The following is a 115,343-nucleotide window of genomic DNA, read 5'->3' as shown; positions in this document are numbered from 1 at the left end:
ATAAAAAAACCCCAGCATTTCTGCTGGGGTTTTTTTACAGCGTACTGCTACTTACGCTTGAACAACCGGGATCTTGGCGTTGGCCGCAGCCTCGCGGAACTCGGCGATCTGGTCGAAGCTCAGGTAGCGGTAGACGTCGGCAGCCATGCTGTCGATGTCCTGCGCGTACTGCATGTACTCTTCGACAGTCGGCAGTTTGCCGATGATCGAAGCGACAGCAGCCAGCTCGGCCGATGCCAGGTACACGTTGGTGGCGTCGCCCAGACGGTTCGGGAAGTTACGGGTCGAGGTGGAGACCACGGTCGAACCGGTCTGCACACGTGCCTGGTTACCCATGCACAGCGAGCAGCCTGGCATTTCCATGCGCGCACCGGCCTTGCCGTAGATGCCGTAGTAGCCTTCTTCGGTCAGCTGGTGAGCGTCCATCTTGGTTGGCGGGGCCAGCCACAGACGGGTCGGAATGCCACCCTTGACCTTCTCCAGCAGCTTGCCGGCTGCGCGGAAGTGGCCGATGTTGGTCATGCACGAACCGATGAACACTTCGTCGATCTTCTCGCCCTGTACCGAAGACAGCAGGCGGGCATCGTCCGGGTCGTTCGGCGCGCAGAGCACAGGCTCTTTGACGTCGGCCAGGTCGATTTCGATGATTTCGGCGTATTCGGCATCGGCGTCGGCCGACAGCAGCTCAGGCTTGGCCAGCCAGGCTTCCATGGCCTGGGCGCGACGCTCCAGGGTGCGGGCATCGCCGTAGCCTTCGCCGATCATCCAGCGCAGCAGGGTGATGTTGGAAGTCAGGTACTCGGCGATGGCCTTTTCTGGCAGCTTGATGGTGCAACCGGCAGCCGAACGTTCAGCCGAGGCGTCGGACAGTTCGAACGCTTGCTCGACGGTCAGTTCGTCCAGGCCTTCGATTTCCAGGATGCGGCCGGAGAAGGCGTTTTTCTTGCCCTTCTTCTCGACGGTCAGCAGGCCCTTCTGGATGGCGTAGTAAGGGATGGCGTGAACCAGGTCACGCAGGGTGATGCCAGGTTGCAGCTTGCCCTTGAAACGCACCAGGATCGACTCTGGCATGTCCAGCGGCATGACGCCGGTGGCGGCAGCGAAGGCCACCAGGCCGGAACCGGCCGGGAACGAGATGCCGATCGGGAAGCGGGTGTGCGAGTCGCCACCGGTGCCGACGGTGTCAGGCATCAGCATGCGGTTCAGCCAGCTGTGGATGATGCCGTCGCCTGGGCGCAGCGACACGCCGCCACGGGTGCGGATGAAGTCTGGCAGGGTGTGGTGGGTGGTGACGTCGATCGGCTTCGGATAGGCCGCAGTGTGGCAGAACGACTGCATGACCAGGTCAGCGGAGAAGCCCAGGCACGCCAGGTCTTTCAGCTCGTCGCGGGTCATCGGGCCAGTGGTGTCCTGGGAACCGACGGTGGTCATCTTCGGCTCGCAGTAGGCACCTGGGCGCACGCCCTGGCCTTCTGGCAGGCCGCACGCACGGCCGACCATCTTCTGCGCCAGGGTGAAGCCCTTGGTCGAAGCGGCAGGCTGCTCCGGTTTCTTGAACAGGTCGACAGGGCCCAGGCCCAGCTCGGCGCGGGCTTTATCGGTCAGGCCACGGCCAACGATCAGCGGGATACGACCACCTGCGCGGACTTCGTCCAGCAGCACTTCGGTTTTCAGCTCGAAGTTGGTGACCAGTTCGTCGCTGCCGTGACGGCGCACTTCACCTTTGAACGGGTAGACGTCGATGACGTCGCCCATGGCCAGGTTGGTGCAGTCGAACTCGATTGGCAGGGCGCCGGCGTCTTCCATGGTGTTGTAGAAGATCGGGGCGATCTTGGTGCCGAAGCAGAAGCCACCGGCGCGCTTGTTCGGCACGTACGGAATGTCGTCACCGAAGAACCACAGCACCGAGTTGGTGGCGGATTTACGCGACGAACCGGTACCGACCACGTCACCCACGTAGGCAACTGGGAAGCCTTTGGCCTTGACCGCTTCGATCTGGGCCAGAGGGCCGACCGAACCTGGCTGCTGTGGCTCGATGCCGTCACGGGCCATTTTCAGCATGGCCAGGGCGTGCAGCGGGATGTCAGGGCGCGACCAGGCGTCCGGGGCAGGGGACAGGTCGTCGGTGTTGGTTTCGCCAGGCACCTTGAACACGGTCAGGGTGTACTTGTCGGCGATGGCCGGACGCGAGGTGAACCACTCGCCGGCAGCCCAGGACTCGAGCACGGCCTTGGCGTGGACGTTGCCCGCCTTGGCTTTTTCGGCCACGTCGTGGAAGGCATCGAACATCAGCAGGGTGTGCTTGAGCTTTTCGGCCGCGACGGCGCCCAGTTCGGCGTCATCCAGCAGCGCGACCAGCGTTTCGATGTTGTAGCCGCCCTGCATGGTGCCCAACAGCTCGGTCGCGAGCTTGCGGTCGACCAGCGGGGATTTTGCTTCGCCCTTGGCCACGGCGGACAGGAAAGCAGCCTTGACGTAGGCAGCTTCGTCTACCCCTGGCGGTACACGGTTGGTGAGCAGGTCTACGAGGAAGGCTTCTTCGCCGGCCGGCGGGTTTTTCAGCAGCTCGACCAGGCCTGCAGTTTGTTCGGCGTTCAGCGGCTGGGGCACGATACCCAGGGCGGCACGCTCTTCGATGTGTTTGCGGTAGGCTTCAAGCACAGTTATTACCCTCATCAGTGGTCCCTAAAGGGAGTCCGGGACGCTCATCCAGCATTCCCTGCACCCATGCGCAATGACGGCTTCTTGGGCCGCCCAGCCAGGGTCGCAGAGAATCCTTACAGAAGCTGCTTTCAAAGTTTTACGCCTGCAGAACGGGGAGCTGATGAGGGCTGGCACGGGCATGCGAGGGTGCATGGCCCGGGCCAACGCCGTTCTACCGGATTAACTGTGCTCGTGACGCTTTGAAAACAGCTTCCAACGGACATTGTTGCCTTGAAAAGGCCGGGTGATTCTACGGCAAAAAAAGCCTGAAGGTAAGGCGGCGAAGATGACTTTAACGAGTGACCCTGGTTAGACAAAGGGCTAACATGGGCCCGTGTTCCACCGCCAAGCCGTTGTTTTTCATGTCCAACAAGTCCATCAAGACCCCTTGCGTCGGCCTGTGCTCCACGGTGTACGGAGACACGGTATGCCGTGGCTGCAAGCGTTTTCACCACGAAGTGATCAACTGGAACGGCTACGACGACGCGCAGAAGCGCGCCGTGTGGCTGCGTCTGGAGCAGTTGCTGGTGCAGGTGATGATGGCCAAGCTGGAAGTCTTCGACAAAAGCCTGCTGCGCCTGCAGCTGGAGCAGCGCTCCATCCGCTTTGTGGACCAACAGTCGGAATATTGCTGGGCCTACCAGTTGATCGCCCGTGGGGCCCGGATGATCCGTGATCTGGAGGCTTACGGCATGGTATTGCTGCCGGAGTTTCGAGGCTGGGAGTTGCCGCAGTTGCGCGACGCCATCGACCGCGAGTTCTTTCTGCTGTCCGAGGCGCATTACCAGCGCTATATCGCCCCGAGCTTCTTGCGCGATGCCCTGGAGAATGGGCAGGGCTGAAATTTCACTGGCCTCTTCGCGGGGCAAGCCCGCTCCCACACGTGCCCCGCAAATTCTGAATAGTGTGGGGCACTTGTGGGAGCGGGCTTGCCCCGCGAAGAGGCCGGAAAACTTCTCGGCTCAGTCGCCGGTATATTCGCACCCGCTGGTGCAGGTTTCGTGAATGCGCACCTTCGACAGCTCTGGCAGCAACGGCTTGACCTGCTCCCAGATCCACTTGGCGATCACTTCGCTGGTGGGGTTTTCAAGGCCTGGAATGTCATTCAGGTAATTGTGGTCCAGCTGTTCGTAGATCGGCTTGAAGATCGCCTTGATCTCGGAAAAATCACGAATCCACCCGGTGTGCGGGTCAAGCGGGCCGGTCAGGTGCAGGCCGACCTTGAACGAGTGACCGTGCAGGCGACCACACTTGTGCCCGGCTGGGACGTGCGGCAGGCGGTGGGCCGATTCGAATGTAAATTCCTTAAAGATTTCCACGCTGTCAGAACTCTGTATGAATCAAGAATGCGCGCAGTTTATCATGGCGCCAGCTGTTTTCAGGTTGAATTAAGGACCGCTGGGTAATCTTAACCCCGTAGACAACTTGAACATCTCTCAGGAGAGAAGACACGATGAAAACCTTGACTGCCCTGTTCACCGCCGCCGCCCTTACCCTGGGCGCCAATGCCGTTTTCGCCAAGGACGTTCAGCCTGACGAAGTGGTCAAACTGGTCAGCGCCAAGACCATCAAGTCGCTGGATGAGCTGAAAGCCACCGCCATGGCCAAGCACCCAGGCGCCGAGGTCACAGACTCGGAACTTGAAGACGAATACGGCCGCTACATCTACAAGGTCGAGCTGCGCGACGCACAGAACGTCGAGTGGGACGTCGACCTGGATGCCAAGACCGGTGAAGTACTCAAGGACGCACGAGACAACTGATGATCCACTTACCGCGGCCAGCGCGATACCTCGCGCTTTCGCTGCTGGCTGTCTGCTCCCTGGCGGCTGCCCGTGACCTGGATCAGGACGAGGCCCTGGCGTTGCGCCAGAAGGGCGTCATCCTGCCGCTCGAGCAGCTGCTGGAAACCGCCCTGGGGCGTCACCCCGGGGCGCGTTTGTTGGAGGCCGAGCTGGAAGAAGACGACGATCGCTACGAATACGAAGTCGAGTTGCTGACTGCCGAAGGTGTGGTCCGCGAAATCAAGCTAGACGCCAGTACCGGTGCCCTGCTCAAAGACGAGGAAGACGACTGAATGCGCCTGTTGCTTGTCGAGGACAATGTCCCGCTGGCCGATGAACTGATCGCCGGCCTGCAGCGCCAGGGCTACGCCGTGGACTGGCTGGCCGATGGCCGCGATGCGGTGTACCAGGGCCAGAGCGAACCCTACGACCTGATTATCCTGGACCTCGGCTTGCCAGGCTTGCCGGGGCTCGACGTGCTCGCCCAGTGGCGTGCCGCTGGCCTGGCCACGCCAGTGCTGGTGCTGACCGCCCGCGGCTCCTGGGCCGAGCGCATCGAAGGCCTCAAGGCCGGTGCCGACGACTACCTGAGCAAACCCTTCCACCCCGAAGAGTTGCAGTTGCGCATCCAGGCGTTACTGCGCCGTGCCCGTGGCCTGGCCAACCAGCCCACCTTGGAAGCCGCCGGCCTGCACCTGGATGAAAGCCGGCAGTGCGTGAGCCGTGACGGTGTCGATATCCAGCTGACCGCTGCCGAGTTTCGGCTGCTGCGTTATTTCATGCTGCACCCGCAGCAGATCCTGTCCAAGAGCCACCTGGCCGAGCACCTTTACGATGGCGAGACGGAGCGCGATTCCAATGTCCTTGAAGTGCACGTCAACCACCTGCGCCGCAAGTTGGGCCGCAGTGTGATCGAGACGCGCCGCGGGCAAGGCTATATCTACGCCGGGAGCGTTGCGTGAAGTCGATTCAGGCGCGGTTGAGCCTGGGTTTGGTGGCCGTGCTGGTGGTGGTGGGTGTGGTGCTGGCGCAACTCACCCTGTGGCTGTTCGAGGCGGGCCTGCAGCGCTACCTGGAAAACGGCTTGCGCAAGGAAAGCGAGAACCTGCTGGTGGCCCTGGTGCGGGGGCCTTCAGGTTTGCAGTTGGATGAGCGGCGCATTTCTGCGGCCTATCAGCGGCCGTTTTCCGGGTATTACTTTCGCATCGATTTTGACCAAGGCACCTGGCGCTCGCGTTCGCTGTGGGACCTGGACATGCCCAAGCCCGCCGCCCCTGGGCTTTCCGATAGCCACGAGCTGGGCCCAGAGGGGCAGCAATTGCTGGCGCTGCGTGCTGACTATCGCCGCCTAGGCCAGGACATCTCGATCAGCGTGGCGCAGGATTACTCACCGGTGCGTGAAGGCTTCCGGCGCATGCAGCAGATCGGCCTGGGCATGGGGCTGGTGGCGTTGATACTGGTGCTGGTGCTCCAGCGCGTCACGGTTAAGCGCTCATTGCGCCCGCTGGAGCGTGCCCGCCAGCAGATCGCCCAGCTGCAACAAGGGCAGCGCTCGCAACTGGATGCCGAAGTGCCTGTCGAGCTGGCGCCGCTGGTAGGGCAGATCAACCACTTGCTGAGCCACACCGAAGACAGCTTGCGGCGCTCGCGCAATGCACTGGGCAACCTTGGCCATGCGCTGAAGACGCCGTTGGCGGTCTTGCTGAGCCTGGCGTCCAGCGCGCGTTTGGAGGGCCTGCCCGACGTGCGCGAGCAAATGCGCGCGCAGCTTGAGCACATTCAGCAGCGCCTGGCACGCGAACTCAACCGCGCTCGCCTGGCGGGTGACGCCTTGCCCGGTGCCCAGTTCGACTGCGATGCCGAATTGCCGGGGCTGTTGGGCACCTTGGGCATGATCCACGGCGAAGGCCTGTTGCTTGAGCGGGACGTACCGCCGGGTCTGCTGTTGCCGTGGGACCGCGAGGACGTTCTGGAGTTGTTGGGCAACCTGCTGGACAACGCTTGCAAATGGGCAGACTGCGAAGTGCGCCTGGGCATTGCACCGAGCGATGCGGGTTATCGGCTTTGGGTCGATGATGATGGCCCCGGCATTCCTGAAAGCCAGCGCCTGCAGGTGTTGGAGCGGGGCTCGCGGCTGGATGAGCAGGTCGATGGGCATGGCCTGGGGCTGGGCATCGTGCGCGATATCGTCGAGGCCTGGGGCGGGCAGCTGGCGCTGCAGGAAAGCCCTCTCGGCGGATTGCGGGTGAGCATCGACTTGCCGCGCAGGGCTAGATAATGCCGGGGCCGCTTCGCGGGCCTGTGAGCAGATCACCACTGCAAAAAAAATTGCAGTACAGGCGCATTTTTTTGAATTGGCCCTCGCCAATCCCACCCGGCACAATCCCCGCACGAAACTTCCCAGTTTCCATCTCTCCACGGACGGAGCCCCTTGCGCTATTGCTCTGGCAATACAGGGCCCAGGCCAGCGCGGCTGGGCTTTCTTTTTAACCAGAAAAACTACGATTTCGATTATTCACATGCCTGCCTCGCGTTCCGAAAGTCGTCTGCAGCGGCTGTTGCCCGCACCCCTGAATATCCCCCCCAAAGAATGGCTGCGCGCTGGTATCGGCGCCTTGCTTGGCTTGTTCTTGGCCGGCTGGCTGACCAGCATGGCCTATGGCCCTGGCATCGCTTTGCACCTTCTGGGCCCTTTGGCCGCCTCGGCAGTGTTGGTATTTGCCGTGCATTCCGGGCCTTTGGCCCAGCCCTGGCCCGTGCTGGGCAGTTACGCCCTGGCGGGCGCCATCGGCCTGGCCATGCGCCAGGGTTTCGGGCCCGAGCTTTGGGTGGCGGCTGCTGCCCTGGCGCTCTCGGTACTGGTGATGTGCCTGTTGCGCTGCCTGCACCCGCCGGGCGGCGGTGTGGCGGTCAGTGCGGTGCTGGCCGACCCCGGCCTGGCCGGCCTGGGGGATCACCTGCTGGAGCCGGTGCTGCTCAATGCGCTGATTCTGGTGGCAGTGGCGGTGGTCTACAACCGCCTGACTGGCGTGCGCTACCCCAAAGGCACGGCCCCACGCAAAGAGCTGCATCACACCCACGACCCACTGCCCAGCGAGCGTGTCGGGGTCAGCGGCGCCGACCTGGACCAGGCCCTTGAAGACCTGGGCGAGTTCGTCGACGTCACCCGGGACGAACTGGAGCGCATCATCCTCGCCACTGAACAGCATGCCTTGCAGCGCAGCCTGGGCGGTATCACAGCAGCCTCCGTGATGTCGCGCGATGTGCAGTTCGCGTCACCGGACACCACCCTGGAGCAGGCATGGAAGCTGCTGGCCAGCCACCACCTGAAAACCCTGCCGGTGCTGCAGCACGGCAAGCTGGTCGGCATCGTCAGCTTAAGTGACCTGGTAGGGCCGGCCATGCAACGCGGGCGGTTCCGCTGGCGTGGCCTGTTCGGGCGCAAGGCAGTGCGCATGGAGCAGGTGATGAGCCGGCGGGTGGTCAGTGTCAGCAGCCAGCACCCGCTGGAACGCCTGCTGCCCTTGTTGTGCGAGCAAGGGCTGCACTGCCTGCCGGTGATCGACAATGGCCAGCTGGTCGGTGTGGTCACCCAGACTGACCTGATCGCCGGCCTTAAGCGGCAATTGCTGAGCGCCGCCGGCAGTGCCTCAGATAACCGGGTCCCAGCGCTGTGACCAATCGCTGGCGCCGGCAGCCACCAGCTGGCGGAGTATCGCGAAGGCCTGTTGCAGCGCTTCGCTGTCGCGCTTGCGCGGGTATACCAGAAACGTCGGGTAGGTGAACTCTGGCGCCTGCGGCACGCGCTCGAACACGCCGCTGTCCAGGTAAGCCTGCACCACGCGGGTACGGAAGTAGCCACTGCCGCCCTGGTCGAGGATGAACTGCAGGGCCAGCGGCCCGAGGTTGAAACTCAGTGCCGGGCGCGCGCAGTCGGGCAGGGCGGCGTCGTGCTGGCGGCGGAACGCCTCGCCCCAGTCGATATAGATGTACGGGTCAGGCTGATCGACCCGGCGCACGCGGATCAGCTTCTCTTCCATCAATTGCTCGACTTGCAGGCCTGGCCCGTAGGTCGGCTGATAGACCAGCGCGGCGTCCAGCAGGCCCATTTCGACCTTGCGCAGCAGCGATTCACCGTCGCTCACTTCGCTGCGGATGGCATGGCTGGGCAGTTCGCGGTGCAGCGCACTGACCCAGTCGAGCATCATCGGGTTGCCCAGGCTCACTTCGCCGCCCACATGCAGCACTTGCTGGCAACCTTCGGGCAGCGGCAGGTCACGGCGCGCCGCTTCCCAGGTCTGCACCAGCTGGTTGGCATAGCTGACGAAGGCCTCACCATCGCTGGTCAGGCTGGCGCCGTTGCGGCTGCGCACGAACAACTGGCAGCCCAGTTGCTGCTCAAGGCGCTGGACCCGCGCCGTGATCGCCGTTTGTGACACGAACAGGCGTTCGGCGGCGGCGACCAGGCTGCCGCAGCGCACGATTTCCAGAAAGGTACGGGCCTGATCGATGTCCATGGGCTGCTCGGTGGCTAAAAGGGGCGGCCTATTCTAGAGGCTTTGCACCGTTATGGGGCGTATTCGTGTTGTCTGCAAATTTGCAGGTCGGTTGTGACTTTAGTCCCATGGCGCGCCCGGCGTGGCGGTCCATACTCAAGTTTCGCCCTTCAATAACAACAAGTACCGGGTTCCCTTCGACATGAGCTATCAGCACAGCTACGCCCATTCCATCGCCGACCCTGCCGCTTTCTGGGCCGAGCAAGCCGCGCACCTGGCCTGGCACCGCACGCCTTCCCTGACCCTGCAGGAAAACCCAGACGGCACCCACCGCTGGTTTGCCGACGGCCGCCTGAACAGCTGCCACCTGGCACTCGACCATCAGATCGAACAAGGCCGTGGCGAGCAGTTGGCGCTGATCTACGACTCGCCGGTGACCGGTACTCAACAGACGTATACCTACCGCCAGCTACGCGACGAGGTGGCACGCCTGGCCGGTTTGCTGCGCCAGTTGGGGGTCGGCAAGGGCGATGGGGTGATCATCTACATGCCCATGGTGCCGCAGGCGGCCATGGCCATGCTGGCGTGCGCGCGGATTGGTGCAGTGCATTCGGTGGTATTCGGCGGTTTTGCCGCCAACGAGCTGGCCTTGCGCATCGATGATGCCCGCCCCACGTTGCTGCTGACGGCGTCCTGTGGCCTGGAGTTCGACCGGGTAATCGAATACAAGCCGCTGGTCGATCGTGCCCTGCAGTTGGCCCGTCACCAGCCGCGCAACGTGCTGGTCCTGCAACGCCCCCAGGCCACCGCCCAATTGCAGCCGGGCCGCGACCTGGACTGGCAGCAGGCGTTGGCAACGGCCGAGCCGGTGGCCCCTGTCGAGCTGGACGCCGGTGACCCGCTGTACATCATGTACACCTCCGGCACCACCGGAAAGCCCAAGGGCATCGTGCGTGAAAACGGCGGCAACGCGGTTGCGCTGTGCTATGCCATGCGCCACATCTACGGCATGCAGGCGGGCGATGTGTGGTGGGGTATTTCTGACGTGGGTTGGGTGGTGGGCCATTCGCTGATCGTCTATGGGCCGTTGATGAGCGGCTGCACCACGGTGTTCTACGAAGGCAAGCCGATCCGCACCCCGGACGCCTCCGCCTACTGGCGCGTGGTCGAGCAATACAAGGTCAACGCGTTGTTCTGTGCGCCGACCGCCATGCGCGCCATCCGCAAGGAAGACCCGGACGGTGAGCGGATCAAAGGGCACGACCTGAGCTCGCTGCGCCAGTTGTTCCTGGCCGGGGAAAAACTCGATTCAAGCACCCACGAATGGCTGGAGCGGGTCACTGGCAAACCTGTGCACGACCATTGGTGGCAAACCGAGACCGGCTGGCCGGTCACCGCGCCCTGCGTTGGGCTGGAGGGCAGCGCGGCGCGTGCAGGGTCCAGCAACCGCGCAGTGCCGGGTTACCACGTGCGTGTGCTGGACGATGACGGCCATGTGTTGGGGCCGAACCACCAGGGGTCGATCGTGATCGCGCTGCCGTTGCCGCCTGGGTGCAGCCAGACGCTGTGGGGCGATCACGAGCGCTACCTGCAAGCGTACCTGCGCACTTACCCGGGCTACTACCACACGGGCGATGGCGGCTACCTGGACGATGACGGCTTCGTCTACATCATGGGGCGCACGGACGACGTGATCAACGTCTCTGGGCATCGCCTGTCCACCGGTGAAATGGAGGACCTGGTGGCGCGTCACCCGGCCGTGGCCGAGTGCGCGGTGATCGGCGTGCATGACGCTATCAAGGGTCAGGTGCCGCTGGCGCTGGTGGTGCTGAAAGATGGCGAGGGCATTGCCGAATCGCAGTTGCTGGTGGACCTGGTCGGCAGTGTGCGCGAAGAAATCGGTGCGCTGGCGTGTTTCAACCGGGTGCGGTTGGTCAAGCGGCTGCCCAAGACCCGGTCGGGGAAAATTTTGCGGGCGGTGCTGCGCAAGATTGCCGATGGGCAGGACTATGTGCCGCCGTCGACCTTGGATGATCCGGCGGTGCTAGGGGAGATCGAGGCGGTGTTGGCGGACCTGCCACGAGCCGGTTGATTCGGTGGTATTGATGGCCCATTCGCGGGGCAAGCCCGCTCCCACTGGAAGCCCTCGGCTTTCAGGTTCGGTGACATGCCGGCGGGAGCGGGATTGCCCCGCAAATGCGCCAGTTCAGCCAACAAAGTACTCAGGCCCCACCTGATGCAACTGCCCCAAGCGGCTGCGGGTGCGCATCAGGTCGGCAATCGCTCCGCCCAGGCTTTCATCCAGCGGCCGCCGCCCGATCACTGTCACCTGCTTGTCCTGGTCATACAGCACATCCACCAGGTTGACGAACCGCTGCTGTGCTGCCAGCGAACATTCCGACAGGTCGTCCAGCCCATCGATCACCCACGCATCGTACTGCGCCGCCAGTGCCAGGTAATCGATCACCGCGGTGGGCTGTTCGCACAGGTCGTCGAAGGCGAACATCACCTGCCGGTCGTTATTGGCCAGCACGCGCAGGCTGCGTTTATTGATGTCCAATGTGGCCGGCTGCGCGTCCGGTACGTTCACCGCCTGGCGTTGCTCGGCAGTGCCGGGCCACACATAGTGCCCCTGGGTAAAACGCTGATGCTCGCGGTTGGCCGGCAGGCTGCGAAAGTCGGTGTCGCCACCGACTTCCAGCACCCGCATGCGCCCGTTGATCATGCGGATCACCGGCAGGAAGCGTTCGTGGTACAGCGGATTGGGCAGCAGGCCTTCAGGTGCGTAGTTCGACGTCACCAACAGGAAAACCCCACGCTCGAACAGCGCGGTGAACAGCCGAGTGAGCAGCATGGCATCGCCGATGTCATGCACATGGAACTCGTCAAAGCACAACACCCGGCACTGGCCAATCAGCTCGTCCAAGGTAGCGCCCAGTGCATCGTCCAGCGCGCGGTGGCGGTGCATGCCCTGGTGCAGGCGGGCAAAAAAATCATGGAAGTGCAGGCGTCGTTTGGCCTCTACCGGCACAGCCTGGAAAAACCCGTCGAGCAGCCAGCTTTTGCCGCGGCCGACCGAGCCGTGCAGGTACAGGCTGCACGGTTGCCCGTGTTCCAGCTGCGCCAGTTGCTCGGCCATGCTGTGGATGACCCGGCGTTGGCCGTCACTGAGCTGGTAGCCACGGCTGCACGCCTTGTCTTCGAACCAGGCCAGCAGTTCGCTTTCAGGGGCAGTGTTAGCGCGCAGGCGCTGGCCGAGCTGACGCAACGGGGTAGGGATCCAGGCAGGCAAATCGATAGCTCCTTGGTCGATGGCGGTGCAGGGCGCAGCTTGCGCGACGGTCGCCATTTTGACCAATAGAGAAAGCAGTGGGCAATGATCGCCTGACGAGATAGGTCGAGCGCCCGCTTAGGCTTTGCGCTCCAGCTGGCGCTCGATCATGTACTTCACCGTCAACCGGCGCTCCTTGAGGTGGCGCAGGTCTTCGTCGACGAAGTTGCCGGCCGAGATCGATTCGGCGGCCAGCACCTGGTTGTCGATGTCCATGTACTCGTCCAGCAGGCGGTCGAGGGCTTTGTCTTGCTGGCGACGTTGCTGGACGATTTCCCGCGGGTAGTGCAGGTCTTGGTAAAGGTCGTGTGAGACAGGCATGGATACCTCCTTGGTCAATGAATGCGCCTATCTGATTGGAAAGGCGAAATGCGATTGTGTTGAAGCCATGCAGGCGGAAAGCGACGGATGGTTGCCAGGATGGGGTATTGGCAGAGGGAAGGGACTAACTTGCTGTTTTAAAGCATTTTTTTTACATCAGGGGGTTCACAGGCCGAAAGAATGTTGTTAAAGTGCCGCGCATTCCAAGACAACAACCCAGTTGTCACTCAGTTGGAATTGTCAGAGCAGCGTTTGCTGCATCTCGATACAGGGGCGTCGCCAAGCGGTAAGGCAGCAGGTTTTGATCCTGCCATGCGTTGGTTCGAATCCAGCCGCCCCTGCCATTTTCTGATTCAACTCAATATTTCTTCCCGGTGCTTAGCCAGATAAGCGCTGGGTTTTGTCGTTTCTGTTCTTAAGTACTGCCATGCCCGCCAACTGTAGGAGCAGCCTTGTGCTGCGAAGAGGCCAGTGACCGTCAGGGAATGTCCGCTGCGGCTGCCGGCCTCTTCGCAGCACAAGGCTGCTCCTACAGGTAGCGTAGATACGGCAGGTACAGTTGGCATGCGTACAGCACGTCCGGTTAGCGTGCATACAACAGGTGCTGTAAAGCTACGCCGAGACCCGCAGCAATTCACTCAGCACCCGCGCCAGTTCATCGGCCTGCACCGGTTTTTGAATCACCAGGCTACCGGGCAGTTCCAACCCTTCCAGTTCCGCATACCCCGTCAGAAACACCACCGGTAAACGCGGGTGTCGCTCGCGCGCCGCCAAGGCCAATTGCGCGCCATTGAATTCGGGCATGGCGAAATCGGTCAGCAACAGGTCGATGCCGTCGTCGAGCAATGCCAATGCCTGTTCGCCGCTGTGTGCCTGGCGCACCTGATAGCCGTACTGGCGTAGCACATCGCCGAGCATGTCGCGTACCAGGTGGTCGTCATCCACCAGCAAGACAGTGTGGTTTTGGCCACTGTCACCGATCGGCTGGGAAACCTCTGGCACCACGGGCTCGCTCTGCGCTTCACCCTTGACCGCCGGCAGGTACACCGCCACTTGGGTGCCGCGCCCGGGCACGGTGTCAATGCGCACGCCGCCACCCGACTGCTTGGCGAAGCCAAACACCTGGGCCAGGCCAAGCCCCGAACCCTTGCCGATGTCCTTGGTGGTGAAAAACGGCTCGAACACTTTCGCCAGCACATCTTCGCTCATGCCGCAGCCGGTATCGCGGATGCTCAGCATCACGTACTCGCCAGGGTCCGGGTCTTCCGGGCGCTGGGGGCGGGCCTCGATGTGGGTGTTGCGGGTGTAGAGGGTCAGTTGGCCGCCGTCGGGCATGGCGTCGCGGGCATTGATCGCCAGGTTGAGGATGATCATCTCGGTCTGGGTCGGGTCGGTCAGTGCCTGCCACAGCTGCGGATCCAGGTCCAGGCGCACCGACACGTTACCGCCCAGGGTGCGGCGCAGCAGTTCCTCAAGGCCGGCCAGTGTCCGGTTCAGGTTCAGCGGCACGGGCTCCAGGCGCTGGCGCCGGGAGAAGGCCAGCAACTGCGAGGTCAGCTTGGCACCGCGTTCGCCTGCTTCACGGATGTGTGTGAGGCGGGTACGTGCTTTGTCCAGGTCGGCCTTGTTGAGGTCCCGTTCAAGGAAGCTGGCACCGGTGAGGATCACCGTCAGCAGGTTGTTGAAGTCGTGCGCCACACCCGCGGTCAACTGGCCGACCGCTTCCAGGCGCTGCATCTGTTGCAGCGCAGCCTCGATACGCTCGCGTTCGGTGATTTGTTCACGCAGGCGGGTGTTGGCCTCGGCCAGCCCCAGGGCGGACTCGCGCTCGCTGGTGATGTCGCGGGCCACCACGTACAGCAGGGTGTCTTCGGGTACCACCACCCAAGACAGCCAGCGTTGCTGGCCGCCGGCATGCAGGATGCGGCCGACAAAGCGCGCGCTGGTGCGGCCGTGGGCGAGGGCGGCCAGCTCCGTGAGGAAAAGCTCCTGATCGGACTCGGGCAGCAGGTGCAACAGTGACGTTTGGCTCAGGCGTTCGCGCGAAAGGCCCAGGCTGGCTTCCCAGGCTGGGTTGAGGGCGACCGGAGTGAGGTCTTTGTTCAGCACCGCCAACAAGTCTTGCGACAGCTCCCAGGCGCGGTCGCGTTCACGGGTACGGCGCTCGACCCGTTCGCCAAGCATCTCGTTCAATTGCTTGAGGGCGAGGGTGGCCTGGCGTTGGGTGTGAATGTCCTGCAGCACGCCAGAAAAGCGCACGCACTGGTCATCGACGAACTGGCTCTGGCCGCTGCTGAGCAGCCAGCGGGGTTCCAGGCCGTGGGGTTGCGCGATGCGGAACTCGACCCGGTAGTGGCCGCCGCTCTCGGGGCGCATGGCATGCTCCACGGCGTCGCGGACCATGGCCAGGTCTTCGGGGTAGATGCCGGCGAAGAACACGTCCAGGGTCATTTCGGTACTGGTGGGCAGCCCGAACAAGGTCTTGCAGCGGTCGTCCCACAGCAACAGGCCTTCCTGTGGGCGCAGGTCCCAGGTGCCCATGCCGGCGGCGTCGATGGCGATGCGGGCGCGCGCCTCGACATCCGCCAGCGCTTCTTCGGCGCGGCGCCGACGCTGGCGTTCCTGCACTTCGGTCAACGCCCGGCGCACGGCCTTTGGCAGCAGCGGCAGGTTTTTTTTCAGTACATAGTCGGTGGCACCCAGGCGGATCATCTCCACCGCGTGCTCTTCGCCGTAGATGCCGGAGAGGAAGATGAACGGGGTGTCTGGCGCCAGGCGCTGGGCGATGGCCAGCACGTCGGTACCGGACGAGCCGGGCAGCACACAGTCGCAAAGGATCAGGTCGTAGTGGCTCTCACGCAGGGCGTGTTCGACGCCGACATGATCGAAAACCAACTGCGACTGAACGTGCAGCCCGCTGCGCTCCAGGCGCAGCAGGGTCAGCTCGGCGTCCATCGAGCTGTCTTCGACCATCAAGAGTTTCAGCGGCGTTGGCAGCATCTTCGCGTTGGCCTCAGTTGCTGCCGCGGCGGTTTAGGCGCAGCGAGCCGGGTGGCGGTTCGTTGAGCACGGCCCAGAACACCCCGAGGTCGGAGATGGCGGCGACGAATTCCTTGAATTCCACGGGCTTGACCACGTAGGCATTGACCCCCAGTTCGTAGGCGCGCAACAGGTCGGGCTCCTCCCGCGACGACGTTAGCATCACGGTCGGGATGCTGCGCAGGTCAGGGGTGGTGCGAACTTCCTTGAGCACTTCCAGGCCATCGACTTTGGGCAGTTTCAGGTCCAGCAGCAGCACGGCGGGGTTGCCACCGTCGCGTTCGGCATAGGCATTGCGGCGCAACAGGTAGTCGAGCGCATCGGCGCCGTCACGCAGCACGATGACTTCGTTGGCCAACTGGCTGCGCTCCAGCGCCAGCAGCGTCAGCTCCAGGTCCCGGGGGTTGTCTTCTACCAGCAGGATAGGTTTGAGCATGATGGTACAGGGGCCTCATGTAGTCGCGGCGGGGCGCGGGAGGGTGAAATGGAAACTGGCGCCCTGGTCGATCTGGCCTTCGGCCCAGACACGGCCGTCATGGCGCTCAATGATGCGGCGTACGCTTGCCAGGCCTATCCCGGTGCCTTCGAAGTCTTCCATGCGGTGCAGGCGCTGGAACACGCCGAACAGCTTGTTGGCGTAGGCCATGTCGAAGCCTACGCCGTTATCGCGGATGCACACCTCGACCTCGTCTGGGTGCTCCTGGGCGCGGATCTCGATGCGCGCAGGGTCGCGACCGCGGGTGTATTTGATGGCGTTGCCAATCAGGTTTTGCAGCGCCAGGTTGATGAACGCCGGGTCAGCGATCACCTTGGGCAGGGGGGCGATGTCCCAGACAATTTCGCGGCCCTGGTAGTCCGGTGCCAGCTCGGCGCGTATGGCGTCGACCAAGGCATTGAGGTCGACATCCGACAGGCGCAGGGCCGAGCGGCCCATTTGCGAGAAATTCAGTAGGTTGTCTACCAGGCTGCCAGCGAATTGCGCGGCTTCGCCAATGTGCTGCAGAAAACGCCGGCCACGCTCGCTAAGGCCCTGGCCTTCGATTTCGCCGAGCAACTCGGTGTACCCCGCAATGTGCCGCAAGGGCGCACGCAGGTCGTGGGACACGCTGTAGGAAAAGGCTTCGAGTTCTTTGTTCGAGCGGCGCAGTTCGCCGGCCAGTTGTGCCAGCTCTTCGGCCTTGCGCAGGACGATGCCCAGCACGGCAGTGCGCAGCTCCACCACGCCTTCGACGATCAACGGGTCCCAGGCTTGGCAAAAGCCGCGTACTTCTTCCTGCCAGCGTTCAAAGCTGTGGCGTGGGTCAAGCTGGCCTTGCGGCCCGACCTGTTTGCTTGGCTGCCCGGCCCAGTTGACCGTGCGCACCTGCTCGGGGCGGAACCACAGCAGGTAGTGCGAGTGGATTTGAGAGATGGCCACTGCCAGCACACCGCCGACATGGTCTGCCAGTTCAGGCAGCTCGTCGATGTCGCGGCGTACGTTGTCGCTGTGGAAGACCGTGTCTTCACCGCGCTGGGCCAACCAGTGCACCAGCGCCGTGACTTGCGCCTGCGGTGGCGTCTTGCCGATCAGGTCGCAACGGTCGGCGGATATCACTGCGGCGCCGCTGGCACCGGCAAACTCCAGCAGCACATCGGGCAGGTCGCGCAGGCCCTCACTGACGCTGTCGTGATCGGCCATCGACGAGATCATCCGCACGATGTGCTGGCGCAGGTCGAGCAGGGTACGCGTGCTGGCGTGGGATTCACGCGACTCGATCTGCAGCGACAACACGCTGGCCAGCAGCTCACAGGCGGTACGGGTACGCAGGTCCACCGGGCGTGGCTGGTCATGGTGGCAGGACACCAGCCCCCACAGTTGCCCGTCGACCACGATCGACAGCGACATCGAGGCCAGGGTGCCCATGTTGCGCATGTATTGCAGGTGCACCGGCGACACGCTGCGCAGCGCGGCGAAACTCATGTCCAGCGCCTTGCCGGTGCGCGGGTTGGCGGCGGGTACCAGTTTGGAGGGCTGGTAGTTGGCGTCTTCGATCACGCGGATGCGGTTGACCCGATACAGTTCGCGCGCCTGGCGCGGGATGTCCGAGGCGGGGAAGCACAGGCCCAGGTAGCTGGGGTAGCCGGGGTCGGCCACCTCGGCCAGCACCTGGCCGTTGCCTTCGCTGTCGAACCGGTACGCCTTGACCCGGCCGAACCCGGTGATGCGCTTGAGCTGTTCCACCGACTGCTGCAGCAGGTCTTCAAGGCTGGCGGCCATGTGCAGGTTGCCGACGAAGCTGCGCACCAGTGGGTAGTAATCACCTTGCTCAGCCAGGTCGGCCGGCAAGCGCACGGGCTCGAACTCGACGATCAGCACCTGGTCGTGACGGTGGGCCAGCACGCGCAGCTTGTCGCGCCAGGGCGCACCTGGGCGCAGGCACACGTCGCCGATATGAAATGGAAAGGCCTCGTCGTCGGGCAGGCGTGCAAGGTGCGCGCGCATATCGAAGCCGTCACCGACCAGCTCGGCCAAGGCGCAGCCCAGCAGCTCCCTGGCGGGCAGGCCTAGCCAGTGCTCGGCGTTTTCGCTGGCCTGGAGGATGTGCAGGTCGGCCTCGTCCAGCACCAGCAGAAACCCGTGGGGCTGGATGCTGCCCGGCACCTGGATCGGCTCCTGGGCACAGCGCTCTACGGCCTCGGCGAGGGGGTTGTCTGCAGTTATCAATGAAAACGCTCCTGTCATGCCCGCCCATGCAGCGGTCACGTGTCTGGTGCAGGACGATGGTTGACATGCACCGTACCAGAATGTCGGCTGATTTGCCGGCTCATGGCCATTGGAGGCACTGTGCGACGAGGGGTTCGGTGGCATTGAAGATTTTTTCGCGGTGGCCGCGAACGCCCGCTATCGCTTTATCGCTAATACAAAAAAATGGCTTGAAGCCATCACTGCTATTCCACCCCGCTGCTACGCTCCAATGGGTACACAGCTTCAATGCAAAGCGTCAGCACACAGCGATAAGGATTATAAAGTGACGGAACGCTTTTTGGCCGCGTTGTTTGGCCTGTTGTTGAGCGGCAGTGCCGTAGCGACGGACTTTCTCGTTGAAGTGCGGGTCCTGGTGCAGCGGGGCTGCATGCTGGTCAACCAGACGCGAGATGCCGGGGCACAAGCGTTGGGCCTGATCGACCTGGGCAGTGCCGCGCGGCTCGATGGCCCAGGCGCGCCCTTGAGCGGTGTACTGCACAGCCAGCGGCCGCCACGCTTGGAATGCAACCCCGACACGCCCTATCAGGTGCGGGTCGATGGCGGCCAGCACGGTGGCGCAGGTGAGCTGCGCTTTCTGGCCAACGACGACGGCAAGGCCCGGCCTATTCCTTATCGCTTGTATCGCGACCCCGCCTGGCGCGAGCCGTTGGCGGTCGATGTCGCGCACTCGGCGCGGGTGCCGAGCAGCGGTTCGATCGAACTCCCGCTCTATGCCCGCATCGACAAACTGGCCTGGGTACCACAGGCAGGCCTGTATGGCGACCTGCTCAAGATCACGGTCACCTGGTAAGGATGCCCCCTGCACAAGGACGCGACGCCATGAACCGCACCTCGATCCTGCTGCTTACCCTCGGCCCGCTGCTGTTGCCCGGTGGCGCGGCCCATGGCACCACCACCGGGTTCATCCAGGCGCGGCTGGTGATCAGTGCGGCCTGCCAGATCAGCAGCGGCACCGACCAGCCTGCAACCCTGGGCAACCCAGGCCTGATGGACTTCGGTGAACGTGGCCCGAACTGGGACCAGCCACTGCGCAGCCGGGTCGACGAAGTGGCCGGCGAGGGCCGCTTGCAGATCAGTTGCACGCCCGAGGTCAGGGCCTTCAACGTGCGGATCAACGGCGGCCTGAATGGCAATGACGGCGTACGGCGCCTGAGCAACGGCCGTGAACTGATCCCTTATCAACTGGCGGTGGACCCGGGTGGCAACAGCCGCTACGGCATCGGCCAGGCCCGCGCCTTCACCATCAGCAGCACCCAGCAGATACCGATTCCGATCTACGGCGTGGTAGTGGCGCAACCGCGCGCCCTGCCTGCCGGGCTGTACCGCGACACCCTGAGAGTGACCCTGGACTGGTAACCACGCAAGGAGACTCCGATGCGCACGAACCTCACCCACTGCATCCTCGCCGGCCTCGGTTTGGCCTTGGCTTCCCAGGCCCAGGCCGCCACGGTGACCGGTAACATCACCTCGACGCTGACACTGATCGCGGCCTGCCAGGTCAATGGCAGTTCCGCGAGCTCAGGGTTGAACTTCGGTACCCTCAACTTCGGCACCCAGGATGCCCTGTTCGGTACTGCCAACGCCCAGGTGCTTGGCGGCACGGGTAGCGCCTTGAGTATCCTGTGTTCGGCGGGCAGCATCCCGGCGATCCGCGTGCGCGCCGGTAGCCACGATGGCCAGTCCAGCGGCGGCACGCGTGCGCTCGCCGATGGTGCCGGCAACTTCGTGCCCTACGACTTCTACACCGATACCGGGCGCACCCAGATACTGGCCATTGACGCCACCATCACCTTGCCGACCAGTACCGGCGTGGCCCAGACCGTCAACCTGTATGGCCAGGCGCGCGGCAAGGCGGGCCTGCCGGCGGGGGTGTACACCGACACGGTGGCCGTCGAGCTGACCTTCTGAGCCATGCGCGGTTGGCTGGCAAGTGGCATCACGGGTATCGGTGTGCTGCTGGCCACGCCCCTGGGGGCGGTGCCCACCAGCACGTTCCAGGTGAACGCGCAGATTGTCGCCGGTTGCCTGGTGGTCGGTGGCGTGAGCAACTACGGCACGCTCGACTTCGGCATCCAGTCGGCGCTGGCCAGCGGCACCCTGAGCACCTCGCTGGGGGGCGCCAGCGTGACGTTTCAGTGCACACCCGGGGTAACCCTGAACATGAGCCTGGACGGCGGCCAGAACAACGCCAGTGGCACACGCAACCTCAAACGCACGGGCGGCACGCAAGTGTTGGCCTACCAGTTGTACCGCGACGCGGCGTACAGCCAAGCCTTCGGCATTGGCCAGAGCGTGGCGGTCAGTTACACCGACCCCACGTCAATCAAATTGCCGGTGTACGGCAGAACCCAGTTGACCGGCACGCTGCCGGCAGGGACCTACACCGATGTAGTGCAAGTGACGGTGACCTGGTGAAACGGCCAGCACCCATGACAGCAGTCTAAGGAGAGTGGCATGTGGGCAGGCGCGAAGTGGGCGCGTGGTTTGATCGGGTTATCGCTGCTGGCAAGCCTGCCGGCGGGGGCAGCCACCTCGGTGCTGATCTGGCCGATTGACCCGGTGCTGGAGGCTGACCAGAAGGCCGGCGCACTGTGGCTGGAAAACCGCGGCACTGCGCCGGCGAACCTGCAGGTGCGGGTGTTCGCCTGGCGCCAGGGTGATTACCAGGAGCAGTTTCAGGCGCAGCGCGACATCATTGGCAGCCCGCCCGTGGCCAATATCGCCCCGGGGCAAAAACAGTTGATCCGCCTGACCCGCACCGGCAGTTCGCCCGCCGGCCAAGAGCAGGCCTATCGCATCATCATCGACGAAATCCCCCCAGCAGTCCCGGCAGACAACGCCAGTCAGGGCGCTACGGCCGCGATCCGCCTGCAGATGCGTTATTCGGTGCCGCTGTTCGTCTACGGCGAAGGGTTGTGGGGCAAGGCCGACCCTGAAGGCAAACGTAATGCCGAAGGGGTGGGCAAGCCGCAACTGAGCTGGCACGCAGTGACCGTGCAGGGCAAACCCTACGTCGAGCTGCGCAACACCGGCCCGGTGCATGCGCGCCTGACCGATGTGGTGGTGCAGCAAGGCAGCCAGAGCAAACCGCTGGCCGAAGGCCTGCTGGGCTATGTATTGCCCGGTGCCAGCATGCGTTGGCCGGCGCCGATGGCGCCGAGCGCCGGCAGTGTGCTGAAAGGGCGGGTCAATGGCCAGAACGTGGCGGATGCCATCCGTCAAGGTCAATGAGCCTGCGGCTGAATGAAGGGCAGGGGCCAGGGAGGACCCGGCAATGGTCGGAAACCGTGTGTGAAATGGCTGTCGGCGACGCCGCGCCGCTGGTGCCTGGGGCTGGCCCTGTTCGGCCCCTGCCTGGCGCTGGCCGACGACCTGCCGCCACCACCCACGGAGATGTCCGCCATCGCCGACGCCACGCTGTACCTCGACCTGCTGGTGAACCAGATGCCCAGGGCTGAACTGGTGCCCGTGCAGCAACGGGCCGGGCAGCTGTTCCTGGGCAGTGATGTGCTGCGCGCGGCCGGCATCAGCCTGCCGGGCGACCCCCAGGGCGAGGTGGCACTGGATGCCGTGCCAGGCCTGCACGCCGACTACGACAGCCAGAACCAGCGCCTGCTACTGCAGGTGCCGCCGGCCTGGTTGCCGGACCAACAGGTGGGCGATCGCAACCTGTACCCGGCCAGCGATGCGCGCAGCAGTTTCGGCGCCTTGTTCAACTACGACCTGTACCTGAATGACACCGATGAGGGTGGCACCTACCTGGCAGCCTGGAACGAACTGCGCCTGTTCGACAGCTGGGGGACGTTCTCCAGTACCGGCCAGTGGCGCCAGTCGTTCAATGGCGCCCAGGCCGACCAGTCGCGCCAGGGCTTCCTGCGTTACGACAGCACCTGGCGCTTCACTGATGAACAACGGCTGCTCAGCTACGAAGCCGGTGATTTCGTCACCGGTGCCTTGCCCTGGACCAGCGCGGTGCGGGTCGGCGGCCTGCAACTGTCGCGCGATTTCGCGGCTCGTCCGGACTTGGTGACCTACCCGCTGCCCGCATTCGCCGGAGAGGCGGCGGTACCGACTTCGCTGGACCTGTTCATCAACGGCTACAAGTCCAGCACCACCGAGCTGCAGCCCGGCCCGTACACCCTGACCAACGTGCCGTTCATCAACGGTGCAGGTGAGGCGGTGGTGGTAACTACCGACGCCCTCGGCCGGCAGGTGTCGACAACACTGCCGTTCTATGTCACCAGCAGCCTGCTGCAAAAGGGCCTGTCGGACTTCTCGGTAGCTGCCGGTAGCCTGCGCCGCGATTATGCCGTGCGCGATTTCAGTTACGGCCCAGGGGTCGCCTCGGGGAGCTTGCGCTATGGCCTCAGCGACAGCTTTACCCTGGAGAGCCACCTCGAAACCGCCGAGTCACTGGTGCTGGGCGGCTTGGGTGGCAACATGCGCCTGGGCAACTTCGGGGTGCTGAATGCGGCCTTGGCACAGAGCCAGTTCGACGGCGAAAAGGGCCATCAGGTCGCCCTTGGTTACCAGTACAACAGCCAGCGCATCGGCTTCAGCTACCAGCGCCTGCAGCGCCATGGCGACTACGCCGACCTGTCGCGGGTCGACAGCCCGGACATGCAGTTGAGCCAACGTAGCGAGCAGGTCACCGTCAGCCTCAACCTCAATGAATACGGCAGCCTCGGCGCTGGCTATTTCGACGTACGCGCCGCAGACGCTTCGCGCACGCGCCTGATCAACCTGAGCTGGAGCAAGCCGCTGTGGGGCAACAGTAGCATCTACCTGTCGGCCAACCGCGAAATCGGTGACAGCCAGTGGGCCGTGCAGGCGCAATTGGTCATGCCGTTCGACCTTAACGGTACCCTGGCGTTAAGCGCAGAACGCAGCAAGGAAGGCGAGGACCTGCAGCGGGTCAACTACAGCCGGGCGGTGCCGGTGGGCGGCGGCGTCGGGTACAACCTGGGGTATGCCACCGGTGGCAACCGCGATGCCTATCGCCAGGCCGATGTCACCTGGCGCCTGCAGTCGGTGCAGTTGCAGGCCGGTGTATACGGCAGCAGTGGCGAGATGACCCGATGGGCAGACGCCAGCGGCTCGTTGGTCTGGATGGACGCCGGGGTGTTCGCCGCCAACCGCATCGACGACGCCTTCGTGGTGGTCAGTACCAACGGCTACGCCGATGTGCCGGTGCGCTACGAGAACCAGCAGATCGGCCGCACCGACAGCAGCGGCCATTTGCTGGTGCCGTACAGCAGCGGTTACTACCGGGGCAAGTATGAGATCGACCCGATGGACCTGCCGCCCGACATCCTGGCACCCGAAGTGGAGCAGCGTGTGGCGGTGCGTCGTGGCAGCGGCTACTTGCTGGAGTTCCCACTCAGGCGCGTGCTGGCGGCGAGTATCGAGTTGGTGGACGCTAACCAGCAGGTGATCAAGCTCGGCAGCCGAGTGACCCACGAGGAAAGCGGCAGCCAGGCGGTGGTTGGCTGGGATGGGTTGGTCTACCTGGAAAACCTCTCGCCGCACAACCGCCTGCAGGTGGCGCTGGAGGGCGGAGGGCAGTGCCAAGTCGAATTCGACCTGCCTGAAGGCGCAGGCTCGGTCCCCTTGATCGGCCCATTGGTGTGCCGATGAAGGCCTGGCAGCGAGGGTTGTGGGCGTGCGCGTTGCTGCTGCCGGCAGGTGCGGCGTGGGCCAAGTGCGCGTCGGTGCCAACCTCGCCCGCAGCGTTTGGCACCGTCAGTTCGACCCTGGTACGCAGCACGGTACAGACCGCCTTCAGCAGCAATTCGGGGTTGCAGTGCAACGGCTCGGTGCTCAGCGTGCTCGGCAGTGGCGATACCTTCAAAGCGACCATTCTGCCGGCCACCGGTGGTTTGGTCGGCCCCACCGGTGACGTCATCCCCTACACGCTGTATGCCGACAGCAGCACCAACTACCCGATCACCCGTGGTGTGGCCTTCGATTTTGCCCGCAACGGCATTCTTGACCTGCTCGGGTTGCTCAACGGTACACCCAAGGCGGTGCCGATCTACATGCGCACGCAGCTCAACAGTAACGTCGCGGCGGGGCTTTACCAGGAGACGCTGAGCGTCAACTGGGCCTGGAACTACTGCGATGGGATTGGCATTGGCGGTTTGTGCATCGGCCGAGATAACAGTTCCGGCACCCAGTTTCTCACGGTCAGCCTGACGGTGAGCAACGACTGCCAGATCACCACACCCACCATCAGTTTCGGCAGTGCGCCGGTGGTGTCGGGGTTTGCCACGGTGAACCAAGGCGTGAGCCTGTCATGTACCAAGGGCACCAGCTACACGGTGGGGCTGGATGACGGGCAGAACGTGTTGGGTGGGCGGCGCAGGATGAAGTCGGCGGCCAACAACTACCTGGCCTACGATATCTTCAAGAGCGGCAGTACAGTGCGCTGGGGCTCGGTCACCGGTGCCCGGCGTTCGAGCAGTGATGCCGATATCAACCCAGGGGTGGGTACGGGGACAGGCAGCCAGGTGTTCAACTACAACGCCAAGGTGTACACCGACCAGGCCACACCGCCGGCGGCGAGCTACACCGACAGTGTGACGCTGGACGTGCAGTTTTAGCGTTCTACTGAACCTGCCTCTTCGCGGGCAAGCCCGCGAAGGCGCCTTGAAGGTCAACGCAGATCGTCAGCCATCTTCAGCAATGTCTCCAACACTGCCCCTGCCAGTGCCTTCGACCGCGCCCCTGACCACCCGGTTACGGCATTGGGTGCATCGTCATGGTCCTTGAAGGGCATTTCCAGCGTCAGTGACAGGCAGTCATGGGCCATGCCCACCGCATTGCACGCCAGCGTGGTATTGGCTTGCCCAGGCTCATCACGTGTATAGCCATGCACGGTCTGGAAGTCCGGGGTCACGCTGCACAGCGTGCTCCGGAACTGCTCCTCCAGCTTAGCCAGGCGTGGTGTGTAACCGGGGTTGCCCTCGCACGCCGCAGTGAACACATGGGGGATTTCTTCATCCCCGTGCACATCGATGAACGCATCCACCCCGTACTGCTTCATCTGCGCCTGGGCAAAGAACACCTCAGGGCTGAACTCGACGTTGGCGTCCTGCCAAGCACGGTTGAGGTCCTTGCCCTTGAAGTTGGTGCGCAGATGCCCGAGGAAGGCGCCGTCCGGGTTCATGTTGGGGATCAGGTACAGGTCGGCTTTTGCCAGCAGTTGCTGCACCTGGCCATCGTTGGCTTGCAGGCGGTCGATCACGCCCTCCATGAACCACTCGGCCATGTGCTCGCCGGGGTGTTGCTGTGCAATCAACCACAGCTTGCGCTTGCCGGCTGCGCCGTCGCCCGCACGCAGCAAGGGGATATCGCGCCCTTGCACACTGCGGCCGCTGGCCAGCAGTTCGACACCGGGGATCTGCTTGGCGCGCTCGATCAGTTGGTTGTGGCGCGCGCGCGGGTAGGGCTCGAAGTAGGCGAACCAGATCTGTTCCTGCTCGGCAGTCACTTCGAATGACAATGCCTTGCCATCGAACTGGCTGGGTACGCGAAACCAGGTCTGCTGGTCGTAGGAGGCCACGGCGTTGTACCCGGCCCAGGCATTCTTGTAGGAGGATTCGGAGGCGTTATCCAGGCTGAAGCGATGGACCTGGCCCGGCGTCAACCCGCTGACCTTGAAGTGGAACCACTGGAAGTGGCCGCTGTGGGTGTCCGGCCGGATGGCCAGGTGGACCTTGGCAGGGTTGCTGGCATCCAGTACCTGGATGTTGCCGGAATCGAAATCGCAGTCGATCTGCAGGGGGGACAGCGTCACGGTCATCGCCGGGCTCCTTGACGGGCTTTGTTGTGGGGTTACTGTACACCGGTTGCGCGCTTGAGTGATGCAGGTGGCCTGTTGCTTCAGGTGTCGAGGGCTCGACAGTCACTGGTTTGTGCTTTGTTTTGCATATTAGGTTATCGCTAAAATCACTTTCATTTATTAATTGGCTGCCGTTAGAGTCCAGGTTCCCTACCTGCAAGGAGCCGCGGATGTCCATCCGATCCCACCTTTTGATGATTGCCGCCAGCGCATTGCTGGCGACCCAAGCCTTCGCAACCGAACGCCTGACCCTGCGCATTGGTGACCAGAAAGGCAACATGCGTGCGCAGCTGGAGGCCGCCGGTGCCTTGCGCGACTTGCCCTACGACATTCAATGGGCCGAGTTCCCCGCCGCTGCGCCCTTGGCCGAGGCGCTGAATGCTGGGGCGATCGATGCCGGCATCATCGGCGATGCACCGTTGCTGTTCGTGCTCGCCTCAGGGGCGCCGGTCAAGGCGATCGCCGTCGACAAGTCCGACCCTTACGGCACGGCATTGTTGGTGAACCCCGACGCGCCCTTCAACAGCGCCGCCGACCTCAAGGGCAAGCGCATCGCCACGGGCCGCGGGTCGATTGGCCATCACCTGGCGCTCAAGGCGCTGGACCAGGCTGGCCTGTCGGAAAAGGACGTCGAGTTTCGCTTTCTCGGCCCGGTCGATGCCAAGATTGCCTTGGCCAATGGCGCGGTGGACGCCTGGTCGACCTGGGAGCCCTACACCGCGCTGTCCGAGTTGAGCGGGCAGGGCAGGGTGCTGGTCAATGGCCGTGGCCTGTCCAGCGGCAACAGCTTCCTCGCAGCCACCGACAGCGCGCTGGAGGATGCGCCACGCCGGGCCGCACTGCAGGACTACCTGGCACGCCTGGCCGGCGCCCAGGTCTGGGCGTATCAGCACCTGGACAGTTATTCGAAAACCCTCGCGGCGATCATCGGCTTCCCTGAAGAGGCCGCGCGCCTGCAGTTCGAGCGCCGCCAATTGCGCTGGCAGGCCATCGACGCCACCACCATTGCCGAACAACAGGAAACCGCCGACTTCTATAAAGCCCACGGCCTGATGAGCCAACGGCTGGATGTGGCACCGACCTTCGCCAGCGGCTTCAGCGTGCCCGCAACCGATGCACTGGCGGCTCAACGCTAACCCTGTGGCGGGCTTGCCTGCGAGAGGCCACGGCAGTTACAGGGTTTCTCCTTAGTCGAAGGCGATGACCGACGAACAGATGGCGCCTTTGCTGCTTGCCGCAGTCAGCAATATGACGCTTTGAATGTCCTGATCAGGATGGCTCGCGCTCCAGGCTTTGCCGGGCCATCCACTTCAGCAGCGTTGCGATGGGCACGCGGCGGTGCACTTCGTGACGCTGCTGTGCAGCAGCGCCGTCGCCCGTGCGCTCGCGATAACGGCTCAGAATCAAATGCTGGCCATCCTCGGAGACCCGCGCCTCGAGCTCGTGCAGCACCTGCTGGCGAGTGTCGCGCTGCAGGCGCCTGAACAACACCACCGGTTGGGGATCATTCATCGGTGGGTACCCCCGCAGCTCCCCGGCCGTTTGCCAGGCGCGCCAGCCTTGCCTTCGGCCACCCGCTCGGCACGCTGTTGGGCAGTGTAGTCACGCACTGCCAGGTAGTAATCAGGCAGGATGCGCAACGTGTCGGTAACCGGCAGCGCTTCGGCGCGGCCATCCACCACACTGCCTACCATGGCCACATTGCCCAAGGTGTCGACCGTGTCGCTGTTATCGCCGAACGGGTCGAGCGCCAAGCTCAGCAAGCTGCCGGTCGCATCGCGCAGGTTGTGGGTGCCCAGCAGCGGTAGCTCGACGATCGGGCCATCGGCGATGTTCCACACGCCGAAGGTTTGGCCAAAGTCCGACGTGTGTCGGGGTAGCCCCATCTTCCCGGACACATCGATCAAGCCGGCGACGCCCAGGGTCGTGTTGAACATGAAGCGCGTGAGGCTGGTCATCGCCCGTTCGCCGTTGCCTTGCAACAGGTCGTTGACCAAGACCTTGGGTTCGCCGAAGTTGGCGGCGAAGTTGTGCACGCCCTGCCGGGTGAAATCAGGCAATGCGCTATAGCCACGGGCGACCGGTGCCAGCAGGTAATCGTCGACACTGCGGTTGAAGGCGAACACGGCGCGGTTGGCGGGCTCGGCGGGGTCGCTGAGCTGATAGGCCACAGGGCCACAGGCACTGGCAGGTGGCCGCTGGCTGCAGCCGCCGGCAGCGAGCAATGACAAGGCCAGTAGCGCATGGCGGGCTGAAAACCAGGCAGTGGGGGTAGCGGTGGGCATGGGCACATTCCAGACAAGAACTGGCGCCGATGGTGTGGCCGGTTGATTGCCTGGGAATGTCTGGATTATTGCCCGGCTGACACTTTGTTTCCGGGTTGAAATATATGACGGCAGCCCTGGGATGGCCGTAAAGTAAGCCTTTACTCCCTCTGTTCGCGGTGCCCCGGTGTGAGCCATTTGCTGATTGTCGACGATGATGTCGAAGTACTCGACCTGCTGCAGAAGTTTCTCCGCCAGCACGGCTACGAGGTCGATGTAGCCAGTGATGGCCAAGGCCTTTGGCAGGCACTCGAACGGCGCGTGCCGGACTTGGTCATTTTGGATGTCATGCTACCGGGCGACAGTGGCCTGGTGCTGTGCCAGCGCTTGCAGGCCGAGTACAAGGTAGCGGTGATCATGCTCACCGCCATGGGCGAACTGAGCGACCGTGTGGTGGGCTTGGAGCTGGGCGCGGACGACTACCTGACCAAGCCGTTCGCCGCTCGCGAGTTGCTGGCCCGGGTGCGGGCGGTACTGCGCCGGGCAGGCGAGAGTCCGGGCAGCCCATTGCCTGCCTCGTCGCGTGCCGTACTCGAATTCTCTGGCTGGCAGCTGGACGTGCTGCGACGTGAGTTGCGCTCGCCGGAGGGGGTCATGATCCCCTTGTCCAACGGCGAATTCGAGCTGCTGCTGGTCTTCGCCGAGCACCCCAGGCGCGTGCTCAGCCGCCAGCAACTGCTGGACCTGGCGCGTGGCGAAGCGCACGAGGCCTATGACCGCAGCATCGACGTGCAGGTGAGCCGGCTGCGGCGCAAGCTTGAAAGCGACGGCGACAGCGAACCGTTGATCCGCACCTTGCGCAACGTCGGCTACCTGTTCACCGCCAGTGTGACCAAGCGATGAGGCTGTTGGCCTGGGCGCGCAGGGCCCTGCCACGGCCACGCGTCACCATTGCCCGCTGGATCGCGCTCACTACTCTGGCGGCCATGCTCAGCCTGCTGCTGCTCAAGTGGCTGTTCGGTGTGCTGCTCAGCGTGTGGGCGCAGCCGCCGTTGTTGGAAAGCGGCTTGATCGAGAAGGTTGCTACCGTCGCCCGCATGGTCGACGCCGCACCTGTGGCGCAGCGGCCGACCTTGGCCAGCGCCGCAGGTGATGTGTCGTATAGCGTGCAATGGCTACTGCAGCGTGACGAGGCCGGTTTGCCAGCCCTGGTAGATAACGAATTCCACCAAGGGGCGCCGACATTGCGCGCACTCCTGGCGCGCCCGGACGCGCAGATCGAAGTCTACGGGCCGTCCGACTTGCCCGCGCAGGCGCAACCGCGTGGCTATGCGCTTCTGATCGAACTGTCAGACAAGTCATGGCTGCTCTATCGCGCCACCGACCGCAGCTGGGGGCTGGATGAACTGCCGCGCAACCTGATCATTGTGGCGCTGATGATCGTCTCCAGCCTGGCGCTCGCGCTATTTGCCACGCGCTACCTGGCCCGCCCTCTGGAGCGCTTCGCCGAAGGCGCGCGGCGCTTTGGCAAGGACTTCAACGCCCCACCGATCCCAGTGGTCGGCCCTTACGACCTGCGCCAGGCCATTCTGGCTTTCAACGCCACCCAGGCCCAGCTCAAGCATTTTCTCGACGACCGCACGCAGATGCTCGCGGCGATTTCCCATGACCTGCGCGCCCCGTTGACACGCATGCGCCTGCGCGCCGAGTTCATCGAAGAGGGCGAATTGCAGGCCAAGTTGTTCAAGGACGTGGACGAGATGCAGGCGATGGTCGACGCCGCGTTGCAGTTTTTCCGCGATGATGCACGGCTGGAGCCGGCCACGGCGTTCGACCTGGGCGAATTGTTGTCGACCGTGGTCGACGACTTCAAGGATGCTGGGGTGGACATCGACCTCAGCGGGCCGCGCCGGTGGGTCTATGTGGGCCGCCCCATTGGTATCAAGCGGGTGATGGTCAACCTGATCGAAAATGCGGTGAAGTACGGCACTGAGCCGACGGTGCAGTTGGCGATCACTGACGAGCAGATCATCATCCGCGTTCTTGACCGAGGCCCGGGCATCCCAGAGCACTTGCAAGCATGCGTTTTCGAGCCCTTCTACCGCATCGAAGGCTCACGCAACAAGGACACCGGCGGGGTCGGCCTGGGCTTGCCGGCGGCGCGCGCCATCGTCCTCGAACAGGGCGGTAGCGTAACCCTGAGCAACCGCCAGGGCGGTGGGCTCGAGGTCAGGGTCACGCTGCCTGTCGGCTGACCCACCGGTGGCGATCAGAGCCCCAGGTCACTTAGCCCGGGGTGATCGTCCGGGCGCCGCCCCAGGGGCCAATGGAACTTGCGATCCGCCTCGGCGATAGGTTGCTCGTTGATACTCGAATGGCGGTTCTGCATCAGGCCATCCTCGGCAAATTCCCAGTTCTCATTGCCGTAGGCACGGAACCACTGGCCGCTGTCATCGTGGTACTCGTAGGCGTAGCGCACGGCAATGCGGTTGCCGGTGAAGGCCCACAGCTCCTTGATCAGGCGATACTCCAGTTCATGGTTCCACTTGCGTGTCAGAAAGGCCTCCACCTCGGCCCGACCACGAGGGAACTCGACACGGTTACGCCACACGGTATCGGGCGTGTAGGCCAACGCCACCTTGGCGGCGTCGCGGCTGTTCCACCCGTCTTCGGCAAGACGGACCTTTTCGATGGCGGTTTCGCGGGTGAAAGGGGGCAGCGGTGGGCGGGGCATCGTGGGCACTCCTCAGGTGGTTTATAGCTAGGAGCGTAGTCATCGAGGGCGGTACAGGGAATCGGCGTGCCCGGCACTTCATAATTGCGGGCGGCGGAATAATGTTGGGATGCGGAGGTCGCAAGTGAGTCCCTGACTCTGTGGGAGCAGCTGTCTTGTGGTGCTTGTTCCGGCCTCTTCGCGGGCAAGTCGGACCGCCGCACCTGTGGGAGCCGGCTTGCCGGCGATGCAGGCGACGCGGTTTATGGCACCGGCTTTGCCGGTGTTCGCCGGCAAGCCGGCTCCCACGGGGCCCTGCTAAATCAATGAAACATCCTCTCTAGGGGAGGTTCTCAGGCGTTCAGGCTGCGCCGTCCAACGCTGTGCCCGTCGCCTTCGCGCGCCCGCCGAGCCATACCAAAAGCAGCCCCGCAGCCGCCAGCAGCCCACCAGCCATCGGTACCGCCGCGTAGCCCAGGTTCAGGCTGATCACCCCACCCCCGAGCGCAGCGCCCACGGCATTGCCAAGGTTGAACGCGCCGACGTTGATCGAAGAGGCCAGCCCTGGGGCCTCGGCGGCGGCGGTCATGACGCGCATCTGCAGTGGCGGCACCACGGCGAAGGTGAACACACCCCACACCAGCAGCGCGAGGGCGGCGCCCAGGTGGCTGCCCAGCACCAGTGGCATCAGCAGCATGATCACCGCCAACGCACCCAGGAAGATCCGTGCCGCGCCATCCAGTGACCAATCGGCCAGTCGTCCGCCGAGGCTGTTGCCCAAGGTGAAGCCCACGCCGATCAGGACCAGCCCGAGGGTGACGAAGCTGTCCGAGGCACCGGTCAGTTCGGCCAGTACCGGCGCCACGTAGGTGTACAGGGTGAACATGGCGCCGGCACCCAGCACGGTGGTGGCCATGGCCAGCAGCACGCTGGGGCGGGCAATCACGGCCAGTTCCTTGCGCACATGGGGCACGCTGCCGCGCTCACCCTTGGGCAGGGCGTACCACAGCGCGGCCATGGCCAGCAGGCCGAGCACCGCTGTGCCGGCAAACGCCATGCGCCAGCCGACCTGCTGGCCGACCCAGGTGGCGGCAGGCACACCGCCGATATTGGCGATGGTCAGGCCCATGAACATGGTCGCCACGGCGCTGGCTTGTTTGTCCTTGGGCACCACGCTGGCAGCAACCACTGCGCCCAGGCCGAAGAAGGCCCCGTGGTTGAGGCTGGTGACCAGGCGGGAGGCCAGCAGCGTGTAATAGTCCGGCGAAAGTGCCGACAACAGGTTGCCCAGGGTGAAGATGGCCATCAGCGACATCAGCGCGGCGCGCTTGCCGAAGCGGCTGAACAGTAAGGTCATGATCGGTGCGCCGACCATCACGCCGATGGCGTAGGTGGTGATCAGCATGCCCGCGCTGGGGATGCTTGCATCGACGCCTTGGGCGATCACGGGCAACAGGCCCATGGGAGTGAATTCGGTGGTGCCGATGCCGAAGGCGCCGATGGCCAGGGCGAACAGGACCCGTTTGGGAGAAAGCGTGCTCATCGAGCGCTCCGGATGGGATGAAGGGGGGGTAGGAGCAGCCTTGTGCTGCGAAGAGGCCCGTAAACACAGCGAAGATTCATGCTGTGTTCACCGGCCTCTTCGCAGCACAAGGCTGCTCCTACAGTGCAAGCTGCAGCGGCGGGTTGATCAGTCCCAGGCAGGCGCCAGGCTATCTGGGCTGACTTCACGCCCGTTGCGTTCGAGCGTGGCGATGCGCGCCATGTCGTCGGCGTCCAGGCGCAGGTCCCGGGCGAGCAGGTTGCTGGCTAGGTTCTCGCGTTTGGTCGACGACGGAATCACCGCATAGCCCAATTGCAGGGCCCAGGCCAGGGCCACTTGCGCGACGGTGGCTTTGTGCTTGGCGGCGATCTCGGCCAGCACCGGGTCTTTCAGGACCTTGCCATAGGCCAGGGTCATGTAGGAGGTGACGGTGATGCCCTGATCCTGCAGGAACGCGGCCAGCTTGGCATTTTGCAGGTAAGGGCTGAGCTCGATCTGGTTGGTGGCGATTTCGCCCTCGCCAACCACCGCGATGGCTTGCTTGGTCAGGTCGATGTTGAAGTTGGACACACCGATCTGGCGGGTCAGGCCCTGCGCCTTGGCCTCAGCCAGGGCTGCCATGTACTCGGGCAGCTCGACGCCATTGCCCGGTGCCGGCCAGTGGATCAGCAACAGGTCGACATGGTCGGTACGCAATTTGGCCAGGCTCTCGCGCAGGCTGGGGACCAGCTTGTCGGCGGCGTAGTTGTCGACCCAGATCTTGGTGGTGATGAACAGCTCGCTGCGCGGCACGCCGCTTTCGGCGATGGCTTGGCCCACCTCGGCTTCGTTCTTGTAGATCTGTGCGGTGTCGATGACGCGGTAGCCCAGCGCCAGGGCCGACTTGACCGAATCGATGACCGCTTGGCCGGTGAGGCGGAAGGTGCCCAGGCCGAAAGAGGGAATGTTCATGATCTTGCTCCTGATGAGGCTACGTGAACCGAACGGTGCTGGCTTTGGTTGTTCAGGTGAGGGAGCAGTGTGCGGCTTCTCCAGAAGGTGATAAAGCCGTCGTCACTCCAAAGTACTTTGCGTCTGGAGCAAGAATTGGCGCTTGTGGATAAACGCACCGAGAGGTAATGGCGTCGCGATGCGCGCTCTGCGCAATCGCTTTTCAATGGCAAGCAGGTATTCATCTACCACCGCCGCCTGCAGCGCAGCTGATGTGATCAAGCCCCAATTCAAGTGGAGCGCTCGATCATGCCGATGGCAACCCATAGCGACGACCTGCTGGACGAGTTGATCGCCAGCCGCCTTCCCAACTGGCTGGCCAATGCCACACCGGAGCGTCTGAGGGCACTGAACCTTTGCCTGAGCCAGCAAATGGACGTTCAGCAGCAGCTACAGGGTCTTTACCAAGGGACTACTGGGCTCGATGACTTTGCCGCCCCCCTGTTACAGCAGGCTCTGCACGATCAGCAGTTGCAGCTGGACGTGAGCAAGGCGCAGATTCAGTTGAAAGTTGTGCTCCCTGCACCCTTGGCAAAACTGCTGGGCAAGCCGCAAGTGCGGTTTTTCAAGCATTCGTTGCTTGAGGCCGCACTGCACAACTTCAGTGCGGGTGAGGCGGCCTCTCAGGACGGCGCGACATTGCTCGATGAAAACGCCAGCCCCCTTGCGTTTGCGCCCGTGGCATTCGCTGAGCTTTGTCGCACACTCGATGTGGGCAAGCAGTATCAGGACTACCTCAAGGCCCGCTATCAAGCCCCGTTAGAGGAGGGGCACCGTGTCAACCGGATAATCGAAGAGGGCCACCGGGCAGCATTGGAGGCGGCAGTGCGGCTGTCGGCCTTGAAGGGTGAGATCAATGAGCGAAGTTATCAGCTGTTTCTACCGCTCATGTCATCTGTGCCCACCGAGGGCAGTGATTCAGCGGTGTTGATCCCCAAAGCCCTGCGGCTGCTCGGCAAGCAAATTCGTGGGGCTATGGCCTTTGAAGTGCGGCAAGGCGGGCAGGCAACTGCACCTCTGGAAGGCGTACTTTGCTGGATCCCAGGTGACGAGCAGGGGGCCCTCACCTGGTATGGCAACTGGGACACGTTGTTCAGTAGCTTAGGCGAGCTGTTCCGGCTGCCCGGTTATGAGGCGTTTTTCCAGCGCTTCATCGGCCAGCGCGACCGAATGGCATTCACCCAGGCGCTGAGCAAAGCAAAAGCAGCGCGGGCTGCCCACCTGCCTGCCGAACTCGACGGCCGTTATGAAGCTATCGAGCTGCCGCTGTTCGAGCACATGCGTAAGGTGCAGCTCGACACGTTGCTTGATGATGCCAGGGTCTTGGCGGTACCCACGGCAGATCAGGACAGTAATGAGCGCAACGCGCGCCTGCACTTCTACCTGGATGTAGGCTTGTCCGTGCTTGGGGTAGCGAGCCTGTTCGTGCCTTGGTTGGGCTTGCCCCTACTGGCCATTGCGGCGGTCGAGGTGGTCTCGGGGGTCTACGAGGGCTATGCCGATTGGCAACTGGGCGACCGGCAGGGAGCGCTCGAGCACCTGTTGGGCGTTGCCGAGAACATCGCTCTGGTTGGGGTAGGTGTCGGCGTCGGCGTAATTGCTGGGCGTGTGCTCAAAAGCGCCGGCCTGGTGCGCCGGTTGGTGCCCGTGCGGTTGACTGAGGGGCAGGTAAGCCTGGTACACCCCGAACTGCCGGGTTACGAAGTGCTGGACGACACGTTGGCGGTGGGTGAGCGAGGCGGCGAGGCAGGGCAGGAGCGACTTCGCACCCACACTGGCACCTACAGGTTCGCTGAGGATCCGTTGACACGACAGCTGTGCATTTTGCACCCAACGCGCCTGCAAGCCTACGCGCCGTTGCTGGAGCACAATGGTGCCGGCGGCTGGCGCCACGCGCTTGAAGTTCCGCAGCAGTGGCAGGATGCAGCGCAGATGTTCAGGCGTTTGGGTAGCGCGTTGAGTGAGGTATCCGATGCCACGGCAAACGATGTGTTGCACATCACCGGTTTTGACCAAGCCCGCTTACGCCGTCTGCATGCGCAGAATGCGCCAGCCCCCGCACAACTGCTCGATGCCCTGCAACGCTATCAGCTGCATCAACGTGAGCCCGGGCTGCAGGGTGCAGCATTCGAGCAACGGTTACAGGCGGAGCAGCCTTTGGCCTCCCCTGAGGCAAGTATTCTTCGGGGGGCTTTCCCCGGGCTGAGTGTGCGTGGTGCGCAGGAGATCGTCGCCAATGCCGAGCCAAGCCTGGTGCAGCGCATGATCACTCAGCGGAAAGTGCCCATGGCGCTGGCTGGCACTGCCCGCTGGTACCTGCGCGATGCGCGCGTGGACCGCGCCTGCGCGGGCTTGTGGCAAGCACCGGCGATCAATGCCGATACCGAGCGGCTGGCCCTAGGGCTGCTCGAAGGCTGGGCGCCTTGGCCTGAAGGCGAAAGGGTGGAGATACGCCAAGCGACTCGAGAGGGTGAATTGATCGCCTGGGCAGGGGCGAACAACGCCGATCAGGTGCGTATCGTTGTCCGAGATAACGACCAATACCTGGCTTACAGCGGCACTGGCACACAGCTGACTAACGTTGTACAGGGTGAGAGCCTCTTCGAAGCGTTGCTAAAGCAGCTGGATGCAGCGCAGCGCGGTGTGCTGGGGGAGGCAGGGCAGTCCGCCACGCAGTTGGGGGATGGCTTGAGACAGCGCGCAAACGCGCGCCATGAACAGGCGGAACAATTGATTGGGCTGACACCCGCGTCATTGGGCTTGAGGCCACTCGCACGCTTGAGCGGCGGGCGTTTAGGCTATCCGTTAAGTGGCAGGCCGGGTATGCGTCTGCCAGAAGAACAACCTTCGTTGGTGATCGACGAGGCGCAGGTTCGCCCTCTTCTCGAAGGCCTACGGCGCCTGTTCCCCGACCGCGAAGAGCAAACCCTGCGCCAGTACGCGGATGCCATTGCCCGCACGCCAAGGCGGGATGTCTGGAACCATTATGCTGACTTGGCGCGGCAGGTCAGTACATTGCGCACCAGCCTGGATACCTGGAGCCAAGCGGGGGATGCGGCGCAACGCGCTGCAGGTGCGGACCGTGGTGTGCGGCTGCATTGGAGTGCGTCGCGAGCGATCATGGCGCACGAGATTCTGCAGGCTTGGCATCCACAGTTGCCAGGTGAAACGCCAACCTTCCAACTTGATCTTGACGGCGCGCTGACCGGCGGGGTGCCACCGTTCCCGCACACCGTTGGCTGGGGCCGACTGAGCGGCTTGACGGTGCGCAACGCCAGCGCAACAGAGCTGCCGCCCTTCACTGCGCAACAGTTTGCCGGCCTGCGTAGTTTGAGATTGATTAATACGGCCTTGGAGGCACTGCCTCAGTGGCTGTTAAACCTTGAACACCTCACCCACGTGAGCGTGCGAGGCAACCGCTTGGCGGCACTGCCGGCTCAACTTTCGCGCATGGCGCGTTTGTCGAGCCTGGACCTGGGCCACAATCGTTTGACGGTGATCCCGCAGGTGCTTGGGCAATTGGGCGAACTGCGGACCTTGAATCTGGAAAGCAACGGTATCGTCATCGATGCACAAAACGCCGCTCGGCTCGAAAGCATGCAACAGCTGGAGGTGTTGATACTCGACGGTAACCCGCTGGCGAGCATGCCTTCTTTGGTCAGAAGCATCGAGTTGAGACGGGTTACGCTGCGCAACACTCAACTGCAGGCGTTTCCAACCGAGCTGCTTGGCCAGCATCCGAGTATGAGCCTAGCGCTCGAGGGCAACAGGATCGTTGAGCTGGATGATGAGTCTTTGCGATTGATCGCTCGCGACAGGGCGCGTATTTGCCTCGATTACAACCCCTTGTCCCAGGCGTCTGTTCAGCGACTGGACGCCAATGATCGCTTGGAACCGGTGGATCCGTTTGCACCTCAAGAGGGTGATCAGATAATTGCAGATGATCCTCAGCGCGTGCAGGCACTTCGCGCCATCTTGATAAGGATTGGCAACCAGGTGACCAATGCCAGTGCGCGTCTGCCACAGCATGAGGTGCTGGCTGCACATCTCAATGTGCTTGAGCAGGCCAGTACGTTGCGAGAAAGCCTGGAGCAATGGTGCGGCGACGACCCTAACCGGCTGGCCTTTGCACGGCGTCTGCTTGCCAGCTGGCTGCCGGAGGTGCCGGGAAGCGTATCGCCCCCCCACGAGCGACATTTTGCCCTGCGCATTGACGGTGCGCAGATTGGTGCATTGCCGCCATTTCCTGACACGATCAGTTGGGGGCGGCTGCGCTGGCTGCGGCTGATAAACATCGATTTTTCCAGCGTCGCGCCCGACTACTTCAGCCGCTTCACTAATCTGATTCAGTTGCGGATCAACAACTGCCACCTCAGCGAAGTGCCGGCATGGGTCTGTGACCTGCGCAGGCTGGATGATCTGTCATTGTCCAACAACCAGTTGGCGTCGCTGCCTGAAGGCTTGGAGCGATTGACTGACCTGACGATGCTGTTTCTGAATGACAATCGCCTCACCCAGGTACCCGACGCCTTGCGTGGATTTGGCCGGCTTCAACGGTTGGGCCTGGCGAACAACCAGATTGTCGTGGATGTCGGGGGCGCCGCTCGACTGAACGCATTGTCAGCGCTGAGGATGTTGGACCTGAGCACTAACCCGCTCGGTAGCCTACCGACGCTACCGCAAAGCACTTCACTGGAGAGCGTGGCGGTCGCCAATTGCCAACTGGGCGAGTTCCCTTTGGCGCTTATGCGTGAACACCCCAACGTGACGCTCAGGCTCGATGGCAATCGTATCAGTGAGCTGAGTGAGGAAGCGGTCCGCTTGATCCGAGCGAACCCTCAGGGCGTCAACCTCCAGCTCAATCCACTGTCTGAAGGCAGCGCGCGTCGGTTGGCGGCTGTCCAGCCAGTGTTGGAGCCTGCGCAACCGCCTCAGCCGGAGCCACAGCCGCAAGCTCAGGCTGCCCGTGCGCCGGAGCGGGTAGTGGTGAGGATGGCGAACCCGCAGGCTCAGCATCATGGCGTCGACGCCTCGCGTGATCGGTGGCTGCAAGGCCTGCCCTCGCCACTACAGCAGCAACGGCAAGCGCAATGGGCACGGCTCACGGCAGAGCCAGGTGTCGAAGATTGGTTGGCGTTCCTGGACGGTTTGAGTCGAACCGCAGATTTTCAACAGGATGTTGAAGCCCTACAGGCGCGAGTGTGGAGCCTGATCGACGCCTGTGAATTGAACGCACGCGTTCGAGGGGCCATTTTCGATGAAGCGCAACGAGAGGGCATGGCCGAGAGCTATCTGGCCCAGCTCGATCGGCTTGAGTTCGCCCGGGTTCGCGCGCTGCGTACTGAAGGCCTGCAGGGTGATGAACTTGAGCGTGCCTATGTGCAGTTGGCTCGCGAACAGTTGTCCCTTTTGCAGGAAGGCAGGCCTGAAGCACTCATCGAATCGCTTGCAGGCAGCAGGTACTGGCAGGATTATCTCAATCAGCGCTTTACTGAACGGTTTGATGCTCGGCTACTGGGTTTCAATACGCGCGTGGATGCGTTGGATGCCCTGGCGATCGATCCAAATGAATACATGCAGCGTATGGCAGTGTTGGCGGCTGAGCGAAACGCTGTTTTCCATACGTTGATTCGTGAGCTCACCGTTGAGGCGTGCATGCGTCATCCTGCACAGGAGCATTAAGTACCGCAGTGGTGGGGGGGAATGCTGTTTATCTCGGGTTTTGACCAACCAGAGAAGCCGCCAATGCCCTCACCACAGCCTCAACCCTACGCAGTGGATACCCTGATCGCCAGCCGCTTGCCGGCCTGGCTTGCCAGTGCATCCGAGGATCACTTGGGCAAACTGCGGGTTAGTCTGCAGCGCCAGCAACGTAGCCAGCACCGCTTGGCTGAGCTGTTTTCCCGTGTCACGCCACTGGACGCTTTTGCCAAGACATTGCTAGACCAGGCACTGAGTGATCGCCAGTTGCCGGCGCTGGATGTGCGCCAGGTGAAGCTGCGCACCACCACCACCCTTCCGATTGCATCGGTGGGCCCTGGGGGGCTGGGCAATTCGGTGAGCGAGATCGCTGAGGTGAGTTTGCTGACGGCCGCGCTGCACAATTTCAGCGAGCATGAGACACCGCCCTCTGGTGCTTTTCAAACCCACGTCATCGTCGATGCGCAAGGTGAGCCGCAGTCACTGAGCCCGCAGGCCTATGTAGCGCTTTGCCGAAGTGTGGACGTGGGAGGGCGCTACCAGCACCATCTTGAATCAATTCTGTTGGGGCCGGGGGAGAAGAGCAAGCGCGTGGAGGCCCTGCTTGAAGACAGCGCGCGTGCCAACCTGGAGGCTGATGTACGTCTGGCTGTGCTCAAGGGCGAAATTGATGAGCGCGTGTACCTGCAGTTCCTCCCTGTGCTTTCAACGGTGGCCGTGGTGGACTCCGACACTACGCGCCTGTTGCCATTTGATCTGCGTGTGCTGGGCAAGCAACTGCGCGGCGTCTTGGCTTTCGAGGCGCGGCGAGGGGGGCTGACGAGTGCGCCTCTGGAGGGTGTGGTGCTATGGGTTCCCGATGACCCCCACGGTCCGCTGCAGCGTTTTGCGACGTGGGATGAGTTGTGGCACGGCCTGGGTCGACGATGCCAGGCGAAGGGTTACCCAGCCTTCATCCAGCGGTTCATCGGCGAGCGTGACCGCTGTGCCTTCAGCCGCACACTGCGTCGTTTGCTACAGGCCAGAGCGGGTGCGCTGCCGGTTCAGCTAGACGGTCGTAGCCAAGCGATTGATCGGCCGTTGTTCCCGCATCTGCGAAAAGTCCGCCTCGATACGCTGCTGGACGATGCGCGTGTACTGGCCACGCCAACTGCCGAGGCGGACCAGGCTGAGCGCGAACGACGCATGGGCGACTATGCCAGCGCAGGGTTCGATCTCTTGGGGTTGGCCAGCCTGTTTGTCCCTGTTCTTGGCCTGCCGCTGTTGGGCATCGCTGCCTTGCAGATCGCTGACGAAGTCTATGAAGGTTATGCAGATTGGAAGCTAGGTGACCGTGAGGGCGCGTTGAACCACCTGTGGGGCGTTGCCGAAAACGTGATTGCCGGCGTTGCTGTGGCATCGATTGGGCTCGTGGCGGGACGATTGATCGAGCGTTCGGCGTACGTTGATGCGCTGGTGCCGGTGTTGAAGGCACACGACGAGGTTCGCCTGATCGATGCTGAACTACCCGGCTACGCGGTGCCGCAGGTGGGGTTGGCCGTTGGCGAGCGTACCCGTGTGGCCGGGCAGACACGGCTGCGCACCCATTTGGCGACCTACCAGGTAGCCGAGGATGCGCAAGGCGCGGGCTTGCGTATTCAGCACCCCAGCAGACCGAGCGCCTACTCGCCCTTGATCGACAGCAACGGCGAGGGCGGTTGGTGCCATCAGTTGGAAACCCCGCAGCACTGGCAAGGGGCGACGCAGTTGATGCAGCGCTTGAACAGCGCATGGGCGGCGCTCGACCCCCTGACGGCCGAGCGTGTCATGCACACGACCGGCTTTGATGAGGCGCGCCTGCGGCGCCTGCACCTTGAGCATGCACCAGCACCGGCGCGGCTGCACGACGCCTTGCAGCGCTATCAGTTGCATGCGCAGTACCCTGAATTGCACGGCGATGCGTTCGAGCTGCACCTGAGTGGGCTGCAACGCCCCCTGGAGGCGGCAGAGCAGCTGTTGAAGCGCGACTTCCCGGGCCTTACCCCGCGCGCTGCGCGGCAGATCACCCAGCGCGCCGGCCCTGAAGAGGTCGAACGCATGATCGGCACCCAGCGCGTGCCGCTTGCCTTGGCCAGCGAAGCGCGCTGGCTGTTGCGTGACAGCCGCCTGGACCGTGCCTGCGCAGGCTTCTATCAAGCGGCGGCGGTGAATGCCGACACCGAACGGTTGGCATTCGGCCTGCTGGCTGATGCGGCGCCATGGGCACAAAGCGTGCGGGTCGAACTGCGCAATGAAAGCCTGAGCGGGGACCTGCTCGCCCACGTCGGGGCAGAAGGGGCCGCTGACGTGCGTTACGTCATCAGGCGCGGCCAGGGTTACCAAGCGTCGCCTGCTGCCAGCGAAAATGGCACTCTGTTCCAGGCGCTGTGGTGGCACCTCGATGAGGCGCAAAAACAGGTACTAGGTGAGGGTGGCCAGACCGGCGAGCAACTTGGGCATGCCTTGGCGGTGCGGGCCGGTGAGCAACGTGAGCGCGCGGCAACATTGCTTGGCATGGCGCCAAAAGAGGGGGTAGTTCGTCCGCCCGTGCGTTTCGGCGATGGTCGGTTGGGCTACCCATTGAGCGGTGGCGATGCCCTGCGCTTACCGCGCGGTCAGGTCCTGACCACTGCTGATATGCAGGCACGCCAGTCCATTCGGGCAGGGTTGCACCAGTTGTTTCCGCATCGCCCGGCGCAGGATGTGATGTGGCTCGCGCTGCAACTGGCGCAAAGGCCAGGGCGCACGGTCTGGACAGCCTTCAGCGAGCTGGCCAGGCAGGTCGAACGGCTCGACGTGAGCTTGCGCGCTTGGCGGGGGCAGGCTACGGCCGTCAATTACCATCGACGTCAGCGCGTCGGGCAAATGATTCGCGAGGCCTGGGAGCCCGATTTCTATGGCCCTGGCGGGGTCGATGAGTTGATTGTACGCAACGAGCCTGTGGGCAACCTGCCCGTACTGCCGGCAGATCTTCACTTTGGGCATTTGCATCGCCTGAGCTTGAGCAATGTCGGGATGAGCGCGCTGGAGGGGGATTTCCTCGGCCGCTTCCCTCAGTTACGAAGCTTGCAGTTGAGCGGCAACAGGCTGATGGCGCTGCCTGGGCTAGGCAACCTGCGTCGCTTGGTCAGCCTGGATGTGCAGCATAACCGGTTGACCACCCTTGAGGGGGTGCAGCACCTGTCGTCATTGACCCAACTGATCGCGAACGACAACGCGCTCACGGAGGTGCCCGGGTTGGCAACCCTGACCCGGCTCACGCGCCTGGACTTACGGGGCAACCAGCTGGCTGTGCTTGACGGTGTGCAGGGCCTGACACTGCTGACCCAACTGGACCTCAGTGACAACCTGTTGTCAGCGCTACCCGAGCAGATTCACCGGTTGATCCGGCTGCAGTACCTGAACCTGAGCAACAACCAGTTCACGTCGCTGCCAGCGGGTATCGAGCGCATGGTCGGCCTGACCCAATTGAATCTTTCAGGTAATCGCCTTGGCGAGCTACCGGACACACTGCGCGCGCTGACCAGGCTGTTGCAGCTGCACCTGGCCGAGAACAGGTTGCGCAGCGTACCGGCGGTGATTGGCACTATGCCCAGCTTGAGAATCCTCAATTTACGCGGCAACCAGCTTGAGGTGATACCCGAGGGTTTGGAGCGGCTGCGGCAGTTGACCGAGCTGTACCTGGCGGACAACCAGATTGTCATCGACGTGGCAGGCGGCCAACGCCTGGAGGCGTTCAGTGAGCTGCGAACGTTCAGTTTGAAGGGCAATCCGATAGGCATGATCCCGCCGCTGCGCAACCTCGACCACTTGCGCCATCTGTCGCTGCGCGCGACCGGTCTGAGTGAGTTCCCCTTGGCGTTTCTGGAGCGTCATACACAGGTGTACGTGGACCTCGCCGACAACCTGATCGTCGAGCTGAGCGAGCGAGCATTGGCGTGGATTCGGCAATACCCCAACCGGCTCAACCTGAACAACAACCCCCTTGATGAGCAGGACCTGGCGCGTTGGCGGGCAGTGTGGGCGCAGTTTGACACGCTGAGCCAACGCGGCTGATACCGCTGCGGGCGGGGTGCTTTGCATAGTTACCGCAAACGCCTCGCCCTGCACTGGTGCAATCGCAGCTCCGGCCCTAGGAGCCTGCGATGCCAGATCTACCCTTTGCCAGCGATTCCACCGACGCCCTGATCGCCAGCCGTTTGCCTGCTTGGCTCACAGCGGCATCACTGGAGACCCTCTACGCCCTGCACGAAAGCCAGCGCTGGCAGCAGCAGGTGCAGCATGAGCTGCACGGTTTGCTGGCGCGGATCACGCCATTGGATGCGTTTGCCGCGCCGTTGCTGCAACACGCATTGCGGGAACAACACTCGCTGACACTCGATGTACGCCAGGCCACGCTGCGGCGCAGAACCTTGCAGCGCTTTCCGTCGTTCGTTGCCCAGATCCCAGATGGGGTCAAAACGCAGGTCTACCAGCACAGCCTGCTGCAGTCGGCGCTGCACAACTTCACCGAGGGCGAAACCCTCGCCACTGGGCTCATGCAGGGGAGTGCGGTATTGGACAGCGAGGGGCAAACTCTCGGGCTTTCGCCAAGGGCCTTCACCTTGCTGTGCCGCTCGCTCGACCTGGGTGGCCAATACCAGGCTTACCTGCGGGGGCAGTTGACCCCAGGCGGGGAGGCTGGCCGGCACATCGAAGCGTTGATGGAGGAGGGCTTTCGCGCAAGCCTGGAGGCTGCCCTGCGACAGTCGCTGGTCAATGGAGAGATTGTGGCGCATGCCTGTGAGCAGTGTGCGCCGCTGGTGGCCATGGTCGCGACAAAGTCAGCGATTGCCGGGTTCGAGCCGCGACAAATCAGGGTGTTTGGCCAGTGGGTGCGAGGGGCCGTGGCCTTTCAGGTCCGTCATGCTGGCCAGGACGGCGTGCTGTGTTGGATCCCCGATGACCCTCACGGCCCATTGACCTGGTTCGCCTCCTGGGACTCGCTGTTCCTAACGTTGGGCAAACAATTCCGCTTGCCGAAGTACGTCGAGTTCTTCCAGCGGTTCATCGGTGAGCGAGACCGAGAAGCCTACACGCGAGCCCTGGACAACGCGTTGAAACGTGCGGGCCAAAATGCACCTGTTCAGCTCGACGGCCGCCACGAGGCGATCGAGCTGCCGTTGTTCGAGCACTTGCGCAAGCAGCAGATCGATACCCTGCTGGACAACGCCAAAGTGCATGCCGTCCCCACCGCCGCTGTGGATGCCCAGGCGCGGGATCGGCGTTTGCACTTCTACCTGAGCTTTGCCCTCGATGCACTGGGCTTGGCGAGTTTCGCCTTACCGGTGCTGGCGTTGCCGTTGTTGGGCATCACAGCGCTGCAGGTGGCGGACGAGGTGTACGAGGGGTATGCCGATTGGCAGCTGGGTGACCGGCAGGGCGCACTGGAGCATGCCTATGCGGTGGCCGAGACCGTGATCATGACAGCCGCCAATGTCGGCGCGGGTGCAGCCTCGCATCGCTTGGCCCGTGCAGCCGTGGTCGATGAATGGGTCCCCGTGCTGGCAGGTCCGCACGGGTTGAAACTGTGCGACCCCGAGCTCCCCGGGTATGCCGTCGAGGGGCCAGGCGCTGTGGGGCAACTGACCGTGGCAGAGGGGCGAGAGTACCTGCGTACACCGGTAGCAAGGCACTTGACCGAGCTGGACGCTGAATCGCAGCAACGGCGCATACGCCACCCTGTCCACGCCGATGCCTATGCGCCCTTGCTTGAGGGCAATGATGCCGGCGGCTGGCAGCATGAACTCGAATGCCCCCACGAGTGGCAGGGGAGTGCTCAATTGTTGCGCGACCTGGGCCATGACCTGGCGCACCTCGATGACCAGGTGGCCCATAAAGTGTTGCGCGCAACCGGGCTCGACGAGGCCCGACTGCGCCGGCTGCATGTAGAGCACGCACCGCCCCCCGCGCGGCTGCTGGATGCCGTGCAGCGTTATCAACTGCATGACCAGTTGCCCTGGTTGCGGGACGAAGGCTTCGAGCGTCATCTGCAGGCGCAGCAAGCGCCCCCCCACGGTGGACGAAGCCCTGTTGCAGCGTGACTTCCCCGGGCTCACGGTAAGCGGGGCGCGGGAGATCATCGAGCACGCTACCGAGGCGCAGGTCGAGCACCTGCAAGCACGCCAGCGCGTACCACTGGCCTTGGCCGAACAGGCGCGCTGGTACCTGCGGGATGCGCGCCTGGACCGCGCCTGTGCCGGCCTGCTGCAAGCGGCAGCGCTCAATCGCGACAGCGAGCAACTGGCCTTGGCCTTGATTGCCGACCGGGCGCCCTGGCGAGCTGTACGCATAGAGCTGCGCAGCGGCACGCTGACCGGCGAGCGGACCGCCTGGGCGGGTGCCCAGGCCGCCACTGAAGTGCGCAGCGTGCTCAGAACTGCCAAGGGCTATCAAGCCTTGGATGCCTACGGGCGCCCCTTGCCCACGGCCAATGCCGAGGACAGCCTGTTCCAGGCGCTGTTGCTGCAGCTCGACCCGTGGCAGCGTCGGGCGCTGGGTGAAGCCAGCGAGTCCCCGCAGGCACTGGCCGATGCCTTGTCGAAGTGGGCCAGCGAGCATCGCGACAAGGCCGCCACCCTGCTCGGCATGGCGCCGGTCGGGCTGGGCTTTCGGCCACCGGTGCGGCTGGGCGATGGTCGCCTGGGCTACCCCCTGAGTGGGCGTGGCGAAAGCAGCAATCGCGCACTGCGCCGGGGTATTCAGCGGCTGTTCCCCGATTACGATGACAGCGCCCTTGAAGCCTTCACGAATACCGCCCGTGAGCAGGGGCTGACGCCCTGGAGCTACTACCTGCAACTGTGCGAAGCGCTGCGTGCACTGGATCAGGCGTTAGGGCGCTGGCGCCGGCAATCGTCCGGGCCGATACAGTTGATCAGGCGCACGCGCGTGGCACGGCGCATTCGGCATGCCTGGCAGCGACGCGTACGTGATGCCAGTGGCAACCCCATACTGGTCCTTGACGGCACACGGTTGGGCAGCCTGCCCGACCTTCCGCCGGCGGTGAATTTTGATCATGTGACCGCGTTGACGCTGCGCAACCTTGAGCTGACGGCGGTCAACGCCGATTTTCTCGCCCGCTTCCCGCGGCTGAGCCAACTGGACCTGTCGCGAAACCGGCTGACAGCCATACCCGATACCTCGCACATGGCGAACCTTGAATGGGTCGATCTCAGTCACAATCGCATCGTTGACGTCAGTGAGGCGCAGGCCGCCTTGCTGCGGGCCAACCCCGACAGCGTGCGTTTACACGGCAACCCGTTGTCTCCGGTTGCGCTTGAGCGTGTAAATGTTGCCCCGCCCGCGCCAGTCGTGGAAAGGGTAAATGAGCATGAACAGTGGTTCGAGGGGCTGAGCGAGGCGGAAGCCGCCCGTCGTCGCGGGCAATGGGAAGCGCTAAGCGCCGAAGCCGACAGCGATGCGTTCTTTGGGTACCTCGCAGAACTGCTGCACTCAGAAGACTTTACCCGGCAAGCGCAGGGTATGCGGCGTCGTGTCGGTGAATTGCTCAATGCCATGTTTCACCATACCCACGTGCGGCGTGCAGTGTTCGAGCAGGCCGCCATGCCGCGCGGGCGGGCCGACCTGGATGTGCTGATCGTGAGGCTGCAGGTCGCGCTGCGCACCGATGGCCTGCGAGGCCGGCGGGTCGAGCGTGAGTTACGCAACCTCGGCCGTGAGCTGTTTCGGCTCGATCAGGTCGACCGCTTTGCCGCGCGGCACATCGAACGCTTGCAAGGGCGGCCAGGCCAACTTGATCAGGACGAAATCTACTTGGCATTCCGGGTGGGGCTTGCAGAGCCGTTGAGCCTCTATGGCCAACCGACCTACCTGGACCTTCAGCACGTCGATACCGTAACGCTGGGGGACCTGGCCGAGGCCGAGGCTGCCGTACACCGGGCCGAGACGCCAGAGGCGCTCAGCCAGTTCCTGGTGCAGCAGACGTTCTGGCAGGACCACGTGCGGGTCGAATACAGCGCGCAGTTTGCAGCCATACGCCGCAGGTATGGTGCGCGTTTGGCCGCGCTGGTGCCAGAGCCGGGCCAGGACCATGCGCCAAGTGGGCCGGTCAATGCAATTGTTGCCCAGCGCAGGGAAGAGGAGCAGGTACTCACGCTGACCCTTGCGCGTGGCAACCCGTGGACCTGGTATCGGCTTGAACCCCCGCATGGGCCCGGTTCCCTTGCCTATGCGCATTTGTCGCGGCAGCTTGAACACAGCTTCGAGGCGTGGCGCGGGCAACCCAGTGAACCGGAATATGCTGCGCGGTCCTACATCGCCGGTGTGTTGCGCGAAGCCTGGCAGGCAAATTACCGAGATGAACTGCCGTCTTTGGGCTCATCCGTCGATGGGCTGGCAGTCAGTTCGCTTCCTGATCTGCCGGCCGGCATCCTGTTTGAACGCCTGCGCGCGTTGTCCCTGCGTAACCAGCAGATTGCCACACTGAGCGGCGACTTCCTGCGGCGCTTCCCCAACCTGGAGGATGTCGACCTCTCAGGCAATCAGCTCTCGGCCTTCGAGGGGCTTGAGCATTTGCCGCGCCTGCGCAGGTTGAATCTGGGGGGTAATCTGCTCGAGACCTTGGACGGCTTGGGCAATGCCAGGCAACTGACGGACCTGGACCTCAGTGGCAATCAGTTTGGCGAGTTGCCGGCCGGTATCGAGCAGTTGGAGCATCTGGCCAGTCTCGACCTTTCTTTCAATCAAATGGCTGTGCTGGATGACCGCGCAGGGCAACTGTCGAACCTTGAAAACCTGCAGCTGGGTGGCAACCTGCTGAGCGATGTGCCACGCAGCCTTGGCAACCTTGCCCGGCTAAGCATCCTGAACCTCAGTGCCAATCGGCTGACCCGCGTGCCGGAGCAACTGAATGGCCTCGGCCGCTTGACCCGTCTGGATTTGCGCGACAACGCGATTGTTTTGGACGCCCAAAGCGAGTTGCGACTGGAATGGTTCTCCCGGTTGCAAGTCCTGAGCCTGGAGGGTAACCCGTTGGGTATGGCGCCGAGGCTGCACTACAACGTGCAACTGCGCTATCTGTCATTACGCGCAACCGGCTTGCGCAGTGTGCCCCTGGCGTTGCTGCAGCGTCATCCCGACATGGTCGTGGACTTGCGTGGCAACCGTATCGCGGCATTGAGCGAGGAGGCACTCGGCTGGATAGAGGCGCATCCGGAGACTGTAAATCTTGAGCAGAACCACTTAAGCGAGGCGGTCATGGCGCGGGTGCGCAATGCGCTGGGGCGTCTGCAAGCCGAGTGGGCGCGGGCGGCAGAAGCGGGGGAGGTGAGCGTGACCAGGAAGCCACCGGGGCGCAGGGGCTGACGGGCGGCGGGTGAAGAGGGGTGTACAACAACGCCCCTGACCCGCCAGAGCGCGGGCCGGGGGCGATGAAGATCAGCGGCGGCGGAACAGCGGCAGCGGCTGGTCGGCGGCGGCCTGGTAGGTCACCGAGAAGTCCTTCAGGCTTTGCAGTGCGTCTTCCGGGTCCTTGTCGGCACGGATGGCAAACGCATCGAAGCCACAACGGGCCATGAAGAACAGCTGGTCGCGCAGCACGTCGCCTATGGCGCGCAGCTCACCGGTGAACTTGTAGCGGTCACGCAGCAGGCGCGCGTTGGAGTAACTGCGCCCGTCGGTGAAAGCCGGGAAGTTCAAGGCGATGACCTGGAAGTGCTGCACGTCTTCGCCGATCTCTTCCGCTTCTTCGTCGCTGTCCAGCCAGATACCCAGGCCGCCGTCGCGGGCCTTGAGCACGTGGGCATGGTCGCGCCACAGTTGCAGCGGGACGATGTAGTCGTCGCAGTTGGTCAACTCGTCGAACGACGTTTCCTTGGGCAGCAGGTGCCAGGTTTCGTCGACGATCTCGTTGTTCTTAATGATTCGCTGCATAGACGCGTTCCTTGAAGGGGTCGATGCCGATACGCTGGTAGGTGTCGATGAAACGCTCTTCCTCGGTACGCTGCTCTACGTACACGGCGATCAGCTTTTCAATCACATCGGCCATGGCGTCCTGGGCGAAGGATGGGCCGAGGATCTTGCCCAGGCTCGCGTCACGCGCAGCGTTGCCGCCGAGGGACACCTGGTAGAACTCCTCGCCTTTCTTGTCCACGCCGAGGATGCCGATGTGGCCCACGTGGTGGTGGCCGCAGGCGTTCATGCAACCGGAGATGTTCAGGTCGATCTCGCCGATGTCGAACAGGTAGTCCAGGTCGTCGAAACGGCGCTGGATGGATTCGGCGATCGGGATCGACTTGGCGTTGGCCAGCGAGCAGTAGTCACCGCCCGGGCAGCAGATGATGTCGGTCAGCAGGCCGATGTTCGGCGTGGCAAAGCCACCTTCGCGCAGCTCCAGCCACAGGGCGTGCAGCTGGCGCTGCTCAACGTCGGCGAGGATGATGTTCTGCTCGTGCGAGGTGCGCAGGAAGCCGAAGCTGTAGCGCTCAGCGAGGTCCGCCACGGCGTCCAGCTGCTTGTCGGTCAGGTCGCCAGGGGCAACGCCGGTGGGCTTGAGCGACAAGGTCACGGCCACATAGCCAGGGCGCTTGTGGGCGCGGGTGTTGCGCGAGCGCCAGCGGGCAAAACCTGGGGCTTCGGCGTCTTGGGCGCTGTAGTCGACGTTGTCCAGGGCCAGGTAGTCCGGGTCGACGAAGTGGCGCGAAACACGCTGTACTTCCTCTTCGGTCAGGGTGCTGTTGCCGCCGCGCAGGTGGACCATTTCGGCCTCGACCTTTTCGGCGAACACTTCAGGCGTCAGCGCCTTGACCAGGATCTTGATCCGCGCCTTGTACTTGTTGTCACGGCGACCGTAACGGTTGTACACGCGCAGGATGGCGTCCAGGTAGCTGATCAGGTCCTGCCAAGGCAGGAACTCGTTGATGAACGAGCCGACCACCGGGGTACGCCCCAGGCCGCCGCCAACCAGCACACGGAAGCCCAGCTCGCCCGCTGCGTTACGCACCGGCTCCAGGCCGATATCGTGCACTTCGATGGCCGCGCGGTCTTCTTTCGAGCCGTTGATGGCGATCTTGAACTTGCGCGGCAGGTAGGCGAATTCCGGGTGGAAGGTGGTCCACTGGCGGACAATCTCGCACCAAGGGCGCGGGTCGATGATTTCATCTGCGGCAACACCGGCGAACTGGTCGGTGGTGGTGTTGCGCAGGCAGTTGCCGCTGGTCTGGATCGCGTGCATCTGCACGGTGGCCAGCTCGGCGAGGATGTCTGGGATGTCTTCCAGCGCCGGCCAGTTGAACTGCACGTTCTGGCGGGTGGAAATGTGGGCGTAGCCCTTGTCGTAGTCGCGAGCGATCTTGGCCAGTGTGCGGACCTGGCGCGCGTTCAGCTGGCCATAAGGCACGGCGACACGCAGCATCGGGGCGAAACGTTGGATATAAAGGCCGTTCTGCAGGCGCAGAGGGCGGAATTCTTCTTCGCTCAGCTCCCCGGCCAGGTAGCGGCGGGTCTGATCACGGAACTGCTTGACGCGGTCCTCGATGATCCGCTGATCGTACTCGTCGTATACGTACATAAAAGTCCTGTCTCAGGCTGCATGCAGCTATTCGCGCGCACGGCCGCGCACTCCGGTTCGGAGCTGGGGAACGATATCAGAGTGTGTTTATGCGCTAAAGTGATGTTTTTGCATATGAAAAGAACCAAACGAACTAAGTGAGACTGACTGGCATTTGTTCGTCCGCGTGTGCCGTGGGTTTATACTCGCGGGTTTGTTGCAAGGGGTGTTACCGCATGCTCAAGGCGCTTTGCCAAAGCTTGTGCCTGAGCCTGCCGTTGGCAGCCAATGCGCAGGCTGCTTCCGTCGTGTTCCTTAACCCAGGCTTGTCCACCGAGACATTTTGGGTCAGTTATGCGCGCTTCATGCAGGCCGCGGCTGACGACCTGGGCATGACGCTGCGGGTCGAGTACAGCGAGCGCAATGCCGAGCGAACGCTGAGCCAGGCACGGGCGCTGCTCAAGGGCCCGCAGCGGCCGGACTATCTGGTGCTGGTCAACGAACAGTATGTGGCGCCGGAAATCATCCGCCTGTCGAAGGGGACCGGGGTCAAGCTGTTTCTGGTCAACAACGGGCTGACGGCCAGCCAGGCACAAAGCATCGAGGCGCAGCCCGAGAAGTACCCCCAGGTGCTGGGCACGCTGACCACCAACGACGAGCAGGCCGGTTACCTGATGCTGCACCAGATGGTTGCCTTGCTCCCGCGCACTGACGGGCCGGTGGACCTGGTGGCCTTCGCTGGGGTCAAAACCACACCGGCCTCGCAACAGCGTGAAGCGGGCATGCGCCGCGCATTGGCCGACTTCCCTCAGGTGCGCCTGCGCCAGGTGGTGTATGGCGGCTGGAGCCGTGAGCGCGCCTTCGAGCAGGCGCGTGTGTTGCTGCAGCGTTACCCGAACACCACGCTTGTGTGGTCGGCCAACGATGAGATGGCCTTCGGCGCCATGCAGGCATTCGAGGCGGCTGGGCGCATGCCAGGGCGCGATGCCGTGTTCAGCGCCGTCAACAGTTCGCCCGAGGCGTTGCGGGCGCGGGTCGACGGGCGCCTTGGGGTGTTGATGGGTGGGCACTTCACTTTGGGCGGCTGGGCCATGGTCATGCTGCACGACGATGCGCGCGGGCTGGTGGTCAATCGCGATGGCCTGCGTGAGCACAGCGTGCCCGCGCTGCAGTCGATTGATCAGGCAAAGGCGCGACGCTGGCTCAAGTTGCTCGAGCAGGCTGATCATGGTGTCGATTTTCAGCCCTACAGCGCTGAAGGGCGCCCGGCTGACTACACGTACCCGTTTCTGACCGCACCGATGGATTACTGAACGCATTGCCACTCGGCGGCGTTGGCGGGATGCAGGCCTTGCCAACGCCTGAGCATCGCCCGTCGCCGGACAAAAGACCTTGCTTGAGGAAAGGGCATTGCTCGTCTTAACTGCTGGAGGTGAAGTGCATTCCCATAACCACAACAAGAGGCAATGCAATGGGAAACTCAACCAAGGTCCGCAAAGCTGACAGCAGTGTCGATGCCTGGGCGATTCTTTGCTTGATCGTCCTGGTGGTGGTCACCGCCGTGTATTGGGTCAGCCACCAGTAGACTTCCATTCAGACCGTGATGCAGCCAAGACGCCTGCGGGAGGGATTCCCGCAGGCGTTTTCATGGGCTCAACGCGCGGTCAGGTGCATGGCCAATTGCACCAGGCCGATCAGTATCAGAATGAACAGCAGGGTGAACACGGTACCCATCGCAATGAAATGGCTGGCTTTGCCGTGGGTGAAATCGCGTGCGCGGTTCTTGCCGCTCTGCACACCGAAGGCGGCGGCGAGGATGCTGTGCAGCATTTGCCAGAAGGTGGGGGGCTTGCCTTGGCTTGAGTCGTCCATGGGGGCTCCTGGGTATTCGGAGGCAATCAGGGACAGTGTAGGCAATGGAAGGGGTGTTGGCTTTGCTGGCCTCTTCGCGGGCAAGCCCGCTCCCACAGGAGGGGCGAGCAAATCCCTGTAGGAGCGGGCTTGCCCGCGAAGAGGCCAGTCAGGCTAGAACGGTCTTAGCTGTCGTACCCAAGGTTCGGCGCCAACCAACGCTCACTCACGCTAACCTCCTGGCCTTTACGCGCGCTGTAGCTGTCGATCTGGTCCTTGTCGACCTTGCCCACGGCAAAGTACTGCGCCTGCGGGTGGGCAAAGTACCAGCCGCTGACCGCCGCCGCCGGGAACATCGCAAAGTGTTCGGTCAGGAACACGCCGCTTGGGCCTGTCTCGCCAATGGCCGTGCCGTCGAGCAGGCGGAACAGGGTTTCTTTCTCGGTGTGGTCCGGGCAGGCCGGGTAGCCGGGGGCAGGGCGGATGCCGCTGTACTGCTCCTTGATCAACGCTTCGTTGTCCAGGTGCTCGTCGCGGGCGTAACCCCAGTGCTCTTTACGCACCTGCTCGTGCAGCCATTCGGCGCAGGCTTCGGCCAGGCGGTCGGCCAAGGCCTTGACCATGATCGAGCTGTAGTCATCGCCCTTGTCCTGGTAGGCCTTGGCCACTTCCTCGGCGCCGATGCCCGCGGTGGTAATAAAGCCGCCGACGTAGTCGGTGACGCCGCTGTCTTTGGGTGCGACGAAGTCGGCCAGCGACCAATTTGGCTTGTTGTCAGGCTTGATGGTCTGCTGGCGCAGGTGGTGCAAGGTGGCCAGGGGCTGGCCGTCATCGCCATAGACCTCGATGTCGTCATCGGCGACCTGGTTGGCCGGCCAGAAGCCGAACACGGCGCGGGCACTGATCAGCTTCTCGTCGATCAGTTTGTCGAGCATCTCGCGGGCGTCCTTGTACAGCGACGTCGCGGCCTCGCCGACCACTTCGTCGGTGAGGATGCGCGGGAATTTGCCGGCCAGGTCCCAGGAGATGAAGAACGGCGTCCAGTCGATGTACTCGGCCAGGGTGCGCAGGTCGATGTCTTCCAGCACCTTGACGCCGGTAAAGGTGGGCACGGCTGGCTGGTAGCTTGCCCAGTCATACTGCGGTTTGGCCGCGATGGCCTTGGCGTAGCTCAGGCGCTCGGTGCGGGCACTGCGGTTGGCGGTGCGCTCGCGCACTTCGACGTAATCCTGGCGGGTCTTCTCGACGAAGCCGGGCTTGAGCTCCTTGGACAACAATTGGGTCGCGACGCCGACGGCGCGCGAAGCGTCGGTGACGTAGATCACCGCGTCGTTGCTGTACTTGGGTTCGATCTTCACCGCCGTGTGCGCCTTGGAGGTGGTCGCGCCCCCGATCATCAGCGGCAGGTTGAAACCCTGACGCTGCATTTCGCGGGCAACGTGGACCATCTCGTCCAGCGACGGGGTGATCAGGCCGGACAAGCCGATGATGTCGCATTTCTCGTCGCGTGCGGTCTGCAGGATTTTCTCGGCCGGCACCATCACGCCCAGGTCGACGATGTCGTAGCCGTTACAGCCCAGCACCACGCCGACGATGTTCTTGCCGATGTCGTGCACGTCGCCCTTGACCGTGGCCATCAGGATCTTGCCCTTGGCTTCGGGCTTGTCGCCTTTTTCGGCTTCGATGAACGGGATCAGGTGTGCCACGGCCTGCTTCATCACGCGCGCCGACTTGACCACCTGCGGCAAGAACATCTTGCCGGCACCGAACAGGTCGCCGACCACGTTCATGCCGCTCATCAGCGGGCCTTCGATGACTTCGATCGGGCGCGCGCACTGTTGGCGGCACTCCTCGGTGTCTTCGACGATGTGCGCGGTGATGCCTTTGACCAGGGCATGTTCCAGGCGTTTGCCGACCGGCAGCGAGCGCCAGGCTTCGTTTTCGACTTCCTTGGTGGCGCCGCCGCCTTTGTAGTCGTCGGCGATGGCCAGCAGGGCATCGGTGCCTTCCGGGGTGCGGTTGAGCACCACGTCCTCGACCTTGTTGCGCAGATCGGCCGGGATTTCGTCGTAGATTTCCAGCTGGCCGGCGTTGACGATACCCATGGTCAGGCCATTGCGGATGGCGTGGAACAGGAACACCGAGTGGATCGCTTCACGCACCGGGTTGTTGCCGCGGAACGAGAACGACACGTTGGACACACCACCCGAGCTCAAGGCGTGGGGCAGGTGGTCGCGGATGTAGGCGCAGGCTTCGATGAAGTCGACAGCGTAGTTGTTGTGTTCTTCGATGCCGGTGGCGACGGCGAAGATGTTCGGGTCGAAGATGATGTCTTCCGGCGGGAAGCCGACTTCGTTGACCAGGATGTCGTAGCTGCGCTTGCAGATTTCCTTCTTGCGCGCGGCGGTGTCGGCCTGGCCGACCTCGTCGAAGGCCATCACCACCACGGCGGCGCCGTAGCGCTTGCACAGGCGGGCGTGGTGCTTGAACTGCTCGACGCCTTCCTTCATGGAAATCGAGTTGACGATGCCCTTGCCCTGGATGCACTTGAGGCCCGCCTCGATCACTTCCCACTTAGAGGAGTCGATCATGATCGGCACGCGGGAGATGTCCGGCTCGCCAGCGATCATGTTGAGGAAGCGGACCATGGCGGCCTGGGAGTCGAGCATCCCTTCGTCCATGTTGATGTCGATCACCTGGGCGCCGGCCTCGACCTGTTGCAGGGCCACTTCCAGGGCTTCGGTGTAGTTCTCTTCGCGGATCAGCCGGGCGAACTTGGCGGAACCGGTGATGTTGGTGCGCTCGCCCACGTTGACGAACAGCGACTGGCGGTCGATGGTGAACGGCTCCAGACCCGACAGGCGGCAGGCCTTTGCGATCTCCGGGATCTCACGTGGCTTGTACTTGGCAACCGCCTCGGCGATGGCCTGGATGTGGCCTGGGGTGGTGCCGCAGCAGCCGCCGATGATGTTGAGGAAGCCGCTGGCAGCGAACTCCTCGACCACCGCGGCCATTTCGGCCGGGGTTTCGTCGTACTCACCGAAGGCGTTGGGCAGGCCGGCGTTGGGGTGCGCCGAGACGTGGGTGTCGGCCTTGGTCGACAGCTCTTCCAGGTACGGGCGCAGGTCCTTGGCGCCGAGGGCGCAGTTGAGGCCGACGGAAATCGGCTTGGCGTGGCGCACCGAGTTCCAGAAGGCTTCGGTGGTCTGGCCCGACAGGGTGCGGCCCGAGGCGTCGGTGATGGTGCCGGAGATCATGATCGGCAGTTCGACGTTGTCATCCTCGAACACCTGTTGCACGGCGAAGATCGCGGCCTTGGCGTTGAGGGTGTCGAAGATGGTTTCGATCAGGATCAGGTCAGCGCCGCCCTCGATCAGGCCGCGGGTGGCCTCGATGTAGTTTTCTACCAGTTCGTCGAAGGTGACGTTGCGGTAGCCGGGGTCGTTGACGTCCGGGGAAATCGAGCAGGTGCGGCTGGTCGGGCCCAGTACGCCGGCGACGAAGCGCGGTTTGTCCGGCGTCTCCAGGGTCTTGGCGTCGGCCACCTGGCGGGCGATGCGCGCGCCTTCGACGTTCAGCTCGTAGACCAGCGACTCCATGCCGTAGTCGGCCTGGGAAATCTGCGTGGCGTTGAAGGTGTTGGTTTCGAGAATATCGGCGCCAGCGTCCAGGTAGGCTTTCTCGATCGCGGCGATGACATCGGGGCGGCTAAGCAGCAACAAGTCGTTGTTACCTTTCACATCGCTTGGCCAATCGGCAAAGCGCGTGCCACGATAGTCGTGTTCCTCGAGGCGATAACTTTGGATCATAGTACCCATGCCGCCGTCGAGGATCAGGATGCGCTCTTTGAGTGCGTGCTGGAGTGCTTGGAGACGAGCGCTGCGGTCGGACATAGGAACTACCTGGTCGGGCGAATATCAGAAGGTGCCGAATCATAACAAAGCTGCGCGGTTTTTAGGCGCACTGCCCATTTGCATGAATTTAGCTCATGTTGGCACGCAAGCACCCAAGGACGACCAGGCAATCGTGATGGCTTTCAAGAACCAGGACTTTCCGCACATGGTGCATCGTTGTATTCGTGCTTGGGCGGGCGTTTTCGCCTTGCTCATCAGTGGCGCGACCTTCGGGCAGGCTGCCCAATCGAGCCCGGCTATTTCCTACACCCGGGATATCCAGCCGATTTTCACCGAGAAGTGCGTGGCCTGCCATGCCTGCAACGATGCGGCCTGCCAGCTCAAGCTGGAAAGCCCAGAGGGCGCGGTGCGGGGAGCGACCAAGGTGCCGGTGTACCAAGGTGACCGCAGCGCGGCGGTGCCGACTACGCGGCTGTTCTACGACGCCCACAGCGAGGGCGAGTGGCGCAAGAAGGGCTTCTACTCGGTGCTCGACGGCCAGGGCAGCCAGGCCGCGCTGATGGCGCGCATGCTCGAGCTGGGGCACAAGACGCCGCTTACGCCCAATGCCAAGCTGCCCGAGGACATCGTTCTGGGCATCAACCGCAACAACATGTGCCCTTTGCCCCATGAGTTCGACGCCTACGCCGGCGCGCACCCCAAAGAAGGCATGCCACTGGCGGTCACCGGCCTGACCGACCAGGAGTACACCACCCTGCAACGCTGGCTGGCGGCTGGCGCGCCGGTGGAGTACCAGCCGATTCAGCCGAGTGCGGTCGAGGCCAAGCAGATCGCCGACTGGGAAGAGCTGCTCAACCGCCCGGGTTCGACCGAGGCGCTGGTTGGCCGTTGGCTTTATGAGCACCTGTTCCTTGCGCACATCTACTTCGTCGGCGGCGAGCAGGGCCACTTCTTCCAGTGGGTGCGTTCCCGCACGCCCAGTGGCCAGCCGGTCGACGTGATCGCGACCCGACGCCCCAACGACCCGCCAGGCACCGACTTCTACTACCGGCTGATGCCGGTGCAGGGTGTGATCGTGCACAAGACGCACATCACCTACCCAATGGGGCCGCAGAAGCTCAAGCGGGTCAAGCAACTGTTCTACGCGGGTGACTGGCATGCCTCCGCGCTGCCAGGCTATGGCCCGCGCCACCGGGCCAACCCGTTCGAGACCTTCGAGGCGATCCCGGCGGTGGCGCGTTACCAGTTCATGCTGGATAACGCCGAGTACTTCGTGCGCACCTTCATCCGTGGCCCGGTGTGCCGTGGGCAGATTGCAACCGACGTGATCCGCGACAACTTCTGGGCGCTGTTCCAGGAGCCGGCCCACGACCGCTACATCACCGATGCCCAGTACCGTGGCGAGGCCACGCCGCTGCTGGCCATGCCGGGCCAGATCGACGACGTGGGCAGTGTGCTGGGCCTCTGGCATGCCTACCGCGACAAGCGCAACGAATACGAAAAACTGCGTCGCGAAGCCTATGCCGAAATGCCGGCGCCGGGTTGGTCGACGCTGTGGGCCGGTAACGACAATGCACTGCTGAGCATCTTCCGTCACTTCGACAGCGCCTCGGTGACCAAGGGCCTGATCGGGGATGTGCCGCTCACCGTGTGGCTGTTCGACTACCCCTTGTTCGAGCGCACCTACTACCAATTGGCCGTCAACTTCGATGTGTTCGGCAACGTTTCGCACCAGTTGCAGACCCGCCTGTACTTCGACCTGATCCGCAATGGCGCCGAGGTCAACTTCCTGCGCCTGATGCCGGCCGACCAGCGTGGCGCGATCCTCAGCGACTGGTATCAGAACAGCGGCAAGGTGAAGATGTGGCTCGATTACGAGGACATCGACACTGACACCCCAAGTGGTATCAAGCTGGACCCGGCGAACCCAAAACGCGACTTCGGGCTCAAGCTGGTGCAGCGTACCGGCAGCCTGAATGCGGCACCTGACCCGATCAACCGCTGCCAGGGGGCTTACTGCTCGCGGCCGCAGATGAACGAAGCGTTCCGCAATGTCGAGCAGTCGCTCAGCCGCCTGGTGTCGCGCCCGGCTGCCGGGCTCAAGGTCATCAACCAGCTGCCTGAGGCGACGATGCTGCGTATCGAAGGGCAGGGCGGCCAGCGCCAGGTGTACAGCCTGCTGCGCAACCGTGCGCACAGCAACGTTGCCTTCCTACTGGGTGAGGCCTACCGCTATCAGCCTGGGCTGGACACCCTGACCTTGTACCCGGGCGTGCTCAGCAGCTACCCGAACTTCATCTTCAACATTCCGGCCGAGGACGTGCCCGAGTTTGTCGAGGACATGGAGTATGCGCGTGATGATGCTGGCAAATTCGAGCGCATCGTCATGCGCTGGGGCGTGCGCCGCAGCCATCCGCAGTTCTGGCAGTACTTCCATGACCTCAATAGCTACATCAAGGAGACCCAGCCGGTGGAAGCGGGTGTGCTGGACATGAACCGCTACGAGAACCTCTGATCGGTCAACCTGACCTTTCCGAAACAACTGCGGTCGGAAAGGTTGGGTGGTCTTGATCGATTGCAGGGGGGCTGCTTTGCAGCCCTTCGCGGGTGAACCCGCTCCCACAGGGATAGCGCTGGCCTCTTGACCGGTGCAGTACCTGTGGGAGCGGGTTTACCCGCGAACGAGCGCGTAGCGCTCGCCTCTGCATTCGGCCAGCGGCCTCAATGCACCGGCAATCGCAGGGTATTTCATGCTGTATTCGCTTCAGGCACTGCGGGCGTTCGCCGCCTGGGTGGTGGTCTGCCACCATTTCATGCAGATCTTCTTCGACTTCAAGGCCAGCGGGCCCATCGGCCAACTGCTCACCGACCGGGGCGCTGTCGGCGTCGACATCTTCTTCGTCATCAGCGGCCTGGTTATCTACCTCTCCACCCGCGACAAAGCCATCGAACCCCGCCAGTTCCTGCTCAACCGGGTGCTGCGCATCGTCCCGGCGTACTGGTTCTACACCTTGGTCATGGCGGGCCTGCTGCTGGCGGCCAGCCGCTGGATGCCGCACCAGGAATTCGACTGGCACCACCTGCTGTTGTCGCTGCTGTTCGTGCCTGCGGAAAACCCCGGCGGGTATGGCCTCTATCCGACCTTGAACGTGGGCTGGACGCTGAACTTCGAGATGTTCTTCTACCTGCTCTTCGGCCTGGCATTCCTGGTCCGCCAGCGCCATCAGTTGCTGCTGGTCACCGTCGCGCTGCTGCTGGTGAGTGAAGTGCTGGGGCGGCTGGGTGTGCTCAGCCGCTTCTACAACAATGACATCATTTATGAGTTCCTGCTCGGCATCGGCCTGGGTGTGCTGTATCGGCGCGGTGTGATCCGCCAGGGCATCTGGACGCCCCTGGCGTTGCTCGCGGTGGCGGGGTATGCCATCTACCACCTCGACGCCTCCCAGCGCCTGCTGCACTGGGGCCTGCCGAGCGCGCTGGTGGTGCTGGCCTTTGTCTCCCTGGAGCCGTTGTTCGCGGGTAACCGGCTGCTCAAGGCGCTGGGCGACTGTTCGTATTCGGTCTACCTGATTCACGTGCTGGTGCTGTATGCCGGCTGGTTCGCCAGCCAGCGGCTGCACCTGAACCCGTACCTGGTGTTTGCGCTGTGCGTGCCGTCCATTGGACTAATGTCGTGGTTCAGCTACCAGTGGCTGGAGCGCGGCCTGTACCGGCGAATGCAGGCCTGGCTGGCGGCGCCACGGGGGCAGGCGCCGGCGTATGCGCTTTCCCGAGTCAAATACTAGGACTTTGTACAAGGGCCAGGTTGGCGTACACTTGGCCGCAAGTCTGTGAGGAACTTCCATGAGCGCTATAACCATTACCGACGCCGCCCATGATTACCTGGCCGATCTGCTCTCCAAGCAGAATACGCCCGGCATCGGCATCCGCATTTTCATCACCCAGCCAGGCACTCAGTACGCAGAGACGTGCATTGCCTACTGCAAGCCGGGCGAAGAGAAGCCTGACGACACCGCCGTGGGTCTGAAGAGCTTCACCGCTTACCTCGATGCAGTCAGCGTACCTTTCCTGGAAGACGCGCTGGTCGATTACGCCACCGACCGCATGGGCGGCCAGCTGACCATCAAGGCGCCGAACGCCAAGGTGCCGATGGTCAACGAAGACAGCCCGATCAACGAGCGTATCAACTACTACCTGCAGACCGAGATCAACCCGGGCCTGGCCAGCCATGGCGGCCAGGTAAGCTTGGTGGACGTGGTCGACGACGGCATCGCTGTGCTGCAGTTCGGCGGCGGTTGCCAGGGCTGCGGCCAGGCCGACGTGACCCTGAAGGAAGGCATCGAGCGCACCCTGCTCGAGCGTATTCCGGAGCTCAAAGGTGTGCGCGACGTGACCGACCACACCCAGAAGGAAAACGCGTACTACTGATACCAGGGTTCGCCGCTTCCTTAGCAACAAACTGTTACGAGTTCAACCCCTGCGACAACAGGCCGCAGCCCGTATTCAAAGGGCTGCAGGCCATCTGCGCCTTCGTCGGGTAGAAGCACTTGGGGTGTCATGTAAGAATGCCCCGGTTTTTCGGCTGGCCCGTCCCAAGGGCCGGTACCTTTCCTGTAAAGGATGGCCTGTAAAGGATAGTTCCATGAATGATCTGTATACCCGGCGCGCGGTTGTCGCCGGGATGGGCGTTCTCGGGCTTGGCCTGCTGGCTGGTTGCAGCCCGGCCCGGGGTCTTGAGTTCAAGTACGGCAAGAACATGAGCAACGAAATCCTTGGGCGCAAGTTCAACCTCAAGGACCCCCAAGGCAACCCGCGTACCCTGTCGAGTTTCTACGGCAGCATGCCGATGATTTTCTTCGGCTTCACCCAGTGCCCGGCGGTCTGCCCGACCACGCTGGCGCGGGCGGCGCAAATCAGGCAGTTGCTCAGGGGCCGCGACCGTGACTTGTTCCAGGTGGTATTCATCACCCTGGACCCGGAGCGCGACACCCCCGAAGTGCTCGACGCCTACGTCAAAGCGTTCGACCCCTCGTTCACCGCGCTGACGGGCACCCCCGAAGAAATCGCCGAGGTGGCCAAAGAGTTCAAGGTGTTCTACGAGAAGGTCCCGGCCGGTGATACCTACACCATCTCTCATTCGTCCACCAGCTACGTTTACGATACGCGTGGCACCCTGCGCCTGAGCCTGGGCCATTCCCTGAATGCCAAGGAATGCGCTGAAGACTTGGTCACCCTGATGGAGATTTGCTAATGGCTGTTTCACTGCAACCGATCAAGCGCGGCCTGGCCGCCATCGCCCTGCTGGGCCTTGCCCTACCAGCCCTGGCCCAGACCACCGTGAGTGATGCCTGGGTCCGCGCCAGCGTGCCGCACCAGCAGTCCACCGGTGCCTTCATGACCCTCACGGCCAGCAGCGACAGCAAGCTGGTTGGCGTTGAATCGCCTGTGGCAAAGACCGTGCAAGTGCATGAAATGACCATGAACGGCGACGTGATGGGCATGCGCGAGGTCAAGGCCGTCGAGTTGCCGGCTGGCAAAGCAGTCACCCTGGACCCGAACGGCCTGCACGTGATGCTGATGGGGTTGAACCAGCAGGTGAAAGAAGGCGAGCAGGTGCCACTGACCCTGGTCATCGAAGATGCCAAGGGCGGCAAGGAAAAGCTGCAGGTGCAAGCGCCAGTGCGTCCGCTCAACGCCGAGGCAGGCGGTGGGCATGACCACATGCACATGAAACACTGATTCATCTGGGGCCGCGCATAGCGGCCCCAATTCATTCAGCTACGAAAACGCGGCAATGGCCTGTCGAGGGTCAGCGAGGTCAAGGTCTTGCGTACCTGGGCTTCGTCGGCCTCCAGGGCCTTTAGACTCGCGCGGATCTTGCCGGCGGCGGGCACATCGCCCTGCCGGTCGATCCAGTCGGCAATCTCCTTGCAGGCACTGCTCAGGCAGGCCTGACGCTGGTTCATCAGCGATATGAGGGTGGTGAGCTCTCTTTCGGACATGGCAGGATCCTCCAATTCAGCCCTGTCAGTGTAGCAGTGGCCAGCAAGCTTGCCTGGGGCCGGGTGTCGCAGGGCGTCAGCTTGGCAGGCAGGCGCTGCGGTATGCGCCTGGGGTTACCCCATAGGCCTGCTTGAACTGCCGGCTCAAGTGGCTCTGGTCGGCAAACCCAAGCGCAAACGCCACCTCCGAAGCCGCCTGGCCGCGTTTCAAAAACTCACGGGCACGGGCCAGGCGCCGTTGCTTGAGCCAGGCATGGGGCGGCAGGCCGGTGGCCTGGCGAAACACCCGGGCGAAGTGGAAGGGTGACAGGTTGACCGCCGCCGCCAGGGCTTCAAGCGATGGCGGGTCGGCCAGCTGGCTCTCCAGCAGTTCACGGGCGCGGGCCACTGCCTGCGGCTCATGGCCCGGTGCAGCGGGTTCGGCGCATTGCCCATGGCGTTGCACCAGGGCCAGCACGGCATGGCGCCAGGCAGTCTGCTGTTCCAGGGCACTGGCTGCGCCTTCGGATAACTGGTGCAGCTGGCTGAAGGCGAGCGCCAGGGCCGGGTCCTGGATCACACTGTCCTTGAAGGTGGGCATGCCGTGGCGGCCCAGTTCCAGCTCCTCCAGCACACCCGTTACCCGCTCATGTTCTGGGTAGAAACCGCGGTAGCGCCAGCCGGCTTCGTGGGCCGTGGCGCCGGTGTGCAGTTCGTCGGGGTTGATCAACACCATGCTGCCCACCGGGGCCAGGTGTTCACTGCCACGATGCCAAAAGCGCTGGGCGCCCGACTCGATCACGGTGAACACGTAGCCTTCATGCACGTGCGGGGCGAAGCGCTGTTGAAAATACCGCGCGTGCAGCATTTCGACGTCGCCCAGCGCCGGCGCCTGCCACAGGTGCGTCTGCTCGCGCAGGGGCGTGGTCATGCCAGCCAGCTGCGCAGGAGGAAGAAGATCAACATGCTCACCAGCATGCTCAGCAACACACTGCGGGTCAACAGCACCAAGGCGACGGCCACCACCGAGCCCAGCAGATAAGGGTTGAGCAGGCTCAGGTTCAACTGGTGGTCAGGCATGAAAATGATCGGCCCGCAGATGGCGGTGAGCATGCCCGGCACCGCGAAGCCCAGAAACTGGCGGGCATTGGAACTCAGGCGCAAGGGCAGGCGTGGTTCAAGAAACGCATAGCGATTGAGAAACACGATGGCGCCCATGGCGAAAATCAGTAACCAGGTCATGCGCGGCCTCCAAAGCACTTTTGGCAAATGAAGCCGGCGCCCATGCCGAGCAGGCCCGCGGCCACCAGGGCAGTTTCCCAGTGCCAGGCACTGAACAGGACCGAGCAGAACAGCGACACGGCCACGCACACCACCGTGGCCAGGTTGCGCACCAGTGGCGCGATCAGGGCGACGAAGGTGGCGACAATCGAGAAGTCCAGGCCCAACTGGTCGAGGTGCGGGATGTTCTGGCCAAGGACGATGCCTGCCAAGGTGAACAGGTTCCAGGCGATGTAGAAGGTCAGGCCCACGCCTAGCGCATACCAGCGATTGAACTGCTGCTGGTCATAATGGCTGGTCAGGGCAAAGAACTCGTCGGTCAGCAAAAAGCCCAGGCCCAACCGCCAGCGCAGCGGCTGGTTCGACAGCAACGGGCGCATGGACAGGCCGTACAGCAGGTGCTGCGATGTCAGCAGCAAGGTGGTGAGCAGGATCGACGCCAGGTTGGCGCCGCCCTTGAGCATGCCGATTGCCACCAGTTGTGCGGCACCGGCAAAGACGATGGCCGACAGCCCCTGGCCTTGCCAGGCGCTGAGGTTGGCCTCGATGGCCATGGAGCCGGCCAGCAGGCCCCAGGGGGCGACGGCCAGGGAAAGCGGGAGGATGGCGATGGCGCCATGAACAAAGGCTTGGCGAGCGATGTGTGGGCTGTGGGGCATGGTGGCTGCAACGCGTGTACTCGGTTGGGCAGCATGCCAGAGTGAAGCGGGCCATGGCTTGAACGATCTTGCTGGTTTGTCGACTGGCCGCTATCGATGGCTGGTCAACCAGCGCTGCGCAGTCGAGCATCCGTTGATGTCCACGGCCTTCTGCAGCAAGGCTTGCCGATGCCCTGGGTCAAGGTCGGCCAACACCCGGTACACCTCGGCCTGGTAGTCACGCTGGCGCCCCCACTGCATGTTCAGGCCTTGCGGCTGGCTGCGGTTGCAGGCCAGTCGTGGGGTGGGCTGTGGGTAGTAGGGGGCGTATTGGGGGGCCATGCTTGGGATCGCCTCCAGCGCAGCGCGATAGTCTGCGCTGGCGTTGTAGGGCGGGCACCAGGTGGCAATGGCCGGCGCCGGGGGGGCGAAGCCTTGCTTGAGGCTCGCCTCCAGCAAAGGGCAGGCAGCGTCCGGGATCTGGGCCACCGGCAGGTAGGTCATGTAGTACAACGCCAGCCGGTACTGGGCCACGGGGTGGCCAAGCTCCACCGACTTTTTCAGCAGTGCCACGGCGGTGGGCAAGGTGTGCGCCAGGGCCTGGCCCTGGCGGGTGAGCTCCGGGTCGCTGCCCACTGCAGTGCGCAGCGAGCTGGCGCCGTCGTCCTGGCTGTCGGCCTGCTCGAGCAAGGGCAGGGCCTGGCGGTAGAGCAAGTCGGCATGAGGGTCGATGCGCACGTCGAGCGCTTGCGCGGCCAGTGGCATCAAGGCGATCACCAGCGGCGACAGGGTTGCCACACGACTCACAGGCAGGCCTCGTGGGACGGGCAGTCACGACAGGCGGCCAGTGGTTGATGCACGGCTTGGATGTTCATCACAGGTACAGGTACGCCTCGGGCGAGTCGGAACGACGACGTATTCTAGCCACCCAAGGGGCCTCGCCGGAAGACCGGCGGGCAACTGTCAGACGAGCTTGATAGGCGTGACCTTGCGCTGAGCGTGTTTTTCCTGGGCCAGGCCAAGCTTGGCGGTAATGACTTTGGCCAGTGCGTTGTTGCCCAGGTCGTTGAGGTGCAGGCGGTCGACGAACAGGTCGGCGCCAAACACGGGGGAGCTGCTGAGCATGCTGTTCATGTCATAGCAGGCTACCGGGTCGGCCTGGTCTTTGATGCGGCGAAAGAAGGCTGTGTGCAAGTGGCTGTCGAAGACCCCGTCCAGCAGGCGCTCGAAGTTCGCGGGCTGCCGCGCCAGCGCCGCCAGCATGGCTTGCTCGCCCGCTGGCAAGGTTTCTCGGCACCAGGGCAGCAGCGGCTGAAGAATGAAGGTGAGGGTGGCGTGGCTGTCTGCCAGCAGCCGCTCCCACTGGCGCAGGGTACGGCCGATGCTGTCGGCCGCGCGGGCCAGGCGTTTTTCTGGGGGCGACAGCGGTTGGGCGGCTGGAGGCGCGGGAGGGGGCGCGGCCAAGGCTTGGCCGATGCGCCGCCAAAGCGATTGTCGGCGGGGGGCTGCGGCAGGCGGCATGCCGTCGCTGAAACTGTTCAAGGCTTCCTGAAAACCTGTGACGTGATGCGCCTCGCGGGGGCTGGCGAGGATTTCGTAGAGGGCCTCATGGGCTAAGGTATTGAGGCCGCTGAGCACCACCACGTGGCCGAGCTGGCCGAGGCGGTGCTGGTGAGTCAGGAACATCAGCAGCTCTTGGCCGGCATTGAGCCCGCAGCCTGCCAGGCTCAGCCAGACCTCGCCGGTCAGCATCGACAGGTGCGAAGCCACCGTGTGCTCATCGCTGCTGGCGCCGACGCCCAAGGCGGTGGAGCCCCCGACCAACAGGTTGATGCGCGGCGCCGTGCCGCGCTCGGCGGCCGAGAAGCGCTTACCGGCGCAGTGGCTGTAGCGCAGGCCGAGCGCATCGGTGTTGATGGTGCCCGAGCGGTAGCCGCTCTCGTGGATGTGCAGCGCGTGTGGCGCACGGCGGCTGCCCAGTTGCAGAAAGCGCTGGTAGTCCTGTTGCAGCGGCGAAGGAAGGCCCAAAACATCTGTGCTCGTGTCGGTCGATCTCATGGGCACTCCTTGCGAGGCATCCGGCTCAGGCCGCCAGTTCCTTGAGGTTGTACAGCAGGCCGCCGGCCGCGATTAGCAGCAGGGCAACGCCCGAGGCCAGGCTGATGACGCGATTGCTGCGCTGCGAAGCGATCTTGCCGATGGCGAAGATGTACAGGCTGAGCACGGCAAAATCGATGGCCACCCACAACAGCGACAGCACCACCATGCTCTTGCCGAACGACTCGGTGATCTGGATGAACTGAGGGAAGAAGGCGATGAAGAAGATGATGTCCTTGGGGTTGGAAATACCCACCATGAACCCTTGCAGCAGGCCGCCACGCCCAGGCCCAGGCGCTTCGTTCGCCGACTCTGAGGTGGGCGCCTGCAGGGCTTCCTTGAGGGTGCCCACGGCGATGTAGCCGATGAACAGGCAGCCCAGCAGGCTCATGCCGCTGAGCCAGGCCTTGTCGATGGCCGCGCTGGTCAGGATGATCCAGGCCGCCGCGCCAATCAGTACCAGGGACGCCCAATTGGTCCCCACGGCAGTGAACATGGCTTTGCGCGACCCGGAGGCGGCAGCGGTGTTGACGATCAGTGCCACCACTGGGCCAGGGGTGGCGATCAGTAGCAGGACAGTCAGGGCATAGGTGGCGGTGAGTGCGGTATTCACGGTCAATTCTCGATCAGTGTGTCGGCTGTTACATGGGCGTGGAACGGGCAGCGCGACGGGTTGAGCGAACCCGCCTCCTGTAGCTGGTACTGCTTCCACTCGTAGTTGTCGGCATCGCCGAACGCGCCAAGGGTGTCGGGCATGATGCCGTTGTTGTAATGCTGTACCCGCTCGCGGATGCGGGCACGGATACGCTTGCCACTTTCGGTGCTGGCGTTGGCCACTTCGTCGAAGTTTTCCCGCGGGTTGATGACGAAGGTGATGTGCGGCCCCAGGTTGCGGCTTTTCATCTGTTGGTGGCCGGGGAAGTTCATGTTGATGAACAGCGGCATGCCGGCGTAGCAGAACGACCAGCCCGTGTCGTGAGGGTCGGTCGGCATCGCCTGCGGCCAAGGATGCGGGTCGCGCGCGTGCACGCCCTGCAAAACTTTCCAGGCCAGCGCCTGTTGCTCGGCAAGGGTGTATTCGCTGGCGGTTTCGAGAAACACCACCAATGGGCTGCCGATGCGCTGCTTGAGCGGGATCGGAGTGATGGTGCGCACGTAGTCAGCCAGGCCCTGGGCGATGTCGTCGGCCAGTTGTTCGGCGCGGGCGAAGAGGATGTGGCAGGTCTCGCTGGCGACTGCCTTGCGGCCAAACAGGCAGGGGAATTCGGGGTTGGCGAGAATACTGCGAAAATGTTGTATGGTTTTGTACGTCCAATGTTGCGTGTTCCGCACATGTTCAGCGGCCAGCTCTAGCGCATCCAGGCGATAGCAGTTTCCATAACCCGTAAACATGATTTCCCCAGGCATCTAATTAAGTAACGTTCCAGTCATATGCAGGCAGAATCGTTGGTAATCTTTATTATTTACCCGCATTTTCTGAGACAGACTTAACGTTGTAAAACGCGTGGAACTATGACCTACTATTAGTCTCACTCATGCTTCGGACGTCGCCATGTCGGAACGGATTCAGGCCTTGCACGCCCTGCGTGCTTTCGAGGTGGCCTCTCGTTATGGCTCCTTTACCCGTGCGGCGGAGGAGCTGGCGCTGACCCAAGGGGCGGTCAGCCACCACATCAAGACCCTCGAGGCCATGTTCGGCTGCGACCTGTTCGAGCGTCGTGGGCCAAAGCTGAGCCTGACCGAGCACGGGCGTTTGCTGTCACAAGAGCTCAAGGTCGGCTTCAAGATCATCGAGAACGCCTGCGCGTTGCTGCGACAGGACCGTTATGGCGTGCGTCTGAAGGCGCCATCCACGCTCACCATGCGCTGGTTGCTCAGGGCCCTGGACGGCTTCAAGAAGCTCGATGACAGCAGCAGCGTGCAACTGTCGAGCGTGTGGATGGACATCGACAGCGTGGATTTCTATTCGGAGCCCTACGACTGCGCCATCCTGCTGGCCAACGGCCGTTTCCCCGCCGATGTCGAGAGCTTCAAGCTGTTCGATGAGTGGCTGATCCCGGTGTGCCACCCCGATTACATGGCGCAAGCCCAGCCCGATCTCGCCGACCTGCGCCAATGCGAGTTCCTGCACCCGTCGCCGGACCGGCGCGACTGGCGACGCTGGCTGGCGCGGATGGACGCACTGGATATCAGCATCGACCAGGGGCAGGTGTTCGATACCCTAGACCAGGGGATTTCGGCGGCCCAGCAAGGCCTGGGCATCTCGGTGGTGGACTTGGTGCTGGCCAGCTCCGACCTGTCGGCAGGGCGGCTGGTGACGCCGTTCAAGCACGCGGTGGCCACCGGTGACGGGTATTACATGACCTGGCTGAAATCCAGCCCCAAGGCCCGGCAGATGCACAAACTGCGTGACTTCCTGATCAGCCAGGTACCGCCGTTGGCCTACAAGGACATCAACTATTTGTACGGTTGAGGGCTGCCTGGGAATACCCGCTCAAGCATGAAATCGATGAACACCCGCAGTTTGGGCGGCACCTGGCGCCCCGACGGCCACAACAGGTAGAAACTGCCACGCCGCTCCATGAAACTGTCGAGTACCGTCACCAGCGTGCTGGCGGCCAGCTCGCGGCGCACGCTGAAGTCTGGCAGGCAGGTGATGCCGCGGTGGTTGAGGGCGAAGCAGATGCGTGTCTCGACGTGGTTGCACACCATCGAAATGGGGATGTCATAGCCCTGGTCGGGGTGCTCCTGACGCAGCGGCCAGGTCTCCAGCTTGCCGTTGCTGGGGAAGCGGTAGTGCAGGCAGGTGTGTGCACGCAGGTCGCGGGGGTGGGTGGGCGTGCCGCGTTCGCGCAGGTACTCGGGCGATGCCACCAGGCGATGCTGGAAGTGGCCGAGGAACTTGGCATTGAGGCGCGAATCCACAGGTTGACCGCCGCGCATCACCACATCAAAACCTTCACCGACGATATCCACCATGCGGTCGGTAAACTCCAGGTCCAGTTCAACTTCAGGGTACAACGCCATGAAGTCGGCCAGCGCCGGCATGACCAGCCCGGTGACCTGGGGCAGGCTCACACGCAGGCGACCGCGCGGGGTTTCACTGGCCTGTGACAGGGCCTGCTCGGTGGCCTCGATCTCAGCCAGGATACGGCGGCTGCGTTCAAGAAACAGCGTGCCTTCGGCGGTCAACGTGATGCTGCGTGTGCTGCGGTGGAACAGGCGCACACCCAGGCGGCTTTCCAGCCGTGCCACGCGCTTGCCCACAGCCGAAGCGCTGATGCCCAACGACTGGCCTGCAGCTACGAAACTGCGGGTTTCGGCCACCCGGTTGAAGACTACGAAGCCGCTGAGGCTGTCCATTGCGCACTCCTGATTGCGGACATGAATGTCCGGGGTGAACGGCATTGTACCCATCTTTTTCCGCAATACCCCCGGCATGCACACTGCCGGCCTCGATCACCACTTCAAGGCACCCTGCAATGTCCCAGACTTCTTCCGCACCGCTCCTGGGTGACAGCGCCGAGCGCTTACCCTTGAGCGGCCTGCTGGCCCTGGCGATGACTGGCTTCATTGCCATCCTCAGCGAAACCCTGCCTGCCGGCCTGCTGGACCAGATCGCCGGCGGCATGACGATCAGCCAGGCCATGGCCGGGCAGTGGGTCACGGCGTATGCATTGGGCTCGCTGCTGACAGCCATCCCGCTGGTGACCCTGACCCAAGGCTGGTATCGCCGCCGTGCATTACTGCTGGCGATTGGTGGCTTCGTGCTGTTCAACGGGTTGACGGCCTTGTCGTCCTCCAATGCCCTTACCCTGGTGCTGCGCTTTTTCACCGGTGCCGCAGCCGGCCTGGCTTGGGGATTGATTGCCGGCCATGCCCGGCGCATGGTGCCGGTGGCCTTGCAGGGGCGGGCGATGGCGGTGGCCATGCTCGGCCAGCCGATAGCCTTGTCCCTCGGCTTGCCCATCGGCACCTGGCTAGGGGCACTGTTGGGGTGGCGGGCCACCTTTGTCGTGGTCACTGTGGTGGCGCTGCTGCTGGTCGTCTGGGTGTTGCGCGCCGTGCCGGACTACCCGGGGCAGGCCGCCGGCAAGCGACCGGCGGCGCTGCAGGTGTTGCGCACACCTGGCGTGGCGTTGGTGCTGTTGGTGATCATGACCTGGATCCTCGGCCACAACATTCTGTATACCTACATCGTGCCGCTTCTGGGGGCGGCGGGGATGGCTGCCGAAATCGGCCAGGTGTTGATGGTGTTCGGCTTGTCGGCGCTGGCGGGCATCGGCCTGGTCGGGCTGTTGGTCGATCGCCACCTGCGCACGCTGGTGCTGCTCAGCCTGGCCGGTTTTGCCGTGGCCACGCTGGTGCTGGGGCAGGCGTCCTCGTGGGCCCTGTACCTGAGCATCGCGCTGTGGGGTGTGACCTACGGTGGCGCGCCAACACTGTTGCAGACGGCATGCGCAGATGCAGCGGGCGAGGGCGGTGACGTGGCGCAGTCGATGCTGGTGACGGTATGGAACAGCGCCATCGCCTTGGGCGGGATTATCGGTGGGTTGCTGTTGACCGGGGCGGGCGTCGCCTGGTTTGGCCCCGTGGCGCTGGTATTGATTGGCCTGGCGTGGCTGCTGGCCTGGGCAGGGCGCCGTGGCGGGTTCAAGGCCGGCTCCCGATAGTTTCCCAGGCCTACGCGGTCGTTGTAGGAGCAGCCTTGTGCTGCGAAGAGGCCAGTACTGACCATGCAACTCTGCCAGGTTTACCGGCCTCTTCGCAGCACAAGGCTGCTCCTACAGAGGCCAAGTCGGATCTGAGGGCAAAGCCGGATATGGCAGCCCCTGGATTGCCGTGCACAGGGTAGAATCGTCACTTACAGCACAACAGACGATCAGAGGTCCACGCGGTGGAATTGCAGCAGGGCTTTGTCCTGACCCGGCATTGGCATGACACACCCGAAGGCACGTGCGTGGAGTTCTGGCTGGCGACGGACCAAGGCCCGCGCCAGCTGCGCCTGGCGCCGCAAGTCTCGGTGGCGTTCATCGCGCAGGCGCAGGCCGAACATGCCCGCGTGCTGCTGGCCAACGAGCCGGGTGTCGAGCTTAAGCCCTTGCAACTGCGCGACTTCGATCAACGCCCGGTGCTGGGCTTGTACTGCCGCCAGCATCGCCAGCTGATGCAACTGGAGCAACGCCTGCGCAACGCCGGCGTCGAGGTGTACGAAGCCGATATCCGCCCCCCCGAGCGCTACCTGATGGAGCGCTTCATCACGGCCCCGGTGCAGTTCACCGGCCAGCCAGACGCCCACGGCGTGCTCTGCGACGCCCAGCTCAAACCACTGCCAGACTACCGACCACCGCTGCGTCTGGTGTCGCTGGATATCGAAACCAGCGAGCGCGGCGCGCTGTACAGCATCGCCCTCGAAGGCTGCGGCCAGCGCCAGGTGTACATGCTCGGCCCGGCCAACGGCGACAGCAGCGCGGTGGACTTCGACCTGCAGTACTGCGACGACCCTGCCGCGCTGCTCGATTGCCTCAACCAATGGATGGCCCGGCACGACCCGGATGCGATCATCGGCTGGAACCTGGTGCAGTTCGACCTGCGCCTGTTGCACGAACATGCCAAGCACCTGCAGGTGCCTTTGGCCCTGGGCCGCAACGGCGCGCCCATGGCCTTGCGCGCTCACGCCAGCGGCGGCCACGTGTTCGCCGATGCTCCTGGGCGCTTGCTGATCGACGGCATCGAAGCCTTGCGTTCGGCAACCTGGAGCTTCCCGTCGTTCAGCCTGGAGAGCGTTGCCCAGACGCTGCTGGGGGAGGGCAAGGCGATCAGCACGCCATACCAGCGCATGGATGAAATCAACCGCATGTTCGCCGAAGACAAACCGTCGCTGGCGCGCTACAACCTCAAGGACTGCGAACTGGTCACGCGCATCTTCGCCCACACCCGGCTGCTCGAGTTCCTGCTCGAACGCGCCTCGGTCACCGGCTTGGCCGTGGACCGAAGCGGTGGCTCGGTGGCCGCGTTCTGCCATTTGTACATACCGCAGATGCACCGTTTGGGCTTTGTCGCGCCCAACCTCGGCAGCCGCCCGGACGAAGCCAGCCCCGGCGGTTTTGTCATGGACTCACGCCCTGGCCTCTACGACTCGGTGTTGGTGCTGGACTACAAGAGCCTGTACCCCTCGATCATCCGTACCTTCCTGATCGACCCGGTCGGCCTCGTCGAAGGCTTGCGTCAGCCCGACCCGCAGCACGCGGTCGAAGGTTTTCGCGGGGGGCGCTTTTCGCGCAGCCAGCACTGCCTGCCGGCCATTGTCGAGCGGGTATGGCAGGGCAGGGAGGCGGCCAAGCGCGCGGGCAACGCGCCGCTGTCGCAGGCCCTCAAAATCATCATGAATGCCTTCTACGGTGTACTGGGTTCCAGTGGCTGTCGCTTCTTCGACCCGCGCCTGGCATCGTCGATCACCATGCGCGGGCACCAGATCATGCGCCAGACCCGCGAACTGATCGAAGCCCGCGGTTTCGATGTGATCTATGGCGATACCGACTCCACCTTCGTCTGGCTCAAAGGCGCCCATGACGAGGACGCTGCTGCGCGCATTGGCCGCGAGCTGGTGGCCGAGGTCAACCTCTGGTGGCGCCGGCACTTGAGCGATTCGATGGGCCTGGAAAGTGCCCTGGAGTTGCAGTTCGAAACCCATTACCGACGCTTTCTGATGCCGACCATCCGCGGTACCGAAGAAGGCAGCAAGAAGCGCTACGCAGGGCTGGTGCAGCGCGCCGACGGCAGCGAGGAGATGGTCTACAAAGGCCTGGAGTCGGTACGCACCGACTGGTCGCCGCTGGCCCGGGAATTTCAGCAGGCGCTTTACGGGCGGATCTTCCGTGGCCAACCGTACCGCGACTATGTGCGCCAGTATGTGCAGCAGACCTTGGCCGGGGAATTCGATGAGCTGATGGTGTACCGCAAGCGGTTGCGTCGTCCGCTGGCCGATTACCAGCGTAACGTGCCGCCGCATGTGCGCGCCGCGCGCCTGGCCGATGAGTACAACAGCCGCCTTGGCCGCCCCCGGCAGTACCAGAACGGCGGCTGGATCAGCTACCTGATCACCACGGCCGGCCCTGAACCCTTGGAAAGCCTGCAGGCACCCATCGATTACGAGCATTACCTGAGCCGCCAACTGCAACCGGTGGCCGATGCCATCCTGCCCTTTGTCGGGGATGATTTCGCGGCGTTGACCGGCCGCCAGCTACAGCTGTTCTGAGCACAGGCATTACCTATCTAGCGCCTCGACAAACCGTGGCTGCCTAGGCTGGCCTCTTTACCCACAAGAGGCTTTACGCATGGGCACTACACACTCGCCAGAGGATCAGGCTGGGGGCAATGCCGTCGTCCGCCCCGACACGCTGCAGCACGACAGCGACGCGTTTCAGGATGGTTTCATCAGCAAGCGCCTGCCCCGTTGGTTGCGACAGGCGCCCATTGACCAACTGCCTGCGATCAGCCACGCGTTGGCTAAGAGCCTTGAAAGCCGTCAGCAACTGGGCGCGTTGCTGACGCGCATCGAAGGCATCGATGGCTTCGTCGCCTCCAGGCTGGAGAAGGCGCTCAGCGAGCGTTACGGGGTTACCTACAACCTGCACCGGTTAAAGTTTCTCGAAGGGCGCCGTGAACCGGTGATCAACGCCCAGCCGGTGGGGGCTCACCTCACAGAAGTGGTGTACGACGAAAAACCACTGCTTGAGGTGGCACTGCGCAACTTTACCGCCGAACAGGCCAGCGCGGGCGGCCAGCCGGCGGGCAACCGGTTGCTGGTACCGCGCTCGGGCGCGCGCAAACCGCCCACCGCCATCGCCTTTGCTGCGCTGTGCCGCGAGCTCGACCTGGGGCAGGGCTACCAGCAGCATCTGGACAGCATTCTGAAACCGGCCAATGACGAAAAACGCATCGAGACGTTGCTGGTCGATGCCGTGCGCTACGCCATGCTGGTGGATGGCTACAAGGCCCGGCAAGACAATCTGCTGGATGCCAGCGAGCTGAAATTGCTGGTGGGCATGTGCCTCGAGGGCAAGCTGCTGCGCCTGGCAGGTGACCTGGTGGTGGCCAAGCAGCTGAAGCTGCTCGGGTATGCGCTTGAGCAGGTGGTGGTACTGGAGGTGATCGATCAAGGCCCTTTGTTCAACACCACGCGGCGTTTGCTGATGTATGTGCCGGGTGATCCGGTGGCGCCCTGGAGTGCATTCGGCAGCCTCAATGACCTCAACCGTGAACTGGGCCACCGCTTGCGCGTCAAGACGTATCAGCGATTCTTCAGCCGCTTTGTGCTCAGGCGCGACAGCCAGGCGTTCTTCGCCACGGTAACGCCCGTTTTTGATGACCTGCCGGCCTGGGCAAGTTATGACCTCGTCCCCCGTTTGCAGGCCTACCCGTCACCGCTGTTCAACAGCCTCGCACAGTCGCGTATCCGCCAGATCAAAGAGGATGCGGCAATGATCGCGGTGCCGGTGGCGCGGCTCGACCGCGGGGTCCAGCGTGCCCATGACGAGCGCCTGGCTGCCGAAGGCTGGCTGCTGCTGAACCTGGCGTCGTTTTTTGTCCCGGGCCTGGGCCTGGTCATGCTCGCGGTGACTGTCTGGGAGTTGCTGGGCGAGGTTTACCATGGCATCGAAGCCTTGCAGGCGGGTGATGCCCAGGAGGCACTCGACCATTTGACCCACGTCGCCACTGACCTTGCGGTGATTGCGGCGACAGTGGCGGGCGTTACGGTGGCGCGGCGGTTGTGGGCGCGTTCTGCTGTGGTCGATGCGATGGTGCCTGCACAGCTGGAGGACGGTAGCAGCAAGCTTTGGCAGCAGGACCTGGCACCTTACCGCAGCGTCGCGCCGGGGCCTGCGGCTACGCAGGATGCCTTGGGGATTCGACGCCACGCCGGGCAGGCCTGGATCGAAATGGACGGCCACCACTACCCTGTGGTCGACTCCGGTAGCGATGGCCAATGGCAGCTTCGCCCGCGCAGCGGCAATGGGCCTGCGCTGCGTCACAACGGTGCCGGCGCCTGGCGCGTCTGGAGCGAGCAACCTGCGCAATGGGATGACACCCACCGCATGTTCCGCCGCCTTGGCACGCCGTTGGACAGCATGACGGACGAGCAGATCGACCAGGTGCTGGGCTTTCATGACCTGGGTGCGGATCAGCTGCGGGCCCTGCATGTGTATGGGCGTGCGCCCGAGGCCGGCATGCTCGACAGCGCCGAGCGTTGCAGGATCGACCAACGGATTCGCCAGGTGATCAGCTGCTTGCGGGCGGGTGAGCCGGTCGAGGATGCCACCGTGTTGCAGCATGCCCAGCGCTTGCCGGGTGCAGCCGGTGCGTCGGACCCGCAGCTGGCCGAGCTCGCCTGGGCCCAGCGGCGCCTTTTATTGGGGCGTGTGTATGACGCTGTGCAGGTCAGCGACAGCCCGGGCAGTGCCTTGCTGCGCAACGTGTTTTCGGGCTTGCACCCGCGGGCCGCGCAGGCGCTGCTGACGGCGGCCAATGGGGATGATCGACGGCGGTTGCTGCAGACTGGCCGCGTGCCATTGAACCTGGCCGAAGCGGCCAGGGGCGCTGTGGCGACCATTCGCAAGGTCAGGGTACTTGAAGCGTTGAGCCTGGATACCCCACAGAATGCCGACTTGGCGCGTGTCGCACTGGGGCTGCTCAAGCACTTGCCTGGCACTGGCCAAGGCGTGCGTTGGCGCTTGTTCGAAGGCCATCGCGGTGGGCCGCTGCTGGCATCGACCGAGGACGGCGCGCAGGCATTCGATTTGCTGCACCACGCGGGCACGTTCCAATTGCTGGATGCTCAAGCGGTGCCGCAAGGTGAGGCGGGCGAGCTGTTCGAGGTGATGGCCGCAGCCTATTCACCGTCCCAGCGGGAGGCGATGCAGGTAGCGGAGCCCTTCGCCCATAACCTCAGGGTTGTGCTGGCGCGTGAGGCCCTACGACGTCGTGCCGAACTTGAAGGGCTGCTGGGTGTGCAGCCCCCGGGGGTGTTCCGCCCACCCCTGCGTTTGGCCGATGGCCGCCTGGGTTACCCCTTGGGTGGCCGTAACTCGGGTGGCCCAGGCAGGCCAGAGCGGGCGCTGGCGCTGGCAGCGTCGGTGCGTGACCTGTTTCCCTCGTTCAGTGACGAACAGGTGGCGACATGGACCGACAATGTGCGGCGTTCGGGGCGCCAAGTGGAAGCGGTATTGGCCCAATTGCGTGCAGAGTACAGGGTGCTGCGCAACAGCTTGGAAGGGTGGGTCGGGGAGGCCCAAGGTGCTGAGAGGGAAGACCGTACCTGCATGCGCAACACGCTGCTCGATTGCTGGCGGCGCACCACCGACGGAGGGCAAGCGCACCTCGACACCGACCACAACTACCGCATGGTCCTTTACAACATGCGGCCTGGGGAGCTGCCGGAAATGCCAGCACAGGTCAGCTTTGCTCATGTTTCCGATGTGTCACTGCTGCGCATGGAGCTGCAGGAAATTCCAGCGAGCTTCCTGCTCGCTTTCCCGCGTGCACGGTTACTGGACCTGGGGGGGAATTTGCTGACCCGCTTGCCGCAGCCGTTGCTGCAAATGCAGCACTTGCGTCAGTTGACCCTGACCAATAACCAGATCGTGTTGAACACCAGCCAGGCCGCTACGTTGGCAAGTGCCACAAGCCTCGAGTACCTCGACCTGTCCCATAACCCACTGGGTCGCGCCTTCACCTTGAATGGGCTCACCGTTCTTCGCTGGCTGAACTTGCGCAATACGGGGCTGACGCAGTTTCCGCACGGCGTGGAGAGCCGCTCAAGCCTGGTGTACATGGACATGCGCGAGAACCGCCTGACGCGGATTCCAGAGTGGTTCTATCAACTGGCACCTGGCTTTCGGCGGCGCATCAGGTTGGCCGGAAACCCGTTTGAGAACGCCGAGCTGATTCGCCTGCAGGCGGCGCTGATGGGGCCGGCCATGCCGACGGACGAGGTGTTGCTTTACGAACAACTCGAGCGTGCCCGTGCCGTTTGGGGGGATGCTGTCGGGCCGCGTTATCGGGGCCTGCTGATGGCGGCTTGGGAGTCGGTAGACATAGGGGAGCCTGCCGATCGCTTCTTTCGCGTCCTGCAGCAGTTGCTGCAGTCCGCAGATTTCCACATCAATGCTGAAGCCCTCGCCCAGCGGGTACTGGCCGTGCTGCAGGCGATGGCACGGGAGCCGGCCCTGCGCGAAGCCTTGATGGACATCGCCAACGACGAGTGGGGTTGCCAGGACGGCGCGACCTGGTGCCTCAGTAACCTTGAACTGAACGTGCTGGTGTGGCGTGCCCGGACCGATGAGCCAGGTAATACCGAGCAGGCCTTGCTTGCGTTGGGGCGGCGTTTGTGGCGCCTGGATGAGGTCGATCGGCTGGCTGTGCTGGACATCCTGAATCGCGGCGGCAACCCAGATGAAAGCGAAGTGGGGCTTGCCTATCGCCTCGGGTTGCGCGATCGCCTGAACTTGCCCATTGCAGTGGCCGACATGAGTTTTCGCCCCCTGGCAGGGGTCACTGAGGCGCACCTTGCACGGGCGCAAGCGCAAGTGCTCGAGGCAGAGACGCAGGAGGAAATCGCACGTTCACTGGTGGACCGAACGTTCTGGCAGGGGCACCTGGAACGTGCCCACCCTGAACGCTTTGCGCAAGTGGACAGGCCGTTCCGGCGCCGCCTCGATCGCGTGCTCGACGATGAGGCGTTGACCGACGAGGCCAGGCAGGCTGAGTCGGATGCGATTCTTGCCGCACAGCGCGCTGCCCGGCGCGGGTTGATGCTCGACATGACGCTGGCGGCATTGGAGGCGGGGCCTCCGGGCGCTGGCATCGACGTGTAACAACACCGCGTGTGGGGCGTAGCGCAGCCTTGCCAGCAGTGCCTTTGGGCTATGCTCAGTCAGGAGGCGGCCTTTTCGGCAAAGTCCGTCATCCTGATCTGACGCATGCCTGGAAATTGTCAGTTACTTTTCCTTCGCCACGCAGCTTTTGAAGTGGTTTAGGCTCCAGGTCGGATTTTTCTCCGTGATCTGTAGTCATTGGTTTATCGAGACATTAAGGAGATGTGTATGCTCGTCCGGTCACTGACCCTCGCTACCTTGCTCGCCGTCACCGGCCCACTGTTCGCCGCCGACAGCGACGCTCCATTGGCCAAGGAGCTGGGCAAGGCACGGCCTCTGGTGATCATTGCTCCCAGTTCTGCCGACCCGACATTACGTGGGTTGAACAAAGCCTTGGAAGACCCGGAAATTCAAAAAGCCTTCAAGGAGCGCAGCCTGGTGCTGTACAGCGTTGCCAAGATGGTCGGCAAGCGCGAGGACAAGAACCTCGAGCAGCAGACCACCATGGCCCTGATCCGCGAACTCAAGCTTGGCGCGAGCGCGGGCACCAAGGTGATTCTGGTGGGCAAGGACGGCGAACGGCACATGCTCAAAGATGACGCCACGGGCGAGCCAATCGACCCGCAGGCCATCCTCAAGGCGGTCGATGAGCTGCCGGCGAGCGAGAAGGCCGTGACTGCGCCAGAGCCTGTCGCGGCGGCACCTGAAACCAAGGGCAAGGACAGCAAACCGGCCAAACCCGTCAAACCTGCCAAGCCCGCAGCGCCGCCCAAGCCGCTGGAAGACTGACAGCCTTCACCCGCCACTGGCCGCAGGGGCGGGTGCTCTGTATCACACTGTATCCTGCAGGCCTACAGACCGATTCATGTACAAAATGCCGATTTCGGCGATACAACCCCGACACACCCACCCGGCCTAATGGCTCCACTTTCCAACCACAGTGGAGCTACACCATGACTCATGCACGCAACACTCTCGGCCTGCTCGGCGCCGCCCTGATCGGCAGCATGGCCTTTGGCAGCAGCGCGTTCGCTGTCGAGCCGCTGTCCCAGGGGTATCAACTGGCGTCGGCCAAGGTGCCTGGCGAAGGCAAATGCGGTGAAGGCAAGTGCGGTGGCAGCGGCAAGGCCACCCAGGGTGAGGGCAAGTGCGGTGGCGACAAGAAGGCCAGCCATGGCGAAGGCAAGTGCGGTGAAGGTAAATGTGGCGGCGCTGGCAAGGCAGCAGAAGCCTCGTCCAGCGAAGTGACCGGTAAGTCCTGAGTTAAACCCTTGGAATGACACAACGCCCCTCCTGCTGGTCAGGCGGGGCGTTTTGCGTGTTGTGGAGACTTATCGATGACGACCACACCCTTGCTTGTCGGCCTTGGCCTGCGCCGTGGCCTGATGGCTGAATTGCTTACGCTGGAAGACGGTGCCGTGGATTTTCTGGAGTGTGCGCCAGAAAACTGGATTGGGGTCGGAGGCGCCTATGGCAAAGGCCTGGCGCAATTGACCGAACGGTTTGCGCTGGCCTGCCATGGGCTGTCCTTGTCCTTGGGCGGCAGCCTGCCGCTGGACCGGGGTTTGCTGGACCAGACCCGGCGCTTTCTCGATCGCCATCAGGTACGCCTGTATAGCGAACACCTGAGCTATTGCAGCGATGACGGTCACCTCTACGACCTGATGCCGATCCCCTTCACGCAAGAAGCTGTGCATCACGTCGCCGCCAGGATTCGTCAGGCCCAGGACCACTTGCAGCGGCGTATCGCCGTGGAAAACATCAGCTATTACGCCGCCCCGTACCAGGCGATGAGCGAGCTGGACTTCATTCGCGCCGTGCTCGACGAGGCCGACTGCGACCTGCTTCTGGACGTCAACAATGTGTTCGTCAACGCCTGCAACCATGGCTACGATGCGCAGGCCTTCCTTCAGGGGCTGCCGCCGGCACGCGTCGTCGCCATGCATGTGGCGGGTCATTACGACGAGGCCCCGGACCTCAAGGTGGATACCCATGGCGCACCCGTGAAGGAGGATGTCTGGTCGTTGTTCTCGATGGCCTGCAAGCATTTTGGCGCACAGCCGACAACGCTCGAGCGAGACTTCAACTACCCGCCCTTGGCCGAGCTGCTCGAAGAGACTGACCGCATTCGCACGGTGCAGCGGGAGGTGTCGCATGAGCGAATTGTTGCGTGAACAGCAGTTCTCGCTGGCGCGGCATCTGCGAGATCCGCAGCGGCATGCCCCACCGCCTGGCATCGAGGCACGCCGGCTGAAGGTTTACCGTGAACTGTTCTATGGCGCCATCGAAGGCCTGCTGGCCGGCAGCTTTCCGGTGCTGCGGCAAACCTTGGGCGAGCCGCGCTGGCATGCCCGCGTGCGGGATTTTTATGCCAACTACCGCAGCCAGACACCCTTGTTCACCGAGATCGCCGAAGCGTTCATCGACTACCTCCAGGGCATCGAACTGGATGCCCCGTGGCAACTGGAGCTTGCCCACTACGAGTGGATCGAGGCCCAGCTGTACCTCAGCGATGCTGAAGACCCGGCTCATGACCCACAGGGTGACCTGCTGCAGGGGGAGCCGCTGCTGTCGTGCACGGCCAGGGTATTGGCCTACCGTTGGCCAGTTGACCGTATCGGCCCGGATTATCAACCGCAGGAGGCACCTGAACCCACCTTGCTGCTGGTCTACCGCGACGCCGGGCTGCAGGTACGCTTCGCTCGCCTGGCACCCATGGCTTACCGCTTGCTCACAGAGGTGAGGGGTACTGGGCTGGCGCGTCTGCACGCATTGGGTGGGGATCAGGAGCAAGGCTTGGCACTGCTGGAAAGCCTGCGTGCGCAAGGCATTGTCATCGGTACAGCCTGAGACAAAAAACGGGCTCGGCGCCGACTGGCCCCGAGCCCGTTGCTATTTACGCGTCATGCTCTGGCTGCGAACCGCGCGTTGAGCCAGTGGTCAAGGCTCAAGCGCCCGGCCCCCTTGAGCAGCAGTGGCAGCAGTGCCACCAGGTAGATCAGCGGCAACTTGAAGTTGCCGAAACCCTGGTCGGTGATGGCATAACCCTGCGCCAGCTCCGCCAGGCTCGACCACTGTGACGGCCAATGCACCGCAGCAATGGCCACCACAGTGATGACCATGAGCCCGGCCGAGGCCAGCCGTGTGCCCAGGCCAAGCAACAGCAGTAAAGGCAGCACCAGCTCGGCCCACATCGACAGTTGCCAGTTCAGCGCTGCGGGCAGTGCACTGAACGGGAAGGGGAAGCTGGACTGCAGGTCGCCGAACCAGTTGGTGCCGTTGTATTTTTCCAGACCAGACTCGAAAAACTCCCAGGCCAGAAACAGCCGCAGCGGCACGTCGGCGCTCCAGCTTCCGATCCGGTCAATGTGGCTGAAGGGGTGGGTAAATGCCGTCATGTTTGAACGTGTCATCGGTTTAACTCCTGGCGTGCCAATGTGTGGCCGGGAGTGTGTAGCGGTGGCGTATCGACAGTGTGTCGGCGGAGGCGACAGTGTGTATCGGACTGTAGCAATCGGTTGCGTAAGGCGACATGCCGGTGGCACTCACTTCAGCTCGATCTGTGCACACAACCCGCCGCCTTGGCGATTGCTCAGGGTCAAGCGCCCACCCAGGGCCTGGGTCAGTTGCTGCGCGATCGCCAGCCCCAAGCCGGTGCCTCCGGTACTGCGGTTACGCGAGCTTTCTACCCGGTAAAAAGGCTTGAGCACTTCATTGAGCTCATCTTCCGGAATCCCCGGGCCGTCGTCGAGTATCCGAATCCGGGTGCATCCTGGTTCACGGCTGACCTCCAGCTGTGCTTTACCCGCGAACTTCAAGGCGTTGTCCACCAGGTTGACCAACACCCTGCGCAGCGCATGCGGGCGGGTTTCCAGCAGGCCGTCGGCGTTGCCGTGGCGTTCGACCTGGGCGCCGCTGTCCTGGTAGTCGAACACCAGGCTGTCGAGGAAAGCATCCAGGTTGATTCGGCATGGGGCTTCGGTGTTGATGTCCATGCTGCGGGCATAGGCCACACCTTCGCGTACCAGATGCTCCATGGCATCCAGGTCGTGCCACAGCTTGTCTTTCTCGACCCCCTCGTCCATCACTTCGACCCGCAATTTCATGCGGGTGATGGGGGTTTGCAGGTCGTGGGAAATCGCCGCCAGCAACTGCATGCGCTCCTTGAGGTAGGCCGCGATGCGCGACTGCAAGGCATTGAAGGCAACGGCGGCGTACTTCACCTCGCGCGGGCCGCTTTCGTCCAGTTGCACACCGGGTTTGTCCGGGTCGAGGTTGTCCACGGCCTGCGACAGGCGGGTAAGCGGGCCGATGGCCAGGCGCACTGCCAGCCAGGTGCACAGCAACAGCACGGCCAGCTGGATCAGCAAAACCACCGGCAGCCAGCGGGCGATCGGTACGGGGGTCGGGGTGACGTCGATGGTCAGGGGCGCGCCATCTGCCAGGTTCAAGTGCACCTGAAAATGCGCATTGGGGCCGGGGATCTCCTGGAAGGTCAGGCGAAAGTCGTCGCCAATGGCTTTGACGATCGACTCGGCGGCCATGGGCGGGTCGCTGGTCGGCATCGCCTGGCCATCCTGGCCCTGGTCAAGGTGGTAGCGGTAGGTGCGCCGCTCCAGGCGCGGCAGCCAGGCGGCACGTTCGGCGGCGGGCAGGCGGTCGAGGATGGCGACCGAAGTGGCAACGTCCTGTTCCAGGTTGCTGAGCATCATCGAGCGGCTGCTGATGTAGCGCTCGTAGGCTTGCAGGCCGAACGACAACCCATAGGCCAGGACCAGCCCTGTGAAGAAGATCAATGCCAGGCGCGAGGCCAGGGTGCGGGGCCATTTCATGAGGGCGACTCGAGCAATTGCACCGGCAGCGAGAACACGTAGCCTTCGCTGCGCACGGTCTTGATGCAGCTGGGTTCGCGGGCGTCATCACCCAGGCGCTGGCGCAGGCGGCTGACCAGCAGGTCGATGGAGCGGTCGAAGATGTCCGCCTCACGGCCCTGGGTGAGGTTGAGCAGTTGTTCGCGGCTGAGCACCCGCTGCGGGTGGTCGAGAAATACCCGCAGCAGCCGGTACTCGGCGCCGCTCAGGGCCACCAGGGTGTCTTCACTGTCGAGCAGGTGGCGTGCGGTGGTGTCCAGGCGCCATTGGCCGAAGGCCAGCAGGCGGCTGCTTTCGCTGATGGTCAGGTTGGGCGGCAGCATGCGCGTGCGGCGAAGCACCGCATTGATGCGGGCCAGCAGTTCGCGGGCGGAGAACGGCTTGGTCAGGTAGTCGTCGGCACCCATCTCCAGGCCGATGATGCGGTCGGTCTCGTCGTTGCGCGCAGTCAGCATCAGCACGGGCGTGTTGCGGTGTTTGCCGGCACGCAGTTCGCGGCACAGCAACAGGCCATCGTCGCCAGGCATCATGATGTCGAGGACGATCAAGTCGACGCTGTTGGCTTCGAGAAAGGCGCGCATCTGCCGGCCATCGGCAACGATGCTGGTCCGCAGGCCGTTCTTCTTCAGGTAGTTGCCGACCAGTTCGCGGATCTCGCGGTCGTCGTCGACGATCAGGATGTGATCGACGTGTTCCATGCGCAGCGTTCCTGTATGGGGTGGGGTTGGCGCAGTGTACCGAGCGTCATCGCGCTTGCCTGCTGGGTTTTGTATTGCAGTGTATCTGCCGTTGGCAGAGATACAGGAGGAAGCAGATCACAGGCTCGGGTGACACATACGGGATACCTGGCAGCCGTGTAATGGCTCTCGACCGGGGAGTAACCCTCCCCACCTAAAGCGTTACACAGGAGAGTTGCCATGAACCTCAAAGCCTTCGCCAGCGTCAGCCTGTTTGCCGTGTTCAGTTTCGGCGCCATTGCCGCTCAGGCCGCCACCACCGCGATGAACGATGCCAGTGTGATGCAGTACCGCTACGGTGATCATCTGGATGTGAACAAAGTCCTGTCGGTGCAGGATGATCAGGGCAACACCTGCGGCCTGGTCAACACCCGCATGGACTACCTCGATTCCAAAGGTCAGCATCGGAGTGTGGAATACCGCTCGTACGCCACCGGCGGTTGCCATGAGAATTGATCGCCGCCTGATGTTAAAGGTGGGCGGCATTGCGCTGGCCCTGACAGGCCTGGGCCTGGCGGGCTATCTGGAGGCCCGCGACAGTTACGGCGCCATGCCGTCGCTGGCGGGGGCCAGCCAGTGGTTGAATTCGCCGCCACTGGATGCGCCGGCGCTCAAAGGCAAGGTGGTGCTGGTGGACTTCTGGACTTGGGACTGCATCAACTGCCAGCGCAGCCTGCCGCATGTGAATGACTGGGCACGGCGTTACGCCGACCAGGGGCTGGTGGTGGTGGGCGTACACACGCCTGAGTATGACTACGAGCATGACGTCGCGACCTTGCGCGACAAGGTCGCTGCGCTGGGGATCGGGTACCCGGTGGCGGTGGACAACGATCACCGGGTGTGGAATGCCTGGGGCAACCAGTTCTGGCCGGCGCATTATTTTGTCGACCGCACAGGGCAAGTGCGCCACGTGCATTTTGGCGAGGGGGATTATGCGGGGCAGGAACAGGTGTTGAAGGCCTTGCTGGATGAAAAGGGTTGATGCGCCTGCACCGGCCCTTTCGCGGGGCAAGCCCGCGAAAGGGCCGGTGCCGACTCAGCTAAAACTGGCAAAATGCGCCTGCATCCGCGCCGCATCGGCCTCGCGGCCACTGAACAGCTCGAACGCCTTGACCGCCTGGAACACGGCCATGTTGCTGCCATCCAGCGTGCGGCAACCCAATGCCCGCGCGGCGCGCAGCAGTTCGGTTTCCAGCGGGAAGTAGATGATCTCCGCCACCCACAACCTTTCATGCAGCAGCTCCACCGGCAGCGGCGTCCCCGGCAGCTTGGCCATGCCCACGGGCGTGGTGTTGACCAGCCCGTCCGCCTCGGCCAATGCTGCGCGCAGGTCAGTGCCGAGCACCGCACGGCCGGCACCGAAATGCCCGTTGAGGTTGTCAACCAGCGCTTGTGCCCGCGCCGCGTCGACTTCGAACAGGACCAGCCGTTCGACCCCTTCGCCCAGCAGCGCATGGGCCACGGCCGAGCCTGCGCCACCAGCGCCCATTTGCACCACTTGCCGGCGTGCCACATCTGGCAGGCCGCGGCGCAGGCCTTCGGCGAAGCCCAGGCAGTCAGTATTGTGGCCGACCCGCTTGCCGTCCTTGAGCACCACGGTGTTCACCGCGCCGATCCCTCGGGCTTCATCCGACAGCTCGTCGAGCAGCGGCAGAATCGCCTGTTTGAACGGGTAGGTGATGTTGAGCCCGGTGAACCCGGTGTGCTGTGCGGCATCGAGCAGGCCGGGCAGGGCGCTGTCGTCTAGCTGCAATTGATCGGCATCGATCAGGCGATACAGGTAACGCAGGGATTGCGCGTCACCTTCATGCTCATGCAGCGCAGGGGTGCGCGACAGCTGGATGCCGCGGCCGATGAGGCCGGCGAGGATAGCCTGTTGGCTCATGCGGTCTGCTCCTGGAACATTTCCGCGAAGTGGCTCAGGGCCAGGCGGTAGCCATGGCTGCCCAGGCCGCAGATCACGCCGACGGCAATCGACGAGACGAACGACAGGTGGCGGAAGGGCTCGCGTTTGTGCACGTTGGACAGGTGCACCTCGATGACGGGCAGTTCACTGGCCACCAGGGCGTCGCGGATGGCCACGGAGGTGTGGGTCCAGGCGCCCGGGTTGATCAGGATGCCAGCACAGCGGCCACGGGCGGCATGGATCCAGTAGATCAGTTCGCCTTCGTGGTTGGTCTGGCGGAATTCGATTTCCAGGCCTTTGGCAAGGGCGCTGTCGGCGCAGCCTTGGGCCAGGTCAGCAAGGGTTTCATGGCCGTACTGAGTGGGCTCGCGGGTGCCCAGCATGTTCAGGTTAGGGCCGTTCAGCACAAGAATAAGGGGCTTCATGAAAGGCATCACTTTGTTGTTTTTGGATGCGCTCATCTTTGTACCACCTGGTTAGTTTCGTCAATTGCGTGAACGGGCTTAGACGGGAAAGTGGGCGATAACCGGACGTTTTGCGCCAATGCCGACCCCCGCTGATTACAGCATTGTAATGTTCACGCCACCGCCCCGATAAGCACGCCGCCCTACAGTCCCTCGCCAACGCTCGCCGACGAGGACCTGTTTCGTGCCCTGCACCCGTGCCATCCCCCGCAAGATCGCCTTGCTTTGCCTATTACTGGCGGCCACTGGCAGTGCCCAGGCCAGTGGCAGCCTGAGCCTGCCCGAAGCGCTTAGCGCTGCCTTTGCGCAAAACCCGGAACTCGCTGCCGCGGGCCGTGAAATCGGCATTGCCGAAGGCGAGCGGCGCCAAGCGGGGTTGATACCTAACCCGCAGCTGTCCTGGGAAGTCGAGGACACCCGCCGCGAGACGCGCACCACCACGGTCACCCTGAGCCAGCCACTGGAGCTGGGCGGCAAGCGGGGAGCGCGCATCGCCGTGGCCGGTGCCGGCCAGACTATCGCCCAGCTTGACCTGGAACGCCAGCGCAATGGCTTGCGCGCCGATGTGGTGCAGGCCTTCCACGCGGCCCTGCGTGCGCAAACGGCGCTGGAGCTGGCGCAACAGTCCCAGTCACTGACGGAGCGCGGGCTGCGGGTGGTGCAGGGGCGCGTCACGGCCGGCCAGTCTTCGCCGGTGGAGGCCACGCGGGCCCAGGTGCAACTGGCCCAGGCGCAGGCGCAAGTACGCCGCGCCGCCTCACAGCGCAGTGTGGCTTATCAGGCCTTGGCGCGGTTGACGGGCAGCCCGGTGGCACGCTTCGACCGCCTGCTGGCCACTGATTTGTCGCCGGGTGCCGCGCCTGCGGTCGAGGCCTTGCTGGCCAGGGTCGAACAGACCGCCGAGTGGCGCTTGGCGGCGGCGCAGGTTGAGCGCGGCGAAGCGTCGTTGGGGTCTGAAAAGGCTCAGCGCATACCCGACCTCACCGTCAGCCTCGGCAGCCAATACAGCCGCGAGGACCGCGAGCGAGTCAACGTGGTCGGGCTGTCTATGCCGCTGCCGTTGTTCGACCGTAACCAAGGCAACGTGCTGGTGGCTGCGCGACGTGCCGACCAGGCCCGTGACCTGCGCAATGCCGTTGAGTTGCGCTTGCGCAGCGAAACCCGCAGCGCCCTCAGCCAATGGGCCACGGCCATGCAGGAAGTGCAGGCCTACGACCGCACCATCCTGCCCTCGGCGCAGCAAGCGGTAGACACCGCCACCCGCGGCTTCGAGATGGGCAAGTTCGCCTTCCTCGATGTGCTCGATGCCCAGCGCACGCTGATCGAGGCGCGGGGCTTGTACCTGCAAGCCCTGGCCTCGGCGACCGATGCGCGGGCTCAGGTCGAGCGCCTGTATGGCGACCTTGAGGGCGGCTTGTGATTCAGGGGCCGCTACGCGGCCATCGCCGGCAAGCCAGCTCCCACAAATGAAGCGCCACGTTGATGCACGGTGCCGTCCCTGTGGGAGCTGGCTTGCCGGCGATGGGTCGCGCAGCGGACCCATTGGCTTGAGCAACAACACGAACAGCAGGAGCAACAATGAATAACCCACGCAAGATCGCCCTCCTGGCGGTCGCTCTGGCCGTGCTTGGCCTCGGTGGCCTGGCCTGGACCGGCAACCTCGGCCAGGCCACGAGCGGCGAAGCCCAGCACGACGCGCATGGCGAAGACGGCCACGGCCACGATGATGAGCAGGCCGAAGAAGGCCACGCCGACGAGGAAGGCAAATTGTACCTGTCCAGCGCCCAGATCGAGGCGGCTGGCGTGCAGTTGGTAGCTGCCGGCCCCCGCGAGCTGGGCACTGCCATCAGCTACCCGGGTGAAATCCGTTTCGATGAAGACCGCACCGCGCATGTCGTGCCGCGTGTACCGGGTGTGGTCGAATCGGTGCAGGCCGACCTCGGGCAGGCGGTAAAGCGCGGCCAGGTGCTGGCAGTGATCGCCAGCCAGCAGATTTCTGACCTGCGCAGCGAACAACAGGCAGCCCAGCGCCGCCTGGAGCTGGCGCGTCTGACCTTCCAGCGCGAACAGCAGCTGTGGCAGGAACGCATCAGCGCCGAACAGGACTTCCAGCAGGCTCGCCAAGTGTTGCAGGAGGCCGAGATCGCGCTGGCCAATGCTCGGCAAAAGGTCGCGGCAGTCGGCCCCGCCGGCGCCGGCAACCGCTATGAGTTGCGCGCACCCTTCGATGCGGTGGTGGTGGAAAAACACATGAGCGAGGGCGAGGTGGTCGACGCCTCCAGCAACGCCTTCACTCTGTCCGACCTGAGCCGGGTCTGGGCCACCTTCGCCGTCGCCCCCCGCGACTTGAACCGTGTCGTCACCGGGCGCAGTGTCACGGTCAGTGCGCCGGACCTGGGCGCCGAGGTCGAGGGCACGGTCAATTACGTCGGCAGCCTGCTCGGTGAACAAAACCGCGCCGCCACCGTGCGCGCCACCTTGGCCAACCCCAACGGCGCCTGGCGCCCTGGGCTGTTCGTGAACATTGCGGTCAGCGTCGAGCGGTCGACCGCCGCCGTGGTGGTACCGGAAAGCGCGTTGCAGACCTGGGAGGAGCAGACCGTGGTGTTCGTGCGTACCGAGCAAGGCTTCGAAGCACGCCCGGTGACGACAGGGCGCCGCGACGCCGGCCAGGTAGAAGTCGTCGCCGGCCTGGCTGCAGGCACTCAGGTCGCTGCCGCCGGCAGCTTCGTCCTCAAGTCGGAGCTTGGCAAAGGCTCCGCTGAGCACAGCCATTGAAACCGGGGACGACGCCATGTTCGAACGCCTGATCCAATTCGCCATCGAGCAGCGCCTGGTGGTGATGCTTGCCGTGCTGCTGATGGCTGCGGTGGGTATCCACAGTTACCAGAAACTGCCCATCGATGCCGTGCCGGACATCACCAACGTCCAGGTGCAGATCAACACCGCCGCGCCCGGTTACTCGCCATTGGAGACCGAGCAGCGCATCACCTTCGCCATCGAAACGGCCATGGCCGGCCTGCCAGGCCTCAAGCAGACCCGTTCGCTGTCCCGCTCGGGCTTGTCCCAGGTCACGGTGATCTTCGATGACGGCACCGACCTGTTCTTCGCCCGTCAATTGGTCAACGAGCGCCTGCAGGTGGCCCGTGAACAGTTGCCCGACGGCATCGAGGCGGGCATGGGGCCGATTTCCACAGGGCTGGGCGAGATCTTCCTGTGGACCGTCGAGGCCGAGGAGGGCGCGCTCAAGGACGACGGTACGCCCTACACCCAGACCGACCTGCGGGTGATCCAGGACTGGATCATCAAGCCGCAGCTGCGCAATGTGTCGGGGGTGGCCGAGGTCAACAGCATTGGCGGCCATGCCAAGCAGTACTTGATCGCACCGGAGCCCAAGCGCCTGGCGGCCTACAAGCTCACCCTCAATGACTTGATCGCGGCACTGGAGCGCAACAACGCCAACGTGGGCGCCGGCTACATCGAGCGCAATGGCGAGCAGTTGCTGATCCGCGCACCGGGCCAGTTGGACTCCGCCGAGGACATCGCCAACATCGTCATCGCCAGCGTCGACGGCACTCCGATACGCGTCAGCCATGTCGCCCAGGTTGGCCTGGGCCAAGAGCTGCGCTCTGGGGCTGCGACCGAAAATGGCCGTGAGGTGGTGCTGGGCACGGTGTTCATGCTGATCGGCGAGAACAGCCGCACGGTGTCCCAGGCGGTGGCGGCCAAGCTGGTCGAGATCAACCGCAACCTGCCCAAGGGCGTGGTCGCGGTGACGGTGTATGACCGTACCAACCTGGTCGAAAAAGCCATCGCCACGGTGAAGAAAAACCTGATCGAAGGCGCGATCCTGGTCATCGCCGTGTTGTTCCTGTTCCTGGGCAACATCCGCGCTGCGGTCATTACCGCCATGGTCATCCCGTTGTCGATGCTGTTTACCTTCACCGGCATGTTCAGCAACAAGGTCAGTGCCAACCTCATGAGCCTCGGCGCGCTGGACTTCGGCATCATTGTCGACGGCGCGGTGGTGATCGTCGAGAACGCCATTCGCCGCCTGGCTCACGCCCAGCAACGCCATGGCCGCATGCTGACCCGCGCCGAGCGCTTCCATGAAGTGTTTGCCGCCGCCCGTGAAGCACGGCGCCCGCTGATCTACGGGCAGTTGATCATCATGGTGGTGTACCTGCCGATCTTTGCCCTGACCGGGGTCGAGGGCAAGATGTTCCACCCCATGGCCTTCACCGTCGTGATCGCCCTGCTGGGTGCCATGATCCTCTCAGTGACCTTCGTGCCGGCGGCGCTGGCGCTGTTCGTGACCGGCAAGGTCAAGGAAGAAGAAGGCTTGGTCATGCGCACCGCGCGCAAGCGCTATGCGCCGGTGCTGGGCTGGGTGTTGGGCCGGCGCAAGCTGGCGTTCGCCGGGGCGGCAGCGCTGGTGGTGTTGTCCGGGGTGATGGCCAGCCGCATGGGCAGCGAGTTCATCCCCAGCCTCAGCGAGGGTGACTTTGCCCTGCAGGCGCTGCGCGTGCCAGGCACCAGCCTGTCGCAGTCGGTAGACATGCAGCAGCGCCTGGAGCGGGCGATCATTGCCCGGGTGCCGGAAGTGGAGCGCGTGTTCGCCCGCACCGGCACTGCCGAAATCGCCTCGGACCCGATGCCGCCGAACATCTCTGACGCCTACGTGATGCTGCGTCCGCCCGCGCAATGGGCTGACCCGAGCAAGCCACGTGAGGCGCTGATTGCCGAAGTGCAGCGCGCCGCGGCCAGTGTGCCGGGCAGCAATTACGAGCTGTCGCAACCGATCCAGTTGCGCTTCAACGAACTGATCTCGGGTGTGCGCAGTGATGTAGCCGTCAAAGTGTTTGGGGACGACATGGACGTGCTCAACCAGACCGCTGCGCAAATCGCCAGCAGCCTGCAGCGTGTGCCGGGCGCCTCGGAGGTCAAGGTCGAGCAGACCACAGGCCTGCCGGTGCTGACCATTGATATCGACCGCGACAAGGCCGCCCGCCATGGCCTCAATGTCGGCGATGTGCAAGACGCCATCGCCATTGCCGTGGGGGGGCGCACGGCAGGCACGCTGTATGAGGGCGACCGACGTTTCGACATGGTGGTGCGCCTGCCCGAGACCGTGCGTACCGATGTCGACGGGCTTTCCAGCCTGCTGATACCGGTACCGGCGAGCAGTGCAGCCGGCGCTGCCCAGATCGGTTTCATCCCGCTGTCGCAGGTCGCGACGTTGAACCTGCAACTGGGGCCTAACCAGGTCAGCCGTGAGGATGGCAAGCGCGTGGTGGTGGTCAGTGCCAACGTGCGTGGCCGCGACCTTGGCTCGTTCGTGCAGCAGGCCGAGCAGGCCCTGATCGAACAGGTGCAGATACCGCCCGGTTACTGGACGCGCTGGGGCGGCCAGTTCGAGCAGTTGCAGTCGGCCGCCGAGCGTCTGCAGGTGGTAGTGCCGGTGGCCTTGCTGTTGGTGCTGGCCTTGCTGCTGATGATGTTCAACAACCTCAAGGATGGCTTGCTGGTGTTCACCGGTATTCCGTTTGCCTTGACCGGTGGGGTACTGGCGCTGTGGTTGCGGGATATTCCATTGTCTATTTCCGCAGGGGTGGGCTTCATCGCCTTGTCGGGAGTGGCGGTACTCAATGGCCTGGTGATGATTGCCTTTATCCGCAGCCTGCGCGAGGAAGGGCGTACGTTGCGGGTGGCGGTCGAGGAGGGCGCGTTGACGCGCTTGCGGCCGGTGCTGATGACCGCGTTGGTGGCCTCGCTGGGGTTCATCCCGATGGCGTTGGCTACCGGCACCGGGGCCGAAGTGCAACGGCCGCTGGCGACCGTGGTGATTGGCGGGATCCTGTCGTCCACGGCGTTGACGTTGCTGGTGTTGCCGGCGTTGTACCAATGGGCGTATCGGCGCGAAGAGGGGGAGGAAGGCTGATAATGCCGGGGCTGCAAAGCAGCCCCAAAAATCTCAAACGCTGCTCCGCACCCCAGGCCGCACGCTCTCTATGCCGGCCTCATCATGCAACGAAATGCGCGACGTCTCCGGCAATGCCAACCCTCCCACCAAAGCCACCAGCGCAATCACCACCAGGTAAAACGCCGGTGCCAGGCTGCTACCCGTCTGCCCAATCAACCAGGTCGCCACCAACGGCGCAGTGCCACCGAACAGCGTATAGGCCACGTTGTAGGTAATCGCCGACGCGGTATAGCGGGTCCGTGTGGGGAAGCTTTCCGACAGCAATGCCGCAGTCACCACGCCGCTGCACAGCGCGCCCACAGCCAGCAGAATCACCCCCAGCAGCGCCCCGGACAGTGAGCCGGAACTGGCCAGCCAGTACGCCGGGAACACACAGACCATCACCCACAGGCAGGTGAAACCAATGGTCTTGCGCCGCCCCACCCGGTCAGAAAACGCCCCGGCCAACGGGCAGCCGACGGCAGCGAACAACAACGCCACAGTGGTTACCAGCAGCGATTGCGCACGGGTGAGGTTGCCGACCAGTTGCAGGTAGGTGGCAAAGTAGGTGGTGAACATATAGAACGACAGCGCCGTCAGCGAGATGAACGCCCCTAGGTTGCGGATGGCCCGGCCATGGTTGCGCAGGGTCTCCTTGAGCGGCGAGTGCTCGTGTTCTTTGCCCTGGGCCACGGCTTCGCGGAACGCCGGGGTTTCTTCCATGCGCCAGCGCAAGTACAGGCCAACCAGGCCCAACGGGGCGGCGATCAGGAAAGGCACGCGCCAGCCCCAGGCGTTCATCGCCTCGGCCGTCAGGTTCGCTTCCAGGCCGTAGGCGATCACCGCCGCGCAGGCAAAGGCAGAAAAGGTCGAGACCGGCACGAAGCTGCCGTAGAACGCGCGCTTGTCGTTGGGCGCATGCTCCATCAGGTAGGCGCAGGCACCGGCGTACTCGCCACCCGCCGAGAAGCCTTGCAGGCAACGGGCCAGGGTCAACAGCACAGGGGCCGCCAGGCCAATGCTGGCATAGGTCGGCAGCAAGCCGATCAAGGTGGTGGAGCCGGCCATCAGCAAGATGGTCAGCGACAGGATGCGCTTGCGCCCCAGGCGGTCACCCAGTGCGCCGAACACGATACCGCCGAGCGGGCGCAGGGCAAATGCCACGGCAAACACGGCGAAGGTCTTGAGCAAAGCCACGCTGGCATCTTCACTGGCGAAGAACTGGCTGGCAATCAGGGTGGCGAGAAAGCCATAGACGGCAAAGTCAAACCACTCGACGAAGTTGCCGATGGCAGAGGCGGCGATCACCCGGCGCAGGGTGGCGGGGGATACCTCATGAGGTGCGGACATGTGGGAGCTCTCCGGTTTCCATTGGCAGCCTGAATGAACGTGACGCGGTCGGGCCGCGTCATCATTGTTGTGCTTGCCAGTAGATCGGTGAGCGCCTGCGGGGGCTTCGTCGAGGGCGACACTGGGATGCCTGTTTCAACCAGGCAGGCTACTGCCGGCCAACCTTCCACGGGGCGTAGTCGAGTTCGCTGTAGCCTTCGGCTGTGCCTTGCTCATTGGTGCTGAAGCCCGGCATCGTGCTCAGGTCGAGCTTCATGCAACGGCTGTTGAGCTGCGCCTGCAGGTTGCCGTCCAGGCGGAAGGCCGCTTCACGCAGGCGGGTTGGGGAAAGCTGCACCAGGCAACCCTCGACCTTGCCTTGGGCATTGGCCTGGTAGAACACCGTCGCCTTGCCGATGCTGGTGACCGGCTGATCGCGCAGCAGCTGTTGCCAGAAGTACTCGCGCTGGGCGTTGGCGCGTTGGCGCGCACTGCCGGGGGCCTGGATAGACGCAGGCAGCTGAACGATGATCGGTGCGCGTACGTCGAGCGTTGCCTCGCCGCCGAACAGCGACGCAGGCACGACCGGGTAAATGGTCTTCCAGCACAGTGCCTCGACCAGGTTGGCCAACGCCTGATGGTCGGAGGGCATGACGTCGGCGGGCAGCAGCGCGCCGTATTTGAACGGGGCCTTGCTGGCCTTGCAGGCGACTGGGGCGCTGTGCCGGTCGAAGGTGACCTGCAGGGTGACGGCGCCCAGCTGCTCGCCGGTTGGGGCCAGGGCAATGCTGCGCTCCAAGGCGCGCTGCATCTCGACAGTGAAGGTTTTGAACGCCTGCGCATCGGCGGCTGCCTGAGTGTCCGTGGACGCGGACGCTTGGCAGCCAGCCAGGGCAATCAGAGCCGCGCTCAGGAGCGCGGGGGGCAGAGTTTTGAACACGTGAACTTCCTTGCTGAAACGGTAGCCGGGTGTCTTCGTGAGCCGGCGGGTCATGAACGTGGCAGCTTATCACTGGCAGCGCTGCCACGGGATAACCCCCGTGGCAGCGCTGTTCGATCAGAAGCGCATGTCCAGCGCCACCTCGAAGGTGCGCGGAGCTCCCATGTAGTACTGGGAGCTGTAGGCCTGCTTGGCATACACCTCGTCGGTCAGGTTGCGCACTCGCCCGGTCACTGTGGTGTGCTCATCCAGCCGGTAGCGGGCGAAGGCACCGAACAGCGTGTAGGCCGGTGCCTTGAGGGTGTTGGCATTGTCGGCATACACCGAGCCCACGTAGCGCCCATCGACCCCCGCCGACCACGCGGACGTGAAGCTGTAGGTCAACCACAGGTTAGCGACGCTGGCCGGTACGTTGACCGGTGTATTGCCCTTGCGTGACACCGATACCCCGTTGACCGCTTCGTTGAACGTGTCGTACTGCGCGTCGACGTAGGCGTAGTTGGCCTCGGCCAGCAGTTTCGGCGTGACCTGCAGCCGCCCGGACAGCTCGACGCCGCGCGAGGTCTGCTGCCCGGCCTGCACCGTCTGGTTGGCATCGTTGGAATCACGCACGGCAAAGTCTTTGCGCACGATCTGGTACAGCGCCAGCGTGGCCGCGCCGCGGCCGTCGAGGAAGTCGAACTTGCTGCCGACCACCCATTGCTCGCCCTTGGACAGGTCGAACAGGCCGACGTTGGAGTAGGTCGCCGCCGCCAGTGAACCGGCTGGCAGATCGGCCGAGCTGCTGTACTGCGCGTACACACTGGCACTGGGCGTCAGCGCGTAGGTCAGGCCGATGCGCCCGGAAAGCGGCTCCCAGCGGCGCTCGAAAAACGCCGGCGAGGTGGGCGAGACCGTTCCGTAGTTGGTCACTTGCATGTCGAGGTAGTCATAGCGCAGGGCCGTCAGCAAGGCCAGGCGATCGGTCAGTTACAGGCGGTTTTCGGCAAACACCGCGCGGTTGGTGACTTCGTGACGACGCTGCTTGGTCAGGCCGGCATTCACCCCGGGGATGTCGTCGAAACTGCCAGGGTCGAAATGGTCGGGGTCGACGACGTCGCTCCAGCTGCTCGACGTCGGGTAAAGGGTCTGGCGCATGCGCGAGTATTCCAGCCCTAGCGACCATTGGCTGGCGAAGCCGAACAGGGTGTTGTCATGGCGTAACTCGATGCGGTCGCCCAACAGATTCTGGTCGTGGCTTTGCAGGTAGGGGCTGCTGCGCTGCACATTGCCATTGGCGGTGTAGCTGTAGCGTTCAACGTTGCGGTAGTCGCGCTGGGCGTTGTAGTGGTACAGCGTGTTCTGCACGCTGGTGCTGTCGCTGAGCTGGTAGTCAAGGATCGAACGCAGCCAGCGTACCCGCTGCTCGTAGCGGCCGTCCGCGACGTTGTAGTTTTCGAAGCGGCGGCTTTTGTCGATCTTCATCGTGCTGCGGCCCGGCAGGATCGGCGAACCCCAGTACGGGCTGTCTTCGCGGTCTTCCTGGTACTCCAGCGCCAGGGTGTGGGTGAGGTTGGGCGCCAGGTCGCTGAGTACCGAAAACGCGAGGCTGTCGGTGTTGCGCTGGTTACGGTCGATGTAGCCGTTGCCCTGGCCCCGGCTGAAGTCCAGGCGCATGAAGTGGCGGGCGTCGGCGGGGTTGCTGGCCAGCGCCTGATTGATGCCGAAGGCCACTTCTGAGTCGTCGAAACTGCCGTAGCGCAGGCGGCCGTCGATGATCTGCTGATCGCGGCTGGCAAGCTTGGTGATGTAGTTGATCGAGCCGCCCACGGCGCCTGCGCCATGCAGGAAAGAGGACGGCCCGCCGATCAGTTCGACCCGGTCGAGTACCCAGGCATCCACTGGCCGTGTGGCACTGCTGTAGCCCAGGTTGATGCCGTTGTAGAGCTGGGTGACCTGGTTCTGGGTGAAGCCCCGGTAGGCGATGAAGCCGCCATAACCGGGGTTGGCCGAGGCGTTGACGCCGGTCATGGCGTTGATCACGTCCTGGCTGTCCTTGGCGCCGTGCGCCTCGATCAGGGGGCGGTCCGAGACACTGACCGACGCCGGGGTTTCCCGTGCGGTGAGGCCCAGGCGCGAACCGGTTTGGATCGGCTCGTCCAGTTGCACACCGGAGGGGGCGTCGCGTTCGCCATCGATGGTGGTGGCGTTGAGTTCAACCGGGGCAGTGTCGGCCCAGGCGAAGGTGCAAGTGCCCATGAGGAGCACCAGGGAGGTCTTGCGGATCATGTTGTCGTGTCTTCCACGCAAAAGTCATGGCTGACCGCGAGCGCGCACAGGCGCACCCGCTTGAGGTCAGGCGAACAGAAGGGCTGCGGGAAGCGCGGCGGGGGAGGCGCGGGGGTTGAGGGCAGGGCGCAAGTAGCGCGGCGGCGGTTGTGCCCAGCTGCGCACGACAATGGGCGAGGTGGCCCCGGACTGAGGCGGCAGGAACGCCCAGCCGGTGTGGGCAAGCGGCACTGCCAGGCCGAACGAGGAGCACACGGGGCAGTCGAGCTGAGCCATGTGCTGGTCGCCACCGGCGTTGTCCAGGTTGATGGCCGGGCCGTGGTCACTGCTGATCGAACAGAAACCACCCTCGAGGCCCGCCAGGCGCAGGCCACTCATCTGGCCGTGATGCAGGCCGCACAGCAATAGGCTGAACAGGACGCTGGCATAAAGCGTCCAGGCGGTCAGCGTGCGGGTCTGCCGGGTGGTTTTCATGGCGGCGAATCTATCACCCGAATGCGTGATCGGGTAGCCCTGGTGACGCAAAATGCTGGGGTGCAAAGCACCTCGCTTGGCTCAGGCCGCGCGCTCCAGCACGTCCAGCAGGTCGGCAAACTCCAACGCCAGCTTGTGCCGCGGTGCCATGTGCACCAGCGGCACCGACGCCTGGTGTGATTCGCGCATCTTGATCGAGCTGCTCAGGTACACCGGCAGCACCGGAACCCCTTCACCGCGCAACTGATCGACCAGTGTCTGGTGCAGTGCCGTGCGCCCGGCGAACTGGTTGACGACCACGCCCTCCACCTGCAGCGCTGGGTTGTGGTCCTGGCGCAGCTCCTCCACTTCGGCCATGACGCTGTGCAGCGCATGGCGCGAGAAGCTGTCGCAGTCGAACGGGATCAACAGGCGTTCGGCGGCCACCAGGGCGCTGAAGGTGTAGAAGTTCAGGGCCGGCGGCGTGTCGATGTAGATCCGCTCGTAGTCTTCGGCCAATTCCACCAGCAGCTTGCGCAGCTTGTTGATCTTGAACTTGCTCTCCAGCTTGCTTTGCAGGTCGCTGAGGTCGGGGCTGGCGGTGATCAGGTGCAGGTTGCTGTAGCGGGTTTCGGTAATCGCCACACGGGGCTTTTTGCCGTGCGCGGTGACGGATGACAAGGTCTGGCGGAAGAAGTCGGCAATGCCCGAGGGGATGGCGTCATTGACCAGGCCGGTCAGATAGTAGGTGGCATTGGCCTGTGGGTCGAGGTCGACGAGCAAGGTCCGATAGCCTTCAGCGGCACTGGCGGCAGCCAGGTTGCAGGCGATGCTCGACTTGCCGACGCCACCTTTCTGATTGAAAACCACACGACGCATGAGACGCTCATCCATGAAGAGTGAAAATGTCAGGTTGGGGTCAATCCTATGACTGAAACACGACAGTTTTATGACAAGGCTTGTAACAACTTTTGCGAATGGCCTGGCAGTGAAGGTTTGCGCGGGTCTCAGGGCTGAACCCGCGCGACACATACACGATTGCGCCCATTCTGTTTGGCCGCGTACAGCGCCCGGTCCGCCTCGCTCAATGCATCGCCAGGCTCGCTGCCTGCGCCGCCCGGCCAATGCGCAACCCCCAGCGAAATCGTCACCGCGCCCACGGGTTCCACCGGCGTATCCTGCACCGTTACCCGTAGCCGTTCTGCCACTGCTGCAGCAACCGCCAGGCTTGCCCCCGGCAGCAGCATGAGAAACTCCTCGCCCCCGGTGCGGCAAAGCAGGTCGCCCTCTCGGCAACAGCGGCGCATCAGCTCGGCCAGCCGCTGCAGTACCTGATCGCCCACCTCATGCCCATGGCCGTCGTTTACCCGTTTGAAGTGGTCGATATCGAGCACGATGGCCGAAAAAGCCCGCCCTTCGGCTTCCAACAACGACAGGCTGAATTCCAGGTTGCGGCGGTTGCCCAGCCCGGTCAGTGGGTCGGTCTGGGCATCGCGGTTAAGCCGGCCGATGCGCTCTTGCAGCAGGTTGAGCCCGAACAGCAGCGCACGCTTGAGCTCAGCCGCCTCGAAGTACCAGGCCGGCACCCGATGCAGGCGCTCGGCGGTGCCTGAGCGGTCCATCGACCTGGCCCCGGCCGCCAATTGCCAGAGTGGCCGAGCGATGGTCATCGCCAGCCACCACAGCACCAGGCTGCCCACCAGCGCCAGCGGCGCCGAGGTGCCGATAACGTTGAGCACAAGGTGGCTCAAGGGCGCCACGGTCTGCGCCAACGGTTGCTGCGCCACTACACCCCAGCCAGCGCTCGGCACCGTGGCAAACCCTGCCAGCATTTCCACGCCCTGGCTGTTGGTCAGCTGGCGGGTGCCGCTGTCCAGGGTCGCCAGTTGATCGATCAGCGGGTTGCCTTCCACCACCGTGCCCACTCGCTGGTTGTCCGGGTGATAGAGCAGGCGGCGGTTGCGGTCGACCACATAGAGGTACGAGCCGTCCTTGTAGAAGTGCTCGCCCAGCAGGCTGTTGAGGATGTTGCGCTCGCGCAGGTACAGGCTGCCACCGACGTAGCCCAGGTAACGCCCATTGGTATCGAAGATCGGCTGCGACAGTGCCACCACCAGGTTGTTGGCGGCGGACAGGTAGGGCGTCGACACCAGCGCCTTGCGCCCTTGCAAGGCCTCCTGAACCCCGGGCGACTGCACCTTGGTATTGAGGTAGTGGCGCAATGAGGCAGGGGAGATCGCCCGCAGGATCCCGTCGGCATCGACTACGAACGTCGAGTTGAAGGCCAGGCCCTGGTGCAGCACGCGGTCGGTCTCCGCCTGCAGCGCGGCGGCATCAGCCAACTGGTGGGCTTGTACGCCGGCACTGAACGACAACTGCTGCAAGGCACTGGCGATGAAGGTCTCGGTGATCGACGCCAGCTTCGCCGCGTACACCCGGTTGGCCTCCAGGGCGTGGTCGATCAGCAACTGACGCTGAACCCGGTAGCTGGCGAAATAACTGGCGCACAGCATCAGCAGCGCGGTGAGGGCACAGAGAATCAGAATGAGCGAGCGTAAATCCAGGCGCAATCCGTGCTTGGGGTGTGGCAATCCTGACCTCACTGGTACGAAAAGGGAGTAACCCTGCTGCTTGTAGGTGTAGTGCGTTATTGTCGCCGCGGCGGTGTGTTACGTCGATCAGGAACCTGCTTTTTCCAGTTCAGCCAGCTCATCTTCGACCTGCTGCATGCGCTGCTCGGCCAATGCCTGCACCTGGGTGTCGCGGGCGGTTTCGCGCATCAGCGCGGTCAGTTTTTCGCTCAGGCGCTTGCCGGCCTCAGTCTCTTCAAGTGCGCGGGCCTTGGCCGGGTCCTGCATGGCTTCGACGATGCTGGCGAATTCAGCGTCGCTGAAATTCTTTTCGCTGTAGAGCTTGAACAAGTCCTGGCGCTGGTCTTCGACCGTCAGGTGTTTGCGCAGCACCTCACGGATGCGCGCCTCGGGCACCTGCGGGTGGGCTGGGGCCAGCAACGACGCCATGCGGTCGATGTTGTGCTCATAGGCGTCCTGCAGCGGCAGTTTGGCCAGAATCTGCGCTTCGCGGGAGGGTTGTTGGTCGCAGGCGGCGAGGGCGGTGATCAGTAGCAGGGGCAGTAGCAACGTCTGGAGGCGGGGCATGGGGTGGCCTGGTTGGGCGGTCTAGGCCTGCGATTATACCGGGGTCTTGATTGCGATGAGCCCAGAATTTGCCATGGGCAACGCGCTGGGGTAGAACCTTTGCCCTCGACTCATTGCCTGTAGCCCACATGCCGAATTGGATCATCCAACCCGTCCCGCGTGACGCCATCGACGAGGTGGTCGTTTTTGTCGACAGCGCCCGCCGCGAACTTTTCCCGCAGCTTGCCGACGCACCGTTGCCCCCTGACTTGGCTCGCTTCGCCGAGACTTACTTGGACGGCGAAGGCGTGTTTCTCGAAGCCCGCGATCAGGGCCGACTGGTGGCCGTGATCGGTTATGTGCCCTATGACCACCGCTTCGCACAACTCGACTATCAGCGGGTGCGCGTGGTCGAGGTGGTGCGCTTGTTCGTGTTGCCGGCCTATCGACGCCATGGCCTCGCCGCCGCCTTGTTCGCCGCCTTGCGCGGTGCGGCCGAACAGGCGGGTGTCGAATGCCTGTACCTGCACACCCACCCGTTCCTCCCGGGCGCGATTGCCTTCTGGGAACGCCAGGGGTTCGCGGTGATCGATGTGGAGCAGGACCCCGTCTGGCAGACCACCCATATGCAGCTGACGCTGGCATGACGTCGCCGTAATCGGTCAGAAACCGCCTACAGCTGTTGTTGTGGCGTGTTCAACGCGTTCATTTCCATAACGCATCTGCTTGCTTACCGTCTCCCTCAAGGCTTACCCAACGCCCCCAAGGGAGACTCACCGATGCCACACATGGCCCTGTACAAGCTCAAGCTGCTGGACGAATTCGAAGACTGCAGAGACCCGTGGTCGTTCGGCCACTTCGAAAACAGGCTGATGGATTTGTGGCGGGGTGCCACGCGCCACGACGCCAAGGGCATCATCAATGCGGCGCACAAGGAAGGGCGTTGGCCCAATACCGTGAAGCGCTACCTGCTGACCAACTACAAGGCGTTCGGCAATGTCAGCGCAGAATTGGAGCAGACGTTTATGGAAGTGCTTGCTGCGATGACCTCGCAGGAAAAAGCCGAATGGGGCTTGCAGCCGCTATCCGCTGCAGCGTCTTGAACCGGGGGGCTGCTGCGCAGCCCGTCACCGGCACGTTGGTGCGAAGCCTGGGTCCCTGAACGATGATCAGAACCCGCCGCCCAGCGGCCATTCGACCGCCAGGCGGATCTGGTCACCATCCAGTTCCGCCTGCGCCGTGTTCCCCCGGTGCGCGTTATGCCGTACCGAGAACGTGGTGCCCTTGGCCTTGCCACTCTGCACCACATAGCGCGCTTCCAGGTCGCGCTCCCAGTGCTTGCCACCCTTGCCATAACCCAGGTACGCGTAGCCGCCGGTGGGGTCGACATGCGTGCCATCGATATCAAACCCGCGCACGTACAGCGCCGTCAGGTTCAACCCGGGCACACCGTAGGCGCCCATGTTCAGGTCATAGCGCGCCTGCCATGACTTCTCGTTCGGTGCATTGAAGTCCGACATCTGCACGGCGTTGGCGATATAGATCGCGCCCCGCGTCACATAGTCGAACGGTGTATTGCCGTCTACCTGCTGCCAGCCCAGGCTGAACCCGTGCGGCCCCTGGTTGTAACGCGACACCAGGCTCCAGGTGGTGTTGTCGATGCGCCCGGACAGCGCCTTGCCAGTGTCGGTGGTGCGGTACAGGTTGAGGTCCAGGCTCAAGCTGCGCCGGTCATCCAGGGCGTGGGTCAGGGTGCTGCCCAGGTAGTGCTGGTTCCAGCTGTCCTCGTAGCGCGAGGTATACAGGCTGCCGCTGAAGGCCGCGCCGGGGTTCCAGACCACGCCGGCCAGGTCGAAGGCATTGCCCTGGCGGCCATTGGAATAGTTCACCACGAACCCTTGATCGTGGCTTGAAGCGTTGCGATCCGCGTTTTCATTGAAGTGGCCGGCCACCAGCCGAAGCGTGTCGATCTCGTTGCTGGTGAGGAAAAACCCCGTCGCGGTCTCGGGCAGCAAGCGGCTGTCGGACGAACTGAAGACCGGGGTTTTCACCCGCTGCTCGCCGTAGGACAGCACCGTGTTCGACACCCGCATCTTCAAGGCTGCGCCTGCTCGGCTGTATTCGTTTTTCGGGTGCCCGTCGTTGTCGATGCCCAGCAAGCGCGCCTTGCCGGCACGGCCACCGCCGCTGTCGAGCTGTACGCCCAGATAAGCGTGGGCATCGACACCGACGCCGATCAGGCCTTGGGTAAAGCCAGACTGCAAGGTCCCCATCAAACCGTAGGCCCATTCCTCAGCTTTGCCGCTACGTTCGTCGCGTGGCTTGTAGGCATTGCGTGCACTGCTGTTGCGCCCGCCATGCTTGTAGTCGCGCTGGTCGAACACGCTGCGGTTGAGGATGCTCCAGCTGGCGTCTTCTACCAAACCGTTGCTCTGGGACTGAGCGGAGTCAGCCAATGCGAGCGGGGTAAGCCCGAGCAGAGGCAGGGCCAGCAACAGCCGGCTCATTGCCCGGCCCCCAGCTTCTGCAGTTGCGCTTCGAAGCGGGTTTTTGCCCGTGCAGGCAGGCTGGCAGGCACTGTGGTCGGCGCCGCGTCACCCACCTGGATCACCATCACCATGCCCATCGCCAGGTGCGGAATGCACTGGATACCGTACATGCCGGGTACGCTGAAGGTGTGCTCGTAGGGCTGGTTGAGCTTGCTCTTGAACGCCTCAGCGCCCTGCGGCAGCAACCCCGGCACACTGGCTGCGTTGTGCCCACTCATGGTCGGCACAAAGCGCACGGTATCGCCGGGTGCGATGCGCAAGTGGTCCGGCTCGTAGACCATCGCGCCCTGCGTACCGCGGTTGAGCATCTTCACTTCATGCACGTCTGCCAGCGCGGCAGGGGCAAACAGGGTGCTGGCGAGCAGCAGGGCGACAGGGCGCAACAGCATGGTGGGAACTTCCTGGTTCAGGGGGCGCGAAAACGCAGAATGCGTGCGCCGTCGAAGGGGTCGGTAAGGTAGTGGGCGTGTACGCCGAAGGTGCTCAGCAGGCGCTCTGGGGTGAGGACGTCGAGCGGCTTGCCGAGGGCGACCAGGCAGCCTTTGTCGAGCACCGCGAGGCGGTCGCAGGTCAGCGCCTGGTTGAGGTCATGCAGGGCCACCAGCGTGGTAACCGGCAGCCCCTGCACCTGTTGCAGCAGGCTCAGCTGGTGCTGGATGTCCAGGTGGTTGGTCGGTTCGTCGAGCAACAGCACCTGGGGGCGTTGCGCCAGGGCGCGGGCAATGTGCACGCGTTGGCGTTCACCACCTGAAAGCGAATGCCAAAGCCGCGTGCGCAGGTGCAGGGCATCCAGGTCGGCCAAGGCCTGCTCGACGATGGCGCGGTCTGCTTTGCTGAACGGCGCCAGGGCCGACAGCCAGGGCGTGCGGCCCAGGGCAACGGCGTCGTACACGCTGATGGCGTCAGCGGTATCCGCCTGCTGCTCGACCAGCGCCAGGGCCTGGGCAATGCGCCGGCGTGGCAACTGCGTGAGCGGCTCGCCCAGCAGCTCGACACGGCCACTGTCAGGCTTGCGCAGGCCCGCCAGCAGTTTGAGCAAAGACGACTTGCCCGAGCCGTTAGGGCCGACGATGCCCAGCGTTTCGCCGGGGATAACGGTTAGCTCGATGTCGCGCAGTACAGGATTACCGCCCAGCTGCAGCCTTAAGCCCTGGCAGGCCAGGGGGGCAATCTTCACGTTGGCCATGACGGTCATGGGCGCCCCCTTCTGCTGACCAGAATCAGCGCGAACACTGGCGCGCCGATCAGCGCGGTCACCACGCCCACCGGGATCACCTGGCCTGGGATCAGCGTGCGCGACAAGATATCGGCGCTGATCAGGAACAGTGCGCCGCCCAGCGCACTGGCCGGCAGCAGGCGGCTATGCCCGGGCCCCAGCAGCAGGCGCAGGGCGTGGGGAATGACCAGCCCGACAAAACCGATGGCGCCGACGATGGACACCATCACCGCCGTCACCAGCGCGGCACAACTGATCAGCAACAACTGGGTGCGCCGCACCGGGATCCCCAGCGACGCGGCCGAGTCGGCGCCGAAGGTAAAGGCATCCAGCGCGCGGCGATGCCACAGGCACACCACCAGCCCGAACAGTGCCACGGGCAGGGCCAGCCACACGGACGGCCAGCGCACGCCACTGAGGTTGCCCAGCAGCCAGAACAGAATGCCGCGCGCCTGCTCTGCGGTGGCCGACTTGGTGATGAGGAACGCGGTCAGCGCAGTGAACAGTTGCGAGCCAGCGATGCCGGCGAGTATCACCTGGGCGTTGTTGCTGCTCGGCCCGGCGGCGCGTGCCAGCACCAGCACCAGCGCAAATGCCGCCAGCGCGCCGATGAAGGCGCCCCCGGACATGCTCAGGGCGACGCTGCCCAGCCCCAGCAGCCCCACCATCACCGCGCCGGTCGAGGCACCGGCCGACAACCCCAACAGATAGGGCTCGGCCAGCGGGTTGCGCAGCAGCGCCTGCAGGATCACGCCACACGTGGCCAGCCCGGCGCCACAGGCGGCGGCGACCAGGGTGCGGGTCAGGCGGTAGTTCCAGACGATACCGGCATCGATGGGGTCGACCGGGTAACCGGACTGCCACAGGTGATTGGCCAGCACTTGGTAGACCACGTTCGGCGCCAGGTTGCTCTCGCCGATCGCCGTGCCGGCCACCAGCGCGACACACAGGGCTGCCAGGGCCAGGGCGCTGTAGGGCAACAGGCGGCTCATCACTGGGCTGCTTTACCGCTGGCGAACGCCGTCGACAGCGTCTGCAGGCCACGGAACAGCCGGATGCCGGCCTGCATGGCGTCGGCGTCGAGGACGATGATGCGGTCGTTCTTCACCGCGTCCATGTTGCGGGTAACCGGGTCGTTGCGCAGGAATTCGAGTTTTTTCTGGTAGTCGTCTGCCGGGAAGCGGCGACGGTCCATGCGGGCGATGATCAACCAGGTCGGGTTGGCCTTGGCCAGGGTTTCCCAACCCACGGTCGGCCATTCTTCGGTGGACTCGACCACATTGCGCACCCCCAGGGTACGCAGCATGAAGTCAGCCACCCCTTGGCGGCCGGCGACGTAGGGGTCGATATCCAAGTCGGCGCTAGAGAACCAGAACAGCGCCGAGGTGTTCGACAAATCCTTGCCAGCCAAGTGCGCCTTGGCGCTGTCCAGGCGGCCCTTGAGGTCGGCGTTCAACGCGGCGCCGCGGTCTTGCACGTCGAAGATTTCGGCCAGCTGGTTGACGCTCTTGTAGATGCTCTCGACCTGGAACGCCTGCAGGCGGGTGCCGTCGGCGCCCACCAGGTTGTCTTTGCCTTCGCAGTCCGACGGCAGCAGGTAGGTCGGGATCTTCAGCTCGTCGAACTGCTCGCGGGTGCCGACCACGCCTTGTGCGCCGACCATCCATTCAAACTGAACGGCCACCAGTTGCGGACGCTTGCCGACCACTGCCTCGAAACTGGGGTCGTTGTCGGCCAGGCGCTCGACCTTGTCGTTCAGCGCCTTGTACTCGGGCAGCACGTTGTTGAACCACAGCGAGGTGCCGGCCAGTTTGTCGCCCAGCCCCAGTGCGTAGAGCATCTCGGTGCCGGCCTGGCCAATGGTCACTGCACGCTCGGGCGCGTGGGCGAAGGTCTGCGGCATGCCGCAGTTGTCGACCGTGAGCGGGTAGTGGGTGGCGGCAGCCTGGGCCAGGCTGGTGAGGCCGAGGCCGGCGATCAAAGCGACAAGACGAGGCAGCATGAGGGGACGATCTCCTATCGAAGGGTTCACGGAATGAACGCACGGACAGGCATCGCCGAGCCCCGTGCACGCGGCAGGGGGCAGCACCCAGAAAAGGGTGGAGATGGCCATCCCGGACACCCCGCCGGTTGGTGTTTTTGCGCCGGCAGGTCTCCTGACTGGTGCGTCATGGCCCAGCTCCAGCCTTCCCGGACAAGGTTATCCAGTGGCATCGATGGAGCAGGCTCGGCACCTACAGTTGCGGGGGCAGTTCCGTTTGGCCCGCGTTAGCGGGCTTGGGATTCCCTATTAATTCCGTGGTGGAAACCGGCGGCCGGCATGGTAGACCATCAGGCAGCCGGGTGAAAACGCTTTTCAGAAGTACTTGAGCCAGGTGATGTCACGCCGACGCGCCTTCAGCCGGGCGAAGCTACGTACCGGCAGGTACAGCGACACGGCGAGCAAGGCGGCGCCCAGCCACACGGCGCCGATGCCGTCGAAGCCAAAGTAATCCCCCTGGTTGTGGCCGAACAGCGCGACGCAGGCCAGGTAAAGCAGCTTCAGCACATACAGGTGCAGCAGGTAGAAAAACATCGGTGCTGCGCCGTAAACCGCCAGGGCGTTGATCCAGCGGGCCTGGCCGGCACGCTCGAAGGCGCGCAACAGCAGCAGGCCACAGCCCAGGGTGAGAGCCAGGAACAGCAAGGACGGCGGATACTTGGTGATGTTGAAGAAGCTCATCAGCGTTTGCGTCAACGTCGGGTACCCGCTCCAGGGTGCCTCGCCGTAGCCGTTGAGCATGCGCAGCACGACAAAACCAAGCAGTGCGATCACCCCGGCCAGCAGCAGGCGGTGCTGGCGTTGGCCTGCGTCGCTGCCACGGGCGAACCAGGGGCCAAGGCCGTAGCCCAAGGCGATGACGCCGATCCAGGGCAGCACGGGGTACGACGTGCGCAGGCGCAGGTTGTCGGAGAATGCCAGCCAGCCACGGTCGTGCAGGATCGCCCACGGCACGTGCAGGGCTGACTCAGCGCCGAAGTGCAGGCTGTCGAGCAGGTTGTGCCCGGCGACGATGATTGCACCCAGGGCGATCAGTACCGCCCGTGGCAACCACACCAGCAGCGACAGGGCGATCATGCTCACGCCAATGGCCCAGATCACTTGCAGGTAGATCACGCTGGGGGGCAGTTGGAAGGTCCAGGCGAAGTTGACGAGGGTGAACTCCAGTGCCACGAGGAACAGCCCGCGTTTGAACAGAAAGGCCGAGACATCGCTACGGCCCTGGTACTTTTCGCCATACAGCCAGGCCGAAAGGCCCGTCAACAGGACGAACACCGGCGCGCACAGGTGGGCCAGGGTACGGCTGAAGAACAACGACGGGTCGGTGACGTCGATGGCCATCGGGTCGCTGACCTGGCGGTGCAGAAAGAAGGTCTCGCGGACGTGGTCCAGGAGCATGAACAGGATGACCAGGCCGCGCAGGGCATCGATGCTCTGCAGGCGCTGGGTAAGCAGGGTGGGGGTGGCGCTGGCGCTAGTCATGGAAGGTCGCTGGTAGGAATGGGTGTCAAATGAAACGTTATCTTATAACTTAAATTGGGTGGCCAGCAATGGGGATTTGGACGGGTGTATGGCGCTGCATAGCCCAAGGCATTCGCTCTCAATGAATTTTTTCGAACTTTCTCCAAAGCGTGTCTCTCGAACCGCTCGTTATCACTGTTTTCACGTCATGGAGACTTCACGCATGTCCGCTCGTCACCTGTTGCGTCACACTTGCCTGCTCGCCTTGATCGCTTCGCCTTTAGCCGCCACCGCCGCGCCCAGTACCGACCCGCTGTTCACCCTCGGCCTGCTGGGTGCCTATAACGACTTCAAATTCGAAGGCGGCAGCGAAACCGACAAGGAACACTTGGGGCAGGGCGGTGTATTCGCCACCTTCGGCAACAAGATGACCGCCGAGTCCGGCTTCATCTACCAGATCGGTGCCGAGGCCAAGTACGGCAAGAAGAATGACAACAAACTCAAGGAAGCCCAGGCCGATCTCGACCTCGGTTGGCGTGCTGCACTGGATGCGCGCAACTTTGTCGATGTGACCGTGGGCGGCGGCTACAGCTGGTCGCGCTTCGAGCCCGAAATCAACGACCTGGACACCAAACTCACGGTCAAGTCGCCCTTCGCCAAGGCGGCCTTGGGTTACAACCATCAGTTCGATGCGTCGACCCTGCGCGTGGAGGTGGGCGCGCGCCACACCCTCGATGGCCGTGCGCGCCTGAAGGTGGATGATTTCGGCAGTGACACCGTGGACCTGAAGGACCGCACCAACCCCTATGCCGAGGTCAGCCTGCTGATGAACCAGCAGGGCGGCATGCCGGTACAGGCGGGGGTCTACTACACCCGCACCGAGTACAAGCTGGATGGCGACTCGCCCGTGGCGGACAACACCAAACTCAAGCGTGATGAGTTTGGCTTCAAAGTCGGCTTGGCGTTCTAAACAGCGATTTGCCAACACCGCGGTTTGTGTAGGAGCAGCCTTGCGCTGCGAAGGGGCCAGTGCAGGCGATGACCGGCATGGTGCATGCGCTGCCTCTTCGCAGCGCAAGGCTGCTCCTACCGTCGGTTAACGCCCCCGGCGGCGCGACACGCGGGCCTCGATGTTCTTGCGCCCGATCAACAGTGGCGGTTTTTCCACCACTGGCTCATCCGCCAGCCACTTGTACATCACTAGGCAATCCACCAAGCCCAGCCGGGCATGCCGGAAAGCCTTGGGCAGGCGGCCGACCGTTTCGAAACCGAGTTTGTGCCACAGCGCCACGGCCACTTCGTTGCTGGCCACGACCGAATTGAACTGCAGCGCCAGAAACCCCTCCTGGCGCGCCAGCTTCTGCGAATGCTCGCACATCATCCGGGCCACGCCACGGCCACGCGCGGCCTCGCAGACCATGTAACCGCAGTTGCCTACGTGGGCCCCGGGGCCGGCAGCATTGGCTTTGAGGTAGTAGGAACCCAGCAGCTCACCGTCGTCCTCTGCTACCCAGGTGCGAAGGGGCATCTCCAGCCACAACTGGCGGGCCTGGTCGAAGTTCAGGGCAGGGTCGAAGGCGTAGGTTTCACGGGCCTGGACAATGGCCTGGAAGGTGGGCCAGAAACGCTCGAAGTCCTCGGGCGTCATGGGGCGGATGTGGATCATGGTGGTTCCTGCAATGGCTGGACCGCCAAGTCTGGGTGGCGCGGCGCCGTCGCGCAAGGGCGGCGACGCCACGCGGGGTCAGTCGTTGGCCTTGCCCACTGCGTCCATGGCGCGTGCCGAGTACACCAATGCGGCGCCAGCGTTCATCGCCACCGCCACGCCAAGGGCTTCGGCAATCTCTTCGCGGCTGGCGCCGTGTTTCACTGCCTGCTGCGAATGCACGGCGATGCAGCCGTCACACCGGGTGGTCACGGCCACCGCGAGGGAGATCAGTTCGCGGGTCTTGGCGTCCAGGTGGTTGGTCTTGGCGCCCGCACCGCTGGCGGTCATGTAGCCGGCCACGGTGTCGGGAGACAACTGCTTGAGATCGCCGATGCCGGCCATCAACTGCTTACGGTAGGCGTCCCAGTCCATCATGCTCATCGTCTTCACCTTGGGGTGGTTGCGAGTGGAGCTTTCAGGCTAGTCGAAAAAGGCGAGGGCATCTGCTGCCTGTACCGACGGCACAGGCAGCGCTGAATCAGATGTAGATGAACACCAGCACCAGTGCAGCCACCACCGCCCATTTTTCCAAGTAGTAGCGCATGCGATTGCGCTTTTTCAGCGCCTTGCCGCGTTCGCGGATCTTGTAGATGCGGGTGAACAGCCGGTTGATGCCACCGGTCTTGTCGTTGGCATCGTTGGGCGCGGCGGCGGCCGCCATCACATTGCGGCTGAACCAGCGGTTGAACGCCGTTGCCCAGCGGTACTTGAGCGGGCGCTCGACATCGCAGAACAGGATGATGCGGTTGTGGTCGGTGGTGTTGGCCGCGTAATGGATGTAGGTTTCGTCGAAGATCACGCCCTCACCGTCGCGCCACGAGTACTTCTCGCCATCCACGTCGATATAGCAATCGTCATCGTTCGGCGTGTCCAGGCCCAGGTGGTAGCGGTAGGAGCCGGCATACGGGTCGCGGTGGCGCACCAGCTTGGCGCCCGGTGGCAGGGTGGCGAACATCGCAGCCTTGACCGTGCCGATGCCTTGCAGCAGTTCGGTGGTGCGTGGGCACAGGGTCATGGCCGAAGGGTGGCTTTCGCCGTACCACTTCAGGTAGAAGCGCTTCCAACCGGTCTTGAAGAATGAGTTAAAACCGACGTCATCGTAATTCTCGGATTTCTTGATTTCACCGACGTGGAGCAACTGCTGGGCCTCGGCACGGATTTCCTGCCAGTGGTCCTGCAGCGGTTGCAGTTCGGGGAAGGCCTCGACCGGCAAGTAGGGCTTGGCCGGGTGCTTGGAAAACAGGTAGAGGAAACTGTTGACCGGGGCCAGGAAGCTGGAGTGGTCGCCCAGCTGGCGAGTCAGCTTGTGGCGAACGCGACCGCGTAGGTGAACATAGGCGATCGACAGAACAAAGAGGAGTACGAGTGCAATTTTCATGGACGTTTACTTGTCGAAAAATGGCCATGCGCCATGGCATAAGCTGGCCAGCATAAACAATCATGGGAGCAGTTTGTACTTATTGTTACGTGACTACCGCGCGACTTAGGTGTAATGGCCTAGCACTTGCGCAAACGTTTCATGTCAAGGAGATCACATGGTTCAGGACGTTCGCCCCAGTGGCGCCCCCTTCAAACGGCTGTTTTTCGCCTTGCCGGTCAGCGATGCCCAGCGCCGTGCCCTGGCCCAGTGGCGGCGCGGTTTGAACCTGCGCACTGGCAAGCCGGTACCTGCCGACAACTTCCATGTGACGCTGCTGTTTCTCGGTGATGTAGACACCGCCTTGCTGCCCTCGATCTGCGCTGCGGTCGATGCGCTCAAGCGCCCGGCTGCGGCGCCGCGCCTGTTGCTCGACCGTTTGCAGGTGTGGCCGCGCGCCAGTGCACTGGTGCTTGAGCCGCAGCAAACGCCGCCGGCCTTGCTGCAACTGGTGTATGGCCTGCAGCAGGCGTTGCTGCCATTGGGGGTGGAGGCGGCGAGCCGTGAATACCGCCCGCACCTGACCTTGTCCAGGGACTACCGCGGCCAGCCGCCGGAGGCCGCCACGGCGCCGGAGTTCTTCCTGGCCGCGCGGCACTTCGCCCTGTATGAATCGCGCAAGGGTGTGTACTGGCCGCTTGCGCAATGGCCGTTGACCGAGTGATGCGTGCTGCGTTTTAAAACTCAGGCGTGTACTTGACCGTCAACATGAAGTTGCGGGGCTCGCCGTAGTTGTTGCTGCCATTGAGCTGGTTGAAGCCGGCAACCCAGTACTTCTTGTCGAACAGGTTGTTGGCGTTGACTGCAAGGTTCACTTCCGGCGTCAGCTGATAGGCCAGGCGCCCGCTCCACACGGTGTAGCCAGGCACGGTGTAGGTGCGTTCGTAGCCCAGGGTGTGGCTTTGGCTGGTGAAGCCCAGGCCGGTGCTCCAGCGTTGGCCGTCCAGTGGCAGGGTGTAGTCGGCCCAAGCGCGCAACATGTGCTTGGGCGTCCACTGGCTGAACACGCGGCCTTCTTCGTCCGGGTCGTCGAGGAACTTGGTGGTGTTGTAGGTGTAGCCGGCAAACAGCTGCAGGCCGCTGAGCACTTCGCCGCTGATCTCGGCCTCGATGCCCTGGCTACGCACCTTGCCCGCCGCAGTGGAACAGTACCAGTCATCACAGGCAAAGCCCGAAGCCACGTCGGTCACCGCACGGTTTTCCTGGTCGTAGCGGAACACCGCCAGCGAGGCATTGACCCGGCCGTCCAGCAATTCGCCCTTAAGGCCGGTTTCGTAGTTGCTGCCGATCACAGGCTTGAGTGGCACGTTGTTGACGGCCCGCTCGGTCTGCGGCACGAACACGTCGGTGTAGCTGGCGTACCAGGCCCACTCGCGGGTCAGGTCGTAGACGAAGCCGGCATACGGGGTGACTTCGCCCGACTCGGTCATGCGGCTGGTGGGGGTGCGGCTGCCGGGGTCGGTGCGGCTGTTGAAGTCGATCGAGTCCCAGCTGTAGTCGAACCAGCTGACCCGCGAGCCGAGGATCAGGGTCAGGTCATCGGTCGGCTTGACTCGCCACACGCCGTAAAGGCCTTTTTGGCGGATGTCATAACTGGCCTTGTTGGAGCGCGCGAGCTTGCCGTCGAACACACTGTCACGGCTAGGCTCGGGGCGGTTGTGGTCGATGTCGAAGAGGGTGTCGCCAGACGCGGCGAAGTTGCGCCAATAGGCGTCGTCCGACGTCAGCTTGGAGTAGTTGCCGCCGACGGTGATTTCATGGGCCAGCGGCCCGGTGTTGAAGTGGCCCACCACATTCATGTCCAGGCCCAGCTTGGTGTTGTGGAAGTCGGTGAGCCAGTCGGCATAGGTGATGCCGCTGCCGTCCGGCGCCACGCCCTGGCCGGTGGACTGCACGCGCTGGTGCGTGGAAGTGTTGACTTCGTCCATGCGCACGGCGGCGGCCTTGAACGCCCAGTCGTCGTTGAAGCGGTGTTCGAGGTCCGCGTAGTAGGTGGTCACGTCGGTTTCGGCACGGTTCCAACGGGCGCCGGTGAAGGTCGAGCGGGGCAGGTCGACCGGCTTGCCGTCGGTATAGCGCGGGATGCCACGCAGCATTGGCCGCGACTGCTGGCGGTTGTAGCTGATGCCGGCACCTACGGTGGTGGCGTCGTTCAGGTCAATGTCCAGCGCACCATACAGGGAGTGGGACTTGCTCCATTGGTAGTCGATGAAGCTGTCGCTCTGGTCCTCGTCGGCCACCATCCGGCCGCGCACGCGGCCGTCGGTGGTCAGCGGGCCGCCAGCGTCCAGTTGCAGGCCGTAGTGGTCCCAGGAGCCGGCCTTGCCGGTGACGGTGACGGTCGGTGTGGCCTGACCGCGTTTGCGCACCAGGTTGATCGCGCCGCCGGGGCTGCCGGTGCCTTGCAACAAGCCCGAGGCGCCGCGCAGGACCTCGATGCGGTCGAAGAACACCAGGTCCTGGGTCGCCCAGTTGCCCAGCGAATAGTTGTTACGCGGGATAGGCACGCCGTCGTACTGCCAGTCGTCGATCTGGAACCCGCGCGATGTCACCACCACGCCTGGGCCGATGCCTTGCGCGCCGACGATCCCGGTGGTGTGGTTGAGCGCCTCCTGCAGGTCGGTGATGCCTTGGTCATCCAGCTGTTTACGGGTAATCACCGTCACCGATTGAGGGATTTCCTTGAGGGTGTGCGTGCCTTTGCCAAGGGTTACCGCGCGGGCGGCGTACGAGCCGCTGCCTTCGCTGGTGGCATCCAGGTAATTGTCGGTGATGCTGGTACTGCCAAGCTCCAGCACGTCGCTCTCTGGGGTTGCCGGGGCGATGCTGAAATGGCCGCTGCTGGTCAGCCGCAATTGCAGGCCGCTGCCGACCAGCGCGGTTTGCATGGCTTGCTCGGCACTCATCTGGCCGACGATTGCCGGCGCCTGCTTGCCGCGTACCAGCTGGGGTTCGAGCGCGATGATGTAGCCGCTCTGGCTGGCAATCCGGTTAAGGGTGGTGGCCAGGCTGGCAGGCGGCAGGTCGAACGCCAGGGTCTGCACCTGGGCATGGGCATTGAGGCTGCTCAGGGCAACGACGAGGGGCAAGGCGCGGGGCCAGAGGTTGAGCACAGAATTCTCCCGAATGAAGTGACTTGTCAGGAGATAGGTGGGACGAGAAACGAAAACCGGACACGCCCGCGAATGATTTTCACAAATATTTTCATTAGCCTTGGCTGGGGCCGATCAACGTCACCCAGGGGCCGAACGGTTCGACCTTGATCGGCAGGGCTTCCGCCAGGGCAGCCAGCGCCTCCTGCGGTTGGTCCAGCGGGAACACGCCTTGCACGCGCATCCCGCGCACCGTCGGGGCCAGCCGTATGTAGCCGCGCTGGTAGGGGCGCAGGGCATCGATGACCGCGTGCAGGGGTTCGTCGAGCACTTCCAGGCGCCCATGCAGCCAGGCGCTGCGTTGCTGCTGCTCGCCGCCCAGTTGCTGGATGCCATCGCTGCGCAGCAGGGCTGCCTGCCCCTGTTGCACGTCTTGCCAGCGGCCATCGCGCAGGCTGGCGCGCACGCTGTGCTCCAGCACCACGACGCGGGTAGCGGCTTGCTCTTGGCTTACCAGAAAGCGGGTGCCCAGCGCCTGCACTTGTCCTTGGGGCGTGCGCACGCGCAGGGGCCGCTGAGGGTCGGCCGCAACCTGAATCACCATTTCGCCACGGCGCAGTATCAGCAGGCGTTGGCTGGCATCGAACTGTAGGTCGACGGCACTGGCGCTGTTGAGGCTCAGGCGGCTGCCATCTGCCAGGGTAAAGCTGCGCCGCTCGCCGCTGGCGGTGTGCAGGTCGGCCAGCCAGTTTTGCGCGCTGTCGCTGCGCCAACCGCTCCACAAGGCGCCTGCGACGACACCCATGCCTGCCAGCGCGCCCAGCACTTCGCGGCGAGAGTGGGTGGGCGTGAGCAGCAGTTGGCGGGCTTCGGCGGCTTGCCCTGGGGCACGTTGGTCCAGCGCGTGCAGCGCCGCAAACGGGCTGCCCAGGCGTTGTTGCAAGCGGTCCCAGGCGCGTTGGTGTGCGGGGTCCTGGCGCAGCCAGTGCGCCAGGCGTTGCAGCAGCGCCTGGTCAGGCGTGCCGGCCTTGAGTGCGACCATCCAGTCGATGGCCTGCTCGCTGATCGGGTCCAGGCGTGTTGCGCTCATGCGTGCACCTCGCACAGGTAGCACTGGCGCAGGGCCTGCTTCATGTGGCGGCTGACGGTGCGTTCGCTGATCTGCAAACGGGCGGCGAT

Annotated in this window: 93 protein-coding genes, 1 tRNA gene, 2 pseudogenes and 1 riboswitch (1 of these 97 only partly in view); of the genes and pseudogenes, 45 read left to right on the top strand and 51 right to left on the bottom strand. The window is 63.7% G+C overall.

The window, feature by feature from the left end:
* Nucleotides 1-51: 51 nt before the first annotated feature.
* Nucleotides 52-2,661 carry a bifunctional aconitate hydratase 2/2-methylisocitrate dehydratase gene (acnB, locus tag QOS90_RS16120; RefSeq protein WP_027593916.1) on the bottom strand — a complete coding sequence of 870 codons (2,610 nt, stop codon included), beginning with the start codon at nt 2,659-2,661 and terminating at the stop codon, nt 52-54.
* 404 nt (nt 2,662-3,065) lie between these two features.
* Between acnB and QOS90_RS16115 the strand changes: the two genes are divergently transcribed.
* Complete coding sequence (locus tag QOS90_RS16115; RefSeq protein WP_177323889.1) at nt 3,066-3,545, top strand: DUF1289 domain-containing protein; 480 nt, start codon at nt 3,066-3,068, stop codon at nt 3,543-3,545.
* Between the two features lie 120 nt (nt 3,546-3,665).
* On the opposite strand, the gene queD is transcribed toward QOS90_RS16115, so the two are convergent.
* Nucleotides 3,666-4,022: a 6-carboxytetrahydropterin synthase QueD gene (gene queD / locus QOS90_RS16110; protein ID WP_033699061.1), complete on the bottom strand. Its 357-nt coding sequence runs from the start codon at nt 4,020-4,022 to the stop codon at nt 3,666-3,668.
* Nucleotides 4,023-4,156: 134 nt separating this feature from the next.
* Here queD and QOS90_RS16105 point away from each other — a divergent pair, with 134 nt between their 5' ends.
* The 5 genes from QOS90_RS16105 to QOS90_RS16085 all read left to right on the top strand — a co-directional run bounded on the left by QOS90_RS16105 (nt 4,157) and on the right by QOS90_RS16085 (nt 8,163).
* Nucleotides 4,157-4,465, top strand: coding sequence for a PepSY domain-containing protein (locus QOS90_RS16105; RefSeq protein WP_027593913.1), 309 nt, complete (start codon nt 4,157-4,159; stop codon nt 4,463-4,465).
* Nucleotides 4,465-4,779 (top strand): PepSY domain-containing protein, encoded by a 315-nt coding sequence (locus tag QOS90_RS16100; protein ID WP_027593912.1) that lies wholly within the window; start codon nt 4,465-4,467, stop codon nt 4,777-4,779. The genes QOS90_RS16105 and QOS90_RS16100 overlap by 1 nt, the downstream gene beginning before the upstream one ends.
* The gene (locus tag QOS90_RS16095) at nt 4,780-5,448 is read left to right on the top strand and encodes a response regulator transcription factor (RefSeq protein ID WP_027593911.1); all 669 of its coding nucleotides are present in this window, start codon (nt 4,780-4,782) and stop codon (nt 5,446-5,448) included.
* Nucleotides 5,445-6,764, top strand: coding sequence for an ATP-binding protein (locus QOS90_RS16090; protein ID WP_085273234.1), 1,320 nt, complete (start codon nt 5,445-5,447; stop codon nt 6,762-6,764). The genes QOS90_RS16095 and QOS90_RS16090 overlap by 4 nt, the downstream gene beginning before the upstream one ends.
* 241 nt (nt 6,765-7,005) lie before the next feature.
* On the top strand, nt 7,006-8,163 hold the full coding sequence (locus QOS90_RS16085) for an HPP family protein (protein WP_085273235.1): 1,158 nt from the start codon (nt 7,006-7,008) through the stop codon (nt 8,161-8,163).
* Here the strand turns inward: QOS90_RS16085 and QOS90_RS16080 are convergent.
* Nucleotides 8,137-9,003 (bottom strand): LysR family transcriptional regulator, encoded by an 867-nt coding sequence (locus QOS90_RS16080; RefSeq protein ID WP_085273236.1) that lies wholly within the window; start codon nt 9,001-9,003, stop codon nt 8,137-8,139. The two genes, QOS90_RS16085 and QOS90_RS16080, sit on opposite strands and share 27 nt — an antisense overlap.
* 181 nt (nt 9,004-9,184) lie before the next feature.
* On the opposite strand from QOS90_RS16080, the gene QOS90_RS16075 reads away from it, so the two are divergent.
* On the top strand, nt 9,185-11,074 hold the full coding sequence (locus QOS90_RS16075; protein WP_085273353.1) for a propionyl-CoA synthetase: 1,890 nt from the start codon (nt 9,185-9,187) through the stop codon (nt 11,072-11,074).
* Nucleotides 11,075-11,188: 114 nt separating this feature from the next.
* Here QOS90_RS16075 and zapE read toward each other — a convergent pair whose 3' ends face one another.
* On the bottom strand, nt 11,189-12,274 hold the full coding sequence (zapE, locus tag QOS90_RS16070; RefSeq protein ID WP_085273354.1) for a cell division protein ZapE: 1,086 nt from the start codon (nt 12,272-12,274) through the stop codon (nt 11,189-11,191).
* Nucleotides 12,275-12,391: 117 nt separating this feature from the next.
* Nucleotides 12,392-12,634: a hypothetical protein gene (locus QOS90_RS16065; RefSeq protein WP_027593905.1), complete on the bottom strand. Its 243-nt coding sequence runs from the start codon at nt 12,632-12,634 to the stop codon at nt 12,392-12,394.
* A 269-nt stretch (nt 12,635-12,903) separates the two neighbouring features.
* On the opposite strand from QOS90_RS16065, the gene QOS90_RS16060 reads away from it, so the two are divergent.
* Nucleotides 12,904-12,978 (top strand) — tRNA-Gln (locus tag QOS90_RS16060).
* A gap of 268 nt (nt 12,979-13,246) precedes the next feature.
* Here the strand turns inward: QOS90_RS16060 and QOS90_RS16055 are convergent.
* Genes QOS90_RS16055 through QOS90_RS16045 form a run of 3 tightly spaced genes read right to left on the bottom strand, consistent with a single transcriptional unit; the run spans nt 13,247 to nt 18,374 of the window.
* The gene (locus tag QOS90_RS16055) at nt 13,247-15,634 is read right to left on the bottom strand and encodes a PAS domain-containing hybrid sensor histidine kinase/response regulator (RefSeq protein ID WP_085273237.1); all 2,388 of its coding nucleotides are present in this window, start codon (nt 15,632-15,634) and stop codon (nt 13,247-13,249) included.
* Between the two features lie 13 nt (nt 15,635-15,647).
* Nucleotides 15,648-16,109: a response regulator gene (locus QOS90_RS16050; RefSeq protein WP_027593903.1), complete on the bottom strand. Its 462-nt coding sequence runs from the start codon at nt 16,107-16,109 to the stop codon at nt 15,648-15,650.
* Nucleotides 16,110-16,124: 15 nt separating this feature from the next.
* A complete protein-coding gene (locus QOS90_RS16045; RefSeq protein ID WP_027593902.1) occupies nt 16,125-18,374 on the bottom strand; it encodes an ATP-binding protein in 2,250 nt (749 codons plus the stop codon).
* A 307-nt stretch (nt 18,375-18,681) separates the two neighbouring features.
* Between QOS90_RS16045 and QOS90_RS16040 the strand changes: the two genes are divergently transcribed.
* The 7 genes from QOS90_RS16040 to QOS90_RS16010 all read left to right on the top strand — a co-directional run bounded on the left by QOS90_RS16040 (nt 18,682) and on the right by QOS90_RS16010 (nt 25,021).
* On the top strand, nt 18,682-19,209 hold the full coding sequence (locus QOS90_RS16040; RefSeq protein WP_027593901.1) for a Csu type fimbrial protein: 528 nt from the start codon (nt 18,682-18,684) through the stop codon (nt 19,207-19,209).
* Between the two features lie 29 nt (nt 19,210-19,238).
* On the top strand, nt 19,239-19,775 hold the full coding sequence (locus QOS90_RS16035; RefSeq protein ID WP_027593900.1) for a Csu type fimbrial protein: 537 nt from the start codon (nt 19,239-19,241) through the stop codon (nt 19,773-19,775).
* An 18-nt stretch (nt 19,776-19,793) separates the two neighbouring features.
* On the top strand, nt 19,794-20,327 hold the full coding sequence (locus QOS90_RS16030; protein ID WP_085273238.1) for a Csu type fimbrial protein: 534 nt from the start codon (nt 19,794-19,796) through the stop codon (nt 20,325-20,327).
* Between the two features lie 3 nt (nt 20,328-20,330).
* Entirely contained in the window at nt 20,331-20,834 is a 504-nt protein-coding gene (locus QOS90_RS16025; RefSeq protein ID WP_085273239.1) for a Csu type fimbrial protein, read from the top strand.
* Nucleotides 20,835-20,873: 39 nt separating this feature from the next.
* A complete protein-coding gene (locus tag QOS90_RS16020) occupies nt 20,874-21,650 on the top strand; it encodes a fimbrial biogenesis chaperone (RefSeq protein ID WP_027593897.1) in 777 nt (258 codons plus the stop codon).
* 162 nt (nt 21,651-21,812) lie between these two features.
* Nucleotides 21,813-24,056 (top strand): fimbria/pilus outer membrane usher protein, encoded by a 2,244-nt coding sequence (locus tag QOS90_RS16015; RefSeq protein WP_371918142.1) that lies wholly within the window; start codon nt 21,813-21,815, stop codon nt 24,054-24,056.
* Complete coding sequence (locus QOS90_RS16010) at nt 24,053-25,021, top strand: Csu type fimbrial protein (RefSeq protein WP_085273241.1); 969 nt, start codon at nt 24,053-24,055, stop codon at nt 25,019-25,021. The genes QOS90_RS16015 and QOS90_RS16010 overlap by 4 nt, the downstream gene beginning before the upstream one ends.
* Nucleotides 25,022-25,074: 53 nt before the next feature.
* Here the strand turns inward: QOS90_RS16010 and QOS90_RS16005 are convergent, their stop codons facing one another.
* Nucleotides 25,075-26,223: a M14 family metallopeptidase gene (locus QOS90_RS16005; protein WP_085273242.1), complete on the bottom strand. Its 1,149-nt coding sequence runs from the start codon at nt 26,221-26,223 to the stop codon at nt 25,075-25,077.
* A gap of 209 nt (nt 26,224-26,432) precedes the next feature.
* On the opposite strand from QOS90_RS16005, the gene QOS90_RS16000 reads away from it, so the two are divergent.
* The gene (locus QOS90_RS16000) at nt 26,433-27,398 is read left to right on the top strand and encodes an ABC transporter substrate-binding protein (protein WP_050580744.1); all 966 of its coding nucleotides are present in this window, start codon (nt 26,433-26,435) and stop codon (nt 27,396-27,398) included.
* Nucleotides 27,399-27,531: 133 nt separating this feature from the next.
* Here the strand turns inward: QOS90_RS16000 and QOS90_RS15995 are convergent, their stop codons facing one another.
* Nucleotides 27,532-27,774 (bottom strand): hypothetical protein, encoded by a 243-nt coding sequence (locus QOS90_RS15995; RefSeq protein WP_027593892.1) that lies wholly within the window; start codon nt 27,772-27,774, stop codon nt 27,532-27,534.
* Complete coding sequence (locus tag QOS90_RS15990) at nt 27,771-28,547, bottom strand: MlaA family lipoprotein (RefSeq protein ID WP_027593891.1); 777 nt, start codon at nt 28,545-28,547, stop codon at nt 27,771-27,773. The genes QOS90_RS15995 and QOS90_RS15990 overlap by 4 nt, the downstream gene beginning before the upstream one ends.
* 168 nt (nt 28,548-28,715) lie before the next feature.
* Here QOS90_RS15990 and QOS90_RS15985 point away from each other — a divergent pair, with 168 nt between their 5' ends.
* Nucleotides 28,716-29,429, top strand: a complete 714-nt coding sequence (locus QOS90_RS15985; protein ID WP_027593890.1) for a response regulator — start codon at nt 28,716-28,718, stop codon at nt 29,427-29,429.
* Nucleotides 29,426-30,781, top strand: coding sequence for an ATP-binding protein (locus tag QOS90_RS15980; RefSeq protein WP_027593889.1), 1,356 nt, complete (start codon nt 29,426-29,428; stop codon nt 30,779-30,781). Before QOS90_RS15985 ends, QOS90_RS15980 begins: the two co-directional genes overlap by 4 nt.
* 14 nt (nt 30,782-30,795) lie before the next feature.
* Here QOS90_RS15980 and QOS90_RS15975 read toward each other — a convergent pair whose 3' ends face one another.
* From QOS90_RS15975 to dkgB, 3 genes are all read right to left on the bottom strand, one after another.
* The gene (locus QOS90_RS15975; protein ID WP_027593888.1) at nt 30,796-31,260 is read right to left on the bottom strand and encodes a nuclear transport factor 2 family protein; all 465 of its coding nucleotides are present in this window, start codon (nt 31,258-31,260) and stop codon (nt 30,796-30,798) included.
* Nucleotides 31,261-31,600: 340 nt separating this feature from the next.
* Nucleotides 31,601-32,782: an MFS transporter gene (locus tag QOS90_RS15970; RefSeq protein WP_085273243.1), complete on the bottom strand. Its 1,182-nt coding sequence runs from the start codon at nt 32,780-32,782 to the stop codon at nt 31,601-31,603.
* Between the two features lie 147 nt (nt 32,783-32,929).
* Entirely contained in the window at nt 32,930-33,733 is an 804-nt protein-coding gene (gene dkgB, locus QOS90_RS15965; RefSeq protein ID WP_085273244.1) for a 2,5-didehydrogluconate reductase DkgB, read from the bottom strand.
* Between the two features lie 273 nt (nt 33,734-34,006).
* Between dkgB and QOS90_RS15960 the strand changes: the two genes are divergently transcribed.
* The 4 genes from QOS90_RS15960 to QOS90_RS15945 all read left to right on the top strand — a co-directional run bounded on the left by QOS90_RS15960 (nt 34,007) and on the right by QOS90_RS15945 (nt 48,853).
* Nucleotides 34,007-39,454: a dermonecrotic toxin domain-containing protein gene (locus QOS90_RS15960; protein ID WP_159455778.1), complete on the top strand. Its 5,448-nt coding sequence runs from the start codon at nt 34,007-34,009 to the stop codon at nt 39,452-39,454.
* A gap of 63 nt (nt 39,455-39,517) precedes the next feature.
* The gene (locus QOS90_RS15955) at nt 39,518-43,546 is read left to right on the top strand and encodes a leucine-rich repeat domain-containing protein (RefSeq protein WP_159455779.1); all 4,029 of its coding nucleotides are present in this window, start codon (nt 39,518-39,520) and stop codon (nt 43,544-43,546) included.
* 89 nt (nt 43,547-43,635) lie between these two features.
* Nucleotides 43,636-45,573: a dermonecrotic toxin domain-containing protein gene (locus QOS90_RS15950; RefSeq protein WP_256577394.1), complete on the top strand. Its 1,938-nt coding sequence runs from the start codon at nt 43,636-43,638 to the stop codon at nt 45,571-45,573.
* The gene (locus QOS90_RS15945; protein ID WP_256577395.1) at nt 45,548-48,853 is read left to right on the top strand and encodes an NEL-type E3 ubiquitin ligase domain-containing protein; all 3,306 of its coding nucleotides are present in this window, start codon (nt 45,548-45,550) and stop codon (nt 48,851-48,853) included. The genes QOS90_RS15950 and QOS90_RS15945 overlap by 26 nt, the downstream gene beginning before the upstream one ends.
* 72 nt (nt 48,854-48,925) lie before the next feature.
* Here QOS90_RS15945 and QOS90_RS15940 read toward each other — a convergent pair whose 3' ends face one another.
* Nucleotides 48,926-49,420, bottom strand: a complete 495-nt coding sequence (locus QOS90_RS15940) for a DUF934 domain-containing protein (RefSeq protein WP_027593883.1) — start codon at nt 49,418-49,420, stop codon at nt 48,926-48,928.
* On the bottom strand, nt 49,404-51,056 hold the full coding sequence (locus QOS90_RS15935; RefSeq protein WP_027593882.1) for a nitrite/sulfite reductase: 1,653 nt from the start codon (nt 51,054-51,056) through the stop codon (nt 49,404-49,406). The genes QOS90_RS15940 and QOS90_RS15935 overlap by 17 nt, the downstream gene beginning before the upstream one ends.
* 215 nt (nt 51,057-51,271) lie before the next feature.
* Here QOS90_RS15935 and QOS90_RS15930 point away from each other — a divergent pair, with 215 nt between their 5' ends.
* Nucleotides 51,272-52,348 carry an ABC transporter substrate-binding protein gene (locus QOS90_RS15930; RefSeq protein ID WP_085273247.1) on the top strand — a complete coding sequence of 359 codons (1,077 nt, stop codon included), beginning with the start codon at nt 51,272-51,274 and terminating at the stop codon, nt 52,346-52,348.
* 340 nt (nt 52,349-52,688) lie between these two features.
* Here the strand turns inward: QOS90_RS15930 and QOS90_RS15925 are convergent, their stop codons facing one another.
* The gene (locus QOS90_RS15925) at nt 52,689-52,907 is read right to left on the bottom strand and encodes a DUF2970 domain-containing protein (RefSeq protein WP_085273248.1); all 219 of its coding nucleotides are present in this window, start codon (nt 52,905-52,907) and stop codon (nt 52,689-52,691) included.
* Nucleotides 52,908-53,071: 164 nt separating this feature from the next.
* Nucleotides 53,072-56,779, bottom strand: coding sequence for a methionine synthase (gene metH, locus QOS90_RS15920; RefSeq protein ID WP_027593879.1), 3,708 nt, complete (start codon nt 56,777-56,779; stop codon nt 53,072-53,074).
* Between the two features lie 136 nt (nt 56,780-56,915).
* Here metH and QOS90_RS15915 point away from each other — a divergent pair, with 136 nt between their 5' ends.
* The 5 genes from QOS90_RS15915 to QOS90_RS15895 all read left to right on the top strand — a co-directional run bounded on the left by QOS90_RS15915 (nt 56,916) and on the right by QOS90_RS15895 (nt 62,479).
* Nucleotides 56,916-59,255, top strand: coding sequence for a fatty acid cis/trans isomerase (locus QOS90_RS15915; protein ID WP_371918139.1), 2,340 nt, complete (start codon nt 56,916-56,918; stop codon nt 59,253-59,255).
* 235 nt (nt 59,256-59,490) lie between these two features.
* Nucleotides 59,491-60,525 (top strand): acyltransferase family protein, encoded by a 1,035-nt coding sequence (locus QOS90_RS15910; RefSeq protein ID WP_027593877.1) that lies wholly within the window; start codon nt 59,491-59,493, stop codon nt 60,523-60,525.
* 58 nt (nt 60,526-60,583) lie between these two features.
* On the top strand, nt 60,584-61,168 hold the full coding sequence (gene nfuA / locus QOS90_RS15905; RefSeq protein ID WP_012271640.1) for a Fe-S biogenesis protein NfuA: 585 nt from the start codon (nt 60,584-60,586) through the stop codon (nt 61,166-61,168).
* A gap of 214 nt (nt 61,169-61,382) precedes the next feature.
* Nucleotides 61,383-61,991 carry an SCO family protein gene (locus tag QOS90_RS15900; RefSeq protein ID WP_027593876.1) on the top strand — a complete coding sequence of 203 codons (609 nt, stop codon included), beginning with the start codon at nt 61,383-61,385 and terminating at the stop codon, nt 61,989-61,991.
* Nucleotides 61,991-62,479, top strand: coding sequence for a copper chaperone PCu(A)C (locus QOS90_RS15895; RefSeq protein WP_085273249.1), 489 nt, complete (start codon nt 61,991-61,993; stop codon nt 62,477-62,479). The genes QOS90_RS15900 and QOS90_RS15895 overlap by 1 nt, the downstream gene beginning before the upstream one ends.
* Before the next feature lie 35 nt (nt 62,480-62,514).
* On the opposite strand, the gene QOS90_RS15890 is transcribed toward QOS90_RS15895, so the two are convergent.
* The 8 genes from QOS90_RS15890 to QOS90_RS15855 all read right to left on the bottom strand — a co-directional run bounded on the left by QOS90_RS15890 (nt 62,515) and on the right by QOS90_RS15855 (nt 68,129).
* A complete protein-coding gene (locus QOS90_RS15890; RefSeq protein ID WP_027593874.1) occupies nt 62,515-62,742 on the bottom strand; it encodes a hypothetical protein in 228 nt (75 codons plus the stop codon).
* Nucleotides 62,743-62,818: 76 nt separating this feature from the next.
* Nucleotides 62,819-63,652 (bottom strand): AraC family transcriptional regulator, encoded by an 834-nt coding sequence (locus tag QOS90_RS15885; RefSeq protein WP_085273250.1) that lies wholly within the window; start codon nt 63,650-63,652, stop codon nt 62,819-62,821.
* On the bottom strand, nt 63,649-63,963 hold the full coding sequence (locus QOS90_RS15880) for an AzlD domain-containing protein (protein ID WP_027593872.1): 315 nt from the start codon (nt 63,961-63,963) through the stop codon (nt 63,649-63,651). Before QOS90_RS15880 ends, QOS90_RS15885 begins: the two co-directional genes overlap by 4 nt.
* The gene (locus QOS90_RS15875) at nt 63,960-64,661 is read right to left on the bottom strand and encodes an AzlC family ABC transporter permease (RefSeq protein ID WP_085273251.1); all 702 of its coding nucleotides are present in this window, start codon (nt 64,659-64,661) and stop codon (nt 63,960-63,962) included. The genes QOS90_RS15880 and QOS90_RS15875 overlap by 4 nt, the downstream gene beginning before the upstream one ends.
* Nucleotides 64,662-64,751: 90 nt before the next feature.
* Complete coding sequence (locus tag QOS90_RS15870; RefSeq protein ID WP_085273252.1) at nt 64,752-65,447, bottom strand: SEL1-like repeat protein; 696 nt, start codon at nt 65,445-65,447, stop codon at nt 64,752-64,754.
* Between the two features lie 156 nt (nt 65,448-65,603).
* On the bottom strand, nt 65,604-66,698 hold the full coding sequence (locus QOS90_RS15865) for a hypothetical protein (protein ID WP_027593869.1): 1,095 nt from the start codon (nt 66,696-66,698) through the stop codon (nt 65,604-65,606).
* A gap of 25 nt (nt 66,699-66,723) precedes the next feature.
* Nucleotides 66,724-67,350, bottom strand: a complete 627-nt coding sequence (locus QOS90_RS15860; RefSeq protein ID WP_027593868.1) for a LysE family translocator — start codon at nt 67,348-67,350, stop codon at nt 66,724-66,726.
* A 2-nt stretch (nt 67,351-67,352) separates the two neighbouring features.
* The gene (locus QOS90_RS15855) at nt 67,353-68,129 is read right to left on the bottom strand and encodes a YqcI/YcgG family protein (RefSeq protein WP_027593867.1); all 777 of its coding nucleotides are present in this window, start codon (nt 68,127-68,129) and stop codon (nt 67,353-67,355) included.
* A gap of 160 nt (nt 68,130-68,289) precedes the next feature.
* Here QOS90_RS15855 and QOS90_RS15850 point away from each other — a divergent pair, with 160 nt between their 5' ends.
* A complete protein-coding gene (locus tag QOS90_RS15850; RefSeq protein WP_027593866.1) occupies nt 68,290-69,210 on the top strand; it encodes a LysR substrate-binding domain-containing protein in 921 nt (306 codons plus the stop codon).
* Here QOS90_RS15850 and QOS90_RS15845 read toward each other — a convergent pair.
* On the bottom strand, nt 69,195-70,100 hold the full coding sequence (locus QOS90_RS15845; RefSeq protein WP_027593865.1) for a LysR family transcriptional regulator: 906 nt from the start codon (nt 70,098-70,100) through the stop codon (nt 69,195-69,197). The two genes, QOS90_RS15850 and QOS90_RS15845, sit on opposite strands and share 16 nt — an antisense overlap.
* Nucleotides 70,101-70,219: 119 nt before the next feature.
* Between QOS90_RS15845 and QOS90_RS15840 the strand changes: the two genes are divergently transcribed.
* From QOS90_RS15840 to QOS90_RS15810, 7 genes and pseudogenes are all read left to right on the top strand, one after another.
* Nucleotides 70,220-71,410 (top strand): MFS transporter, encoded by a 1,191-nt coding sequence (locus QOS90_RS15840; protein WP_027593864.1) that lies wholly within the window; start codon nt 70,220-70,222, stop codon nt 71,408-71,410.
* 224 nt (nt 71,411-71,634) lie between these two features.
* Nucleotides 71,635-73,995, top strand: a complete 2,361-nt coding sequence (locus QOS90_RS15835) for a DNA polymerase II (RefSeq protein WP_085273253.1) — start codon at nt 71,635-71,637, stop codon at nt 73,993-73,995.
* A gap of 79 nt (nt 73,996-74,074) precedes the next feature.
* A complete protein-coding gene (locus tag QOS90_RS15830; RefSeq protein ID WP_081717483.1) occupies nt 74,075-78,613 on the top strand; it encodes an NEL-type E3 ubiquitin ligase domain-containing protein in 4,539 nt (1,512 codons plus the stop codon).
* Between the two features lie 228 nt (nt 78,614-78,841).
* Complete coding sequence (locus QOS90_RS15825; protein ID WP_027593861.1) at nt 78,842-79,402, top strand: DUF4174 domain-containing protein; 561 nt, start codon at nt 78,842-78,844, stop codon at nt 79,400-79,402.
* Between the two features lie 164 nt (nt 79,403-79,566).
* A pseudogene (locus QOS90_RS15820) lies at nt 79,567-79,857 on the top strand (HvfA family oxazolone/thioamide-modified RiPP metallophore); the annotation flags it as partial.
* Between the two features lie 93 nt (nt 79,858-79,950).
* On the top strand, nt 79,951-80,787 hold the full coding sequence (locus QOS90_RS15815; RefSeq protein ID WP_027593860.1) for an HvfB family MNIO-type RiPP peptide maturase: 837 nt from the start codon (nt 79,951-79,953) through the stop codon (nt 80,785-80,787).
* Entirely contained in the window at nt 80,768-81,463 is a 696-nt protein-coding gene (locus QOS90_RS15810) for an HvfC family RiPP maturation protein (RefSeq protein ID WP_027593859.1), read from the top strand. Before QOS90_RS15815 ends, QOS90_RS15810 begins: the two co-directional genes overlap by 20 nt.
* Before the next feature lie 53 nt (nt 81,464-81,516).
* Here the strand turns inward: QOS90_RS15810 and QOS90_RS15805 are convergent, their stop codons facing one another.
* The 3 genes from QOS90_RS15805 to QOS90_RS15795 all read right to left on the bottom strand — a co-directional run bounded on the left by QOS90_RS15805 (nt 81,517) and on the right by QOS90_RS15795 (nt 84,182).
* Nucleotides 81,517-82,011, bottom strand: coding sequence for an HvfX family Cu-binding RiPP maturation protein (locus QOS90_RS15805; protein WP_027593858.1), 495 nt, complete (start codon nt 82,009-82,011; stop codon nt 81,517-81,519).
* 147 nt (nt 82,012-82,158) lie between these two features.
* Complete coding sequence (locus tag QOS90_RS15800; RefSeq protein WP_085273254.1) at nt 82,159-83,445, bottom strand: sensor histidine kinase; 1,287 nt, start codon at nt 83,443-83,445, stop codon at nt 82,159-82,161.
* Nucleotides 83,442-84,182, bottom strand: coding sequence for a response regulator (locus QOS90_RS15795; protein ID WP_027593856.1), 741 nt, complete (start codon nt 84,180-84,182; stop codon nt 83,442-83,444). Before QOS90_RS15795 ends, QOS90_RS15800 begins: the two co-directional genes overlap by 4 nt.
* 219 nt (nt 84,183-84,401) lie before the next feature.
* On the opposite strand from QOS90_RS15795, the gene QOS90_RS15790 reads away from it, so the two are divergent.
* Nucleotides 84,402-84,677 (top strand): DUF2790 domain-containing protein, encoded by a 276-nt coding sequence (locus QOS90_RS15790; protein ID WP_027593855.1) that lies wholly within the window; start codon nt 84,402-84,404, stop codon nt 84,675-84,677.
* Between the two features lie 10 nt (nt 84,678-84,687).
* Nucleotides 84,688-85,203 carry a thioredoxin family protein gene (locus QOS90_RS15785; protein WP_085273255.1) on the top strand — a complete coding sequence of 172 codons (516 nt, stop codon included), beginning with the start codon at nt 84,688-84,690 and terminating at the stop codon, nt 85,201-85,203.
* A 54-nt stretch (nt 85,204-85,257) separates the two neighbouring features.
* On the opposite strand, the gene QOS90_RS15780 is transcribed toward QOS90_RS15785, so the two are convergent.
* A complete protein-coding gene (locus QOS90_RS15780; RefSeq protein WP_085273256.1) occupies nt 85,258-86,106 on the bottom strand; it encodes a shikimate dehydrogenase in 849 nt (282 codons plus the stop codon).
* Complete coding sequence (gene aroQ, locus QOS90_RS15775) at nt 86,103-86,552, bottom strand: type II 3-dehydroquinate dehydratase (protein WP_085273356.1); 450 nt, start codon at nt 86,550-86,552, stop codon at nt 86,103-86,105. Before aroQ ends, QOS90_RS15780 begins: the two co-directional genes overlap by 4 nt.
* A 223-nt stretch (nt 86,553-86,775) precedes the next feature.
* Between aroQ and QOS90_RS15770 the strand changes: the two genes are divergently transcribed.
* The 3 genes from QOS90_RS15770 to QOS90_RS15760 all read left to right on the top strand — a co-directional run bounded on the left by QOS90_RS15770 (nt 86,776) and on the right by QOS90_RS15760 (nt 92,532).
* Nucleotides 86,776-88,011 (top strand): TolC family protein, encoded by a 1,236-nt coding sequence (locus QOS90_RS15770; protein ID WP_256577399.1) that lies wholly within the window; start codon nt 86,776-86,778, stop codon nt 88,009-88,011.
* Between the two features lie 158 nt (nt 88,012-88,169).
* Nucleotides 88,170-89,369 (top strand): efflux RND transporter periplasmic adaptor subunit, encoded by a 1,200-nt coding sequence (locus QOS90_RS15765; RefSeq protein ID WP_085273257.1) that lies wholly within the window; start codon nt 88,170-88,172, stop codon nt 89,367-89,369.
* A gap of 16 nt (nt 89,370-89,385) precedes the next feature.
* Entirely contained in the window at nt 89,386-92,532 is a 3,147-nt protein-coding gene (locus tag QOS90_RS15760; RefSeq protein WP_085273258.1) for an efflux RND transporter permease subunit, read from the top strand.
* Between the two features lie 33 nt (nt 92,533-92,565).
* Here QOS90_RS15760 and QOS90_RS15755 read toward each other — a convergent pair whose 3' ends face one another.
* The 7 genes and pseudogenes from QOS90_RS15755 to QOS90_RS15725 all read right to left on the bottom strand — a co-directional run bounded on the left by QOS90_RS15755 (nt 92,566) and on the right by QOS90_RS15725 (nt 100,701).
* On the bottom strand, nt 92,566-93,903 hold the full coding sequence (locus QOS90_RS15755; protein WP_085273259.1) for an MFS transporter: 1,338 nt from the start codon (nt 93,901-93,903) through the stop codon (nt 92,566-92,568).
* Nucleotides 93,904-94,051: 148 nt separating this feature from the next.
* Nucleotides 94,052-94,822 carry a hypothetical protein gene (locus QOS90_RS15750; RefSeq protein ID WP_027593847.1) on the bottom strand — a complete coding sequence of 257 codons (771 nt, stop codon included), beginning with the start codon at nt 94,820-94,822 and terminating at the stop codon, nt 94,052-94,054.
* Between the two features lie 117 nt (nt 94,823-94,939).
* A pseudogene (locus QOS90_RS15745) lies at nt 94,940-97,090 on the bottom strand (TonB-dependent receptor).
* Nucleotides 97,091-97,156: 66 nt separating this feature from the next.
* Entirely contained in the window at nt 97,157-97,564 is a 408-nt protein-coding gene (locus QOS90_RS15740; protein WP_085273260.1) for a DUF2946 family protein, read from the bottom strand.
* Between the two features lie 81 nt (nt 97,565-97,645).
* Nucleotides 97,646-98,422: a ParA family protein gene (locus QOS90_RS15735; protein WP_085273261.1), complete on the bottom strand. Its 777-nt coding sequence runs from the start codon at nt 98,420-98,422 to the stop codon at nt 97,646-97,648.
* Nucleotides 98,423-98,550: 128 nt separating this feature from the next.
* Complete coding sequence (locus QOS90_RS15730) at nt 98,551-100,134, bottom strand: sensor domain-containing diguanylate cyclase (protein ID WP_085273262.1); 1,584 nt, start codon at nt 100,132-100,134, stop codon at nt 98,551-98,553.
* 87 nt (nt 100,135-100,221) lie between these two features.
* Nucleotides 100,222-100,701, bottom strand: coding sequence for a hypothetical protein (locus QOS90_RS15725; protein WP_085273263.1), 480 nt, complete (start codon nt 100,699-100,701; stop codon nt 100,222-100,224).
* Between the two features lie 128 nt (nt 100,702-100,829).
* Between QOS90_RS15725 and QOS90_RS15720 the strand changes: the two genes are divergently transcribed.
* Entirely contained in the window at nt 100,830-101,327 is a 498-nt protein-coding gene (locus tag QOS90_RS15720) for a GNAT family N-acetyltransferase (RefSeq protein ID WP_085273264.1), read from the top strand.
* Nucleotides 101,328-101,459: 132 nt separating this feature from the next.
* Nucleotides 101,460-101,783: a hypothetical protein gene (locus tag QOS90_RS15715; protein ID WP_027593840.1), complete on the top strand. Its 324-nt coding sequence runs from the start codon at nt 101,460-101,462 to the stop codon at nt 101,781-101,783.
* Nucleotides 101,784-101,849: 66 nt separating this feature from the next.
* On the opposite strand, the gene QOS90_RS15710 is transcribed toward QOS90_RS15715, so the two are convergent.
* The 6 genes from QOS90_RS15710 to QOS90_RS15685 form a co-directional block, all read right to left on the bottom strand.
* Complete coding sequence (locus QOS90_RS15710; RefSeq protein ID WP_085273265.1) at nt 101,850-103,187, bottom strand: OprD family porin; 1,338 nt, start codon at nt 103,185-103,187, stop codon at nt 101,850-101,852.
* Nucleotides 103,184-103,618: a pseudoazurin gene (locus QOS90_RS15705; protein ID WP_085273266.1), complete on the bottom strand. Its 435-nt coding sequence runs from the start codon at nt 103,616-103,618 to the stop codon at nt 103,184-103,186. The genes QOS90_RS15710 and QOS90_RS15705 overlap by 4 nt, the downstream gene beginning before the upstream one ends.
* A 17-nt stretch (nt 103,619-103,635) precedes the next feature.
* On the bottom strand, nt 103,636-104,415 hold the full coding sequence (locus QOS90_RS15700) for an ABC transporter ATP-binding protein (RefSeq protein WP_371918141.1): 780 nt from the start codon (nt 104,413-104,415) through the stop codon (nt 103,636-103,638).
* Nucleotides 104,416-104,420: 5 nt separating this feature from the next.
* Entirely contained in the window at nt 104,421-105,437 is a 1,017-nt protein-coding gene (locus QOS90_RS15695; protein WP_085273268.1) for a FecCD family ABC transporter permease, read from the bottom strand.
* Nucleotides 105,437-106,447 carry an ABC transporter substrate-binding protein gene (locus QOS90_RS15690; RefSeq protein WP_085273269.1) on the bottom strand — a complete coding sequence of 337 codons (1,011 nt, stop codon included), beginning with the start codon at nt 106,445-106,447 and terminating at the stop codon, nt 105,437-105,439. The genes QOS90_RS15695 and QOS90_RS15690 overlap by 1 nt, the downstream gene beginning before the upstream one ends.
* 127 nt (nt 106,448-106,574) lie before the next feature.
* Nucleotides 106,575-106,773: riboswitch (cobalamin riboswitch) on the bottom strand.
* Between the two features lie 28 nt (nt 106,774-106,801).
* Nucleotides 106,802-107,968, bottom strand: a complete 1,167-nt coding sequence (locus tag QOS90_RS15685) for an acetyltransferase domain-containing protein (RefSeq protein ID WP_085273270.1) — start codon at nt 107,966-107,968, stop codon at nt 106,802-106,804.
* 202 nt (nt 107,969-108,170) lie between these two features.
* Between QOS90_RS15685 and QOS90_RS15680 the strand changes: the two genes are divergently transcribed.
* Nucleotides 108,171-108,917 (top strand): outer membrane beta-barrel protein, encoded by a 747-nt coding sequence (locus QOS90_RS15680; RefSeq protein ID WP_027593833.1) that lies wholly within the window; start codon nt 108,171-108,173, stop codon nt 108,915-108,917.
* A gap of 126 nt (nt 108,918-109,043) precedes the next feature.
* On the opposite strand, the gene QOS90_RS15675 is transcribed toward QOS90_RS15680, so the two are convergent.
* From QOS90_RS15675 to lpxO, 3 genes are all read right to left on the bottom strand, one after another.
* A complete protein-coding gene (locus QOS90_RS15675; RefSeq protein WP_027593832.1) occupies nt 109,044-109,613 on the bottom strand; it encodes a GNAT family N-acetyltransferase in 570 nt (189 codons plus the stop codon).
* 78 nt (nt 109,614-109,691) lie between these two features.
* On the bottom strand, nt 109,692-110,036 hold the full coding sequence (locus QOS90_RS15670) for a carboxymuconolactone decarboxylase family protein (RefSeq protein ID WP_085273271.1): 345 nt from the start codon (nt 110,034-110,036) through the stop codon (nt 109,692-109,694).
* 97 nt (nt 110,037-110,133) lie between these two features.
* Entirely contained in the window at nt 110,134-111,033 is a 900-nt protein-coding gene (gene lpxO / locus QOS90_RS15665) for a lipid A hydroxylase LpxO (protein ID WP_085273272.1), read from the bottom strand.
* 157 nt (nt 111,034-111,190) lie between these two features.
* On the opposite strand from lpxO, the gene thpR reads away from it, so the two are divergent.
* Entirely contained in the window at nt 111,191-111,736 is a 546-nt protein-coding gene (gene thpR, locus QOS90_RS15660; RefSeq protein WP_085273273.1) for an RNA 2',3'-cyclic phosphodiesterase, read from the top strand.
* Between the two features lie 13 nt (nt 111,737-111,749).
* On the opposite strand, the gene QOS90_RS15655 is transcribed toward thpR, so the two are convergent.
* The 3 genes from QOS90_RS15655 to QOS90_RS15645 all read right to left on the bottom strand — a co-directional run.
* Nucleotides 111,750-114,185 (bottom strand): TonB-dependent siderophore receptor, encoded by a 2,436-nt coding sequence (locus tag QOS90_RS15655; RefSeq protein ID WP_027593828.1) that lies wholly within the window; start codon nt 114,183-114,185, stop codon nt 111,750-111,752.
* Nucleotides 114,186-114,279: 94 nt separating this feature from the next.
* Nucleotides 114,280-115,254, bottom strand: coding sequence for a FecR domain-containing protein (locus QOS90_RS15650; RefSeq protein ID WP_085273274.1), 975 nt, complete (start codon nt 115,252-115,254; stop codon nt 114,280-114,282).
* A protein-coding gene (locus QOS90_RS15645) for a sigma-70 family RNA polymerase sigma factor (protein ID WP_027593826.1) crosses the window boundary here: on the bottom strand, nt 115,251-115,343 show its 3' portion. The gene runs 414 nt beyond the window's last position; only the last 93 of its 507 coding nucleotides appear in the window; the start codon falls outside the window, past its right edge — the gene reads right to left on this strand; it ends in the stop codon at nt 115,251-115,253. Before QOS90_RS15645 ends, QOS90_RS15650 begins: the two co-directional genes overlap by 4 nt.

This window comes from Pseudomonas sp. LAIL14HWK12:I10, assembly GCF_900184205.1.
Lineage (GTDB): Bacteria > Pseudomonadota > Gammaproteobacteria > Pseudomonadales > Pseudomonadaceae > Aquipseudomonas > Aquipseudomonas kermanshahensis.
The sequence above is the reverse complement of the archived record's forward strand: the minus strand, read 5'-3'. Positions and strand labels throughout refer to the sequence as shown.

Excerpts from the sequence above, each read along its gene's own strand:
- QOS90_RS15780 (WP_085273256.1), bottom strand. The coding sequence starts at position 86,106 with ATGAGCCAACAGGCTATCCTCGCCGGCCTCATCGGCCGCGGCATCCAG.
- QOS90_RS15685 (WP_085273270.1), bottom strand. The coding sequence starts at position 107,968 with ATGACTAGCGCCAGCGCCACCCCCACCCTGCTTACCCAGCGCCTGCAG.
- QOS90_RS16115 (WP_177323889.1), top strand. The coding sequence starts at position 3,066 with ATGTCCAACAAGTCCATCAAGACCCCTTGCGTCGGCCTGTGCTCCACG.
- QOS90_RS15915 (WP_371918139.1), top strand. The coding sequence starts at position 56,916 with ATGGCTTTCAAGAACCAGGACTTTCCGCACATGGTGCATCGTTGTATT.
- QOS90_RS15815 (WP_027593860.1), top strand. The coding sequence starts at position 79,951 with ATGACGACCACACCCTTGCTTGTCGGCCTTGGCCTGCGCCGTGGCCTG.
- QOS90_RS16035 (WP_027593900.1), top strand. The coding sequence starts at position 19,239 with ATGAACCGCACCTCGATCCTGCTGCTTACCCTCGGCCCGCTGCTGTTG.
- QOS90_RS15670 (WP_085273271.1), bottom strand. The coding sequence starts at position 110,036 with ATGAGCATGATGGACTGGGACGCCTACCGTAAGCAGTTGATGGCCGGC.
- QOS90_RS15990 (WP_027593891.1), bottom strand. The coding sequence starts at position 28,547 with ATGCCCACCGCTACCCCCACTGCCTGGTTTTCAGCCCGCCATGCGCTA.
- QOS90_RS15725 (WP_085273263.1), bottom strand. The coding sequence starts at position 100,701 with ATGCCCCGCCTCCAGACGTTGCTACTGCCCCTGCTACTGATCACCGCC.
- QOS90_RS15705 (WP_085273266.1), bottom strand. The coding sequence starts at position 103,618 with ATGCTGTTGCGCCCTGTCGCCCTGCTGCTCGCCAGCACCCTGTTTGCC.
- QOS90_RS15650 (WP_085273274.1), bottom strand. The coding sequence starts at position 115,254 with ATGAGCGCAACACGCCTGGACCCGATCAGCGAGCAGGCCATCGACTGG.
- lpxO (WP_085273272.1), bottom strand. The coding sequence starts at position 111,033 with ATGAAAATTGCACTCGTACTCCTCTTTGTTCTGTCGATCGCCTATGTT.
- QOS90_RS16065 (WP_027593905.1), bottom strand. The coding sequence starts at position 12,634 with ATGCCTGTCTCACACGACCTTTACCAAGACCTGCACTACCCGCGGGAA.
- QOS90_RS15935 (WP_027593882.1), bottom strand. The coding sequence starts at position 51,056 with ATGTACGTATACGACGAGTACGATCAGCGGATCATCGAGGACCGCGTC.
- QOS90_RS15790 (WP_027593855.1), top strand. The coding sequence starts at position 84,402 with ATGAACCTCAAAGCCTTCGCCAGCGTCAGCCTGTTTGCCGTGTTCAGT.
- QOS90_RS15910 (WP_027593877.1), top strand. The coding sequence starts at position 59,491 with ATGCTGTATTCGCTTCAGGCACTGCGGGCGTTCGCCGCCTGGGTGGTG.
- QOS90_RS15845 (WP_027593865.1), bottom strand. The coding sequence starts at position 70,100 with ATGGACAGCCTCAGCGGCTTCGTAGTCTTCAACCGGGTGGCCGAAACC.
- QOS90_RS16095 (WP_027593911.1), top strand. The coding sequence starts at position 4,780 with ATGCGCCTGTTGCTTGTCGAGGACAATGTCCCGCTGGCCGATGAACTG.
- QOS90_RS15735 (WP_085273261.1), bottom strand. The coding sequence starts at position 98,422 with ATGCGTCGTGTGGTTTTCAATCAGAAAGGTGGCGTCGGCAAGTCGAGC.
- QOS90_RS16015 (WP_371918142.1), top strand. The coding sequence starts at position 21,813 with ATGTCCGCCATCGCCGACGCCACGCTGTACCTCGACCTGCTGGTGAAC.
- QOS90_RS15690 (WP_085273269.1), bottom strand. The coding sequence starts at position 106,447 with ATGCTGCCTCGTCTTGTCGCTTTGATCGCCGGCCTCGGCCTCACCAGC.
- QOS90_RS15740 (WP_085273260.1), bottom strand. The coding sequence starts at position 97,564 with ATGAAAACCACCCGGCAGACCCGCACGCTGACCGCCTGGACGCTTTAT.
- QOS90_RS15760 (WP_085273258.1), top strand. The coding sequence starts at position 89,386 with ATGTTCGAACGCCTGATCCAATTCGCCATCGAGCAGCGCCTGGTGGTG.
- QOS90_RS15720 (WP_085273264.1), top strand. The coding sequence starts at position 100,830 with ATGCCGAATTGGATCATCCAACCCGTCCCGCGTGACGCCATCGACGAG.
- nfuA (WP_012271640.1), top strand. The coding sequence starts at position 60,584 with ATGAGCGCTATAACCATTACCGACGCCGCCCATGATTACCTGGCCGAT.
- QOS90_RS15885 (WP_085273250.1), bottom strand. The coding sequence starts at position 63,652 with ATGACCACGCCCCTGCGCGAGCAGACGCACCTGTGGCAGGCGCCGGCG.
- QOS90_RS15675 (WP_027593832.1), bottom strand. The coding sequence starts at position 109,613 with ATGATCCACATCCGCCCCATGACGCCCGAGGACTTCGAGCGTTTCTGG.
- QOS90_RS15840 (WP_027593864.1), top strand. The coding sequence starts at position 70,220 with ATGTCCCAGACTTCTTCCGCACCGCTCCTGGGTGACAGCGCCGAGCGC.
- QOS90_RS16025 (WP_085273239.1), top strand. The coding sequence starts at position 20,331 with ATGCGCGGTTGGCTGGCAAGTGGCATCACGGGTATCGGTGTGCTGCTG.
- QOS90_RS16105 (WP_027593913.1), top strand. The coding sequence starts at position 4,157 with ATGAAAACCTTGACTGCCCTGTTCACCGCCGCCGCCCTTACCCTGGGC.
- QOS90_RS15680 (WP_027593833.1), top strand. The coding sequence starts at position 108,171 with ATGTCCGCTCGTCACCTGTTGCGTCACACTTGCCTGCTCGCCTTGATC.
- QOS90_RS15795 (WP_027593856.1), bottom strand. The coding sequence starts at position 84,182 with ATGGAACACGTCGATCACATCCTGATCGTCGACGACGACCGCGAGATC.
- QOS90_RS16055 (WP_085273237.1), bottom strand. The coding sequence starts at position 15,634 with ATGCTGCCAACGCCGCTGAAACTCTTGATGGTCGAAGACAGCTCGATG.
- QOS90_RS15755 (WP_085273259.1), bottom strand. The coding sequence starts at position 93,903 with ATGTCCGCACCTCATGAGGTATCCCCCGCCACCCTGCGCCGGGTGATC.
- QOS90_RS15800 (WP_085273254.1), bottom strand. The coding sequence starts at position 83,445 with ATGAAATGGCCCCGCACCCTGGCCTCGCGCCTGGCATTGATCTTCTTC.
- QOS90_RS16080 (WP_085273236.1), bottom strand. The coding sequence starts at position 9,003 with ATGGACATCGATCAGGCCCGTACCTTTCTGGAAATCGTGCGCTGCGGC.
- QOS90_RS16030 (WP_085273238.1), top strand. The coding sequence starts at position 19,794 with ATGCGCACGAACCTCACCCACTGCATCCTCGCCGGCCTCGGTTTGGCC.
- QOS90_RS15930 (WP_085273247.1), top strand. The coding sequence starts at position 51,272 with ATGCTCAAGGCGCTTTGCCAAAGCTTGTGCCTGAGCCTGCCGTTGGCA.
- QOS90_RS16000 (WP_050580744.1), top strand. The coding sequence starts at position 26,433 with ATGTCCATCCGATCCCACCTTTTGATGATTGCCGCCAGCGCATTGCTG.
- aroQ (WP_085273356.1), bottom strand. The coding sequence starts at position 86,552 with ATGAAGCCCCTTATTCTTGTGCTGAACGGCCCTAACCTGAACATGCTG.
- QOS90_RS15865 (WP_027593869.1), bottom strand. The coding sequence starts at position 66,698 with ATGAGATCGACCGACACGAGCACAGATGTTTTGGGCCTTCCTTCGCCG.
- QOS90_RS16010 (WP_085273241.1), top strand. The coding sequence starts at position 24,053 with ATGAAGGCCTGGCAGCGAGGGTTGTGGGCGTGCGCGTTGCTGCTGCCG.
- QOS90_RS15895 (WP_085273249.1), top strand. The coding sequence starts at position 61,991 with ATGGCTGTTTCACTGCAACCGATCAAGCGCGGCCTGGCCGCCATCGCC.
- QOS90_RS15785 (WP_085273255.1), top strand. The coding sequence starts at position 84,688 with ATGTTAAAGGTGGGCGGCATTGCGCTGGCCCTGACAGGCCTGGGCCTG.
- QOS90_RS15810 (WP_027593859.1), top strand. The coding sequence starts at position 80,768 with ATGAGCGAATTGTTGCGTGAACAGCAGTTCTCGCTGGCGCGGCATCTG.
- QOS90_RS16075 (WP_085273353.1), top strand. The coding sequence starts at position 9,185 with ATGAGCTATCAGCACAGCTACGCCCATTCCATCGCCGACCCTGCCGCT.
- QOS90_RS15830 (WP_081717483.1), top strand. The coding sequence starts at position 74,075 with ATGGGCACTACACACTCGCCAGAGGATCAGGCTGGGGGCAATGCCGTC.
- QOS90_RS16050 (WP_027593903.1), bottom strand. The coding sequence starts at position 16,109 with ATGCTCAAACCTATCCTGCTGGTAGAAGACAACCCCCGGGACCTGGAG.
- QOS90_RS15950 (WP_256577394.1), top strand. The coding sequence starts at position 43,636 with ATGCCAGATCTACCCTTTGCCAGCGATTCCACCGACGCCCTGATCGCC.
- QOS90_RS15900 (WP_027593876.1), top strand. The coding sequence starts at position 61,383 with ATGAATGATCTGTATACCCGGCGCGCGGTTGTCGCCGGGATGGGCGTT.
- QOS90_RS15980 (WP_027593889.1), top strand. The coding sequence starts at position 29,426 with ATGAGGCTGTTGGCCTGGGCGCGCAGGGCCCTGCCACGGCCACGCGTC.
- QOS90_RS15970 (WP_085273243.1), bottom strand. The coding sequence starts at position 32,782 with ATGAGCACGCTTTCTCCCAAACGGGTCCTGTTCGCCCTGGCCATCGGC.
- QOS90_RS15880 (WP_027593872.1), bottom strand. The coding sequence starts at position 63,963 with ATGACCTGGTTACTGATTTTCGCCATGGGCGCCATCGTGTTTCTCAAT.
- metH (WP_027593879.1), bottom strand. The coding sequence starts at position 56,779 with ATGTCCGACCGCAGCGCTCGTCTCCAAGCACTCCAGCACGCACTCAAA.
- QOS90_RS15995 (WP_027593892.1), bottom strand. The coding sequence starts at position 27,774 with ATGAATGATCCCCAACCGGTGGTGTTGTTCAGGCGCCTGCAGCGCGAC.
- QOS90_RS16005 (WP_085273242.1), bottom strand. The coding sequence starts at position 26,223 with ATGACCGTGACGCTGTCCCCCCTGCAGATCGACTGCGATTTCGATTCC.
- QOS90_RS16100 (WP_027593912.1), top strand. The coding sequence starts at position 4,465 with ATGATCCACTTACCGCGGCCAGCGCGATACCTCGCGCTTTCGCTGCTG.
- QOS90_RS16020 (WP_027593897.1), top strand. The coding sequence starts at position 20,874 with ATGTGGGCAGGCGCGAAGTGGGCGCGTGGTTTGATCGGGTTATCGCTG.
- QOS90_RS15855 (WP_027593867.1), bottom strand. The coding sequence starts at position 68,129 with ATGTTTACGGGTTATGGAAACTGCTATCGCCTGGATGCGCTAGAGCTG.
- QOS90_RS15850 (WP_027593866.1), top strand. The coding sequence starts at position 68,290 with ATGTCGGAACGGATTCAGGCCTTGCACGCCCTGCGTGCTTTCGAGGTG.
- thpR (WP_085273273.1), top strand. The coding sequence starts at position 111,191 with ATGGTTCAGGACGTTCGCCCCAGTGGCGCCCCCTTCAAACGGCTGTTT.
- QOS90_RS15890 (WP_027593874.1), bottom strand. The coding sequence starts at position 62,742 with ATGTCCGAAAGAGAGCTCACCACCCTCATATCGCTGATGAACCAGCGT.
- QOS90_RS15765 (WP_085273257.1), top strand. The coding sequence starts at position 88,170 with ATGAATAACCCACGCAAGATCGCCCTCCTGGCGGTCGCTCTGGCCGTG.
- QOS90_RS16085 (WP_085273235.1), top strand. The coding sequence starts at position 7,006 with ATGCCTGCCTCGCGTTCCGAAAGTCGTCTGCAGCGGCTGTTGCCCGCA.
- QOS90_RS15925 (WP_085273248.1), bottom strand. The coding sequence starts at position 52,907 with ATGGACGACTCAAGCCAAGGCAAGCCCCCCACCTTCTGGCAAATGCTG.
- QOS90_RS15825 (WP_027593861.1), top strand. The coding sequence starts at position 78,842 with ATGCTCGTCCGGTCACTGACCCTCGCTACCTTGCTCGCCGTCACCGGC.
- dkgB (WP_085273244.1), bottom strand. The coding sequence starts at position 33,733 with ATGAACATTCCCTCTTTCGGCCTGGGCACCTTCCGCCTCACCGGCCAA.
- QOS90_RS15710 (WP_085273265.1), bottom strand. The coding sequence starts at position 103,187 with ATGAGCCGGCTGTTGCTGGCCCTGCCTCTGCTCGGGCTTACCCCGCTC.
- QOS90_RS15700 (WP_371918141.1), bottom strand. The coding sequence starts at position 104,415 with ATGGCCAACGTGAAGATTGCCCCCCTGGCCTGCCAGGGCTTAAGGCTG.
- QOS90_RS15715 (WP_027593840.1), top strand. The coding sequence starts at position 101,460 with ATGCCACACATGGCCCTGTACAAGCTCAAGCTGCTGGACGAATTCGAA.
- QOS90_RS15875 (WP_085273251.1), bottom strand. The coding sequence starts at position 64,661 with ATGCCCCACAGCCCACACATCGCTCGCCAAGCCTTTGTTCATGGCGCC.
- QOS90_RS15695 (WP_085273268.1), bottom strand. The coding sequence starts at position 105,437 with ATGAGCCGCCTGTTGCCCTACAGCGCCCTGGCCCTGGCAGCCCTGTGT.
- QOS90_RS15975 (WP_027593888.1), bottom strand. The coding sequence starts at position 31,260 with ATGCCCCGCCCACCGCTGCCCCCTTTCACCCGCGAAACCGCCATCGAA.
- QOS90_RS15955 (WP_159455779.1), top strand. The coding sequence starts at position 39,518 with ATGCCCTCACCACAGCCTCAACCCTACGCAGTGGATACCCTGATCGCC.
- QOS90_RS15805 (WP_027593858.1), bottom strand. The coding sequence starts at position 82,011 with ATGACGGCATTTACCCACCCCTTCAGCCACATTGACCGGATCGGAAGC.
- QOS90_RS15940 (WP_027593883.1), bottom strand. The coding sequence starts at position 49,420 with ATGCAGCGAATCATTAAGAACAACGAGATCGTCGACGAAACCTGGCAC.